The organism is Gilliamella apis (assembly GCF_002142155.1).
GTDB classification, from domain to species: Bacteria; Pseudomonadota; Gammaproteobacteria; order Enterobacterales; family Orbaceae; genus Gilliamella; species Gilliamella apis.
On record NZ_NASD01000006.1, the window covers coordinates 1 to 115343 of the forward strand.

Annotated in this window: 100 protein-coding genes, 1 tRNA gene and 1 pseudogene (1 of these 102 running past the window's edge); 29 read left to right on the forward strand and 73 right to left on the reverse strand. The window is 33.9% G+C overall.

The features are described 5' to 3' along the window. Positions 1–192: 192 nt before the first annotated feature. The 7 genes from B6C84_RS04155 (at position 193) to B6C84_RS04185 (ending at position 7363) form a co-directional block, all read left to right on the forward strand. Entirely contained in the window at positions 193–864 is a 672-nt protein-coding gene (locus B6C84_RS04155; RefSeq protein ID WP_086320945.1) for a CsgG/HfaB family protein, read from the forward strand. Positions 865–895: 31 nt separating this feature from the next. Continuing rightward, the gene (locus B6C84_RS04160) at positions 896–1255 is read left to right on the forward strand and encodes a DUF4810 domain-containing protein (RefSeq protein WP_065614434.1); all 360 of its coding nucleotides are present in this window, start codon (positions 896–898) and stop codon (positions 1253–1255) included. A 3-nt stretch (positions 1256–1258) separates the two neighbouring features. Next, entirely contained in the window at positions 1259–1915 is a 657-nt protein-coding gene (locus B6C84_RS04165; RefSeq protein WP_065651594.1) for a DUF799 domain-containing protein, read from the forward strand. 463 nt (positions 1916–2378) lie between these two features. Next, on the forward strand, positions 2379–3674 hold the full coding sequence (locus B6C84_RS04170) for a 2-hydroxycarboxylate transporter family protein (protein WP_065651595.1): 1296 nt from the start codon (positions 2379–2381) through the stop codon (positions 3672–3674). Positions 3675–3794: 120 nt separating this feature from the next. Beyond that, entirely contained in the window at positions 3795–4952 is a 1158-nt protein-coding gene (locus B6C84_RS04175; RefSeq protein ID WP_065614432.1) for an NAD(P)-dependent malic enzyme, read from the forward strand. 118 nt (positions 4953–5070) lie between these two features. After that, on the forward strand, positions 5071–6687 hold the full coding sequence (dcuS, locus tag B6C84_RS04180; protein ID WP_065614431.1) for a DcuS/MalK family sensor histidine kinase: 1617 nt from the start codon (positions 5071–5073) through the stop codon (positions 6685–6687). 4 nt (positions 6688–6691) lie between these two features. Beyond that, positions 6692–7363, forward strand: coding sequence for a response regulator (locus B6C84_RS04185; protein WP_065578122.1), 672 nt, complete (start codon positions 6692–6694; stop codon positions 7361–7363). A 63-nt stretch (positions 7364–7426) separates the two neighbouring features. Here B6C84_RS04185 and yfbR read toward each other — a convergent pair whose 3' ends face one another. The 21 genes from yfbR to B6C84_RS04290 form a co-directional block, all read right to left on the reverse strand. Continuing rightward, positions 7427–8020 carry a 5'-deoxynucleotidase gene (gene yfbR / locus B6C84_RS04190; protein ID WP_034901196.1) on the reverse strand — a complete coding sequence of 198 codons (594 nt, stop codon included), beginning with the start codon at positions 8018–8020 and terminating at the stop codon, positions 7427–7429. Between the two features lie 80 nt (positions 8021–8100). Then, entirely contained in the window at positions 8101–9015 is a 915-nt protein-coding gene (lpxC, locus tag B6C84_RS04195) for a UDP-3-O-acyl-N-acetylglucosamine deacetylase (protein WP_034901194.1), read from the reverse strand. A 64-nt stretch (positions 9016–9079) separates the two neighbouring features. Then, complete coding sequence (ftsZ, locus tag B6C84_RS04200; protein ID WP_034901192.1) at positions 9080–10228, reverse strand: cell division protein FtsZ; 1149 nt, start codon at positions 10226–10228, stop codon at positions 9080–9082. A gap of 80 nt (positions 10229–10308) precedes the next feature. Beyond that, positions 10309–11562, reverse strand: coding sequence for a cell division protein FtsA (gene ftsA, locus B6C84_RS04205; RefSeq protein WP_034901190.1), 1254 nt, complete (start codon positions 11560–11562; stop codon positions 10309–10311). Between the two features lie 21 nt (positions 11563–11583). Continuing rightward, positions 11584–12417, reverse strand: coding sequence for a cell division protein FtsQ/DivIB (locus B6C84_RS04210; protein WP_086320946.1), 834 nt, complete (start codon positions 12415–12417; stop codon positions 11584–11586). Between the two features lie 14 nt (positions 12418–12431). Then, positions 12432–13340, reverse strand: coding sequence for a D-alanine--D-alanine ligase (locus tag B6C84_RS04215; protein ID WP_086320947.1), 909 nt, complete (start codon positions 13338–13340; stop codon positions 12432–12434). Between the two features lie 2 nt (positions 13341–13342). Further along, positions 13343–14791 carry a UDP-N-acetylmuramate--L-alanine ligase gene (gene murC / locus B6C84_RS04220; RefSeq protein ID WP_065578125.1) on the reverse strand — a complete coding sequence of 483 codons (1449 nt, stop codon included), beginning with the start codon at positions 14789–14791 and terminating at the stop codon, positions 13343–13345. A gap of 142 nt (positions 14792–14933) precedes the next feature. Then, positions 14934–15986 (reverse strand): undecaprenyldiphospho-muramoylpentapeptide beta-N-acetylglucosaminyltransferase, encoded by a 1053-nt coding sequence (gene murG / locus B6C84_RS04225; protein ID WP_086320948.1) that lies wholly within the window; start codon positions 15984–15986, stop codon positions 14934–14936. Beyond that, positions 15986–17137 (reverse strand): cell division protein FtsW, encoded by a 1152-nt coding sequence (gene ftsW / locus B6C84_RS04230; RefSeq protein WP_081298822.1) that lies wholly within the window; start codon positions 17135–17137, stop codon positions 15986–15988. Before ftsW ends, murG begins: the two co-directional genes overlap by 1 nt. Continuing rightward, on the reverse strand, positions 17134–18471 hold the full coding sequence (gene murD, locus B6C84_RS04235) for a UDP-N-acetylmuramoyl-L-alanine--D-glutamate ligase (RefSeq protein ID WP_086320949.1): 1338 nt from the start codon (positions 18469–18471) through the stop codon (positions 17134–17136). Before murD ends, ftsW begins: the two co-directional genes overlap by 4 nt. 24 nt (positions 18472–18495) lie before the next feature. Then, positions 18496–19578: a phospho-N-acetylmuramoyl-pentapeptide-transferase gene (mraY, locus tag B6C84_RS04240; RefSeq protein WP_065614424.1), complete on the reverse strand. Its 1083-nt coding sequence runs from the start codon at positions 19576–19578 to the stop codon at positions 18496–18498. A 4-nt stretch (positions 19579–19582) separates the two neighbouring features. After that, entirely contained in the window at positions 19583–20947 is a 1365-nt protein-coding gene (gene murF / locus B6C84_RS04245) for a UDP-N-acetylmuramoyl-tripeptide--D-alanyl-D-alanine ligase (protein WP_086320950.1), read from the reverse strand. Continuing rightward, a complete protein-coding gene (murE, locus tag B6C84_RS04250) occupies positions 20944–22491 on the reverse strand; it encodes a UDP-N-acetylmuramoyl-L-alanyl-D-glutamate--2,6-diaminopimelate ligase (RefSeq protein ID WP_086320951.1) in 1548 nt (515 codons plus the stop codon). Before murE ends, murF begins: the two co-directional genes overlap by 4 nt. Before the next feature lie 13 nt (positions 22492–22504). Then, positions 22505–24283, reverse strand: a complete 1779-nt coding sequence (gene ftsI / locus B6C84_RS04255) for a peptidoglycan glycosyltransferase FtsI (RefSeq protein ID WP_034901166.1) — start codon at positions 24281–24283, stop codon at positions 22505–22507. After that, a complete protein-coding gene (ftsL, locus tag B6C84_RS04260; RefSeq protein ID WP_065578131.1) occupies positions 24283–24663 on the reverse strand; it encodes a cell division protein FtsL in 381 nt (126 codons plus the stop codon). Before ftsL ends, ftsI begins: the two co-directional genes overlap by 1 nt. Beyond that, positions 24656–25591 (reverse strand): 16S rRNA (cytosine(1402)-N(4))-methyltransferase RsmH, encoded by a 936-nt coding sequence (gene rsmH, locus B6C84_RS04265; protein WP_086320952.1) that lies wholly within the window; start codon positions 25589–25591, stop codon positions 24656–24658. Before rsmH ends, ftsL begins: the two co-directional genes overlap by 8 nt. A gap of 15 nt (positions 25592–25606) precedes the next feature. Continuing rightward, positions 25607–26053: a division/cell wall cluster transcriptional repressor MraZ gene (mraZ, locus tag B6C84_RS04270; protein WP_034901162.1), complete on the reverse strand. Its 447-nt coding sequence runs from the start codon at positions 26051–26053 to the stop codon at positions 25607–25609. A 384-nt stretch (positions 26054–26437) separates the two neighbouring features. Next, a complete protein-coding gene (gene pgl / locus B6C84_RS04275; RefSeq protein ID WP_065578134.1) occupies positions 26438–27136 on the reverse strand; it encodes a 6-phosphogluconolactonase in 699 nt (232 codons plus the stop codon). 13 nt (positions 27137–27149) lie between these two features. Next, on the reverse strand, positions 27150–28610 hold the full coding sequence (gene zwf, locus B6C84_RS04280) for a glucose-6-phosphate dehydrogenase (protein ID WP_086320953.1): 1461 nt from the start codon (positions 28608–28610) through the stop codon (positions 27150–27152). A 191-nt stretch (positions 28611–28801) separates the two neighbouring features. After that, positions 28802–29086, reverse strand: a complete 285-nt coding sequence (gene rplY, locus B6C84_RS04285) for a 50S ribosomal protein L25 (protein ID WP_034901157.1) — start codon at positions 29084–29086, stop codon at positions 28802–28804. Positions 29087–29272: 186 nt separating this feature from the next. After that, on the reverse strand, positions 29273–30145 hold the full coding sequence (locus tag B6C84_RS04290; protein ID WP_086353898.1) for a D-hexose-6-phosphate mutarotase: 873 nt from the start codon (positions 30143–30145) through the stop codon (positions 29273–29275). Between the two features lie 187 nt (positions 30146–30332). On the opposite strand from B6C84_RS04290, the gene hemW reads away from it, so the two are divergent. Next, the gene (gene hemW, locus B6C84_RS04295; RefSeq protein WP_086320955.1) at positions 30333–31466 is read left to right on the forward strand and encodes a radical SAM family heme chaperone HemW; all 1134 of its coding nucleotides are present in this window, start codon (positions 30333–30335) and stop codon (positions 31464–31466) included. Positions 31467–31695: 229 nt separating this feature from the next. Here hemW and B6C84_RS04300 read toward each other — a convergent pair whose 3' ends face one another. Both B6C84_RS04300 and B6C84_RS04305 read right to left on the reverse strand, forming a co-directional pair. Further along, entirely contained in the window at positions 31696–32664 is a 969-nt protein-coding gene (locus B6C84_RS04300; RefSeq protein ID WP_034901154.1) for a sugar kinase, read from the reverse strand. 5 nt (positions 32665–32669) lie between these two features. Continuing rightward, entirely contained in the window at positions 32670–33488 is an 819-nt protein-coding gene (locus B6C84_RS04305; protein ID WP_086320956.1) for a DeoR/GlpR family DNA-binding transcription regulator, read from the reverse strand. A 335-nt stretch (positions 33489–33823) separates the two neighbouring features. Between B6C84_RS04305 and B6C84_RS04310 the strand changes: the two genes are divergently transcribed. From B6C84_RS04310 to B6C84_RS04325, 4 genes are all read left to right on the forward strand, one after another. Further along, the gene (locus tag B6C84_RS04310) at positions 33824–34678 is read left to right on the forward strand and encodes a tagatose bisphosphate family class II aldolase (RefSeq protein WP_034901151.1); all 855 of its coding nucleotides are present in this window, start codon (positions 33824–33826) and stop codon (positions 34676–34678) included. A gap of 10 nt (positions 34679–34688) precedes the next feature. Further along, the gene (locus B6C84_RS04315; RefSeq protein ID WP_065651613.1) at positions 34689–35609 is read left to right on the forward strand and encodes a 1-phosphofructokinase family hexose kinase; all 921 of its coding nucleotides are present in this window, start codon (positions 34689–34691) and stop codon (positions 35607–35609) included. A gap of 19 nt (positions 35610–35628) precedes the next feature. After that, positions 35629–37038 (forward strand): PTS fructose transporter subunit IIC, encoded by a 1410-nt coding sequence (locus tag B6C84_RS04320; protein WP_086320957.1) that lies wholly within the window; start codon positions 35629–35631, stop codon positions 37036–37038. Between the two features lie 68 nt (positions 37039–37106). After that, positions 37107–37544 (forward strand): PTS mannitol transporter subunit IIA, encoded by a 438-nt coding sequence (locus B6C84_RS04325; protein WP_086320958.1) that lies wholly within the window; start codon positions 37107–37109, stop codon positions 37542–37544. A 116-nt stretch (positions 37545–37660) separates the two neighbouring features. On the opposite strand, the gene B6C84_RS04330 is transcribed toward B6C84_RS04325, so the two are convergent. The 14 genes from B6C84_RS04330 to rpsU form a co-directional block, all read right to left on the reverse strand. Then, positions 37661–38113 carry a hypothetical protein gene (locus B6C84_RS04330; protein WP_034901146.1) on the reverse strand — a complete coding sequence of 151 codons (453 nt, stop codon included), beginning with the start codon at positions 38111–38113 and terminating at the stop codon, positions 37661–37663. A 76-nt stretch (positions 38114–38189) separates the two neighbouring features. After that, positions 38190–39293: a bifunctional diaminohydroxyphosphoribosylaminopyrimidine deaminase/5-amino-6-(5-phosphoribosylamino)uracil reductase RibD gene (gene ribD, locus B6C84_RS04335; RefSeq protein ID WP_086320959.1), complete on the reverse strand. Its 1104-nt coding sequence runs from the start codon at positions 39291–39293 to the stop codon at positions 38190–38192. A gap of 20 nt (positions 39294–39313) precedes the next feature. Continuing rightward, positions 39314–39766: a transcriptional regulator NrdR gene (gene nrdR, locus B6C84_RS04340; protein WP_034901142.1), complete on the reverse strand. Its 453-nt coding sequence runs from the start codon at positions 39764–39766 to the stop codon at positions 39314–39316. A gap of 162 nt (positions 39767–39928) precedes the next feature. Next, entirely contained in the window at positions 39929–41218 is a 1290-nt protein-coding gene (gene thrC, locus B6C84_RS04345) for a threonine synthase (protein ID WP_086320960.1), read from the reverse strand. A gap of 77 nt (positions 41219–41295) precedes the next feature. Continuing rightward, on the reverse strand, positions 41296–42234 hold the full coding sequence (gene thrB / locus B6C84_RS04350) for a homoserine kinase (RefSeq protein ID WP_065651618.1): 939 nt from the start codon (positions 42232–42234) through the stop codon (positions 41296–41298). Beyond that, entirely contained in the window at positions 42235–44691 is a 2457-nt protein-coding gene (gene thrA, locus B6C84_RS04355) for a bifunctional aspartate kinase/homoserine dehydrogenase I (RefSeq protein WP_086320961.1), read from the reverse strand. A gap of 322 nt (positions 44692–45013) precedes the next feature. Continuing rightward, positions 45014–45343 carry a hypothetical protein gene (locus B6C84_RS04360; protein WP_086320962.1) on the reverse strand — a complete coding sequence of 110 codons (330 nt, stop codon included), beginning with the start codon at positions 45341–45343 and terminating at the stop codon, positions 45014–45016. Positions 45344–45486: 143 nt separating this feature from the next. Next, a complete protein-coding gene (locus B6C84_RS04365; protein ID WP_065578147.1) occupies positions 45487–46239 on the reverse strand; it encodes an SDR family oxidoreductase in 753 nt (250 codons plus the stop codon). A gap of 122 nt (positions 46240–46361) precedes the next feature. Further along, positions 46362–46814: a universal stress protein UspA gene (gene uspA, locus B6C84_RS04370; protein WP_034901127.1), complete on the reverse strand. Its 453-nt coding sequence runs from the start codon at positions 46812–46814 to the stop codon at positions 46362–46364. Positions 46815–46878: 64 nt separating this feature from the next. Beyond that, a complete protein-coding gene (gene pitA, locus B6C84_RS04375) occupies positions 46879–48393 on the reverse strand; it encodes an inorganic phosphate transporter PitA (protein WP_065614408.1) in 1515 nt (504 codons plus the stop codon). 68 nt (positions 48394–48461) lie between these two features. Then, complete coding sequence (locus B6C84_RS04380; RefSeq protein ID WP_086353899.1) at positions 48462–49433, reverse strand: bile acid:sodium symporter family protein; 972 nt, start codon at positions 49431–49433, stop codon at positions 48462–48464. A gap of 63 nt (positions 49434–49496) precedes the next feature. Further along, positions 49497–51335 carry an RNA polymerase sigma factor RpoD gene (gene rpoD / locus B6C84_RS04385; RefSeq protein ID WP_086353900.1) on the reverse strand — a complete coding sequence of 613 codons (1839 nt, stop codon included), beginning with the start codon at positions 51333–51335 and terminating at the stop codon, positions 49497–49499. An 82-nt stretch (positions 51336–51417) separates the two neighbouring features. After that, complete coding sequence (gene dnaG / locus B6C84_RS04390) at positions 51418–53199, reverse strand: DNA primase (RefSeq protein WP_065614406.1); 1782 nt, start codon at positions 53197–53199, stop codon at positions 51418–51420. Positions 53200–53332: 133 nt separating this feature from the next. Further along, positions 53333–53548, reverse strand: a complete 216-nt coding sequence (gene rpsU, locus B6C84_RS04395; RefSeq protein WP_034882800.1) for a 30S ribosomal protein S21 — start codon at positions 53546–53548, stop codon at positions 53333–53335. A gap of 182 nt (positions 53549–53730) precedes the next feature. Between rpsU and hemB the strand changes: the two genes are divergently transcribed. Continuing rightward, positions 53731–54741, forward strand: coding sequence for a porphobilinogen synthase (gene hemB / locus B6C84_RS04400; protein WP_086320964.1), 1011 nt, complete (start codon positions 53731–53733; stop codon positions 54739–54741). 386 nt (positions 54742–55127) lie between these two features. Next, complete coding sequence (locus B6C84_RS04405; RefSeq protein WP_086353901.1) at positions 55128–56051, forward strand: hypothetical protein; 924 nt, start codon at positions 55128–55130, stop codon at positions 56049–56051. A 23-nt stretch (positions 56052–56074) separates the two neighbouring features. On the opposite strand, the gene nudC is transcribed toward B6C84_RS04405, so the two are convergent. From nudC to epmB, 6 genes are all read right to left on the reverse strand, one after another. Continuing rightward, positions 56075–56878 (reverse strand): NAD(+) diphosphatase, encoded by an 804-nt coding sequence (gene nudC, locus B6C84_RS04410; protein ID WP_086320966.1) that lies wholly within the window; start codon positions 56876–56878, stop codon positions 56075–56077. A 60-nt stretch (positions 56879–56938) separates the two neighbouring features. Further along, positions 56939–58564: a membrane protein insertase YidC gene (gene yidC / locus B6C84_RS04415; RefSeq protein WP_034901113.1), complete on the reverse strand. Its 1626-nt coding sequence runs from the start codon at positions 58562–58564 to the stop codon at positions 56939–56941. Continuing rightward, entirely contained in the window at positions 58564–58887 is a 324-nt protein-coding gene (gene yidD / locus B6C84_RS04420) for a membrane protein insertion efficiency factor YidD (protein ID WP_086353902.1), read from the reverse strand. Before yidD ends, yidC begins: the two co-directional genes overlap by 1 nt. Further along, complete coding sequence (gene rnpA, locus B6C84_RS04425; protein WP_081298824.1) at positions 58854–59210, reverse strand: ribonuclease P protein component; 357 nt, start codon at positions 59208–59210, stop codon at positions 58854–58856. Before rnpA ends, yidD begins: the two co-directional genes overlap by 34 nt. Before the next feature lie 11 nt (positions 59211–59221). Further along, positions 59222–59362 carry a 50S ribosomal protein L34 gene (rpmH, locus tag B6C84_RS04430; RefSeq protein WP_025314679.1) on the reverse strand — a complete coding sequence of 47 codons (141 nt, stop codon included), beginning with the start codon at positions 59360–59362 and terminating at the stop codon, positions 59222–59224. A 160-nt stretch (positions 59363–59522) separates the two neighbouring features. Then, positions 59523–60548 carry an EF-P beta-lysylation protein EpmB gene (gene epmB / locus B6C84_RS04435; RefSeq protein WP_086353903.1) on the reverse strand — a complete coding sequence of 342 codons (1026 nt, stop codon included), beginning with the start codon at positions 60546–60548 and terminating at the stop codon, positions 59523–59525. Positions 60549–60580: 32 nt separating this feature from the next. Here epmB and efp point away from each other — a divergent pair, with 32 nt between their 5' ends. Continuing rightward, positions 60581–61147 carry an elongation factor P gene (gene efp, locus B6C84_RS04440; RefSeq protein WP_034901106.1) on the forward strand — a complete coding sequence of 189 codons (567 nt, stop codon included), beginning with the start codon at positions 60581–60583 and terminating at the stop codon, positions 61145–61147. A gap of 206 nt (positions 61148–61353) precedes the next feature. Here efp and trmL read toward each other — a convergent pair whose 3' ends face one another. The 4 genes from trmL to thiI all read right to left on the reverse strand — a co-directional run bounded on the left by trmL (position 61354) and on the right by thiI (position 65555). Next, entirely contained in the window at positions 61354–61836 is a 483-nt protein-coding gene (trmL, locus tag B6C84_RS04445) for a tRNA (uridine(34)/cytosine(34)/5-carboxymethylaminomethyluridine(34)-2'-O)-methyltransferase TrmL (protein ID WP_086320975.1), read from the reverse strand. 21 nt (positions 61837–61857) lie between these two features. Beyond that, positions 61858–63231, reverse strand: coding sequence for an envelope stress sensor histidine kinase CpxA (cpxA, locus tag B6C84_RS04450; RefSeq protein ID WP_086353916.1), 1374 nt, complete (start codon positions 63229–63231; stop codon positions 61858–61860). Between the two features lie 30 nt (positions 63232–63261). Next, on the reverse strand, positions 63262–63981 hold the full coding sequence (locus B6C84_RS04455) for a response regulator (protein WP_034901102.1): 720 nt from the start codon (positions 63979–63981) through the stop codon (positions 63262–63264). 125 nt (positions 63982–64106) lie between these two features. Further along, positions 64107–65555, reverse strand: a complete 1449-nt coding sequence (gene thiI, locus B6C84_RS04460) for a tRNA uracil 4-sulfurtransferase ThiI (protein WP_086353904.1) — start codon at positions 65553–65555, stop codon at positions 64107–64109. A 178-nt stretch (positions 65556–65733) separates the two neighbouring features. On the opposite strand from thiI, the gene secG reads away from it, so the two are divergent. Continuing rightward, entirely contained in the window at positions 65734–66126 is a 393-nt protein-coding gene (gene secG, locus B6C84_RS04465; protein ID WP_034901097.1) for a preprotein translocase subunit SecG, read from the forward strand. 7 nt (positions 66127–66133) lie between these two features. Then, positions 66134–66219, forward strand: a tRNA-Leu gene (locus B6C84_RS04470). An 875-nt stretch (positions 66220–67094) separates the two neighbouring features. On the opposite strand, the gene B6C84_RS04475 is transcribed toward B6C84_RS04470, so the two are convergent. Genes B6C84_RS04475 through B6C84_RS04500 form a run of 6 tightly spaced genes read right to left on the reverse strand, consistent with a single transcriptional unit; the run spans position 67095 to position 71764 of the window. Beyond that, complete coding sequence (locus tag B6C84_RS04475; protein ID WP_086353905.1) at positions 67095–68201, reverse strand: zinc-dependent alcohol dehydrogenase; 1107 nt, start codon at positions 68199–68201, stop codon at positions 67095–67097. 34 nt (positions 68202–68235) lie between these two features. Then, positions 68236–69072 (reverse strand): PTS system mannose/fructose/sorbose family transporter subunit IID, encoded by an 837-nt coding sequence (locus B6C84_RS04480; RefSeq protein WP_065650784.1) that lies wholly within the window; start codon positions 69070–69072, stop codon positions 68236–68238. Continuing rightward, a complete protein-coding gene (locus B6C84_RS04485; protein WP_065614396.1) occupies positions 69069–69875 on the reverse strand; it encodes a PTS mannose/fructose/sorbose/N-acetylgalactosamine transporter subunit IIC in 807 nt (268 codons plus the stop codon). Before B6C84_RS04485 ends, B6C84_RS04480 begins: the two co-directional genes overlap by 4 nt. Before the next feature lie 36 nt (positions 69876–69911). Beyond that, positions 69912–70403 carry a PTS sugar transporter subunit IIB gene (locus B6C84_RS04490; protein ID WP_065577689.1) on the reverse strand — a complete coding sequence of 164 codons (492 nt, stop codon included), beginning with the start codon at positions 70401–70403 and terminating at the stop codon, positions 69912–69914. 48 nt (positions 70404–70451) lie between these two features. Continuing rightward, on the reverse strand, positions 70452–70871 hold the full coding sequence (locus tag B6C84_RS04495; protein WP_034902274.1) for a PTS sugar transporter subunit IIA: 420 nt from the start codon (positions 70869–70871) through the stop codon (positions 70452–70454). A gap of 44 nt (positions 70872–70915) precedes the next feature. After that, positions 70916–71764 carry a class II fructose-bisphosphate aldolase gene (locus B6C84_RS04500; RefSeq protein ID WP_065577691.1) on the reverse strand — a complete coding sequence of 283 codons (849 nt, stop codon included), beginning with the start codon at positions 71762–71764 and terminating at the stop codon, positions 70916–70918. A gap of 183 nt (positions 71765–71947) precedes the next feature. Here B6C84_RS04500 and B6C84_RS04505 point away from each other — a divergent pair, with 183 nt between their 5' ends. Beyond that, positions 71948–72697: a DeoR/GlpR family DNA-binding transcription regulator gene (locus tag B6C84_RS04505; RefSeq protein ID WP_086353906.1), complete on the forward strand. Its 750-nt coding sequence runs from the start codon at positions 71948–71950 to the stop codon at positions 72695–72697. 140 nt (positions 72698–72837) lie between these two features. Here the strand turns inward: B6C84_RS04505 and B6C84_RS04510 are convergent, their stop codons facing one another. Next, complete coding sequence (locus B6C84_RS04510) at positions 72838–73269, reverse strand: MerR family transcriptional regulator (protein WP_065577693.1); 432 nt, start codon at positions 73267–73269, stop codon at positions 72838–72840. 133 nt (positions 73270–73402) lie between these two features. Here B6C84_RS04510 and lepA point away from each other — a divergent pair, with 133 nt between their 5' ends. Continuing rightward, positions 73403–75199: a translation elongation factor 4 gene (gene lepA / locus B6C84_RS04515; RefSeq protein WP_086353917.1), complete on the forward strand. Its 1797-nt coding sequence runs from the start codon at positions 73403–73405 to the stop codon at positions 75197–75199. A gap of 102 nt (positions 75200–75301) precedes the next feature. On the opposite strand, the gene mukB is transcribed toward lepA, so the two are convergent. From mukB to mukF, 3 genes are read right to left on the reverse strand one after another with little or no spacing between them, the layout of a single operon-like run. Next, complete coding sequence (gene mukB, locus B6C84_RS04520; RefSeq protein ID WP_086353918.1) at positions 75302–79720, reverse strand: chromosome partition protein MukB; 4419 nt, start codon at positions 79718–79720, stop codon at positions 75302–75304. A 2-nt stretch (positions 79721–79722) separates the two neighbouring features. Beyond that, positions 79723–80454, reverse strand: coding sequence for a chromosome partition protein MukE (mukE, locus tag B6C84_RS04525; protein ID WP_081298793.1), 732 nt, complete (start codon positions 80452–80454; stop codon positions 79723–79725). A 43-nt stretch (positions 80455–80497) separates the two neighbouring features. Further along, a complete protein-coding gene (gene mukF, locus B6C84_RS04530) occupies positions 80498–81820 on the reverse strand; it encodes a chromosome partition protein MukF (RefSeq protein WP_086353907.1) in 1323 nt (440 codons plus the stop codon). A gap of 299 nt (positions 81821–82119) precedes the next feature. Between mukF and B6C84_RS04535 the strand changes: the two genes are divergently transcribed. After that, positions 82120–82845 carry a DUF4198 domain-containing protein gene (locus B6C84_RS04535; protein ID WP_034902283.1) on the forward strand — a complete coding sequence of 242 codons (726 nt, stop codon included), beginning with the start codon at positions 82120–82122 and terminating at the stop codon, positions 82843–82845. Between the two features lie 50 nt (positions 82846–82895). Here B6C84_RS04535 and uriT read toward each other — a convergent pair whose 3' ends face one another. Genes uriT through rbsK form a run of 3 tightly spaced genes read right to left on the reverse strand, consistent with a single transcriptional unit; the run spans position 82896 to position 86452 of the window. Then, entirely contained in the window at positions 82896–84284 is a 1389-nt protein-coding gene (uriT, locus tag B6C84_RS04540) for a uridine transporter UriT (protein WP_034902285.1), read from the reverse strand. Then, on the reverse strand, positions 84281–85234 hold the full coding sequence (gene uriH / locus B6C84_RS04545) for a uridine-preferring nucleoside hydrolase UriH (RefSeq protein ID WP_370527995.1): 954 nt from the start codon (positions 85232–85234) through the stop codon (positions 84281–84283). The genes uriT and uriH overlap by 4 nt, the downstream gene beginning before the upstream one ends. Positions 85235–85258: 24 nt before the next feature. After that, on the reverse strand, positions 85259–86452 hold the full coding sequence (gene rbsK, locus B6C84_RS04550) for a ribokinase (protein WP_086353908.1): 1194 nt from the start codon (positions 86450–86452) through the stop codon (positions 85259–85261). A 363-nt stretch (positions 86453–86815) separates the two neighbouring features. Here rbsK and pntA point away from each other — a divergent pair, with 363 nt between their 5' ends. Both pntA and pntB read left to right on the forward strand, forming a co-directional pair. Continuing rightward, the gene (gene pntA, locus B6C84_RS04555; RefSeq protein ID WP_034902289.1) at positions 86816–88348 is read left to right on the forward strand and encodes a Re/Si-specific NAD(P)(+) transhydrogenase subunit alpha; all 1533 of its coding nucleotides are present in this window, start codon (positions 86816–86818) and stop codon (positions 88346–88348) included. A 15-nt stretch (positions 88349–88363) separates the two neighbouring features. Beyond that, positions 88364–89755: a Re/Si-specific NAD(P)(+) transhydrogenase subunit beta gene (pntB, locus tag B6C84_RS04560; protein ID WP_034902291.1), complete on the forward strand. Its 1392-nt coding sequence runs from the start codon at positions 88364–88366 to the stop codon at positions 89753–89755. 403 nt (positions 89756–90158) lie between these two features. Here pntB and fabR read toward each other — a convergent pair whose 3' ends face one another. Together fabR and oxyR are read right to left on the reverse strand one after the other, a co-directional pair. Beyond that, the gene (fabR, locus tag B6C84_RS04565; RefSeq protein ID WP_034902293.1) at positions 90159–90803 is read right to left on the reverse strand and encodes an HTH-type transcriptional repressor FabR; all 645 of its coding nucleotides are present in this window, start codon (positions 90801–90803) and stop codon (positions 90159–90161) included. A gap of 33 nt (positions 90804–90836) precedes the next feature. Further along, the gene (gene oxyR, locus B6C84_RS04570; RefSeq protein ID WP_034902295.1) at positions 90837–91763 is read right to left on the reverse strand and encodes a DNA-binding transcriptional regulator OxyR; all 927 of its coding nucleotides are present in this window, start codon (positions 91761–91763) and stop codon (positions 90837–90839) included. Positions 91764–92184: 421 nt separating this feature from the next. On the opposite strand from oxyR, the gene pcnB reads away from it, so the two are divergent. From pcnB to sppA, 6 genes are all read left to right on the forward strand, one after another. Then, entirely contained in the window at positions 92185–93486 is a 1302-nt protein-coding gene (pcnB, locus tag B6C84_RS04575) for a polynucleotide adenylyltransferase PcnB (protein WP_065650793.1), read from the forward strand. 74 nt (positions 93487–93560) lie between these two features. Then, the gene (gene lptD, locus B6C84_RS04580; protein WP_086353909.1) at positions 93561–95939 is read left to right on the forward strand and encodes an LPS assembly protein LptD; all 2379 of its coding nucleotides are present in this window, start codon (positions 93561–93563) and stop codon (positions 95937–95939) included. A gap of 64 nt (positions 95940–96003) precedes the next feature. Then, entirely contained in the window at positions 96004–97317 is a 1314-nt protein-coding gene (gene surA, locus B6C84_RS04585; protein WP_086353910.1) for a peptidylprolyl isomerase SurA, read from the forward strand. Next, on the forward strand, positions 97310–98107 hold the full coding sequence (gene rsmA / locus B6C84_RS04590; protein WP_086320399.1) for a 16S rRNA (adenine(1518)-N(6)/adenine(1519)-N(6))-dimethyltransferase RsmA: 798 nt from the start codon (positions 97310–97312) through the stop codon (positions 98105–98107). Before surA ends, rsmA begins: the two co-directional genes overlap by 8 nt. 4 nt (positions 98108–98111) lie before the next feature. Continuing rightward, the gene (gene apaH, locus B6C84_RS04595; RefSeq protein WP_086353911.1) at positions 98112–98927 is read left to right on the forward strand and encodes a bis(5'-nucleosyl)-tetraphosphatase (symmetrical) ApaH; all 816 of its coding nucleotides are present in this window, start codon (positions 98112–98114) and stop codon (positions 98925–98927) included. A gap of 22 nt (positions 98928–98949) precedes the next feature. Then, complete coding sequence (gene sppA, locus B6C84_RS04600; RefSeq protein ID WP_086353919.1) at positions 98950–100767, forward strand: signal peptide peptidase SppA; 1818 nt, start codon at positions 98950–98952, stop codon at positions 100765–100767. Positions 100768–100803: 36 nt separating this feature from the next. On the opposite strand, the gene B6C84_RS04605 is transcribed toward sppA, so the two are convergent. The 5 genes and pseudogenes from B6C84_RS04605 to moaC all read right to left on the reverse strand — a co-directional run bounded on the left by B6C84_RS04605 (position 100804) and on the right by moaC (position 104727). Continuing rightward, positions 100804–102624: a sulfatase-like hydrolase/transferase gene (locus B6C84_RS04605; protein WP_065650798.1), complete on the reverse strand. Its 1821-nt coding sequence runs from the start codon at positions 102622–102624 to the stop codon at positions 100804–100806. Positions 102625–102802: 178 nt separating this feature from the next. After that, positions 102803–103427 (reverse strand): annotated as a pseudogene (locus B6C84_RS04610) (Bax inhibitor-1/YccA family protein). 115 nt (positions 103428–103542) lie between these two features. After that, complete coding sequence (moaE, locus tag B6C84_RS04615; RefSeq protein ID WP_086353912.1) at positions 103543–103986, reverse strand: molybdopterin synthase catalytic subunit MoaE; 444 nt, start codon at positions 103984–103986, stop codon at positions 103543–103545. Between the two features lie 4 nt (positions 103987–103990). Beyond that, positions 103991–104236, reverse strand: a complete 246-nt coding sequence (gene moaD / locus B6C84_RS04620) for a molybdopterin synthase sulfur carrier subunit (protein WP_086353913.1) — start codon at positions 104234–104236, stop codon at positions 103991–103993. Further along, positions 104233–104727, reverse strand: a complete 495-nt coding sequence (gene moaC / locus B6C84_RS04625) for a cyclic pyranopterin monophosphate synthase MoaC (protein WP_065577707.1) — start codon at positions 104725–104727, stop codon at positions 104233–104235. Before moaC ends, moaD begins: the two co-directional genes overlap by 4 nt. A 194-nt stretch (positions 104728–104921) precedes the next feature. On the opposite strand from moaC, the gene priA reads away from it, so the two are divergent. Continuing rightward, positions 104922–107090 (forward strand): primosomal protein N', encoded by a 2169-nt coding sequence (gene priA, locus B6C84_RS04630; protein ID WP_086353914.1) that lies wholly within the window; start codon positions 104922–104924, stop codon positions 107088–107090. A gap of 40 nt (positions 107091–107130) precedes the next feature. On the opposite strand, the gene B6C84_RS04635 is transcribed toward priA, so the two are convergent. From B6C84_RS04635 to tig, 6 genes are all read right to left on the reverse strand, one after another. After that, positions 107131–107436, reverse strand: a complete 306-nt coding sequence (locus B6C84_RS04635) for a ComEA family DNA-binding protein (RefSeq protein ID WP_065577709.1) — start codon at positions 107434–107436, stop codon at positions 107131–107133. Positions 107437–107588: 152 nt separating this feature from the next. Next, a complete protein-coding gene (locus B6C84_RS04640; RefSeq protein ID WP_086320406.1) occupies positions 107589–109457 on the reverse strand; it encodes a SurA N-terminal domain-containing protein in 1869 nt (622 codons plus the stop codon). 150 nt (positions 109458–109607) lie between these two features. Continuing rightward, positions 109608–112019, reverse strand: a complete 2412-nt coding sequence (gene lon / locus B6C84_RS04645) for an endopeptidase La (protein ID WP_086320407.1) — start codon at positions 112017–112019, stop codon at positions 109608–109610. Between the two features lie 177 nt (positions 112020–112196). Then, positions 112197–113462: an ATP-dependent protease ATP-binding subunit ClpX gene (gene clpX, locus B6C84_RS04650; protein ID WP_065614377.1), complete on the reverse strand. Its 1266-nt coding sequence runs from the start codon at positions 113460–113462 to the stop codon at positions 112197–112199. A gap of 20 nt (positions 113463–113482) precedes the next feature. After that, positions 113483–114085: an ATP-dependent Clp endopeptidase proteolytic subunit ClpP gene (gene clpP, locus B6C84_RS04655; protein ID WP_280521903.1), complete on the reverse strand. Its 603-nt coding sequence runs from the start codon at positions 114083–114085 to the stop codon at positions 113483–113485. Positions 114086–114175: 90 nt separating this feature from the next. After that, positions 114176–115343: the 3' portion of a trigger factor gene (gene tig / locus B6C84_RS04660; protein ID WP_086320409.1), read on the reverse strand. Its footprint extends 134 nt past the window's final position; 1168 of the gene's 1302 nt are visible here — the last part of the coding sequence; its start codon lies off the right edge, out of view — the gene reads right to left on this strand; the stop codon is at positions 114176–114178.

A 115343-nucleotide genomic window follows, 5' to 3' on the forward strand; every position in this document is an offset into this window, starting at 1 on the left:
CGCTTTATCTATAAATTATTTATCATTACTAAAACTGTGGAATAATAAAAAAAGTTAATTAAAAATCTAAATTATTAAATAAAACAATAACTCCTAAATAGTTATTGATAATCATTATCAATAATATATTATTTACTTCACGTAAAATTCATTTATGCAGTACTGGTATAATAAAAAACCCAAGGAATAATGATGAAAATCAATAAGTTGTTAGGATTAATAATTGTCAGCAGTTTATTATTTGGCTGTGCTAAAGAATCTTCCAGAACAATCGAATCGCCAACAGTAAATAGCTATCATTCAAATTATAATGGTGTTAAAACCAATATTGCTGTAGGTAAATTTGAAAATCGTTCAAATTATCAAAATGGTATTTTCTCTGATGGAGTTGATAAACTAGGTAATCAATCAAAAACATTGCTTATTAGTCATTTACAACAAACCAATCATTTTAATGTTCTAGATAGAACTAACATGCAAGAAATAGCAAATGAAGCTAAATATAGAAAACAGAAGCAAAATGTGATCGGTGCAAATTACATTATTTCTGGTGATGTAACAGAGTTCGGACGAAAAGAAGTCGGTGATCATCAACTATGGGGAATCCTCGGCAAAGGTAAGGAACAAATTGCTTATGCTAAAGTAAGTCTGAACATAATTGATATCCGAACATCTCAAGTAGCTTACTCAGTACAAGGATCCGGTGAATATAGCCTATCCAATCGAGAAGTTGTTGGATTTGGCGGCAAAGCAAGTTATGACTCTACTTTAAATGGCAAAGTATTAGATTTGGCTATTAGAGAAGCAATTAATAATTTAGTCAGAGGCATAGATAACGGCGACTGGAAACCTAATACCAAATAAAATGAACGTTAATGACATAAGGATCATAACAATGTTAAAAAAACAATACTTTATATATTTATTGTTCGCAGGAATGTTATTTGTATTAAATGGTTGTCAATCATCTAATACTATTTATTACTGGGGTGACTATCAAGAAGTACTTTATAACTATAATCAATCAGATAAAAACAACTACACTCAACAGATTCAAGATTTAGAAAAAACTATAGAAAAAGCTAAATCAACTAATAAATCTGTACCACCAGGATTACATGCTCATTTAGGTTTGTTATATGCAACCGCTGGTGATAAAAATAAAGCTTTTGAACAATTTGAAAAGGAAAAAACTCTTTTCCCTGAATCAAAACACTTTATTGATTTTATTGAAAGAAAATATCAAGGGAAATAATCAATGAATAATAAATTTATTGCTCTACTAGGAACATTTCTGGGTCTCTTTATGTTGGCAGGATGTACAGTAAATAAAGAAAGTTATGACTATACAGCATTTAAAGAAAGTAAACCTGCTTCAATTTTAGTTTTACTACCTGTTAACCACTCAAATGAAATCAATGCGAGTTATGGGGTTTTATCTCAAGTAACCTTACCTTTAGCTGAAGCTGGTTATTATGTTTTCCCAGTTATGTTTACTGATGAAGTATTTAAACAAAATGGCTTAACGGTAGCTAACGAAATTCACGCAGTTAGTTTATCTAAATTACAACAGACCTTTGATCCTGATGCAGTTTTATATATTAATGTGCAAAATTATGGAACTAATTATCAAGTGATCCAAAGTGATACACGTGTAACATTAGAAGCAAAACTACTCGATGCTCGAACTGGAAAAGTTATTTGGACAGGTAGTGCTACAGCTTCTAGTCTAGAAAACCAACAATCAAATAATAGTTTATTAGGTATGTTAATTTCTGCTGCTATCACTCAAATAAGTGATACTGTTACGGATCGAAGTGTAGCAATCTCAAGCGTCGCAGCTGCTCGTTTATTTACACCAAACCCGGTAAAAAGTAACGGGATTTTATATGGTCCTTATGCTAAACAAAAATAACTGATCTGATAATTTCTTTATAAAAGAGCGGTAATAATTACCGCTTTTTCATTGATATAATTACACATATCATTATTACCTTTTTTAACCATACTCATCATCTTACAGAATCATTTATTCATCTTTTGTTTAGACACTAAAGACAACACTGTTTAGCTAATAATGGCTATATAAAAAAGTTCAAGAACCGGGATTGGTATACTCAAAAAGGGGCAAAAATTAAGAATGGATTGTTTGATTTAATTAGTCAAATGATTATAAGAGCATCCTAATAAATTAGTCATTACTAATTTTATTATTTTAAAAATGATCTAAATATAAATGTCTTTATAAATCAATAATTATGTTAATAACATACTTACATTAATTACAAAATTAGTTAGATAACTTTCTTAATCTTCTGATTTATATCTACCTAACTATACTGCTTATGTAATATAAAAAAACATAAAGAGGTTTAGTTATGAGCATACTTCAAGATATAAAAGAAAATAAGATGTATATAGGTTCACTCCCCCTTCCTATATTTTTAGTTTGTTCCATTATAGTTATTATTGCCGCCCAACTGGACATGCTACCAAGAACATTAATTGGTGGTTTTGCCGTAATATTACCTTTAGGTTGGTTTTTGGGAACTGTAGGACAAAATATTCCATTTTTCAAAAAGTTTGGGGCCCCTGCTATTCTGTCATTAATTGTTCCTTCATTATTAGTTTACTATGGTGTATTTGATGAAAATACCCTATCGGCGACCAAAATGTTAATGAAAGAATCTAACTTCCTGCTCTTTTATATCGCCAGTTTAGTATGTGGTAGTATTCTTGGTATGCATCGAGTCATTTTAGTTCAAGGCTTTATTCGCATGATGATCCCGATGTTATTAGGAATGTGTTTAGCGGCACTAGTTGGTGTAGCTGTCGCTGTAGCTTTTGGTGATACTTGGGAACACGCCTTTTTCTATACCGTTTCGCCAGTAATGGCAGGAGGAATTGGTGAAGGTGTTTTACAACTTTCTAATGCTTATAGCAATATCCTAAATCAAGATTATGATAGTTTCGTTAGTGCATTAATTCCTGCTACAGTAGTCGGTAACTTTTTTGCAATTACCTTTACAGCCGTTATGAGCCGAATAGGTGAAGTTAAACCTCATTTAAGTGGTCATGGTCAATTGGTCAAAATTGAGTTTGATGGTTTAGCTGAAGCATTAAAAGATGATAAAACCCCACTTGATGCTCGCTCAATGAGTGGTGCAGTAATGATTTTAGCCACTTTATTCATTTTTGGAATGATTCTAGAAAAAATGATTCATTTCCCTGGCCCTGTTTTAATGATTATTGCTACTGCGGTAGTTAAATATTTCCGTTTATTACCAGAAAGTGTAGAGCGTGGTAGCCAACAATGGTACAAATTTATTTCGGGTAATTTTACTTTCCCATTAATGGCTGGATTAGGTCTGCTTTATATTGATTTAGCCAGTGTAGTTAATGTATTAACTATCCCATATTTCATTACTATTATCGCGATTGTATTCACTGTTTCAATGACAGGATTTGTCTGTAGCTTCTTCTTAAAAATGTATCCTGTTGAAGCATCAATTATTTCGTCTTGCCAAAGCGGTATGGGCGGGACTGGTGATGTAGCCATACTTTCTACAGCAAATAGAATGAACTTAATGCCTTTTGCTCAGGTCGCAACAAGATTAGGAGGGGCTTTGATGGTGATATGTACCACAGCACTAATGCGTTATTTACATATGTAATTTTATATAACTTAAAGAATTAATTAATAAATTTATAAACAGTTTGAGATGAATTATTGCATTAATTTAATCTTACAAAATATCTAACATAGATTTAATATATTTAAAAAGGTAAATATTATGACAACAGTACAAGAAAAAGCGCTAGCAATCAGTAAGCAAATGCATGGCAAATTTGAAACACATTCTAAAGTGCCCGTTAATTCAATGGCAGATCTTAGTGTTGCTTATACACCTGGGGTTGCCGCAGTGTGTACTGAAATAGCTAAAAATCCTGAATCAGTTTACGAATATACCAGTAAACGTAATTTAGTAGCTGTTATTACTGATGGTTCAGCAGTATTAGGTTTAGGAAATATTGGACCAGAAGCAGCTATTCCGGTAATGGAAGGCAAAGCAATTTTATTCAAACAATTTGCTAATGTTGATGCAATACCTCTATCAATTAATACTCAAGATCCAGATGAGTTAGTGAAACATATTGCTGCGTTGGCTCCTTCATTTGGTGGAATAAATCTTGAAGATATTAGTGCGCCAAGATGTTTTGAAATTGAAAAAAGATTACAAGAAATTTTAGATATTCCTGTGTTCCATGATGATCAGCATGGCACAGCAATTGTGGTACTAGCAGCACTATATAATGCCTTAAAAGTTGCTGGCAAATCGATAGAATCAGCCAAAGTTGTGATTAATGGCGGAGGAGCAGCTGGTTTAGCAATCGCCGATATGTTATTAGCTGCTGGAGTCTCCGATCTTAAAATTGTCGATAAAATTGGTATATTATCTGAAGATGACACTTCGTTACCACCCCATCATTTAGCAATGGCGAAAAGAACCAATAAATCTAAACAAAAAGGTACATTAGAAGATGCAGTTAAAGGTGCTGATGTATTCATTGGTGTATCGGCACCGGGAGTACTAAAAGCTGAATGGGTTAAAACGATGGCCGAAAAATCGATTATTTTTGCTATGGCAAACCCTACACCAGAAATATTCCCTGATGAAGCCAAAGCCGCAGGTGCTTATATTGTTGGAACTGGGCGTAGTGATTATCCAAATCAAATCAATAACGTGTTAGCATTCCCAGGTATATTCAGAGGAGCCTTAGATGCTAGAGCAAAAAATATTACATTAGCTATGCAACTTGCTGCAGCCAAAGGATTAGCGGATATCATTACACCAGAAAAACTTTCAGTTGATTGCATATTACCTAACGCTTTCGAACCTAATGTAGCGAAAGTTGTTGCCGAAAGTGTCAAAAATGCAGCAAAACTGTAATGATAACTTGAAAATAAATTAGATTAACTAAAAAAACCTACTAATAAATTTATTAGTAGGTTTTGCCTGTTAATCAGTTAATATAGTTAGACGTTTATTTTTTATATATTAAATGATAATGAGATACCTATTTAACAAATTACCATTGAAAGTTAAGTTAATAAGCCTAATTTGTTTGGTTTTTATACTCTCAGTTATTGCACAAAACATCTATATTATTCATGTAGTCAATAACGAATATCTTATTAATTCTCGACAACGTGTAGAAAATATTGCCAGTATTATCTCAACTTCTCAGACGATCATTGATAAAATACAAAACCCTACTTTACAAAATATCGCCGCCATTCAGGCAACTACAGAACAAACTAGAGCTCTGACTCAAATCGATTTTATTGTTATATTCAATATGCAAGGTGTTAGATATTCACATCCAGATAAAAATAAAATCGGCCAAACTATAGTCGGAGGAGATGAACAACGAGCGTTAAATGGTGAGTCCTATACTTCAATCGCAAAGGGTACGTTAGGGGATTCTGTTCGAGCATTTAAACCAATCATGAATGAAAAACATCAACAAATTGGTGCCGTTTTGGTTGGCCAAACGTTGCAGAAAATTAATCATTTAGCATCGAGAACAAGCCAACCGATTTGGTTATCCTTATTTGCCTCGTTAACTATCGCTATTATTTTAGCCTACTTGTTATCCCATAATATAAAAAAGATCCTATATGGTCTTGAACCAATTCAAATGGCTCAGTTATTTGCAGAACGAAATGCAATTATTAGAACAGTAAAAGAAGGGATTGTTGTTATCAATCGAAACGGTTTAATAACTCAAATTAATGATGAAGCGATTAGAATTTTACGTATAGATGATGATAAAGAAAATATTATTGGCTTACCTATTAAGAATTTCATTCCTAATACTCGCCTACATGAAGTGATGATGAGTGGCAATGCTGAATATGATTGTGAACAAAATATCAATGGAGTGGTAATACTCACCAATCGAACGCCTTTATTTGTTAATGATGCTTTAGTCGGGGCCATTGCCTCATTTAGAGATATGACAGAGGTTCGTAAATTGGCAGAAAATTTAACTGGAGTAAATCGATACGCCGATGCCTTACGTTCACAATCACATGAATTCAATAACAAACTACATGTTATTTATGGTTTAGCTTTCAATGATAATAAACAAGAATTAATGGACTACCTTGAACAAATTATTGGCAACCAACAAGCTGAATCAAAACTTGTTAGTCAATATATAAAAGATCCAATTATAGCTGGTTTTTTAAATAGTAAGTTTAGCCGAGCCCGTGAATTAAATGTTACCTTAGAGTTCAATATTGATGGTGTTTTAGCCCCCATAACAGACACTTCTGTTATTCATAGTTTAGTCACAATACTTGGTAATTTAATTGATAATGGTTTAGATGCTGTACAGTTTTTAGATGATAAACAAATAAAAGTTAGTTTAGTCATAGATAACTCTAATTTTGAAATAGAAATTAATGACAACGGCGAAGGTATTTCAGAAAAAGATATTCAATATATTTTTCAAAAAGGTTATTCGACTAAAGGTGATAACCGTGGCTTTGGACTCTATTTAGTATTGGCTAGTATTGACGAATTAGATGGGCATATACAATTATGTGATCTTAATAATAAAAAAGGGACTTGTTTTAAGGTACTATTACCACTAAAAGAGATATATAGGAATAAATAAGAAAATGGTAGAAGTTTTAATCGTTGAAGATGATCCAATGGTGGCTCAATTAAATAAAAAATATTTACAAATGTTACCTGGTTTCAATTTGGCATCTGTTGTTAGTAATGGAGAACAAGCATTACATTTTATTCATGATAACCACATTGACCTGTTACTGCTTGATGTATTTATGCCAAAATTAAATGGTCTTGAACTATTAAAATACATTCGCATTAGTTATCCCAAAATAGATATCATAATGGTAACAGCTGCATGTAATACCAACGACATTCAGACAGCATTACGTTTAGGAGTCATTGATTACATAGTTAAACCCTTTACTTTTCAACGATTTCGCACAGCCTTAATCTCCTATCAAGAACGTGTTCGATTGTTATCATCATCAGAAATACTAAATCAAGATCAATTAGATGATCGGATTTTTACCAAACACGTTAATCCCTCAACTAGGTTACCTAAAGGTATCGATTCACAAACATTACAATCAGTGCGAGAGGTGGTCGCTAATTATCAGCAAGATTTTTCAATGAGTGATATTGTTGAATTAATTTCACTATCTAGAATATCAGTTAAGAAATATCTGGATTACTTAGAAGAACAGGGAGAGATAGAAAGTCATTTGACTTACTTACCAATTGGTCGCCCAGTAAAGCGTTATATTTATCAAAAATAGATCCGATGCACTTTAATTTTTTTCTTACTATTTAATAAATTAGTTATTAAAAAATAAATAAAACTATTTATCCATAGTAATTTCATCTAAAGATAAACTAAAACTTGGCACAAATATATCTAAAAAGTAATCCATTTCAGGACTGTTTCGTTCTGATAATGTTTTTTTCAAACGTTGCTCAGCTAACTTAAATTCATTATTGCCGGCGCTAAGTTCTTCAATGGTTTTAAGGTATGCACATAAAGCATCTGCTTGTTTTACGATACTTTTTTCAGACTCATCATAATAATCATCATCAATTAATGATCTAAAATCGTCTTGCAACTCTTTAGGCAACATATTAATAAGTTTATTTTGAGCTATTTTTTCAATTTTTTTATATTCAGATGTAATTTGCGGATTATAATATTTAGTTGGTGTTGGTAAGTCACCAGTCAGTACTTCTGATGCATCATGGTACATCGCTAATAATGCGATTCGCTCAGGATTAACATTGCCATTAAATCTTTTATTCTTAATGACTGCTAAAGCATGTGCAACAAAAGCAACTTGTAGACTATGCTCAGATACATTCTCTGTTCTCACATTTCGCATTAAAGGCCAGCGATTAATTAATTTCAAACGTGATAAATGAGCAAAGAAATGGCTATTATTCATGTTAATATCTCATAATTATAAAAATAAAAAACGCTTCCACTTCGGAAGCGTTAATAAAGCAATTATTCTCGTTTAAGGATTTATGCTAGAACAAGTTGTCTAGTACCTAAAGCAACAGGAACACTTTGCTCTTCAGTAAATGTCACATATTCCCAAGCATCTTGTTTCGCCAATAAAGCTTGCAATAGTTGGTTATTTAATGCATGACCTGATTTATAGCAAACGACTTCACCAATCATATTGTGACCACTCATATATAAGTCACCAATGGTATCAAGCATCTTATGACGTACAAATTCGTCTTCAAAACGAAGACCGTCTTCATTAAGAACTTTATAATCGTCAACAACAATCGCGCAATCTAAACTACCACCTAAACATAATCCTTTGGATTGTAGAGCTTCGATATCTCGCATAAAGCCAAAAGTTCTTGCACGACTAATTTGGCGAATAAAAGATTCAGAAGAAAAATCTAGTTGGTAACGTTGCGAACTACTATCAATAGCCGGATGACGAAAATCAATAGTAAAATCTAAACGGAAACCACTATATGGTCGCACTTCTGCCCACTTATCACCATTTTCAACACGAACAGTTTCTTTTACTCGTAAGAACTTTTTCAACGCATTTTGTTCAGCAATTCCAGCATCTAGTAATAAATAGATAAACGGACTTGCACTACCATCCATAATTGGAATTTCCGGAGCATTTACTTCAATAATAATATTATCGATACCAAGTCCAGCTAATGCTGAATTAATATGTTCGACAGTTGAAATACGAACATTATCTTCATTAACCAAACAGGTACAAAGCATTGTATCTCGCACTGATTTTGCATCCACTGGGAAATCAACATATGGATTTAAATCTGTACGACGATAAATAACACCTGTATTTTCCGGTGCAGGACGTAATGTCAAAGTAACTTTTTTACCAGTATGTAAACCGACACCAGTTGCTTGAATTGTCTTTTTTAATGTTCTTTGTTTCACTTCGCACCTACTTTTTTATTTGTTACTATGCCATTAGACAATAATAAATCAAATAAGTTCAATATTAATTAGCCTGCTTACGAATAAACGCAGGAATATCTAAAATTTTACGCTCTTCAATAGGAGACACATCAGGTTCATTCACAACCTTAGATATTGATGATTCTTCTTGTTGTAACGGCAAATGACTTGTTTGCCCAAACAACGAGCCGTGATGAGCAGCAGGTTTAGTTATCTTAACTTCTGGACGTTTATCCATTCCAATACCTGTAGCAACCACAGTCACTCTAATCTCATCTGACATATCTGGGTCAAAAGTCGTACCCACAACAACAGTAGCATTATCAGATGCAAACGCTCTTACGGTGCTACCTACTGTTTCGAACTCTTCAAGACCAAGGTCAAGACCTGCTGTAACATTAACTAATACGCCACGAGCACCTGATAAATCAATATCTTCAAGTAAAGGACTTGAAATCGCCATTTCAGCTGCTTCTTCAGCTCGATTATCACCAGTTGCACGACCAGAACCCATCATCGCATAGCCCATCTCAGACATTACAGTTCGAACATCAGCAAAGTCAACATTGATGTGACCAGGTTTGGTAATTAGTTCGGCGATACCTTGCACTGCACCTTTTAATACACCATTTGCTGCAGCAAAAGCATCTAATAATTTAACGCCACGTCCTAAAACTTTTAATAATTTATCATTTGGAATTGTGATAAGTGAATCAACATGTTTAGCTAATTCAGCAATACCTTGCTCAGCAAAAGCCATGCGTTTTTTACCTTCAAATCCAAAAGGTTTTGTAACTACAGCTACAGTTAAAATACCTAATTCTTTCGCAATTTCAGCAACAACTGGTGCAGCACCAGTACCTGTTCCGCCACCCATTCCGGCTGCAATGAAGACCATATCGGCACCTTCAATCGCACTACGAATAACATCACGATCCTCTTCTGCTGAATTTCTGCCAACTTCTGGATTAGCACCAGCACCAAGTCCTTTGGTAACATTATTTCCGATTTGGATAGTTTGACCAACTTTTATTCTTTTCAATGCTTGTGCATCAGTATTTGCTGCAAAAAACTCAACGCCTTCAATATGTTCAGCAATCATATGCTCAACAGCATTACCGCCGCCGCCACCGACACCAATAACTTTAATGACAGCTGCTGGCTCATCATCCGCAACCATAGGCTCAAACATAACTTATCTCCAAATTTACGATCTAAGGACATTGTACAGATAACCAGCTACAATGTCTACGAAGTTATTAAATATATTAGCTAAAATTCTTTTTTGAACCAACCGGTCAAACGTTTAGCTATCCCTTTTAATGATGATTTATTACTGTCTTTAGCATCATCATGTAATAAACTTTGTTTGCCATAATGCAATAACCCTACAGTTGTTGAACAATATGGTTTTTGTACATAATCAGTTAATCCTGAAATATTTAAAGGCTGACCAATACGTACTTGATTTTGAAACACTTTCTCAGCACATTCAACCATACCTTTAATTTGAGCAGCGCCGCCTGTTAACACAATCCCTGCTGCCAATTGATATTTAACATTTTGTCTTTTAAGCTCGTCTTGTAATACTAATAGCTCTTTTTGAACTAACGATAAAAGCTCTGAATAACGAGGTTCAATGACATCAGCTAATGTTTGTCGCTGTAATGAACGAGACGGACGTCCACCTACACTTGGAACATCAATAACTTCATCTTTACCGACTAGTGAACCAACAGCACATCCATAACGAATTTTAATATTTTCTGCATCCATTGGTGGTGCGCCAAATGCGTAAGCAATATCACTGGTAACAACATTACCAGCATAAGGAATAACCACAGAATGACGTAAAGCTCCACCAGTATAAACTGAGACATCCATTGTTCCGCCACCAATATCTATGACGCAAACACCTAACTCTTTTTCATCATCAGTTAATACAGCATAACTCGATGCCAAACCAGAAAAAATAAGCTGATCAACTTTCAATCCACAACGCTCTACTGCTTTAACTATATTTCTCGCCATATCATTATGACAGGTGATCAAATGAACTTTCGCTTTCATTCTTACACCAGATAATCCAATTGGGTTTTTAATACCTTCTTGTAGATCAATAGAATACTCTTGGGCAATAACATGTAAAATTCTGTGTTCATCTAAAATACGTACAGATTTAGCAGTATGAACAACATTTTCAACATCTTCTGCTGTCACTTCTTCATCTGCAATCGGCACCATTCCAATTTCATTCTGACAACGAATATGTTTACCTGACAGGCTTAAATAAACAGAAGATATTTGGCAATCAGCCATTAATTCAGCTTGATCAACGGCTCGTTGGATTGATTTAACCACTGATTCAAGATCGTTCACACCACCTTTATCAACACCTTTTGATGGACAATGGCCAACACCAATAATATTGACAATACCATCAGGAAGAACTTCACCAACGAGGGCAAGAACTTTCGAGGTGCCAACTTCAAGTCCAACAACCAATTTTTTCTCTGTTGCTTTCATACTTCAGCCTTTATTTATTCCTTATTGAGAGATTTTTTCTCGTTGCACTGAAATACCATTTTCATAACGTAAATCAGCAGCCGTTATTTTTTCACCATCAGGTATTCTTGACTGAATTTCTGGAAATAATTTGATAAATTGTTGATAACGTTGTTCTATTTTTTCGCTACCTAATATCAATTTTATTTCCTCATTTTCAGAACACAAATCAACTTTACATTGCTTTACCATTAATTGCCATGCATTACGTTCATCCGATATTGCTGCCTGAATTATCAAAGTAGACTTATTGTTAGCCCATTTTTTAGAGAGTTCCTCTAATCTAAAATAAGTTTCTAACATTGACTTGGCTTTACCTTCAGGGCTATAAAGCCTTGGCAATGATAAATCGTTCAAACGATCCAATGGCACACTAAAAGTATTGCCATTTTTATCAAGTAAATATAAATCATTCCAGTAAAATGCAGGTTTATATTCTTCAATGTTTACAATCAATCTGTCGGGCCATTGTTTACGAACACTTGCTTGTTTTACCCAAGGATATCGCATAATTTCTTGCTGAATATCATCCACATCTTGTCCAATATAGGTATTTGGCAAACCTAATCCTAGAATTGCTTGTCTAAGATCATCTTCAGTCGTATAAGTATAATCACCACTTAAGGTCAATTGTGATAATACCATCTGATCGGGATCTTCCATCCAGTCTCGAATAGAATTGACGACCCATCCACAAATAACAACTATTACTACTAAGAACAAAAAACCTAACATTTGTTCTGCATTGCGAAAAACAAGCAACTTTCTTTTATTCTGGTTTTGATGTTTATGCGCTGCTTGTCGGACTTTTTTCATAAAAATAAAGCCAATTATATGGTTGCTAATTGTAAAATACGTTTAACCAATTCACTAAATGACCAGCCATATTCTTTTGCCGCCATTGGTACCAAGCTGTGATCTGTCATTCCAGGGGCAGTATTTACCTCAAGTAAATATGGCTTTTCATTTTCATCAAACATAATATCGACTCTTCCCCAACCTCTACATTCTACAGCTTTATAAGCATCTAGAGCTAACTTACGAATTTCTTGTTCTTTAGCATCACTTAATCCACTAGGGCAAAAATATTGGGTTTTATCTGACAAATACTTTGCATCATAATCATAAAAATTGGTAGCAGGTTTAATGTAAATTGCAGGTAAAACATCTTCACCAACAATAGCTACAGTAAACTCTGGTCCAGCTAAAAATGACTCGATCATCACGGTATTATCATATTTAAAGGCAATATCAACAGCCGCTTTTAATTCGTCTGCTTGATTAACTCTGGACATACCGACACTTGAACCTTCATGGCTAGGTTTAACAAACAATGGTAAGCCAAGTTTTTTAATAATATTATCAACATCAATTGATTGTGATTTATCAACCATTACATAATCAGCAACAGGTAAACCAAGAGATTTCCACACTAGTTTGGTTTTTAACTTATCCATAGTTAATGCTGACGATAAAACATCACTTCCGGTATAAGGAATATTTTGATAAGTTAAAATGGCTTGAGTAATACCATCTTCACCACCACGCCCATGCAAAATAATAAATGCTTTTGAAAAACCATCTTGTTTTAAATTAGTTATACAATACTCTTTTGTATCAACAAGATGGGCATCAATACCATTTTCTTTTAATCCTGCTAGAACAGCTTGTCCTGATTTTAGTGATACTTCACGTTCAGCAGAGGTTCCACCATACAATACAGCAACTTTATCAACCATTATTATAAAACCCCTTTTGAAAATAATTGACTACCAGCTAATTGACGGGCAATCCGACCAACACTACCAGCGCCTTGTGTTAATAACAAATCTCCGCCTTGTAATATTTCTTTCATAATTTCCGGTACCAGATCTAAATCTGAAACATAAATTGGATCCACTTTTCCTCGATTACGAATTGAACGACAAAGTGAACGACTATCAGCACCAGCAATAGGTTGTTCTCCTGCAGAATAAACATCTAACATAACTAATGCATCAACTTGAGAAAGTACTTGGGCAAAATCATCAAATAGATCTCTAGTTCTCGTATATCTATGTGGTTGAAATAACATAACTAAACGCCGATCTGGCCAACCATTTCTAGCCGCCTGAATTGTAGCATTGACTTCACTAGGATGATGCCCATAATCATCAACCATCATTATATCTTTATCATTGCCGTAAGGGAAAATACCTAGAAGATCAAAACGTCGACTAGTACCAGCAAATTTAGCCAGCGCACGTACAATTGAATCATCATCAATACCATCCTCTGTTGCTGCAATAATCGCTGCTGCGGAATTTAAAGCATTATGTTTACCTGGTGCATTTAATTCAATTTGTAAATCATCTCTATCTGGACGGCAAACTGTATAATAACTAACACCTCTTTCTTGGCGATAATTTTTAATCACAACATCGGCTTCTTCGCTAAACCCATAGGTTATAATTTTACGGCCAACAACCGGTAATAACTCGCGATTAATCGGATCGTCATAACACATAACGGCTAAACCATAAAAAGGAAGATTGCGTAAAAAAGATATAAAGGTTTGTTTAAGATTTTCTACACTTCCTTGATAGGTATCCATATGGTCAGGTTCGATATTAGTGACTATAGAGACCATAGGTTGTAGATGTAAAAATGAAGCATCACTTTCATCTGCTTCAGCAATAAAATAACGGCTACTACCTAATCTAGCATGTGTTCCTGCCGCTTTTACTAATCCACCATTAACAAAAGTTGGATCAAGTTTAGCTTCAGCATATATAGAAGTAACCATTGCTGTAGTGGTTGTTTTACCATGGGTACCAGCGATAGCAATACCATATCGAAAACGCATTAACTCAGCTAACATTTCAGCTCTTTGAATCACTGGTATCCGAGCCTCTCTAGCTGCAATAACTTCTATATTATCCTGAGAAATCGCCGAAGAGATAACCACAACACTAGCACTCAGGACGTTTTCAGCAGCATGACCAATGACAATTTTAGCACCTAATGTTTCTAAATGCTGAGTTACAGGATTTTCAGCAATATCTGAACCGCTAATTTGATATCCTTCATTAGCAAGAACTTCGGCAATACCGCCCATGCCCGCGCCACCAATACCAACAAAATGGATATGTTTGACTCGTTTCATTTCTGGAATGATTGCTCTTAATTCAGCTAATTCCTTAGTATTCACACTTAAACCCCTAGCTAGTTATTTACTTTTTATTTAGTATTCGGTATTTAAAAATTTATTGGACAATCATTTATCAAACAAATTAAGATTAAATATCAAACACATCAATAAAACAATTACTTAAAATTATATATAAAATTCACTATTTTACCACCGAAATAAGCGTTTCGGCTACTCTTTCCGTCGAATTTATAATTGATAAACTTTTTGCTTTAATAGCCATTTCAACTAAATCTTCGCGACTCAAATTCTCAAGTAACGTAAATAGTGAGTCAACATTGAAATCTGGTTGTTCCATTATCTTTGCTGCACCAATATCTGCTAAAGATTTCGCATTCCAAAATTGTTGGCGATCTTTATGCATAAATGGTACGAAAATAGCTCCAATACCAACAACTTCAATCTCACTTACAGTTAATGCCCCACTACGGCAAATTACGATATCAGCCCAATCATAAGCTTCTTTGACATCTGTTATAAATTCTGTCACACGATTATTTGTCATATCACAATGCTGATATGATTTAAGTACATCATCTAACATACCCTTACCTGTTTGATGCCAAACAACATACTTATCAGACAATCTTGTAATTACTCGAGGTACAACATCATTAATAACTTTGGCTCCTTGACTTCCGCCCATAATCAAGACTCTAATTGGGCCTTGTCGATCTTTAAATCTTTCGATTGGTTCTTTAATCGTTAATAAATCACTACGAACAGGATTTCCAACAACTTCTGCATTAGAAAATGCTGTTGGAAAAGCTTGTAAAACTCTGGTCGCAATTTTAGCTAAAGATTTGTTAGTTAAACCTGCTATACCATTTTGTTCATGTAATACAACCGGAATGCCTAAAGATTTAGCCGCAATTCCACCCGGTCCGGAAACATATCCTCCCATACCTAAAACGACATCAGGACGATAATTTTTTAAGATTTTTCTTGCTTGAAAAACCGCTTTTAATATTTTGTAAGGCGCCTTTAATAAGGCCATTTTACCTTTTCCTCGTAAGCCTGATATTTGAATAAAATCAATATCAATACCATTTTCTGGCACTAAATGTGCTTCCATACGGTCTGCAGTGCCTAGCCATCTTACTTGCCAACCTTGCTTCATTAAATAATGAGCAACAGCAATACCTGGAAATACATGACCACCAGTTCCACCAGCCATGACTAATAATTTTTTCATTATTTTATCGACCTTATTCTTGCTTGAGTTTGTTGTTGTCTAAACTCAAAATCTATTCTCAGTAATATTGCAACAGCAATACTCATCACAATAAGGCTTGAGCCTCCATAACTAATAAATGGCAAGGTTAAACCTTTTGTCGGTAACATACCGGAGGTTACACCAACATTAACAAAAGTTTGAAATCCAAACCAAATACCAATTTCACAAGCCAAATAGCCTGAAAATTGAGAACCTTCATTCAAAGCTCGATAGCCGATTGCTAATGCTTTGAAAGTTAGAAAGAAGAGTAATAGCAATAACGCAGCAACACCAATATATCCATACTCTTCTGAAATAATTGAGAAAATAAAGTCGGTATGACATTCAGGTAAATAGCGTAATTTAAAAATAGAATTACCAATTCCTTGCCCAGTAATACCACCATTACCAATGGCCATTAATGATGCAACGAGCTGATAACCAGCACCAGTTGCATCTTGCCATGGATCAAGAAATGTCATTAAACGCGTTAAACGATAAGACTCATATAAAATAAGGCAAACTACAGCACCTACTCCAGTTAGTAAAATCGCAATAAATTGCCATAATTGAGCGCCAGCAATAAATAAAATACCTATTGTTACCATAAATAATACAATTACAGTACCTAAGTCAGGCTGTTTAAGTAACAAAATTGACAAAACTGCCATAACCACCATAGGTTTGAAAAAGCCCCAAAAGCCGCTTTGGACTTCTTCTGACTTACGGGCTAAATAACCTGCTAAAAATAAAAATAACGATAATTTAGAAAGTTCAGCTGGCTGAAAATTAAAAACACCTAATGGGATCCAACGAGACGCACCGTTGATTGAAGAACCAATCCCTAAAACAACTATCAACATAATAATTGAAAGGATTAATAAAACTGATCCAAATTGTTGCCAACGTTGCATCGGAATATATAACGTGATCCCCATTAAAAAGAGCGACATTCCGATTTGAATCAACTCTCGTTGCGTATAGAAAAATGGGTCACTCTCATTAAACGCCATTGATGAAGATGTTACCATAATTAAACCAAATACTATTAAACCAATTACAGTCCAAAGTAGTTGGTTATCAAATGGAATATTTGGATTAACTTGTTTTTTTATCCAGAAGAATGTCATGTATCACTCCTTGAACCATACTGTTTGGCAAGTTGTGCAAATAGATTTCCACGCTCAATATAGTTTTTAAATTGGTCTAAACTCGCACAAGCTGGAGAGAGCAACACGACATCATTTGCGACTACTTTTTTAGCTATACACTGAATGGCTTCAGACATAGTTAACGTAACAGTTGTCATTTCAGGGGCTAAATTAGCAAGCAAATCTCGATCTCGGCCAAAACAGAAGATTTCAATATTTCTACTTTTTAAATAAGGAATCAAAGGGGTAAAGTCTGCCGATTTACCATCACCACCTAACAATAAAAATAGTTTTCCATTACATATAACACTTTTCAATGCCGCTTCAGTACTACCGACATTAGTGGCTTTAGAATCATTAATCCATTTGACATTATTGTTATCAAATACTAATTCAAAACGATGAGGTAAACCTTGAAAATTAGAAATTGTTTGTAAGCTTGAATCTCGTGGGATCTGTAAATTATCAGCAATAGCTAAAGCAGCCAAAGCATTCAGATAATTATGACAGCCGATTAGTTTCATTGATTTAGTTGATAAAACAGGCTGATTTTGTGCAATTAAATGTTCATACTTCTCATCTAAATGATAGTCTCCATTGTTTAATCCAAAAGAGACACAATGTTGTTGTTGTTTACCAAACGGTTTAGTCAATTTATCATCATAGTTAATAACACAACATTTTGCATTATGATAAATGCGTTGTTTCGCTTCAGTATATTGCAACAATCCTAGTGGATAACGATCCATATGGTCTTCAGAAATATTCAAAATTGTTGCCACTGAAGCTTGTAAACTTGATGTTGTTTCTAATTGAAAACTTGATAGTTCAAGGACATAAACATCACAGTCTTGTTGCAATAATGATAAAGCGGGTTCACCTATATTGCCACCTACACCAACTTTTATACCAGCTGCTTTTATAATATCGCCAACCAAAGTAGTGACAGTCGTTTTACCGTTTGCCCCGGTAATGGCAATAACTTTTTTATTTGTTTGTTGATTAATTTCACGGCAAAAAAGTTCAATATCCCCAATAATCTCAATACCGAGTTCAGCAGCTTTTTGTAATTCAGGTGTTGATAAAGCAATACCTGGACTAGCAATAATCAAGTCAGACTCAAATAGCCAATCTGTATTTAAATTACCTAAATGATAAATAACTCGCTTATCTAATTGCTCTAATCCTGGAGGAGATGAACGAGTATCAATTACTTTTGGTATAACATTTTGAGCAAGAAAATAGTTAACGCAGGAAAGTCCTGTAATACCTAATCCGATAATAACAATTTTTTTACCTTGATAATCAACCATGATTTAATCCTGCTCTAATATTATTTAGCGTAATTTCAAAGTTAATAAACCAATTACCACTAACATCAGTGAAATAATCCAAAACCGAACAATAACTCTTGGTTCAGGCCAACCTTTTAATTCATAGTGATGATGAATTGGTGCCATTCGAAAAATTCGTTTACCTCTTAATTTAAAGGATCCTACTTGTAAAATTACAGATAAGGTTTCAATAACAAAAATACCACCCATAACTAATAATAAGAACTCTTGTCTGAGTAAAACAGAAATAATCCCAAACACACCACCTAAAGCTAATGAACCGACATCGCCCATAAAGACCATTGCCGGATAAGTGTTAAACCATAAAAAACCAAGACCAGCACCAATAATAGCTGTACAAACAATCATTAATTCGCCACTAAATTTAATATATGGAATATGTAAATAGGCAGCAAAATTAACATTACCAGTTGCCCAAGAAACAAGTGCAAAACCAGCAGCAACAAAAACTGTTGGCATGATTGCCAATCCATCGAGACCATCGGTCAAATTCACTGCATTACCAGCACCAACTATGACGACATAAGTCAATAAGATAAACCACAATCCTAATTGCGGCATAACATCTTTAAAGAATGGGACAACTAGAACTGTAACAGAACTATCTTTTCCATAAGCATAAAGACCAAAAGCAACAATTAATGCAATAACTGACTGCCAAAAATATTTCCATCGAGCAATTAGACCCGCTGTATTTTTACGTATAACTTTTAAATAATCATCTGCAAAGCCAACAATACCATAACCAAGTAATACAAATAATGTTACCCAAACATAAGGATTTCGCAGATCAGCCCATAAAAAAACTGAAATTGAAATGGAGGCTAATATAAGTGTTCCTCCCATTGTTGGTGTTCCTTTTTTACTTAAATGGGATTCGGGACCATCATGACGAATAACTTGACCAATCTGCAATTTTTGTAACCAATCTATGACTTTTTGCCCCATAATTAGCGAAATGGTCAATGAAGTTAATAGCGCTAAAATAGCCCTTACCGTAAGATAAGAAATAACATTAAAGAAAGTAAAATATTTAACTAAATATTCTGATATCCACACCAACATAATTTTAATCCCGACCTATTTTTGTTTGAATTTCCACGATAAGATCTTCCATTTTTGCACTACGTGACCCTTTGACTAACATAGTTAAAGTTGGATGTAGACGTAGTAAGTTTAATAAATAATCTACAGCACTTTGTTTATCAATAAAATGATGACCAACACCACTAAATTGACTGATTAATTCACTTAGCTGACCGACACTAACAACACAATCAATATTTTGTTGTTTAGCTAACTCGCCGATTTGTTGATGATAAATATTTGCATCGTTACCCAATTCAGCCATATCACCAACGACTAATACTTTATACCCGGGCTGTGTTGCTAAAACATGTATAGCAGCTGACATTGAGCCAACGTTAGCATTATAACAATCATCCCAAATTAACTGCGTTTGATTTAACCTAACAGGATACAACCGTCCTTTTACTGGTTTTGATGCAGCTAAACCGTTTTTAACCTGTGTTAAACTTGCACCTACTGATATTGCTAAAGCTGATGCCGCTATTGCATTAGATATATTGTGCTCACCAACTAACGGTAAGCTAATTTCGCTCTCACCAATTGGGGTATGCAATGTAAAAACTGTCTGATCCATCATTTTTATATTGCTGGCATAAAAATCGGCAGAAGAATCAGCTGTTGAAAAAGTCCAGACAGTTTTATTTTTGAGCATAGCTAACCATTTATCAGAACAACTTTCCAAATTAATAATTGCAATTCCGTTATCAGCTAATCCTTCAAAAATTTCACCTTTAGCTGTTGCTACACCCTCAAGAGAACCAAATCCCTCAATATGCGCCAAAGCTATATTATTAATCAGCGCACTGTTTGGTTTAACTAAGCGTGTAGTATAAGCAATTTCACCAATATGATTGGCACCTAATTCAACAACTGCAAATTGGTCTTGCTTCTTTAATCGTAGTAATGTTAGTGGCACACCTATATCATTATTAAAATTACCTTGAGTATAAAGAGTCTCACCACATTGTTGTAAAATATTAGCAGTCATTTCTTTGACGGAGGTTTTGCCCGATGAACCAGTTAACGCAACAAATTTTGCTGAACTTTTATCTCTTACAAATTCAGCTAGTTGACCTAAGGCTATATAAGTATCATTGACCACTATTTGAGGAATATCATTATCGATTTTACGATTTACAATTACCGCAATAGCACCATCGTCAATAGCTTGTTTAGCAAATAAATGACCATCAAATTTTTCACCGACCAATGCAATAAATAGTGATTGTTCAGTAATTTTTCGTGAATCAGTACAAATTTCCCTAATAGTCAATTCTTCATCTGGAAGATGATAAGATGTACCATTGACGATTGTTGCAATTTGTTTAATAACTAAAGGAATCATGATAGATTCTCTACTCCTAAAATCTGTTTTACCGTTTCTTGATCTGAATAATGATGTTTAGTTTTACCAATAATTTGGTAATCTTCATGTCCTTTTCCAGCAATTAAGATCACATCATCAGCTTTAGCCTGAGCAAGAGTTTCTCGGATAGCTGTAACTCTATCGGTAATAACTTGTGTATTTTTAATATTGCTTAAACCTTGCTCTATATCATGAATAATTTTAGCCTCATCTTCAGTTCGGGGATTATCATTTGTTAATACAATTTTATCAGCAAATTGTTCCGCGACTTCGGCCATTAAAGGTCTTTTACCGGTATCTCTATCGCCACCACAACCAAAAATCACCCATAATTGGCCTTTGCAATGAATACGACTTGCTTGTAATGCTTTTTGTAATGCATCTGGCGTATGTGCATAATCAATAATGACTGTCGGACTATTTTTTACATGTATTACTTCCATACGACCACAGATCGGCTTAAGATATGATGCCATATTAACAACAGCAAAAAATGGATAATCAAGAGTCAACAAGGTTGCAATTGCTAACAATACATTTGATACATTAAATTCACCTAATAATCGGCTGTGAATAATAGCTTTACCCCAACTCGATTCCATATGAATTTTGGCCCCTTTATCATGATATTCAATCATTGATACGCCAACATAGGGCTTATCCAATGTTTTTAAACGGCGCAATGATTTAGGTTGACATGACACAACCGTAACACTTGATAATTTGTCAATCCAACGCCGTCCGTATTCATCATCATAATTAATAATTGATTTACCTGAACTAGCAACTTGCTTTTCGTGTTCATCACCGCTGAATAATGACCATTTTGCTTTAGCATATTTATTCATGGTTTTATGATAATCAAGGTGATCACGACTTAAATTAGTAAACACTGTTGCAGCACAATTTAATGCTTTCACTCGATTCATCGCTAAACCATGGGACGAAATTTCCATGGTGACAACTTGAACTTGTTGCGTGAAAAATTCGGCTAAAGCAGATTGAACGTCAATAGCCGATAAAGTCGTATTTAATGAAGGCTCAAGTTGATTATAAATACCATTACCTATCGTACCCAATAATGCGGCTTTTTTATTTAACAAAGTTACACATTGTGCAATAAGCTGAGTTACTGTTGTTTTACCATTAGTTCCTGTTACACCAATAACCGATAAGTTTTTTGATGGTGAACAATAAAAGTCGTCTGCAATTTTTGATAATTTTTGAGAAAGCTGAAATATACTAATTTGTGGAATAACTTTCTTATTTTTTTGTTTAAGATAATCAATTTTCAAATCATTTGATTTTCTATTTGTTTCAATTAGAACTACAGCAGCACCAGATGAGATAGCTTGCGGAATAAAATCCCGACCATTAACGGTATACCCTTTAATAGCAATAAAAACATCATCTTTATTTACTTTTCGACTATCAATTATCAAATGATTAAGCGGAAAATCATCTAGTTCTAGATCACTCCCACCTAATAATTTATATAACGTTTTAAATGTGTTAGTTGCCATTATTTGTTACCTACTAATATACGATCATTTGGCCATCTACTTGGCGGTCTGGTTTAACGTTCATTGTTCTAAGAACACCACCCATAATTCGACTAAAAACAGGCGCTGAAACGGATCCCCCGTAATATTGTCCTGCTTTTGGATTATCAATTACCACAACTAGTGAATATTTTGGCCCTGTTGCCGGTGCAATACCTGCGGTATAAGCTAAATACTGGTTGACATATCGACCACCAGCTAGTTTTTTAGCTGTACCCGTTTTAACACCGACACTATATCCAGGAACTGAGGCTTTAGTTCCGCCACCGGTTACTGCCACAGCTTCCATCAATTGCACTACAGTTTTAGCTATTTTTTCACTTACAACCCGTTTACCTTCTACGGGTTCTGTCACTTTTAATATTGAAACCGGTCGATAAACACCATAACTACCTATAGTTGCATAAGCTCGAGCTAATTGTAATGGGGTAACACTTAAGCCATAACCAAAAGAAAAAGTTGCACGCTCTATATCCGCCCATTTTCTTGTTCTATCGGCAGCAATAGAACCACTAACTTCACCGCCTAAACCAAGTTCTGTTGGTTGGCCTAAGCCAAAACGACTATAAAACTCAACCAGATCACCTGATTGCATTTGCAGTGCTAATTTACTTACCCCTACATTACTGGATTTTTCCAAAATACCAGCCAAATTCAGTGCTTTTTGATAAGAAACATCTTTTATTTCATAGCGGTTAACTAAAAACGGTCTAGTATCTATGATAGTGTTCAAATCAGCTATTTTCTTTTCTAATGCAGCCATAACAACTAAAGGTTTAACTGTTGAACCTGGCTCGAATGCATCTGTTATGGCTCGATTTCGTAACAAATTATAATCAATTGAAGAACGATTATTTGGATTATAGGATGGACTAGTTGCCATCGCTAAAATCTCACCAGTATGAACATCGATCAAAACAGCTGTACCACTATCAGCCTTATTAAATGTAACAGCTTGACTAAGCTCGCTATAAACGAGCGACTGTAAACGCTCATCAATACTTAACGTTAAATCAGAGGCAATTTCACTTTCTGTTCTTTCTAGCTCCTCAATAACACGACCAACTCTATCTCGTCTTACTACACGTTGTCCTGATTCACCAATAAGCCATTTATTAAAACTTTTTTCGATACCTTCAGAACCTTTTTCTGTACCGTTTTCATCGGTATCTGTTAAGCCAATTAATTGGGCGATATTTTCTGCTGCAGGGTAATAACGTTTTGATGTCTTAGCAAACGATATTCCTGGTAATTTCAATTTTTTTAAATAATCTGATATGGTTGGTGTAATTTGTTTAGATAAATAAACAAAACGCATCGATGGATTACTCAATTTTTGTTCTAATGTCGACATTGGAATATTTAACGTTTTCGCTAATCCTTGCCAACGAATATCATTGGCATCAACCCCTCCTTTTTGCACAACTATTTTTGGATCAGCCCAAACATCATACATTGGAACGCTAACGGCCAGTGCTCTGCCATTACGATCAGTAATCATCGCTCTCGGTGCACTCATTTCTTGATGACGAATAGAACGTTTATTGGCTTCAGCAATAAGTTTATCGGGTTCGATTATTTGTAAAATAGCCAATCTAATCAACAAACCAATAATGGCTAAAATAATAAAGCCATATACTAGGTAGAATCGATTAAGCGTAAAAACTTGCTTTTTACTGTTTAATTTATTCCCTTTATTCGATTTCGTAGTAAGTCTTACGTTATCTTTTTTATTTTTATTGGCAAACTTCATTATTTACTCTTTATCACAATAACGGTTTCATTTTGAGGTGTAACATACGACATACTTAATTGATTTTTAGCTTTTTCTTCAATCCGTTTTGGATCTGCAAGCACGTTTTCTTCAATAACTAAATTACGCCATTCACTTTCTAATACATCTTGTTCAAGTAGTAATTGTTCACGTTCAAATAATTGTTTACGTACCTGCTGTGTTGTTATCAATATAGCACCAGCTGAGATAATAATAAGTAACAATAACAATAATGAAATCTTTTGATGACCAAGCAAATCATTAAGGATTAATCCAAATAAACTTTTACTTGGTCTTTTTTGATTGTGTATTTCTACACTAGTTCTGTTATAAATTTCATTGTTTTGGTTACTATTCATTTTTCCTTTCTGCTATCCTTAATATCGCGCTACGTGAACGCGGGTTACCATATATTTCATCATTACTCGGCTTAATTTTGCCAAGTGATTTTAATTTAGCATTACCATATTGTTTAATTTGTTGTTCTGTTAATGGTAACCCTGCAGGTAAATCTGGACCTTTACTCTGTTTATTAATAAATTGTTTTACGATTCTATCTTCTAAGGAATGAAAACTAATCACCGCAAGTCTTCCTTGGTTAGCCAGTATTGACAAGCTGCTATTTAATGCTTGTTCAACTTCCTCAAGTTCACTATTTATGTAAATCCTAATAGCTTGAAATGAGCGTGTTGCTGGATGTTTATTTTTATCTTTCTTCGGAGTCACTTTTTCAATTAAACTCGCTAACTCTAAGGTACGAGTGATTGGTGCTATCTTATTTTGCTCGACAATTGCCCGCGCGATACGTTTAGCAAATTTTTCCTCACCAAAAGTTTTTAATACCCATGCAATATCATTTTCATCACTATTTAGTAACCACTCACTTGCAGTTATACCTTTATGATTATTCATTCGCATATCAAGTGGTCCATCTTTCATAAAAGAAAATCCTCTTTCAGGATCATCTAATTGAGGTGATGACACACCTAAATCTAACAAAAAACCATCAACGCAACCTAGTAACCCTAATTCATTAATATATTGATATACATTAGAAAATTCACCTCTAACAAAAGTAAATCTAGGATCATTTATCTGACATGCTGCTTGCTCAGCCCTATCATCACGGTCAATTGCTATTAGTTTTCCTTTGTCACCTAATTGTTCGAGGATCAAACGAGAATGACCACCACGGCCAAAAGTCCCATCAACATAAATACCGTTTTTTTTTAAATTCAATGCTTCTACAGCTTCATTTAATAAAACTGTTTTATGTTGATAATCCATTGTTATTTACTCTTATTAAATTGTTAGATTTTTTAAATTATCTGATAAGTTTTCAATATCTGTTGGTAACGCAGCAATATCATCACTAATTTGTTGATACCATATTCCTTCATCCCAAATTTCAAATTTATTAGATTGGCCGACAAACATAGTATGTTTTTCTAGTTTTGCATAAGTACGTAAAGTTGGTGGAAGTAAAATACGTCCAGCATTATCTAAATTACATTCCGTTGCATAACCTAATAGTAGCCTTTTAATTCTTCTTTCTACTTCAATAATAGTCGACAATGTTGATAGTTGTAATTCAATTTTTTGCCATTCAGACATTGAATAAAGTGTTAAACAAGGATGATATAAACCAATGGTACAAACTAAACCGTCAGACAAAAAATCACGATAACGAGTAGGAATTGCTATTCGCCCTTTACTATCTAAATTGATTGAAATTGCACCACTAAACATGAAAGCACCATAATTAACAATTTTTATTGTTTTTAATTAATAAAAAAATCAATATGTTAATTAAAATCCTATTTTTTACCACTTTACCCCACTTTTTACCACAAAAGTTAATAAAATAATAGATGTTTAATTAATTTATTTCTACCAATGTAAAAAATGTCTATAACTGCTAGTAAATACTAACAACTGGAATAAAGTAATAAAAAATATTAAAAGGAATTATGGATGTAGTTATTAAATACTAAACGTTATGTTTTCTAATAAAAAATGCTGTTGATCAGAGCATTATAAATATAAAAGATAAATGATTTTTGGTAACAATAGATTTTAGTACCAGACTGAAAATTAGAATATTGCCAGTCAGAACTGGCAATCTTGATTTAGTTAAGAAGCAGTCCAAAAACCAATAACATTAACTTTGTTTTGCTGCAAAACTGCACGAATAGGCATTTGATTAATATCGTCGCCTTGTTCTGCTTGCTCAAGTACTTGCATTTTACTTTCACCAACTAAATGTAAATAGATATTTTCACTATCTAAAATAGTAGGTAATGTTAAGGTAATACGATCAAGTGGAGCGGTTAATGGTGTCATACCGATAACTTTGCGACCGGATTTCATATCTAACCCCGCCATTAAATTAGCTGCGCCAGGGAAAAGCGAGGCAGTATGTCCATCTTCACCCATTCCCAAAATTAACACATCAAATGGCATCGGAATTTTATTTAATATTTTATCGGTAATTTCTGCACCGTCGAATGGATTATCACAACTATTTTTCAAGCCGACAAAATTAGCTAATTTAGCCTTATTTTGTAGTAAATAAGTTAATACTAACTTCTCATTACTTGCATCATCAGTATCAGCTACCCATCGATCATCAACTAATGTAATAAAAACCTTATGCCAATCTAAATCTTGTTGGCTTAGTAATTTAAATAGTGGTATAGGTGTTTTTCCACCAGACACGGCGATAGAAGCATGTCCTTTTTTATCAATAGCCTTTTTTAGTTCTTTGACAATATGGGCGGCTAAATCTTCAATCAATATTTGACTGTTTGAATATTTATTTAATGTAAACATTTTCGCAATTCCTCTATTCAAATTCATGCCATGAATGACCATCTTTGGTGATCAAAGCCACTGAAGCGACAGGCCCCCAAGTACCTGCAGGATAGGTTTTTGGTGATTCATTATCTAAATTCCAAGCGCTAATAATTGAATCAACCCATTTCCATGCTGCTTCAACTTCATCACGGTGAACAAATAAAGCTTGTCTGCCACGCATCACTTCTAATAATAAACGCTCATAAGCATCAGCACTATGTTGATGAAATGTTTCTCTAAAACTTAAGTCTAGCTTAGTAGTTTGTAAATTATGAGTACTATCTAAGCCAGGAACTTTATTTAAAATTTCAATGTCCATACCTTCATCTGGCTGTAAACGGATAGTTAGTTTATTTTGTGGCAATTCTGAATAAGATTCGCTAAATAAATTAAGCGGTAAAGATTTAAAATAAACCACAACTTCAGAACATTTGCTTGGTAAGCGTTTACCCGTTCTTAAATAGAAAGGAACCCCTGCCCAACGCCAATTATCTATATCCACACGAATAGCAACAAATGTTTCCGTATTACTTTGCTTATTAGCACCATCTTCTTCTAAATAACCAGGCACATTAATACCATTAACAAATCCAGCCGTATATTGGCCTCTAACTACTTTTTCACGAATATTAGCTTTATTAATTGGACGTAATGCATTCAGTACTGCAATCTTTTCTCTACGTAAACTATCGTCGTCAAGATTTGCCGGTGGCGACATTGCAATCATAGTAAGAATTTGTAATAAATGATTTTGCACCATATCTCGCATTTGCCCAGCTTTATCAAAATAACCCCAACGCCCCTCAATTCCAACTTGTTCGGCAACAGTTATTTCAACATGATCGATTGAATTTCTATCCCAAAATGCAGCAAACACAGGGTTAGCAAAGCGTAATGCAAGTAAATTTAAAACTGACTCTTTGCCTAAATAATGATCAATACGATAAACTTGTGACTCACTAAAAAATTTTGCAACTGAATCATTAATTTCTTTCGATGATTGTAAATCAAAACCTAATGGCTTTTCCATGACAATTCGACTTTGAGATTGGTTCAAACCTGCAGCTGCTAAGCCTTGACAGATAGTCCCAAATGCATTCGGATGCATAGCAAAATAAAAAATAGCAGGATGCGATTTTTCAAGTTTATTTTTCAAAGAATCAAACCCTGATATATCATTAACATCTAATTTATGAAAGTTTAGACGCTGACTAAGTCGTTGCCAAACACTTTCATCTAAAGGCTCGGACATAAATGAGGTCAACGCATCTTTAGCTACTTCAGCATAAGCCTTTTGATCCCAATCAGCACGGCCTACACCTAGAATTTTTGTCTGTTTTGGTAACTTTCCATATTTTTCTAATTGATATAGAGACGGTAAAAGTTTACGCCTCGTTAAATCCCCTTTAGCGCCAAAAATAACTAAATCGCAAGCTGGGATATCAGACATGAAGTTCTCCTAAAATGGTGTCATCTACAATTTATTTTATTATGTTTGATTACCAGTATACATCAAGTTAATAGAATAAATCATAATAATAGGTATTTGTCTTTTTTAGACTCAAATAAAAAAATAAAAGGTCACCTATATGGTGACCTTTTATCTAAAAATATGTTGAATAATACTTCAACAATCAGCAATTATGCACGTACAAAATCCATATGAACTAATTTTGGTTTAAATGGATGACGTTGTACTGCTTGTACTTTAACTTTAACTGCTTTACCATCAATTTCAATAGTTAATACTTCAGAATAAAATTCTGGTTTTTCTTGCATATTGAACACTTGGTTGTGATCTAACACGATAGAAACTGCAGGTTCTGTTCCACCATAGACAATAGCCGGGAACTGACCAGCGTGACGCAGGCGGCGGCTCGCACCCTTACCATGCTCTTTTCTTACTTCAGCTTTAAATGTAAACATATTGATTTCTCTTATTTATTCAAAATAAAAACCAATTACAGGCGACCCAGTAGTTGGTTATAAAATTAGTGCTCTAAAAAGCGCTAGGGATTATAAAGTGTTATGTTAGTAAACGCAATCAAATAATCAACTCTACAAAGATAAAGTCACATATTGATTGCATTTATAATAAGCAAAAGATAATGCTTAAATCACTTCAATCTTAAACCCATATACTGATTTTTGTATTGTCGATAATTTTAACGGTTTATTAATACGACAGGTCTCAACGCATACCATAGATTGATATTCTTGATCAGCGAAATCAGCCATTGCTTTGGCCTTATCTATCCAAGGATTCCAAGTAACGACATCACTTGCATTAATATTAGTTAATTTTATAGTTCGTTTCCCATCAAAGATGGTGATTGCTTCATCAGCATTAGTATAAACACGATCAACTTCTTGATTAAAGGTTAGTTGTCCTAAAATAGCCGGTTTATTTTCAACTGGTAAGCGATCTTGATATAAATCCCCTAAACCTTTAACAGTAACATTATCAATATTATTAATACCAAAATAAGTATGTAATGCACTTGTAGCCTCAAAATCTCCTTGGCAGGATAATGTCACTCCACAAGTTTGTCCCACATGGATGGTTAACCATGCCTGAAAAGGTTTTGTGAAAAAACGTTTTGTCTGTTGGTTATTGGTTAATGATAAAGTTAGATCAACACCATTATTGTCTTCTTTACAAGAATCTAATTGCCATTCAACTAAACGAGCAAAACCATGCATAGGATCACCCAATTTACCAAACCATGGCCAACAAATTGGCACGCCACCTCTAATTGCCATTTCTTTTTTAAAATTTGCTTTTTGACTCAACCAAATAACGGGTGTCGTTTCTGTTGAAGGTTGCCAAAATAGTAAATGAGCGCCTTGTAACGATACTGCTGCTGAACATTTTGGATGTTTAATCACTAAGACAGGTAATTCACCAAACATATTTTGATGGACTGATAAACTCAATGACGAACCGGTAGCATAACTATCTAAAATCTGCTTAATAATACTCATATTTACTCCTAACTATTTAATCTGCTTGGCGAATACTGCCTTTAATCTAGAACTAATTGTACGCATATTACTCGAATTATAAAAACGGAATACAGACAATAAAAGCTTTTTTTACTAAATTGGAGTAATATAGCCAGCTATTTCTTATCAGTTACTTACGCTTTGTAAAAAATTTGAGGAAAGGCATATGTTTCAGTATAAAATTCCACTGAGTTTATATATACATATGCCATGGTGCGTGCAAAAATGTCCATATTGCGATTTTAATTCACACAAAATGAAGAGTGCGCCGGATTACTCTGCATATATTGATCATTTAATTAATGATTTAAAACAAGATGTATTGCTTACTCATGATCGTTCCATTCATTCAATTTTCATAGGTGGTGGAACTCCAAGCCTATTTTCTGCTGAATTAATTAATAAATTGTTGGTAAGTATAAACAAAATAATACCAATTAATCATAATGCAGAAATTACTATCGAAGCAAATCCTAATTCCGTTGATGTAGAAAGATTTAAAGGATATCAGCAAGCAGGTATCAACCGAATATCGATCGGAGTACAAAGCTTTCAATCAGATAAGCTTTTAAAGTTAGGACGAGTTCATAATCCACAAGAAGCAATAGATGCAGGAAAATTAGCTCATGATTTAAATTTAAAAAGCTTTAATTTAGACTTAATGCATGGTTTACCAAATCAAACAATTCAGGATGCATTGCATGATCTTAAACAGGCAATTGCAATCGCACCACCACATCTATCTTGGTATCAACTAACAATTGAGCCGAATACTTTGTTTGGTTCTAAACCTCCGCTTTTACCTGATGATGATATGCTCTGGGATATTTATCAACAAGGCCACCAATTGCTAACTAAACATGGATATCAACAATATGAAACATCGGCTTATGCAAAACCAAATTATCAATGCCAACATAATTTAAATTATTGGCGATTCGGCGATTATATCGGTATTGGTTGTGGTGCTCATGGCAAACTAACACAAAATGACGGTACTATTATTCGTACGGTAAAAACAAAACACCCGCAGGGATATATGCAAGGACGTTATTTAGAGCGTTCTTATACTGTAGCTAAAGATGAATTAGCCTTTGAATTTTTTATGAATAGATTCAGACTATTTGAACCAACACCTAAAATGGAGTTTGAACAAAGAACATTTTTACCTATACAATCTATTGAACAATCAATTTCACTTGCTATCGAAAAGAATTATTTAATTGAAGATGAAAAAAACTGGCAAATAACAGACCATGGCAAACTATTCTTAAATTCATTGCTTGAAATTTTCTTATAACAAAATTAATTAAAATAAGATAACAATTTTTCTTTACTCTAAATTAACAAAAAAAATACTAACTATTTAAACAAACATATAGAGATCTTTACTTACATTTTTTTAAAAAAAGAGCATACTAGATTTGACAATGCATTTATTTCATTGTTTTCCTATTCCTTATGTTTTCCCAATAACAATGTTATTGGGATTTTTTTGTAAAAAGGAAAATTAAGTTTTCATTACCTCGTTAAACAGTTGTATGTTGTGATAAAAACTGTTTGATTTCGACAAGTGAAGATGTTCCTTCCATCGGCCCTTGTTTTGATACAGCCAATGCACCACTCACATTAGCAAATTGCAATGCAGTTTCAACAGGATATCCGGCTAATAATAAACTGACAAATGTTGCACCAAAACAATCACCAGCGCCTGTTGGATCGACTGGATTGACATTAAAACCATCAACATGAATCATTTTTAAGCTTTTTTGTTCATCTAAACCATAATAATTGGCACCTTTAGCACCACCTTTTACAACAATATGCTTAATACCATTGTTTAATAAAGTTGACATAGTTTGTTGTTCACTCTCATCATTATTTTGAGCAAAATAACAAACCTCATTTTCGCTAGGTAAGAAAATATCAGTATACTCCATAATATAACCAAAAGATTGCTCCATTTCTTGAATGTTAAACATCTCTTTACGTAAATTAGGATCAAACGAAATTGTTCCTCCTTTATTTTTAATGATATCTAATGCTTTTCTCATGGCATCAATGGCTCGAAAAGAGTAAAGCGAAGAGCCCATAACATGCAAATGAGTACAATCTTTTAACAATTTTTCATCAATATGATTAAAAGATAATAAACCACATGCACTATTGGGAATATTAAAAATGAAATCTCTATCACTATGGTCTTGATAACTAACAAACGCACTACCAGTATTAGCCATACTATGTGAAGTTATACCGTCAATAATCACACCATCTTTTTTAAGCCGATTAATACACATTTTTCCAAAGCTATCTTTTCCCACACAGCTAAAAAAAATGACAGGAAAACCTAATTTAGCGACTTGATCGGCAAATATTGCTGGAGCACCACTTGGATAAGGACCAATAAATTCACCTGTTTGATCAAAGCGTTGATTACTTTCCTTTGCCAAAAATTCAACCAGCAATTCACCTACAGTACAAATTTTAAATTCCATCTTAGTTATGTCCCCAATAGATTATGATAAGTCATACAATATTTATTAATTGCAATTTGTTTAAAATTACAATTTAACAATTGGTGATGATATTCAGTCACCGCTGCTTTAGATAAAATTGTGACATCTATATGTTTTAATTTACCAATACTATGATTATCCGTAAGCAAAGATCTTTCTAATAAAAGACCAATAGTATGTTTAGAGTTTTTTAAGATTTGTTGATATGTTTCTTTTTGTTCACTATTTTCAATAATTAGATCATTATTTTCATCAATTGCTGCCAATTCGATAATGAAATGGGAAATGGCGTAGTTATTGCGAATACTGATTAGGTCATTACAGCTTTTAATAATATTTCCTTCACATAAAACGCCACCAATTAAAATGACTTCTGCATCAGAAAATTCACGTACTAATTGTGCATTTCTTAGATCGTTCATGATAATACGTAACGATTTTTTTTTATGCAAAAAAGGGATTAGTTTCCGAGTTAAAAAACCATGTCCTAAAAAAATAGTATCACCATCATTAATATAGCTTAAACAAGCTTTTGCTAAATCAATATCAGAATTGCCTTTGGTTTGACTTGAATTAATTGTAGCAGAATTATGCACTTGCCCTTCTGGAGAAATATAAATAGCGCCGCCAAATGAACGTTTTAAATATCCTTGTTGCTCAAGGTAAGTTAAATCTTGTCGGATAGTAACATGAGAAACCTTTAACTGATCAGACAACTCATCAACTTTTACTTCACCATTTTGGCGTACAATTTTTGCGATATCTAATCGACGTTTCAATAGCGCTGAAGATGCTTTAGCCAATTTTCACTTCCTATGTTAATGGTAAATACTTTGTACAAGACACATAAAACAGGTCATATAAATATTTAGTAACGAACCATAACTGTTTCAAACTGTAACTATATAATTTTCATATATATGATCCGTTATTTCTTATTCTAGGTTAGGAAAAAATTTTTGACAAAAAAAATACTCAATTACATTTCTTATTCAGCGACAAAAGTTAGTATTTGTGATCCATCTCACAAAATTTACACTAGTATAACTTTCATTTTGCAATCATAATTGATAAAAAATAATTCCAATTTGAAAGTAACTTAAGGTTATGAGGTTCACTACAGTTAAGGAGCAGTAAAATGAGTATTATCTCAAGTCATAATATGTTAAAAAAAGCCCAAAAAGAGCAGTATGCTATTCCCGCCTTTAATATTCATAATTTAGAGACAATGCAAGTAATTGTTGAAACCGTGGCAGAATGTCAATCTCCTGTCATTTTGGCTGGCACACCAGGAACATATAGCTATGCAGGAACTGAAAATATCATTGCTATTGCCAATGAATTATCAAGAAAACATAATGTTCCATTAGCAGTACACTTAGATCACCATGAAGAATTCAATGATATAACTAACAAAATTAATGCTGGTGTTAGATCAGTAATGATTGACGGTTCACACTTTCCTTTCGATGAAAATATTGCCCTCGTAAAACGTGTTGTTGATTATGCTCACAGATATGACGTAAGTGTTGAAGCAGAACTTGGCCGCCTTGGTGGTGTTGAAGATGATCTGGTTGTCGATGCTAAAGATGCATTATATACAAATCCACAACAAGCTATAGAATTTGTTAAGAAAACAAATATAGACTCTCTGGCTATTGCGATAGGTACAGCACATGGAATGTATAAATCAGAACCAAAACTTGATTTTGACCGCTTATCCGAAATTCGTTCAGTAGTAGATATACCATTAGTTTTACATGGCGCTTCAGGTGTTCCAGATAAAGATGTTCGCGAATGTATCAAACGTGGTATTTGTAAAGTAAATGTTGCAACTGAATTAAAAATTGCTTTTTCTGATGCCCTAAAACAATACTTTATTGAAAATCCAGATGCTAATGATCCTCGACACTATATGAAACCAGCTAAAGCAGCAATGAAAGAGATTGTCAAAAAAATCATTACAACTTGTGGCTGTGCAGGTAAGTTATAAAGGAAATCATATGATTTACACTTTAACACTTAATACTGCAATTGATATGAATATTCATTGCCAAGGGCTAAAACCCAATTCAGTAAATAGAACACTAGATACAGAATATAGCCCTAACGGTAAAGCAGTTAATGTTTCAATTGTATTAAATAAATTTGATAAGCCTACTTGTGCATTAGGCTTTTTTGGTGGTTTTTCGGGAAAATATATTATTGATGAACTAACTAAGATGCAAATTCAAACTATCCCTTGTTTGATCGATGATATTACCAGAATTAATGTTTTTATTAATGATGAACAAAATGAATATAAATTGGTCTCTAAAGGACCTTTTATTCCTGATAACAAAAAAGCTGAAATGCTAACTATTATTGAGTCACTCAACAATAACAGTTATTTAGTTATAAGTGGTAGTTTGCCAAATAACATTGAACCTGATTATTTGGAATTAATTTTAAAAATTTGCATAAGCAAAAATATCAAAATAATTTTAGATATTAGTCATACTAAATTAAAAGATTTATTAATTTATAAACCTTTACTTATCAAACCTAATAATGAAGAGTTAAAAGATATTTTTGGTTTTACAACTGATACAACAGAGCAAATAATTGCAGCATTAGAAAATGTTCATCAGCAAGGAGCACAAAATATTTTACTAACTATGGGTTCAAAAGGACTTTACTTTTCAAACGGGAAAAATATTTGGTTCTGTAATTCAGTATCCATAAAACAATTAAGTTCTGCTTGTGCAGGAGATGCATCGCTAGCTGCATTTCTTAGCGAATGGCTTCCTGCTCAAAACAATTATGAACTAGCCATGAAAAAGGCATCAGCAACTGGTGCCAATGTTGCCGAATCAAATGGTTTAGGATTATTAAACAAAGTTAGTACCTATATCAAACAACTTGAAGTGACTCAAATAAAATAAAATTAAATGGAAAATTGTTATGAAAAAAATACTAGCAGTAACAGGTTGTCCTACTGGTATAGCACATACCTATATGGCAGAAGAAGCATTGAAATCAGCAGCTCAAAAAGCTGGGGTTGAAATTAAAATAGAAACCAATGGCGCAAGTGGTGTAGAAAACCTAATTACTGATGCAGATATTGCTAATGCAATTGGTGTGATTATTGCGGCTGATAAAGATGTTAATCCTGATCGTTTTAATGGATTACCGGTTATTGAAGTACCTGTAAAAGATGGTATTCATAAAGCGACTATGCTTATTGAAAAAATAAACTCAGGAACAGTACCTATTCGCAAAAAATTAAAAAACAACAGTCACTCATCAGAACTACCAAATCAAAATGAATTAAAAGAATCTATTGGTCGACAAATATATAAGCATCTTATGAGTGGTGTTTCAAATATGTTACCATTCGTTGTTGCTGGAGGAGTATTAATTGCATTGTCATTTCTATGGGGTATTTATTCCGCAGATCAAAGCAATCCTGAATATAATGAGTTTGCTGCATTACTAATGAAAATTGGTGGCCAAGCTTTCGGTATTATGGTCCCTATTTTTACAGGTTTTTTAGCTTATTCAATAAGTGGGCGACCAGGTATGGTAGCTGGTTTTGTCGGTGGTTTAATTGCTAATATAACTGGTGCAGGTTTTTTAGGTGGTATTATTGCTGGATTCGCTGCTGGTTATTTAATGCTGATTGTTAAAAGACTTTTAGATGGCCTTCCTCGTGCATTTGAAGGACTTAAATCAATTTTCATAATGCCATTAATAGGGGTGTTTGTGATTGGTGCAGGTATGTTTTTACTTGGTGGACCGATTGCTGTTGTTAATAATGGCATGAAAGAATGGTTAGCCTCATTGCAATCTGCTAATCCTATTTTATTAGGAATTGTTATTGGTGGAATGTGCTCTTTCGACTTCGGTGGCCCTATCAATAAAGCTGCTTATGTAACAGGTACAATGCTGTTAGGAGAAGGTAATTACTATTTTATGGCTGGTGTTTCCGCTGCATGTATTGTCCCTCCTTTTGTTATTGCCTTTGCAACTACTATTTTCCGAAGTAAAGCATTTACTGAAGAAGAGCGTGCTGCTGGCATTGTAAATTATATACTTGGTTCAACTCATATAACCGAAGGCGCTATTCCATTTGCTGCCAAAGATCCATTACACGTTATTCCAATTATGATGTTTTCATCAGCTATTGCCTCAGTATTAACTTTTATTAGTCAAATCCAAGTTCCTGCACCTCATGGAGGATTTTTAGTCCTACCTTTAGTCAATAAACCTTTCATGTGGGTTGGTTGTATTTTTATAGGTGCATTAGTCGGAGCGATTTTATTAGGTTTATGTCGTATACGTGAAAAACGAAAATCGACTGTTGAAAAATAAAAAGTCAATTATTAAATATGGCTAATAAATTGATCTTTTGAATATATATGAATTTTTAAGGTAAATAAATGAGCAATATACAATTAAAAATTGAAGATATATCTATTATAAATGGCGTTTATACTAAACAAGATGCAATAAAAGCGGTATCAGAAAATATGATAAAAGCGGGATTAGTAAAGCCCGATTATACTCAATCGATGTTCGATCGTGATCTGCAAATATCAACTTTTCTGGGTAATGGTATAGCAATTCCTCATGGAACTACCGATAAACGTGATAGTGTTATACAAACAGGATTAAAAGTTATCTATTACCCTGATGGTATAAATTGGGATGAAGATAATAATATTGCCTATGTTGTTATTGGTATAGCGGCAAAAAGTAATGAACACTTAGATATTTTGCGTCAATTAACAAGAGCAGTTATTGCTGAAGATACTTTAGCGCGAATTCAATCCGTTAAAAAACCAGAAGAGCTATTAACAATCCTTCAAGGCAACTAATATAACCATCCCATGAGAAGAGACGATGTGAACTCATGGGAGGTTACCTCCAACTGATTAACAATCAATCAATTAAAGCAGTTAATACAGTAAGTTTTTAAACTATAAGAAGAATATTAGGTATTAAAAAATTCCAGTCGATTATTGATAATTGTTTTATTGTTAACCATTTCAAATGAGATTAAAACGCCTTCCCAAGTAATACCTAAAACAATTAACATGCCTTCAAAATCATAGTAATAAAGCATATAATCTTTATTATAACTACCATCTTTAAATCTATAATTATGGTTAAATTCATCAGTTAATTCAAACGGGTGACCAATCTTAAAATCAAAACCAAGGTAACTTAAAATTTGATTAGCTTTATCAATTAAAAAAGTGTTATCCATAACTTCTTGAATTGATAATACTTCAACATGATCTAAAATATAAAAAAATTCAATTTGATAACCACCTTTTAGTATTCCTTGGACATCAGCATAACTGAAATCTTCAATAGTCTGATATTGATCTGAACTAAAAAAATCATCAATATTGAGCATACTAAATTTTGTTTTATCATACATATCAATTAAATCGCTTTTCTATTTTCCGTTTGATCTTATTCAAAATAGATTATTCAACTATCGCCAAGATTAAAGTTTACTTTCTTTTTAAAATAATCCTTAAATCATCACCGATCATTTCAACTGATTCAAAACGAAATTGCGGCGCTAATGAGAGTTTTTGTAGATTAGGTAATACGCACATGTCTTGGGCATTATGACCTAGCAATTTAGGAGCATAATATATGATTAATTCATCAACCAGATCTTGTTCGATTAGTGCACCGGCTAAATGAGATCCAGCTTCAACCCATACAGAATTCATTTGTTGCTTAGCTAATATGGATAATAACTTTGATAAATCAACTTGATGATTATTTGATGATTCAATGATAAGTTTACTATTTGAAGATAATATTGGCAGATTTTGCTTGCGAACAATCCAAATTTCACCAGATTGATCGAAAATATTTTCATTACCCATCATTTGATTTTGACTATCGATTATCACTCGTACTGGTTGGCGAACTTCATCGAAAGGATAAATTTTTTTAATTGAATCAGGCAATTCACTAAATCTAACAGTTAAACTGGCATTATCAGCTTGAACTGTTTTCCTTGTGCTCAATATACAACTAGCTTGAGCTCTATATTGTTGAACATCTTGTCTTGCTAATGCAGATGTAATCCATTTACTTTCACCGGAGGCCATAGCAATTTTACCATCCAATGAAACCGCCATTTTAAGTTGAACGTATGGCAGACCTGTTCGCATACGTTTTAAAAAACCTTTATTAATCGCTTCGGCTTGCTCGGTTAAAACGCCAACTTGAACTTCAATTCCAGCATCTTTTAATCGTTTAATGCCATTACCAGCAACGTTAGGATTAGGATCTTGCATAGCAATAATCACTCGCGTTATGCCAGCTTGAATAAGAGCGTCAGCACAAGGTGGAGTTCGGCCAAAATGACTGCAAGGTTCTAATGTTACATAAGCCGTTGCCCCTTTTGCTTGGTCACCAGCCATTCTTAATGCATAAACTTCGGCATGAGGTTGCCCGGCTTTTTGATGATAACCTTTGCCAATGATCTGATCATTTTTAACAATAACACAACCAACATTAGGATTAGGGGTAGTGGTAAAGCGACCAAGTTCAGCGAGCTCTATAGCTTGCTGCATATAATATAGATCTTTATCCATAGCTATCTTTTAAATTAAGATTATTTTTGTTGCAACTTCGCTATTTCATTACTGAATTGTTCAATATCATCAAAACTGAAATAAACAGAAGCAAAGCGTATGTAAGCAACTTTATCAAGATTTCTAAGCTCTTCAATTACAAAATCACCAATTAATTTTGCCTGTACTTCACGTTCGCCGGTGGCTCTAAGTTTTGATTTAATACGCGTAATAGCATCTTCAATTGCATCAAAACTAACCGGACGTTTTTCAAGAGCTCGTTTTATACCATTACGAAGTTTTTCTTCATTAAAAGGTTCTCGAACCTTATTACTTTTAATAACATTAGGCATAATTAATTCAGCCACTTCAAAGGTTGTGAAACGTTCATTACATTCCACACATTGTCGACGACGACGAACTTGAAAACCTTCACCAACTAATCGAGAATCAATAACCTTTGTATCATCAGCATTACAAAACGGACAGTGCATAAATATATCCTGAAAACGTTTAACTTACATTACAATAGCTGAAATTATTATTTTAAACAAGATTTAAGCTAAGTAATATAAGTTACTGCATACTATTTCTAACTGCAGTATACTCAAATGAATGTTAGATTTCCGCCACTTATTTAGTGACGGAGAATTGATTTACCATGTTAATGAGATTAAAAAATCGCGTAATTTTGCAAAATCATCTGGCATATAATGAGACAGCAACGGCATTTCAGCCCTTTCAGCTAATGCAGGTGGTAATGGAATGGATCGACCAAGAATATTCTCTACCACTTCTTTAAACTTGGCTGGATGAGCTGTTCCTAAAAATAAACCATACTCCCCTTCTTGCAATTGATCGCGTAAAGCTCGATAAGCAATAGCACCATGAGGCTCAGATAAATAACCCTTTTTATCCAATTCTTGAACGGTTTGTACAGAAACCTCATCAGAAACAGCTGCATGACCTAATGATTTTAATACCCAACCTTCTCGTTGATAAATTTTCTCAATTCTTGGCCAGTTATTAGGCTGACTTACATCCATAGCATTAGATAATGTAGCTACAGTTTTATGAGGTTCCCACTTTCCTGTTTCTAAATAACGAGGAACAGTGTCGTTGGCATTAGTTGCAGCAATAAAACGTTTAATTGGCAATCCCATAGTTTTAGCCAGCAATCCGGCAGTTAAATCACCAAAGTTACCGCTTGGCACAGAAATAACTAATTGTTCTCGTTGTTTTGCTGTCAATTGAGCATAAGCTTCAAAATAATAACAAATTTGTGCTAAAAGCCGACTTATATTAATGGAGTTTGCTGAGTTTAAACCAATAGCAGTTTTTAACTCTTCATCATCAAAAGCCTTTTTAACTAATGCTTGGCAGGCATCAAAATCACTTTGAATAGCAATGGTGTGAATATTATCACCTAAAGTACAAAATAGTTTTTCTTGTAACGGGCTAATTTTACCTTCTGGATATAAAATCACTACGCGAATATTCGGTAAGTGATAAAAAGCATGCGCAACAGCTGCACCAGTGTCCCCAGAGGTTGCCGTCAAGATTGTGATTTTTTTATCCGCAGCAACTTGAACTAATGCTTGTGCCATAAAGCGGCCACCAAAATCTTTAAATGCTAATGTTGGACCATGATAGAGTTCAAGTGAACCAATATCATCTTCTACTGATTTGACTGGAGCTGGAAATTGGAAGGCATTTTGTACTAATCGATGCATATCGTTATCACTAATTTCATTACCAATAAAAGCCAATAATATTTTGGCACTTCTAGTAACAAAATCCATATTTAGCAATGACTCTATTTCTGCATCTGAAAATTTTGGTAATTGCTCTGGGAAAAATAATCCTTGCCCTTTACCTAATCCTTGTTGTACGGCCTGAGCAAAACTAACTTGTTCAGAATGATCTTTTAAGTTATACAATTTCATAATTTGTTCCAACTATTTTATACTTTAATTGTTTTCTTTTTGATTTAATCTTATTGTTAAATTGAATAACAATTAACTTAAATCACTCTTGCACCTTGTGGATCTATTTTACAAATATGGGTAAAACCATCTTCATTTTGTAGATAAGAGCTTTTTAATAATGACTCTATCTGCTGTGCCGTTTCAAGATTATCCGCCACAACAAACATCGTCGGTCCAGATCCTGATATCCCTGAAGCTAATGCACCAAGTTGTTTTACTTTCTTTTGAGTTTCATCAAAATTAGGTAGTAATTGTTTACGATAAGGTTCAGCAATATTATCAATTAACATTGCCGCAGCAAGTTTAGGTTGTTTAGTATAACAAGCATGCAAAAAACCACCGACATAGCGACCATGAGCGACACAATCAGCTTTTTGGTATTGAGCAGGCAGAATAGCTCTGGCTTCTGCTGTAGAGACTTTAATACCAGGATAGGCCATTACCCAATACCAATTTTCAAAGTGAGGTATCGACTCACTGATAACACCCATTTCATCAAGAATAAGTTGCATACCACCTAAATAACAAGGCGCCACATTATCATAATGGACACTACCAGATATACGCCCTTCTAGCTCTCCCATCATCGAAAGCATTTCAAACTCATTAAATGGTTCATTAAAAAACTTATTTAATGCAACAAAAGCACCAACTACTGAGCAAGCACTTGATCCTAAACCAGAACCAATTGGCATATTTTTTTCAAGAGTTATACTAACAGGCAATGTTTTATCCATAGCCTTACAGAAACGCTGCCAACATTGATAAACAATATTGAATTTTGGGTCTTTTGGCAGTTTTTTGACAAACTGACCTTTGCTAGTAAGGTTAAACTCAGTTGCCGACTCAATAGTAATACAGTCACCTAACATTGCACCACTAATTGGATTGATTGCCGCCCCCAAAATATCAAAACCAACACTAATGTTTGCCATTGATGCAGGAGCATAAACTGTTAATGATTTATGACTCATTTAGCCTCCAATTTTTCCCGATGTGGTTCGTAGAATATCAGCAAAAACACCTGCCGCTGTCACGTCATTACCAGCGCCATAACCACGTAATACTAATGGAATTGGTTGATAATACCTAGTATAAAATGCTAAAGCATTTTCACCATTTTTAACTTTATAAAGTGGATCATCTGTATCTACAGCTTCAATTTTGACGCAACATTGACCACCATCAATACTACCTACATACCGTAATACTTTTCCTTCTTTGGCTGCTTTTTCTGATTTTTCTTTAAATTCAGCATCTAGTTGTGGTAATTTTGACATAAACTCATCGATATTACCTTGAGAATATTCCGCAGGCAGAACTGATTCAACTTTAATTTGATCTAATTCCAGTTGTAATCCTGATTCTCTGGCTAAAATCAACAATTTTCTGGCTACATCTGTACCTGATAAATCATCACGAGGGTCTGGTTCGGTAAAGCCCTTTTCTTTCGCCAATTTAGTCGCTTCTGATAAAGACATACCTTCATCTAATTTGCCAAAAATAAAAGATAACGATCCAGATAATATGCCGGAAAACTTGATCAGTTCATCACCAGCATTGAGCAGATTTTGTAAATTTTCTATTACAGGTAAACCAGCACCAACATTGGTATCATATTGAAACTTACGTTTACTATTGGCCGCTTCTTGCCGTAGGCGAAGATAATAAGCCATTGAACTTGTATTGGCTTTCTTATTTGGTGTGACCACATGGAAGCCATTGGCAAGGAAATCAACATATTTATCTGATACATCACTACTTGAAGTACAATCAACTAAAATTGGATTAAGTAATCGATTGTTTTTAGCAAAATCAATAATACTATTTAGAGTATAATCTGTATCACTTTGTTTTATTTGATCACGCCAATTCGCTAAATCAATACCATCACGATTAAGTACAGAATGTTTGGAATTGAATAAACCACAAACCCGTAAATCGATCTGTTTATTTTTAAGCCATTTTTGTTGACGACCAATTTGATCGACCAATGCACCACCAACACCACCAACACCAATAACAAACACATCTAACATTTTGTCTGTACCAAAAAGCATTTGGTGCGTTACACGTACTCCCATTACAGCAACATCATTATCAACCACAACCGAAATTGAACGCTCTGATGAACCTTGTGCAATTGCTACGATGTTAATATTGGCTCGAGCTAATGCAGTAAAGAAGTTAGCAGATAAACCACGTAACGTTCGCATACCATCACCAACTACAGAAATAATTGCCAATTTGTCAATCACTTCGATAGGTTCAAGTAAGCCATCTTTTAATTCTAAATAAAATTCATCACTTAATGCCTCTTCAGCACGATATAGTTCGGTTTGAGGAACACAAAAACTAATACTATATTCAGATGATGATTGAGTAATCAGTACCACCGAAATCCCGGCATAAGTCATAGCAGAAAATACTCGAGCAGACATACCTACCATACCTTTTAGCCCTGGCCCTGATACATTAATCATCGCCATATTATTTAAATTGGTTATACCTTTTACTGGAGTTGAACTATCCACAACATTAGCACCAATTAAAGTCCCCGGAGCATCTGGATTATTGGTATTTTTAATTAAGCATGGAATTTGGAATTGGGCGATTGGCAAAATTGTTCTTGGATGAAGCACTTTTGCACCAAAGTAAGATAACTCCATTGCCTCTTGATAAGACATGGTTTTTAATAATTTGGCATCTGGAACAATTCGAGGATCACAGGTATAAACCCCATCCACATCGGTCCAAATTTCACAGCTATTTGCACGTAAACATGCAGCTAAAACTGATGCCGAATAATCAGATCCATTACGACCAAGAACAACTAATTCACCTTTTTCATTTCCGGCGGTAAAACCTGGCATCAAAATAATATTTTCTGGTGGAATATTCATTTCGCTGATGCGATGGGAAGATTCAACAATATCAACCGTTGATTCTAAATAATCACCTTCCGCAATTAACATTGCTACCGGATTAATTACGGTCACTGCATGACCTTTTGCTTTTAGCACCTCTTGCATGATTGCAATTGAAAGTTTTTCACCTCTGCAAATGATAGTAGCATTAATACTGTCAGGACATTGACCTAATAACCGAATACCTTCTAACAATTGTTTGACATTATTTAACTCATTGAGTGCAAATTTTTTCATCTCTTCATAGGCAAAATTAGGCAGTGCTTGTGATATTCCTGCTAAGAGATCCGCAAAGATTTTTTCTGCATCATAAATATTTGTTTGTATATCTTGCCGTGCTACAGTTTTTTCAACCATTGCGACTAAATGATTGGTAATTTTAGCTGGTGCAGATAAAACTGTTGCTGTTTGTTCTTGTTTAGCATTATTCTCAATAATCTCTGCTACACGCAAAAAGCGTTCTGCGTTGGCAACAGATGTTCCTCCAAATTTTAAAACTTTCATATCACACCTTACTTATTTTTCTAATTTATGCCAATGACAATTCAAAATGTAATTTTTTTAAATCACTTATAAAATCAATATTTTGAATTCTTTTTTTTGTTATTAATGTTTTTGAATATTTTTTATTTTATAAAACAAAAAACCCGCCTTTTTTGGCGGGTTTTTCGATATTTTTTAAGGAAAAATCAACCCGCCCTATAATTAATAATAGTGCCGGTGGTGCCAATAATACCTGAAATCATCATCATCATAGTTTTCATTATTTTTCCTAAAAAAATCCCTAAACAAAACAGCCTGACATTTTCATGTCAGGCTGTAAAAATTAAAAAACTTTTTTGCTGTTTTCGTATTCGTTCACTACCTTATTTAAGGCTTGGTAGATACTTTCTGCATCCTGTTTTTTTAATGCTTCATCAAGTATATTGAGATACGATAACATTAGTTTTTGATTATCTTCAGCAAATTGTGGCGAAACTTCCTGATCTTCATATAACATGACATAAGTACGCGCAAATCCAAAGATCAAAAAATAAACTGATGCATTTTTTGGATCATTTTGGATTAAAGCCCTCATAGCCTTACGTAGTTTTACATACGAGTCGGTACCAGGTAAGCTTGTCGCAAATGTTTTTGTTACGTCAGAAAATGTCATTGCTAAAACCTCAATCAAAATCACAAGCGAAAAGAATAGCAATCCATTAACATAAGTGCAAGTCTATTTTGATTTTCAATTCTATTTTTTTATTATTTTTTATTTAACACATTGATATATATCAATGCCAATTTGGTTTAATGTTAAACTTGTTTACAAACAGATAACCCTGCCGAAGCTTGGGCAACTGGCATAATTTCAATTGAATTCACATTAAAATGATTAGGTGTATTCACTAACCATGACACCGTATTAGCAATATCCTCAGGAGTAACATAATCAACATCTTTATAAACTGTCGCGGCTTGTTCGTCATTACCATGGAATCGTACATTGGAAAATTCTGTACCACCACATAATCCTGGTTCAATATTTGTTACTCTGATTCTTTTACCTAGTAAATCTGTCCGTAAATTAGCACTAAATTGCTTAACAAATGCTTTTGAGGCACCATAAACATTACCACCTTTATAAGCATAAGTTCCCGCCACTGATCCAAGATTTATTATGTAACCATAATTGCGTTCAACCATACTCGGTAAAATTTGATGAGTTAGGTGAACTAAGCCGATAATGTTAGTTTGAATCATTGTTTCCCAATCATTATAATTCGCCTCATATGCAGGTTCTAATCCCAGTGCCAATCCAGCATTATTGATTAATATATCAATCGGTTGAAATTCTTTCGGTAATTGCAATAAGATAGTTTCGACGGCATCTTTTTTGGTGACATCAAACGTTAAAGGCAAAAAGTTATCCCCTAACTCATCAGCAAGTTTCTGTAATTTATCACCTCTTCTAGCAGCACCAATGACTTTATAACCGTCAGCAATAAGTTTTCGACAAATAGCTTGACCAAAACCAGAAGAAGCTCCAGTAACTAAAGCGATATTCATATTCAATCCCCTTTACTCATGATAATTGTCTGATTTTACCTTTATAACATTGAAATAAATAATAGATTATTCTGCATTAAATACAAAAAAACCCGCTACATAGCGGGTTGACATCGAATATTTCATTTAGCTGGTTCTTCGGAAGGCTCTTCATCTTTCAAAGGAACAATCAACGTATCAATATGGGTATTATTAATTAGTTGACGAGCAGAAGACATTAATTTGCTCCAGAAATCTTGGTGATGACCACAAACAACCAGATCTGCACCATATTCATGGATAGCTTCAATTAATACTTGGCCAAATTCACCATTGCCAGAAAGAGTGTGTGCAATTGGATAACCAGCATCATCAGCAAGTTTATTCAATGCAATATGAGCATCTTCAGTGATACGATCTTTCATATCATTCATATTAATATCAACTAAACCAGTATAAAGATCAGAATAATTAATACCGACATGAATTAGTGATATTTGAGCATTATATGGTCTAGCCATAGAAACTGCTTTTTCAACAAGAACTTCACTTTCAGGTGATAAATCCACTGCGACTAAAATATGTTTATAAGCCATAATATTCACTCCTTCCTATTTTTGATGCTCTAATTAAATTAGAATTTATATTTCCTTTTTACTACTAAATTAATTTTTGAGCAAGCCAAAATAGTGACCCAGATAACAAAATTGAAATTGGCAATGTAAGAATCCAAGTTAATGCAATATTTTTAATTGTTTTACTTTGTACCCCACCACCGTCAACAATCATCGTACCAGCAACCGATGAGGAAAGAACTTGAGTTGTTGATACAGGCATTCCAGTATAGCTTGCTATACCTATTGATAACGCGGTTGTAATTTGTGCAGAGACACCTTGAGCATAAGTCATCCCTTTTTTACCGATTTTTTCACCAATGGTTACTGCAACCCGTCGCCAACCTATCATAGTACCTACAGCAAGCGCTGAAGCTACGCCGATAATAATCCAAACTGGTGCGTACTCGACAGTTTTTAATAAATCATTATTTAGCGATTTTAAGTATTGCTTATCTTCTGCAGGTACATTTGGTTGTTTAGCTACATGAGATACCGTATCGGATAAACATAATAAAATACGTCTAGCCTGGGAGCGTTGATCTACATTAAGAGAACCATAATCATTCATTTTATTAAACAAATTATTAGCAATCCCTAATGTAGTAAACGAACGAGAGTAATCACAATGATATTGATTTAAATCATTTACAGGAATTGAAGTATCTACAGCAGACTGTTTTCCTATTACAGTATTAAGTTCATCATTATGGGTAATAAAATATTCTTCAATATTATGAATGGCATTCCTGGTATTAGTAATTTCATAGGTTGATGCTCCCATATTTACAATAAATCCAGCAGGCGCAATTCCCATTAATACTAGCATTAATAAACCAATACCTTTTTGTCCATCATTAGCGCCATGAGAAAAACTTACTCCAGCAGCAGAAATGATCAACATTATGCGAATCCAAAATGGTGGTTTTTTCTTACCATAGAGTTTTTCGCGTTGTTCGGGCGTCATAAAAATACGCTCTCTTTTTTTACTACGTTTTTTACTTTGACCTTTACGAGTCCAATATTTCCGCAGTAAAAAAATCATTAATCCGGCTATAACAAGACCAACAACAGGCGAAATTATTAATGATAAAAAGATTTGAATCATTTTAGGAATATTAAGTGCATCAATAATAGAAGTATCCATAATAAATGCATTAGCCAATGCAACACCAATAATTGCACCAATTAAAGTATGAGAGCTTGACGCTGGTATACCTACATACCATGTACCTAAATTCCATATAATAGCGGCAAATAAAATCGAAAATACCATTGCCAGGCCATGTGCAGAACTTACATTTAATAATAAATCAGTAGGTAAAAGATGAACAATTGCATAAGCAACACTAAGTCCACCAAGCAATACTCCAAAAAAGTTAAACATACCAGCCATAAAAACAGCAAGCTGTTCTTTTAATGCTCTAGTATATATTACTGTCGCAACTGCGTTTGCAGTATCATGAAAGCCATTAATTGCCTCGTAAAAAAGAACAAAAAATAGTGCTAAAACTAGCAATATAATGGTTGAAAAGTCTAAATCAGCAAATAGATGAAACATAATATATCTTTCTGTTGTTAATAGCGGCTCTATTATCCTTGAGAATACCGCAATGAGCAAAACAATTTTTACATTTTTCGTTTCGCATAATGGGAGGCTAGAACAGCACAGATCATTAATTGAACTTGATGAAAAATCATTAACGGCAAAATCATTATTCCAGTTATAGACATAGGGAAAATCACACTAGCCATAGGAATACCACTTGCAAGGCTTTTTTTAGAACCGCAAAATACAATTGTGATTTCATCTTCTTTGCTAAAACCCAACAATCGCGAGCTATAAGTAGTAATTAATAACACGATGGTTAACAAAATTATTGAATAAACAATGATCTCTACAAGAGATAACCAGCTGACTTTAGACCAAATACCATTAACTACCGCATCACTAAAAGCAACATAAACAACTAATAATATTGATATACGGTCAGTTTTTGAAATAACACTTTTATATTTATCCACCCATTTGCCAATAAAACGTCTGGATAAATGACCAACCACAAAAGGTAACATCAGTTTAAGCATAATAGATTCAATGGCATCTAAAATATTCATCGAAGCAGCAGCTTGAGTATGCATTAATAAACCGACTAAGACGGGAGTAATAAATACACCTAATAATGTCGATGCCGATGCACTACAAATTGCTGCAGCCACATTACCTTTTGCAATTGAGGTAAAAGCAATTGCCGACTGAACTGTAGCCGGTAGGACACAAAGGTAAACAAAGCCTAGATAAAGATCTTCCGATAAAAAAGTTGGTACAAGTAGTTGCATCATCATCCCTAGAATCGGGAACACCACGAAAGTAATAACAAATATCAATAAATGCAATCGCCAATTTTTTATACCAATAACTATTGCATCAAATGACAATTTTGCTCCATGCATAAAAAATAATAGACCAATAGCAAAAGTTGTGAGAGTTTCAAAAATAACCTTTGCTTGTCCTTCACATGGGAAAATACTTGCCGTCATCACAACACAAATCAAAATCAGCAAGAATGAATCAATTTTAAAACGTTGAAGTATATTCATGATATTAGTTTGATTAGTTAAAAAAATCGCCACAAAAGTGGCGATATATCTAAAGTTATACTTTTACTCTAGGAAGCTTCGTAGTACATCAGATCGGCTTGGGTGACGTAATTTACGTAATGCTTTAGCCTCAATCTGACGAATACGTTCACGTGTTACATCAAATTGTTTACCAACCTCTTCAAGAGTATGGTCGGTATTCATATCAATACCAAATCGCATGCGTAACACTTTAGCTTCACGTGGTGTTAAGCCAGATAAAATATCACGTGTTGCACTACGCAGACTTTCAGATGTAGCGGCTTCTAATGGTTGTTCAAGTGCTGTATCTTCAATAAAATCACCTAAATGTGAATCTTCATCATCACCAACTGGTGTTTCCATTGAAATAGGCTCTTTAGCAATTTTCAATACTTTACGAATTTTCTCTTCAGGCATTTGCATGCGTTCAGATAACTCTTCTGGCGTTGGTTCACGACCAATTTCTTGTAACATCTGACGTGAAATTCGATTTAGCTTATTGATTGTTTCAATCATATGTACAGGTATACGTATTGTTCTTGCTTGGTCAGCAATTGAACGTGTAATCGCTTGTCGAATCCACCAAGTCGCATATGTAGAGAATTTATATCCTCGGCGATATTCAAACTTGTCAACAGCCTTCATCAAGCCAATGTTACCTTCTTGAATAAGATCTAAGAACTGTAAACCTCGGTTAGTATATTTTTTCGCAATTGAAATTACCAAACGTAAGTTGGCTTCTACCATCTCTTTCTTAGCTCGTCGGGCTTTAGCTTCACCGATAGACATTCGTCTATTAATGTCTTTAATTTGCTCAATAGAAAGATTCGTTTCTGTTTCTATCTGTTGTAAACAGTTAATTTCAGCCTCAATTGGCGCTTCAAATTCCATTAAATTAGCAGCAAAAGCACCTTTACCAGTAACGGCTTTTTTATACCAATTCATGTTATTTTCATTGCCACTAAAATGCGTCATAAATTGTTTTTTCGGCATTTTACACTGTTCAACACAGATCCTCATAATTACACGCTCATGTGATCTTACGCGATCCATCATGCTTCTCATATTATTAACAAGAATATCAAATTGTTTACCTACTAATCTGAATTGTTTGAAAACTTCAGATAAATTTTCAATTTCTTGTTGTGCTTTTTTATGGGCACGACCATATTTTTTTATTGCTGCAGAGGTTTTATCATGCTGTTCTTTAAGTTCAGAAAATTTCGCTCTTGCCACTTCAGGATCAATTGAAACATCATCATCAGCTGAGGAATCGCCATCTTCTTCACTTTCGTCATCGTTATCGTCGATATCGATTTCAGATTCACTCTCGTCCAACTCTTCTGGAAGCTCTTCAGATGCTTCTTCAGCATTAGGATCAACAAAACCAGTGATAAGATCAGATAAACGAACCTCACCACTTTCCACTAAATTGTATTGTTCTAAAAGATAAGTAATCGCTTCTGGGTATTCAGATACTGAGGTTTGAACTTGATTAATACCATCTTCAATACGTTTAGCGATATCAATTTCACCTTCACGAGTTAATAGTTCAACTGCACCCATTTCACGCATATACATACGGACAGGATCTGTCGTTCTGCCTATTTCTGATTCTACATTAGATAAAACTAGTGCTGTAGCTGCTTCAACGGCCTCTTCATCCGGAACATTATCTGAAAGTAATAATTCATCTGAATCTGGGGCTTCTTCAAGTACTTGAATGCCCATATCATTGATCATTTGGATAATATCTTCAATCTGATCTGAATCAATGATTTCTTCAGGCAAGTGATCATTGACATCAGCATAGGTCAGGTATCCTAGCTCCTTTCCTCGGATGATCAGGAGTTTTAACTGTGATTGAGAATTTTGCTCCATAAAGGTATCCACATTTAGTTATTCGGTCATGTATATTATATATGCAGAATAAGAAATAATTTTCTACATATACCCTGTATATTTAGTCTTTTTTTGATAAAACAAGTATTAATGTCGCTAATTCTTTTTTCTCTGCGGTACTTAATCCGGAGACTCTCTCTTTTGCGATCAGTTCATCTTGCCTTTGGGCGAGTATATTATCATATAACTCTTTTAAAGTATGAGAAAAAATTGACTCTATTTCATCATCTTGGTAATGGTACTCCCATGTAGCTAAACGACTTAACTGTTTATAAAATGGTCGACTAGTACACTCTGTTAATATCTGTGCTGTAGTTATATTTGGGTATTGTTGGCATAATTCAAGTAGCTCAATAAATATATCTATGCCTGCTAAATTAACTTGTCGCATAACATTAATATCTGCAACCATTTTAGCCATATTCGGATATTGCAGTAATAAACCAATCAAAATCCGCATGGTCGTTAATTTCATCTGCGGTGCAGACACGGCCTCAATAGGTTTATTTTCACTTTTATTTTGATTAGCGGCAATAAGTTGTTCTATTTGTGATATATCAAGTAGACCTAAGTAACGACCTAATTTCTGAAGTAAATTAAGTCTGAATACTTTTGCTTTAACTTGCTCAAGTAAAGGTATGGCAAGCGAACTCAATTTAGCTTTACCTTCAGCAGTTTTTAGGTCAACTTGTTTTAATAATTCATCAAATAAAAATTCCGATAAATTAGGAGAATTTTTTACATAATCTTCAAAACCGTCTTTACCAACTTTACGCACAAAACTGTCAGGATCTTCATCTTGTGGTAAAAAAGCAAAAGTAATTTCTTTACCATCAATCAAACAAGGTAGTAAAACATTAAGTGCTCGCCAAGCTGCGCTTCGCCCTGCATTATCACCATCATAACAAAATATGACAGAATCAGTTGCTCTAAATAATAATTTGATATGTTCTTCAGAGGTTGATGTACCTAATGCAGCAACCGCATAATCAACTCCGTATTGAGCAAGTGATACGACATCCATATATCCTTCAACCACAATCAGTTGTTCTGGATTTCGATTAACCTCTTGCGCTTCATAAAGACCATACAATTGGAAACCTTTATGAAAAATTGGCGTTTCTGGTGAATTAATATATTTGGCTGAATCATTAACAATCGTTCTACCTCCAAAAGCAATGACATTACCTTGCCTATCGCGAATTGGAAACATTATACGACCACGGAAACGATCATATTGATTACCACTATCATTGGTAACTAACATGCCAGCTTGATTATATAATTTTGTTTCAGCTTTAGTTTTTACCACATTTTGTGAAGTTAAACGCCATTCATTAGGCGCATAACCTATTTTATATCTAGTTATAATCTCTTGATTTAAACCACGTTGTTCAAGATACATATGGGCATCTTTTGACGTCGATAATGCTAATTGCTGTTGGTAGAAATCGGTGATTTTTGCCATCAGGGAGTAGAGATCACGACGCAAATTACGCGATTCAATTTGCTTTGATTGATCAGCTTGATTAGTATTACTTTCTGTGTAAGGAACACGAATACCTTGCATACTAGCAATTTCTTCAATGGCTTCAGGAAATGTTAATCGTTCATACTGCATTAAAAAATTTACAGCAGAACCTGATGCACCACATCCAAAACAGTAGTAAATTTGTTTTTTTTCATTTAATGAAAAAGAGGCGGTTTTTTCATCATGAAAAGGACAACAACCAAAATAATTATTTCCCTTTTTTTTCATTTTAACGCGCTTACCTATCACATCAAGAATACTTGTGCGGGCAAGCAAATCTAAAATAAAATCGCGAGGAATAAGACCTTTCATGATAAAATTCAACCAATTATGGCATTATAAAAAGACAACAAGCCGTAATAATAATACGGCTTGTTAAAATTGTTTATATCTAGAATATAAATGAATTGTTTTTTAAAAACAATTTAAATTTTCAGTATAAAAATTAATATAGACGAGTGCGACGAGCGTTTTCTCTTTCTAATTTCTTAGCATGGCGTTTAACAGCAGCTGCTTTTGCGCGTTTACGAATAGTTGTTGGTTTTTCGTAAAATTCACGATTACGAACTTCAGCTAATACTCCTGCTTTTTCGCAAGAACGTTTAAAACGACGTAATGCTACATCGAAAGGTTCATTTTCACGTACTTTAATTACTGGCATGTGCCTCTCACCTCAAATTTGTTTAATATCACAAAGGACTAAAATTAGTGCGCAATTTTACTCCTATTTGGTATGGGTTGTAAAGTAAAATATCGTATAATTACTATATGGTAAATTAATTTGCTAATCTACTTTTTCAATCAGATAATAAAATAGTTTAATTAAGGATATATAGGTGTTTTATGTCGTCTTTCTTTACTGGTCAATATCCACAAAAACGTTTACGTCGAAACCGTGCACAAGATTTTAGTCGTCGTCTGGTAGCAGAAAATAATTTGACGGTTAATGATCTAATTTATCCAGTATTTATTGTTGAAGGCAACAATATCAGTCAATCCGTACCATCAATGCCAAATGTAAAACGAATGAGTATTGATATATTAGTGAAAGAAGCTGAACAAGTTGCTAAACTAGGTATACCAGTACTTTCATTGTTTCCAGCTATTGATTCTTCACTTAAATCACTATTAGCCGAAGAAGCTTATAACGATAAAGGTTTAGTTCCTAGAGCAATTCGAGCATTAAAAAAAGAAATACCAGAACTTGGAATTTTAACCGATGTCGCTCTCGATCCTTATACAACACACGGTCAAGATGGTATTATTGATGACAACGGTTATGTTCTCAATGATATATCTGTCGAAGCTTTAAAAAAACAAGCATTAATACAAGCTGATGCTGGGGCAGATATTATTGCGCCAAGTGATATGATGGATGGACGAATTGGCGCAATACGTAAAGAGCTAGAATCACACAATTTTGTTAATAACCAAATTATGGCTTACTCGGCAAAATATGCATCTAGCTTTTATGGACCTTTCCGTGATGCAGTTGGTTCAGCCAATAATATCAAAGGTGGCAACAAAAAGACCTATCAACTTGATCCAGCCAATAGCAATGAAGCCTTACAAGAAATTTATCAAGATTTAAGTGAAGGTGCAGATATGGTCATGGTTAAACCTGGCATGCCCTATCTAGATATGGTTCGCCGAGTAAAAGAAACTTTTGCAGTACCTACATTTGCCTATCAAGTATCAGGAGAATATGCAATGTTAATGGCTGCAATCGAAAACGGTTGGTTAGATGAAAAGTCTACTATCATGGAATCTCTACTCTGTTTCAAACGAGCAGGCGCCGATGGCGTGTTAACTTATTTTGCTAAGCAAGTAGCTCAATGGCTCAATAACCAGTGATAGCTACATTATATTTATCATATCAATTTACTGACTAAAGTGAATTGATATGATTAACAATATAAAAACAAATAACCAAAATTAGCTCAGTTAAAAATCTTTCAGAATAAATAACATAAATAATATTTTAATTTTTTTAATAAATATTAAACTAAATCAATTACAAAAACGTAATTTATGGATAAAATATATTAAGTTACTTATTCTGACACTAAAAGTCACAAATTAATCGCTGAGAGTAAAGATTAGTTTGATGTGATAATCAAGTAACGACGCGATAACAGAATTATTCTGCCCATAGCTAGAATAAACTGATGAATCGAAATATTAATATCGCTATTAGATATAAATAAAATTTTAACCAATAACATTAAGAAGCCAATATTATGAAAAATTATATCTATCTATTTTTATTAAGTATTTTATTGTTAACTGGATGTGATAATAAAAAAAACAGCCAATCATCATCTGATGAAACTCCAACGACTAATCAAAATAACGAAGTTAGTACTAATACCCAAAATGATACAACTGATAAAACTACAGGTACAACAAATAACAATGAAGACAATACAATCAAATCTAGTAATGACAATAAATCACAGTTACCAACCCAAGTAACTAATAGCTATCTATTTCATACCGAACCAGAGTTGTTACCTAATAAGAAACTCATTAAACAGCAAACTATTCAAAGTTCGGATAAAAAATCTATTAATTATAACGATAAAGGTTATGTTAAAGATTACGACTTGGAAGGATTATATGGCGAAATAAATTATGATACAGCTAAATACATTTATGGTATGAAAGATACCAGAAACAGTTATGACATTACCTTCGATGAATCTAAAAATATCATTGGTATGAAAAATAGTAATGATGAAATTGTTGCTATTAGTGAATTTGACGAACAAGGCCGTTTAGTAGAAACCACTTTATCTAACTTCGCTGATAATAATATTAATTTTACCAGTAAGATTATTTATGAAAATGATCTGGTTGAACAAGTATTATATAACGCTTATGTAAAAATGGATGATAAAAAACAATTACCCGTTTTAGTAAGAGAAAAAGATATTATTTATAATGCAGACAAACAATTAGAAAAAACTATCACTCGAACCTTCAAATTATCTGCCAAAGGCGAAGTCATTATCAATGATAAAAATGAACAAGAATTAGAATCTACTGAAACTTGTAGTTATTCTGAATATAACCAAAATAATGACTGGACCAAAGCTGTTTGTGAAACAACCGGAAATGGTTCAAGTAAAATTAATCTAACCAGGACCATCGAGTATCTATAACTTATTAAATAAAGTGAATATGATCAGTTTTCACCAAACTCATCATATTCACGACAAAGTATAATTGTATCCTCAATTAAACGCCTTGCTATCGTGCCATATTCAGGTATTTTTGGTAATTGAGAATAATGGTACCAATCAGCTTCTACTAACTCATTTTTATCGATAGTAATCTCACCACTATCATAATCTGCTAAATAAGCCATCATCATAGAATTAGGAAATGGCCAAGGTTGCGAACCGACATAACGAATATTTTTAATTTTTATTTTTGACTCTTCATAAACTTCTCTAGCTACTGTCGTTTCCATGGTTTCACCAATTTCAGTAAAACCCGCTAATACAGTATATAAATTATCTTGATTATGCCTTACATGTTTTGCCAATAAAATTTTATTTTTATTCCGAATAGCGACAATAATGGATGGTGAAATTTGTGGATAATAACGTTGATGACAATTATCACATAGACAACACCATTCGGTTTGACTGATATACATCTCATGACCGCAGTAACCACAATATTTATGAGACCGATAAAACTCAGACAATTGTACCGCTCTACCAGCCATATTAAACAAAGACTGATCAGCACTATTAAGTAAAGGTCTAATCGAGGCCATGGAACTACTCATTTCTTGACAAATTAACCACGCTGTTTGTCCATTCCATTCACCAATAGGCTGAGCGAGTTTATTGGTAAATCCTAATTCGCTGGCGATACCGTTGGGAACTTCGCCATTAGGTAACCATAGACGACCATTTTTACTCACAAACCAGTAGCCTTTTTCGTTACCGATCAAATTATATTGTTTTTGTATATCCATAACACTAACACCAAAAAATAAATATTAAAAAGGAGGATATTACTCCTCCTTTTTATCAAGCTATTTCTTTTTCTTCTCATGAAGACCTTTTTTCTCAAGTTCCCAGTAAATTATACGTTGCTGAGCAATCGTAAACAAGTTACTTACAGTATAGTATAAAACTAAACCTGATGGGAACCATAAGAAGAACACCGTAAAGATTAATGGCATATAAGTCATTAATTTTTGCTGTAATGGATCAGTAACCGGTGATGGTGACATCTTCTGAATTAAGAACATGGTACCACCCATTAATAACGGTAAAATATAATATGGGTCTTGCGCTGATAAGTCATAAATCCAAAGAGCAAATGGAGCATGACGTAATTCTACTGTATTACCTAACATATAAAACAGTGATAAGAAGATCGGCATTTGAATCAACAATGGTAAACAACCGCGAAGAGGATTAACTTTCTCTTGTCGATAAAGTGCCATTGTTTCCATACTCAGTTTTTGTCTATCATCACCATAACGTTCTTTTAGTGCTTGTATACGAGGTTGTAATAACTTCATTTTAGCCATTGAACGATACTGTGCTCGCGTAAGTGGAAATAAAATACCCCGCACGATAAAGGTGATAACTATTATTGAGAAGCCCCAGTTTCCAATAAAACTATGGATAAATTTTAATAAATAAAACAGTGGTTGAGATAAGAACCATAACCAACCATAATCAACAATTAAATCAAGATGATTAGCGGTTTCTTTTAACTGACTTTGGATTTCAGGACCTAACCATAATTTTGCACTAACTGATTGAGTTTTACCTGGTTGAATAACGGCGGTTTCACCTTTAAAACCAATCGTAGCTTGGGAATTTTTAGCCGTAGCACGTGAATAAAATAGGTTGTTTTGATCCTGCGCAGGGATCCACGCTGAAGCGAAATAGTGTTGCAACATAGCAACCCAACCAACATTAGTTTCCACAGATAAAGCCTTATCTTTGATATCACCAAAGCTATATTTACTATAATTAGTATCAGAACTGGAATAAGCGGTACCACGGAACGCACTTAATCCTAATCCGCCACCACCTTCGGTAACTGCATCATCTGGTAAATCAATAGTTTGTTTTAACTGACCATACATTGATACTTCTATAGGATTTTGGCTTTGGTTATCAATATCATACTGAACATCAATAGCATAATTGCCACGATGTAAAATATAATATTTAGTATAAGTCACTCCATTAACTTGATACGTTAATGGAACTTTCAACTCATCTACACCATCAGCTAAAACATATTCAGATTGAGCAGTTTGATATACTGGACGTTTACTTCCTTGAATTGCATTATCTGGACCATCTTTACCTGTTAAGCCACTTTCAGCAATATAAATAAAGTCAGGTTTAGATGTTAATAATTGGAAAGGCGTACCAGAATGAAGAGACTGCTCATATTTTAACAATTGTGCAGCTTGTACATCGCCACCATAGGTATTAACCGTTAATGACAATACATCAGATTTTATCGTGATTGTTTTACCTTGTGTAAAATCCGCTGGTGAATCTTCACCTATTTGTTGCGTCAATTGATTAGCAACTGGCGGTTTTGGTGCATGATCTTCTTCCCATGCTTTCCAAAGCAGGAAAGAGACGAAAAGTAAAGCAATGACTAAAATATTACGTTGAGATCCCATTAGTGTTTTTCTCTATCGGTTTTAGTTTTAGGAGGTACAAAATCTTCACCTCCTTCATGTAAAGGGTGACATTTTAATACACGTTTGACAGTTAGCCAACTACCTTTTATTAATCCAAAGCGTCTTAATGCAATTACAGCATATTGAGAACAAGAAGGAGTAAAGCGACATTTAGGCCCTAATAAAGGACTAATAATACGCTGGTATATTTTAATGACAAAAACAAAAGCATTAATAATCAAATAATTAAACGCATAAACATGCTGTTTAAATATCAATATTAATTTATTCAGTTTCTTTGTTTTTTGATGATTTGTTGACATAGTTTGTCTAATGTCTCAACTAATTGTTGATTATTCAATTGTATAACAGGCTGTTTAGCCATCAAAATAAAATCGATATTAGGAAACTGATGTTGACGGTGACGAAAATATTCTTTAGCTAATCGTTTAATTCGATTACGCTCGTGTGCTCGTTTAACCTGTTTTTTAGCTATAGCAAAACCTAATCTAGAATGAGCTAGATCATTTTTCCGTGTAACTAAAGTAAGAAAAGGCGAACCTGCACGAATAGATTCTTGAAAGACGCGATTAAAATCGAAGGGAGTTAACAAACGTAACTCCCGAGGAAAAGTGAGTTTAGTCACTCAACTTTAAATTAGCTAGCAACGGTTAAACGAACACGGCCTTTAGCGCGACGACGAGCAAGAACTTGACGACCGTTTTTAGTAGCCATACGTGCACGGAAACCGTGAGTTCTATTACGTTTTAATACTGATGGTTGAAATGTGCGTTTCATGACGATTTATATCCAAATCTAATTTATCAACAAGTTGTAGAGTATAAACTCCACAGCATTAATTAAAGAGGCCCGAATTATAGAGGCTATTTTATTTTTCGTCAATGAGATTTTAATACATAAATTGTAAGGACTGTATTAAATAAATATATCGCCTTTATTAATCATTAACCGCTATGACTCGCTTACTTTTTTCACCACCGATTTCACGAGCTAATTTTGGCACAAGATAACCTGATACATTTTTCGCAAGTTGTCTCATAATTTGCTTAGCATTATCATCATCCACTAAAAAATGAGCAGCTCCTTGTACTTTATCCAATAAATGGATGTAATAAGGTAAAATGCCTATTGAAAATAATTTATTACTTAAACAAGCTAATACATCAGCATCATCATTAACCTTTCTCAATAATACACTTTGATTCAAAACCATTACCTGATGTTCCTTTAAACACTTGATAGCATTAGTAACATTATCATCAATTTCATTTGGATGATTAATATGAGTAACTAATACAATTTGTAACCGAGTTTTAGCAAATAACCGACACAGTTCGCTAGTAATACGATTAGGTATCACCACAGCTAAACGGCTATGAATACGTAACCGCTTGATATGAGGTATTTTCTCTAATTCGGTTATTAAAAAAGCCATTTCGTGATCTTTAGCCATTAAAGGATCACCTCCAGAAAGGATAATTTCATCCAGTTCTGGATGGCTTGCAATATATGCCAATGCAGCCCCAAGATTTTTTTTAGTTCCTTGATTATCGTGATAAGGAAAATGTCGTCTAAAACAATACCGACAATTAATCGCACATGCAGTTTTAGTCATTAATAATGCACGATTATGATATTTATGTAGTAACCCTGGAATGGTATTATTCTGCTCTTCTAAAGGATCTTCACTAAAACCCGCTACATTAATTAATTCTTTTTCATCACAAAGAACTTGTAACAATAATGGATCTTGGCTATCACCTTTTTTCATCCGATTTATAAAAGCCATAGGAACCCGAAGCGGGAATTGCTTTCTCGCTTGCAACATAGGCAGAGAAATCGCCTCAGGATCTAAATTCAAACAACGATAAAGCTCTTTGATATCGGTAACGACATTAGCAAGTTCAAAAATCCACTCATCTTTATTTGGTTGTTCAATATTTTGCTGTATAATGTGGCTCATTTTTGTAATTCAGAATGATAGTTGGAGCTTTTATGGCATCTTTTAGTACTAATGAGTTTAAAGCCGGTCTTAAAATAATGCAAGATGGCGAACCGTGTGTAATTGTTGAAAATGAATTTTATAAACCTGGAAAAGGACAAGCAATTAACCGCGTAAAAATAAAAAAATTACTTTCAGGTAAGACTGTTGATAAAACATTCAAATCAGGTGAATCCGTTGAAGCCGCTGATGTTGTTGATATGAATTTAACCTATTTATATACTGATGGTGAATTCTGGCATTTCATGAATAACGATACATTTGAGCAACTTTCTGCTGATGCTAAAGCTGTAGGTGACAATGCTAAATGGTTAGTTGATCAAGCTGAATGTATTTTAACTTTATGGAATGGTCAACCAATTGCGGTAACGCCACCAAACTTTGTTGAACTAGAGGTTATTGAAACCGACCCAGGCCTAAAAGGTGATACAGCAGGGACTGGTGGTAAACCAGCGACACTATCAACTGGTGCTGTAGTACGTGTTCCATTATTTGTACAAATTGGTGAAGTACTTAAAGTTGATACTCGTTCTGGTGAATATGTTTCACGGGTTAAATAATATCAACGAGATATAAATGCTATTTTTAAAAAAGAGGTCATATTGACCTCTTTTTTATTTACTAAATAAAAAAGTTAATATTTATTTTGAGGAAAGGGGTTTTTATTTCAATAATTAGGCTCAGCTTTTCGACAATTACCAATCCAGCACTCAATCAAACCAGCGAATACTAATAAACTAACAATATCTAAATTAAGAATTTTAGTTTATTTAGCACCAATATAATCTAATTGTCGCCATGATTCATAAACTACTACAGCAACAGAATTAGATAAATTCATACTGCGACTATTGGCAGTCATTGGAATACGAATTTTCCTATCTTGCGGTAATGCATCAAGGACTTTGGCAGGTAGGCCTCGCGTTTCTGGACCAAACATCAAGAAATCATTTTGATGATAATTTACTTCACTATGTGGTTTTTGACCTTTTGTGGTTAAGGCATAAACTTGAGAAGCTAAATCAAGGTGGTTATCAGCCAAAAAATGTTCAAGATTTTTATAACGTTTTACATCGACAAATTCCTGATAATCAAGTCCTGCTCGCCTTAGTTTTTTATCGTCCCAAAAAAATCCCATTGGTTCAATAATATGTAGATTAAAACCAGTATTAGCACATAAACGAATAATATTACCCGTATTAGCCGGAATTTCAGGTTCAAACAACACAATATTTAAAGGCGCATTCAACACAATAATTTCTCTTAACAATTAATATTTTTGAAGTGGTAATACTATCACAATTTTCAGCCCACCTAACTGACTTTTCTCAGCTTTAACTGTGCCGTTATCTCGAGTAATAGCATTCGCTACAATTGCTAAGCCTAACCCTGTACCACCCGACTCTCGGTCTCGAGCTTCATTAGTACGATAAAATGGTCTAAAAATTTGCTCAAGCTCATTATCGGCAACACCTGGACCATCATCATCAATAGTAATAGTCACAGTTTGTTGTTGGATAATAAAATTCACATCAATCCTTTGATTTGAATAACGAAATGCATTTCTTATCACATTTTCAAGCGCACTACATAACGCTTCTGGATAGCACAAAATTGTATGATTAGAAGGAGAATTTTGAATAGAAAATTGTTTTGCTATCTGATTGGCTTCAAAAGTCGCATTATCCAATACATTTTTAAATAATACATCTAATGATTTAAATTCACGAACTTCATTATTATCATGCTGATTCCTTGCTAAGGATAATAAGTCACCTATCATCGAATCAAGCTTTAAAGCTTCATTATTTATCCGCAAAACCTCATTGCTTTCACCTTGCTTACGGCGCAATAACGAAGTTGCCAATTGCAATCGGGTCAATGGAGTACGTAATTCATGGGAAATATCAGAAAACAGCCGTTGCTGTAGATCTTGCATCCGTTTCAATTCTCTAAGCATATGGTTAAAACTTGCACCTGTGGCTTTATATTCATAAGAACCAACTTTTTCAAGCTCAGGCCACTGTTGTAAATTACCATTTGCGACCTGTTCTGCTGCCAATCGAAGTCCTCGTGCTGGTTTAGCTATACTCCAAGACAACCACAACAAAAATGGAGAACTGGCTAACATGGTTAATGTTAAAAGTAAGAAAGGATGATCAAAAATCAAATTAACAAATTGAGATTGAATATCTGATGCGGGCTGTAATAAAAACAGTTGATATTCATCATTAGCATAGTGAATAAGGAAAGGACCAATAATCTCTTGATTATCATAAATTTTTTTCGCTGGATCATCAACATCATGCGATTTTTCACTAAAACTTTTTACTAAATCAATATTTTTAGTATCTGCAGTAATAATTTGCTGATTAGGTGTAACAATAAATAGGACTTGACCAGTTTTTTGATAATTATCCATTACCACAATAAATCTCATCCACCAGCGAAAACTATCTTTCGGTATTTTAGTGAGATCTTTTTCTATCTGACTTGCAAGAGCTTCACCACTCTCTTTATCTTTATTAGCTAAATAAGTTAAATTACGTGAGTCGAGTTCGGGTAATACCATTACAAGCGCAAGGAAAAAAGCGATCGTAAGTAAGAATATTGTGAAAATTCTAATTGTTAGACGATCAAAAATCCACATAGATTCTTACCATATTTAAAAAAGCTAATTTTGCAACAAATCATCATTTTGATCTACAACAAATAGATATCCTTTTGAACGCAATGTTTTAATCCATGGTAAGCCATCACTTCGAGGTGGAAGTTTTTTCCGTAAATTAGAAACATGAACGTCAATTGAACGTGCTAATGGGATAAATTCTTTCCCTAACACTGTCTCACTAAGAGTATCTCTTGAAATAGTCATCCCTTTATTTTCAAGTAATTTAAGTAATACTTGAAATTCTGTGCCAGTTAATTCGATGTATTTATCATCAAAATAAACAGATTGCTGTTTGGTATTTACCACAAGTTTATCAATAATATATTGTAATGGTTTTTCACTACTTTCATTACCGGCAGTATCCCATTTAGCCCTACGCAATAAAGCGTTAATTCGAGCAATTAATTCTCGATCATTGAAAGGTTTAAGAATATAATCATCAGCGCCAAGTTCAAGACCATTGATTTTATCGAGTTCGCTATCTTTAGCTGTTAAGAAAATAACAGGAACGGTGAATTCACTTCTTAGTGAAGACAAGACACTTAATCCATTCATTTCTGGCATCATAATATCAAGTAAAACCAGATCGATGGAATCATCAAACTTTTCTAACGCTTCAATACCATTATTTGCAACTTCGACTGTGAACCCTTCCAATTCTAATAATTCACATAATAACGACGCAATTTCTAGATCATCATCAACTACAAGTAATTTGCTCATTATAATCCTCAATAAGTAATGAAATCCTTAATTTTATATCTATTAAATAGACGACAACTAGGCTTTGTATTTTAAAAAATATTATATAGATATATGAAAAAAATATCGTAAATAATTGTTAAGAATTACAGTTTAAATACTTTAACATTGTTAAAACCTTGCTCCATTAAATAAAGTGCTTGTAGTTTACTCATCACGCCTTTAGCACAATACAGTAAATATTGCTTTGATTGATCTAAATCACCAAATTGAGTTGCCAATTTATAAAATGGTATAAGCTTAACTTCAACATTTTCGATTGCAAGTGGATACTCCTCTTGCTCTTCAGGCGCTCGAATATCAATGATAACGTGATTATCTTCTAATGTGGTAACAGTATCAACCTGAGTAATAGTATTATTAGTTTGTTTAGCTATTTCACGAATATCAATATTTTCAGCTTCTTCAACAGCCTTATCTAAAATAGCAAAATCAAAATTTTCCTCTTCAGCTTCTATTTTTTCTTTAACCGCTTTTACGGTAGGACTTTTCGATATAACACCACAAAATTCAGGCATAGTCTTAGCAATATCTTCAGTGCCTATCTGACGAGCTAGATTAATTATCGTTTCTTTGTCATGGGTGATAAGTGGGCGTAAAATTAATGTATCACTGACATTATCGATTAAACGCAAATTAGTTAAGGTTTGACTTGATACTTGACCTAACGCTTCGCCTGTAACCAGAGCTTCAACATTATAACGCTGTGCAACTTTAGAGGCTGCGCGAATCATCATTCGTTTTAAGATAACCCCCATCTGGCCATCATCAATTTTTTCCAAAATCTCGCCAACAACATCTGAAAAGTCAATGGCAATAAAACGAACTTTATGAGAACTTCCAAATCTATCCCACAAATAATGAGCCATCTGTTTCACGCCAATTTCATGGGTTTTGCCACCTAAATTGAAAAAGCAATAATGGACTCGACAGCCTCGTCTGATCAGCATATAGCTAGAAACACCAGAATCAAATCCACCAGAAATAAGAGAAATGACATCTTCTTGTGTTCCGGTTGGGAAACCACCTATTCCGGCATGCCGTTCTTTAACTAGTAGAAGTTTATCTTTATCAATCTCAAGATTAACCGTAATATCTGGACGAGTTAATTTGACTTTAGAGGTCGCAACATGCTGATTAAGACCACCACCGACATAACGCTCTACCTCAATTGAGGTAAATTCGTGCTTACCTCGTCGTTTAACTCTTACACAAAATGTTTTATTCTCAATTAAAGGCGCATAGTGATTAAACGCTTTTTCATAAATATCATGTAAATCGGTAAAAGTAAGTTCTTCAACCACTAAAATATGATGGATACCAGGAATTCTTGTTAATAGTTCTAAAATTTGATTTTCGCTATTTTCAATTTTAGGGCGAACTTCAATAAAATCCCAATGACGAATAACTGCAACATCATTAATAGCATTTTTTAAAATATTACGAATATTGCTAGTAAGAATTTTAATAAAACGTAAACGAACAGACTCGCTTTTGATGGTAATTTCAGGGAAAAGTTTAACTATAAATTTCATACAACTGCATTAGCCAAGAATAAAAATGGCGACATTATACTGATTTTTCCCCTAAAAACGTACAATTGATTATGATAAATACAGAAAATAATAAAATATACTTGCTTGTTGCTCACTCTTTCGCTAATATTTCGCATCAATAAATTCTGTTCTATAACATAAAAATTGACAGGTTGAAATGTACGAACTTTTAATTATAGGTTATTTATTTATCGCACTTGCGATAATCGTTTTAGTGCTAATTCAGCGCGGTAAAGGTGCTGACATGGGCTCATCTTTTGGTGCAGGCGCTTCTGCAACTTTATTTGGTTCATCAGGAAGCGGCAATTTTCTAACTCGCACAACAACAATACTTGGTGTGTTATTTTTTGTGTTAAGCATTATTTTATCAAATCTTGGCAGCGCAAAAACCACAACTTCAAGTGATGAGTTTAAAAATATTGGAGATAGTGCTCCTGCGACTACGCAACAAAATACCGAAAGCACTAGCGGTAATGGAGACGTAATTCCAACTACTGATCCTGTTATTCAACCACAAAAGATTAATCCTACATCCGATATTCCAGAATAAAAACGGCGCCGTGGTGGTGAAATTGGTAGACACGCTATCTTGAGGGGGTAGTGCTCTAAGGGCATGCGGGTTCAAGTCCCGCCCACGGCACCAATTCAATATTCATTAACATTCTTTTAAATCCTTTAAAACACATCAAAACCAACAAATACAAGGCTTAAAGCCTATTTTGTTATTCATTAAGCACCAGTAAGATATATTTACAACCAAAAAGAATGAGGGTATATTTTAGGGTAAGATAAATTATTGTTTTGATTGAACCTGTGATATAAATTAATAAAAGGTAACAATAATTTAACCTCACTTAAACGCTACATTGTAATTATAAAAAATGCTACCTATCTGATTATTAGATCATTTAATTATGAATAGGACTATATATTTATATTAACTACTTTATTTTTAATTCTTATAGCAATTTTAGTGTGGTTATTTTTTGCATATAATAAACTTAGATATTGAGCTAAAAATGTTAAACAAAAACAATCGAATATATATGTCTCCGTCAAAAAAAGACATGATATCGCTCAACGACTTTCAGATATAGCTTCTAGCTATGGTGATCATGAAAAGTTTACTCATTTAAAACCGATGATGGAAAAATTTTAAGAGATACCATGGGTTGAATGGCGTCAGCGGCTAGCGAAAATGTAAAAAGAATAAAAAACAAAATCAATGATAATACAGAAAAAGTTTCACCAGATAAGCAGTAGTAATTAATTTAACAACGATGGGTATCTTTTTTATTAAAAAAGATGCTCATTTTTTGATGGTTAATTGACAGAAATTAATCTCTTCTTAAAAAACTCTTCGCAGAGTTTTTATACAAATGACTAATAGGCAAAAGCATTTTAACTATCTAATTAATGATAACCTCTTTTTCCAATTCATTTGCAATGAAAAATAGTTTGCAGTAATTTTGATAATAGGCTCTAACTTTTTTAATGCTCGAGCCCATTGATTAATCATTAGTTTTGAATGATAATTTTGTAACCTTGCATGCTCATATTCATTTCCATAGCTTGATTGATTTCTTTTAATGGATAGCGATGAGAAATGAGCTTCTCAATAGGCAATTTTCTTGCTTGTGCTTCTTTTAAGAATTCACAGGCGTGTACCCAATCTTCCGCTTTGTAAGTCCAGGAGCCAACAACTTTTATCTCTTTGTTACAAATATCAAAATGTGGGTTATAATTCGCCTCACCATTATTAACAAAAAAACCAAGTTCACATAAACTTCCACCTCGACGAATATATTTCCAAATAGTGGAAGCAGCTTTTGTGGAACCTGTACATTGAAACGCCATATCAACACCTTGTTTTGACAATTTCATAACATCTTCAATACTGTCATAACTTTTAATGAAATTAATGGTGTGTTGCGCACCCAATTCTTGAGCAAGTTGCAAACGACTATCCTCACCATCAACAGCAATTATATGGCGAACGCCCATAGTTCGAATAATGGTCAATAACAACAATCCAATTGGTCCACAGCCTTGAATTAAAACTGTTGAATCATGTTTGAAATTAAAGATTTCTTTCGCTTTTTCAATTGCATGTATTACAACAGCCGCTGGTTCAATTAAGACACGTAAATCAAGGCTCATATCACTAACATTAAAAACAATTCCTCCCTTATTTATTTTGATATAATCTCCAAACCAACCATTAAAAAAATGGTTCTCACCTGGCATTAAACCAAAAATTTCACCTCCATTACATAAGTGAATTTGTTCTGGATGGTTTAAACAAATATCACACTTTCCGCAAGGACGTAAACCTGTAACGATTTTATCGCCGACAGCTAGTGGCTTACCAGTAAAGTCATGAGTAATGTTTTTACCAAGTTTTACTATTGTACCTGTTCCCTCATGCCCTAATTGAATTGGTATATAACCAAATGGATCACCCTTATATTCATGCACATCCGTTCCACATATACCGCAAGCTTCAACTTTAACGAGTATCTCATCATCATTAATATTTGGTAATGTTAATGATTTTAATTCAATTTTTTTGTTACCAGTTAATATAGCTACGTTAGCTTGCTTTGGTAGATTTTCAATATTCATTTTATGTCCTTAATCACAATTTATTCGACGATAATCAAACAATACCTAACGTGGCTAATATGATACTCATCCCAACGATGCCAATGATGATGAAATTAAAACTTACCTTTTTACTATTCATTAAATAAAAACAAAGTAATGTTGTAGTTAATGGGATAATACCAACAAATATCTGATCAAGTATGCTTTGTAGTGATAATGAAGAATTTTCACCTGAACTAATTGTTAATACAGAATTAAAAGTAACAATATTACTTGTCATTCCGCCTACCATAATTAATCCAAGGACACTTGCAGCCTTGGTCAAAATATTGATTAGGCCAGAAGCATATAATTCTTCAATATATTTAGAGCCTAATGAAAATCCAATTAATCCCAAAAAATAACGGCAAGCGATAGAGGGAATATTATAAACGAGTAAAAAAACAATCGGGGCAAGAAAGCTACCTTCTTGCGCTAAACTCAGCGCAACTCCAGCGGCAACAACTCTTAAAACACCCCAAAATAGAGAATCACCGATCCCTGCAAGTGGCCCCATTAGACTTGACTTGACCGCATTGATAGATTGAGCATCAAAATCCGCTTTAACACTATTTTCTTTTTCCATGGAAGCTGCCAATCCCATTACAAATGTTGACACATTTTGCGTAGTATTAAACCAAACTATGTGTCGCGTTAACGCATCTTTTTTATCTTGTAATTTAGTGTAATAATGATTAATAAACGGCATTAAGGCATAACAAAAACCGGAAGCGCCATGTTTAGCAAAACTAAATGGAGCGAATATCGTGAAAGAACGAAAAAACATTTTTCTTAATAACTTTCTATCGGTAGTTGAGATTTGTTTAATTATTGATTTTAAATTACTCATGAGAAGAACTCCTCATCATCATCCATTATAGAATTTGAATTATTATTAGTGTGAAATTTATCCGACTTGAGATTAAGAATTTCATAATCTCGATAAGCGATTGCAACAGCAATAACTGTACCAATAATTGCTAATGCGATAAGTGGAATTTTGATATAAGCAACAATGACAAAACCCAAAATGTAATAAATAGAGAGCTTATTATTCCATAACATTTTTAGCAACATCGCAAAGCCGACTGCGGGTATTAATCCACCACAAGCAGCCAGACCTCGCATAATAACTTCTGGAATATTTTCGACAAAAAGTTTAACTGGAGTCGCACCTGACATAATTGCGATAAAAACAACAATCGCAAAGACAATATAGCGTAAAAACCATAATCCATAGTGCATTGCAACAATAGCTTTATCATTTCCTTCAAGTGCTAATTTATCAAAGCGACCGGCAAAAAAACTTAAAACGACACTCATAGTAGTTTCCAATAAACCACCTAACAATGCTAAAGGAATTGCTAATGTGATAGCAATTTCTACACCACCACCTGAGAGCATAGCAAAACCAGCACCGAGTACTGTACCAAAGGAAGGATTTAATGGTGTAGCACCTCCAACATTAACCGCCCCCATAAAAACAGCTTCTAGTGCCGCTCCCATTAACACTCCAGATTGCAGATCACCGAGAACTAATCCAACTAATGAGCCAACAACAATAGGCCTATCAGCCATATTTTGACCAATAAGCCAATTACCACCAAAAGTTATAAACATAACAACTGCAAGTAAAAAAGCTGACATTATCATAATACTATCCCTTTTTATGTAATAAAATTTTCCAAATTAATTACTCATTAGATCATGAAAAAGCTTTTCTGCATTATCAGGGACTATCTGATGAACAACTTTTCGATTACTAGCAAGCAATTGTTCTAAGGCAACTTGTTCTGATTTGCTAAGTAAGATCGTAGAACTCAATTTACTTTTTTCAGCTTCATCGACACCGTCAAAACGACCAACATTGGCAATGTTGATTCTTTCTATGTCATCTATATTTTCAGACAAAAACAGTGCATCACAAATTGAATTAACTAATACAAAAATGCGCATATCTTTTGCTTTTGGATTATTTATCAATTGCACAGCATCTTGCATGGATTTTATAGCGAGTTTGACATTTTCCGGGGTTGCCATTTTCAATGTCATTTGTTGAATGTGATCTTTACTTGCATGATCATTTGCCACAACAATAGCTTTAGCATTGAGTTTTTTGGTCCATACTAAGGCTACCTGACCATGAATCAATCTGTCATCAACTCTTATTTCTACTATCATAATTATTGCTCCGTATTTTTATAATTATTCCTAAAACTTCTTTTTTATTTAATCATCAAAAAATTGGTTATCTTCTAGAAGTTTCTGTGGTTGTATATTAACCAGTTGCATCTCTTGCCTCGATTGTTCGATTATTTCTGTTAGATTTTCGTCAGAAAGTTGCATATCAGTGAGGATAACTTCTAATACAAGTGGTAAATTAAATCCTGTTATTAAGTGAAAAGAATAACAACTTTTTAATTGTGCAAATTTTTGATTGACACTACCGCCATTTAGATCAGTAAAAACGATGATTTGAGAATTATGTTGGTATTTTTTTAAAAAATCTTCCGCTTGAATCGTAAAATCACCCGAATCAATATAAGCATTAATATAGGTAATATCTTGTTTATCACCAATTAACATATTTATTGTATTAACAATACCTTCTGCTAATTTGCCATGGGTTACAATGAGGACTTTAATCATTAATTAGATCCTTTTAATTATAAATAAAGTTATTCAAACTAAAACTATGCATGATTATTAGAACCAAATATCAACATCTTTTTTAACGTAGCTTCACGTATCGCTTCTTTCATTGCGACAGCAACATCCGAGATACCTTTACCTTTAACATAAAGTTGATGAATAGCTTCTAATCCAGCGCAGTTAATATCAGTAAAAATATTAATTTTACTAACACCATGCTTTATACAATTTTGAAAATCGGTATCACTTAATCCTGAACCGCCATGCAAAACTAAAGGAGCTTTAACAACTTGAGCAATTTGATCTAAACGATTTATGTCTAATTTAGGTGTTGATTTATAAGCACCATGAGCAGTACCAATAGCTACAGCTAAGGCATCTACTCCGGTTTGTTCAATATAATGCTTAGCTTCTAAAGGATCGGTATAGATACTATTATCTTGCTCACCATGACCTTCTGAAGCATGCTCATTAGCTCCTACATGTCCTAATTCCGCTTCAATAGAAGCACCATATTGATGAACCAATTTAGTAATATTGGCTACGCGTTTTATATTATTTTGATAACTATCAGTGGAACAGTCATACATAACTGAAGAAAAGCCTAATCTCAACGCTTCTTTAATTGCGTCTTCTGTTAATCCATGATCTAAGTGAACAACAACAGGAACTTTAGATTTTTTCGCCATAGGGATTAAAAAATAAGCTAATTCTTGTAATGTGGATATATCTAAAAAACATTCTGCAGTACCTATTATCACTGGCGATTTAGATTGTTCAGCCGCTTCAAGTACTGCTTTGGCCATTTCTAAATTTATAGTATTAAATAATCCTACTCCATACTGATTTTTTTGAGCATCTGATAAAACTTCACGTAATGTGACTAACATCCTTACCTCCAATAAAACGATATTTAAACTAGATAGTTAAAGTAATTATAAAGACAAATATTTCATTGCAAATTGCTGGCGAATATATTGATTAACAATCAAATTCGGTCATGTTAAACTTTAAAATATGATTGATATCGAGCAAATCTTAGTGATCTTGATCACAGTCATGTTGGAGGAAAGATGACCAGAGAAGATAAATTACTAAATATCATAAAAGAAAAGAATTTTGTGACAGTTAATAAACTTTGTAAGTTATTATTTATCAGTCAAGCAACTATTCGACGAGACCTTACTAAGCTCGAACAACAAGGTTTAATAAGAAGAACACATGGGGGAGCAATTTATGTTCAAAAAAGCTCGATTGAAACACCTATTACACTGAAAAATAAAGAAAATATTGAACAAAAAAGGTATATTGCTGATTTAGCTTTAGCATTTATTGAAGACGGTCAAACACTGTTTATTGAAGCTAGTAGTTCTTGCCTCTATTTGGCAAAAAGATTAAATGAAAAAAAAGGCTTAACTATACTAACAAATGGTATTACAACAGCTAACATCTTAGTTGAAGAGACCAATGCCGAGGTGTATTGTACTGGAGGTCGACTTCTACCTAAACATTTGAGCATCTGCGGTTTACAATCCTGTGACTTTATTTCACATTATCATGCTGATTTATTTTTTGCTTCATGTCGAGGACTTGATCCTGATATGGGAGCGACAGATGTTAGCGAAGCGGATTCCATGGTAAAAAAACAATTTTGTCGTAATGCAGAAAAAACAATTCTATTAGTTGATAGTAGTAAATTTAACAAAAAATTTTTCAACCAAACATTTACATTAGAAGATATTAATATCGCTATTTCAGATCAACCATTTCCTAATAATTTAAAAAATGCATTAGAAAAAGAAAATGTTGAAATTCATTATTAGCGCATTAATATATAAAGGCTGACATACTTTATAAATGGAGTTTTTAGGTATATGACTATTAAAATTATTTAATTAATTTTTAGTAAAAAAACCCCTTTCCTCAAAATTTTTTCATTGGTAAAGTTTTCATTGGAAAAAGCTTAGTTATTTATTGTTTGATGAGTGGCTTTATAGTATTGTTTTTTAAATTTCAATAAGGCCAATTGCTCATTTAGTTGAGTTATAGTATCGATTAATATCTTTTCTTGTTGATTAATGATAGTTAGACGCTCATCCAATGTTTCATCACCTCTAAGACACAGCTTGACATAGTGTTGAACATCTTTAATTGACATATTGGCGTTACGTAAACATTCAATCAATTTTGCCCACTGTAAATCTGCATCAGAAAATAACCGTTTTTCATTTTGATCGCGTTGTAAAAATGGAAATAGATTAAGTGAGTCATAATACCTAAGCGTGTGGGCTGACAAGCCTAATAGTTTTGCTGCTTTAGTCACCGAGTATTTAGGTGTTTGGTTTAATTCACCATTTTGTGCAATTGATGCAATACAATCATTTATATTTACCATATTTATACCCATGTTTTCATAAAAATCAATTAAATAGATTAGCAAGTATGATAATTTGGCCAAACTTGACTTAGAGTTACTCTAACCATTATAGTTCACGCCAACATTTAAGAAAAGTATGGGAGAAATTAACATGAACCCAAATAATATAAGAAATTTTTGTATTATTGCCCATATCGATCACGGTAAATCAACACTGGCAGATAGATTAATTGAGATGACCAATACTGTCTCTGAACGTGATATGAAAGAGCAATTATTAGATAACATGGATCTCGAAAGAGAACGTGGTATTACAATTAAGTTACAAACTGTACGCATGTACTATAAAGCTTCTAATAATATTGAATATGAACTTAATCTCATCGATACCCCTGGACATACTGATTTTAATTATGAAGTTTCACGCAGTTTAGCTGCTTGTGAAGGAGCTTTGTTGCTAGTTGATGCAACCCAAGGCGTACAAGCACAAACAATCGCTAATTTAAAACTGGCTCAAGAGCAGAATTTAACTATTATTCCAGTTATCAATAAAGTCGATATGCCGAATGCGGATGTTGACAGCGTGATTAAAGAAATCGAAGAGTTAGATGGCATAAACTTAGATAAAGTTATTTTAGCTTCAGCTAAAACCGGCGTAGGAGTTGATAATATTTTAGAATCGATCGTTGAAAACATTCCTGCGCCAGAAGGTAATAAAGATAAGCCACTGCAAGCGTTAATCTTTGATTCTCATTATGATGTGTATCGCGGTGTAGTACTACACGTACGCGTTTTTAATGGTGCCATTCATACCGGAATGAAAATTAAAATGCTCAAAAGTGATATTGAGTTCGAAGCATTACAAACGGGCGTATTTTTACCAGCAATGAAAACTGTTGATGTACTTGATGCAGGTGAAGTTGGATATATTTCGACTAATATAAAAATCGTCGCAAATGTCAAAGTCGGTGATACCCTAATTGATCCTAATCACCCAAATACCGAAGCAGTACCTGGTTATAAAGAAGTCAAACCTATGGTTTATGCTGGATTATTTCCAATAAAAAATGAAGACCAAGAAAAATTGAAAGATGCGGTGGAAAAATTATCGCTTAATGATTCGGCTTTCATTTATAAACAAGAAAATTCCATGGCATTGGGGGCTGGTTTTAGGTGTGGTTTTCTCGGTATTTTACATATGGAGATTATTCAAGAAAGACTTGAACGAGAATATGGTATCGAAATTCTCTCTACCTTTCCTAGTGTTGAATACCGTGTAACATTAAAAAATAGTGAAATCATCAATGTTAATAATCCTATGTTGTTACCGAGTTTTGAAAAAATTGACTATATTGAAGAACCATTTATAGATGCAGCAATTATTATTCCTATGGAAAATATTGGCGAAATTATGGAACTTTGTCAGGAAAAACGAGGTATCTACGTCGATATGATTTATCTAAATAATAAAATGGCAGAGTTAACCTTTAAACTGCCAATTTCAGAAATTGCATACAATTTTTATGATTCACTTAAATCGATTACTCATGGCTATGCATCTATAGATTATCGTGATAGAAGCTATATTGCATCGGATTTGGTAAAAATGGATATTTGGTTGAATGATGAGATTGTCGATGCGTTTTCTTTTATTTTACCACGCGATAAAAGCTTTGAACGAGGCAAGCAAATTGTGCAGAAGATGAAACATGTCATTCCACGCAAACTCTACCCAATGCCGGTTCAATCGGTAGTTGAGAATAAAGTTATTGCACGCGAAGATATTCCACCATTACGTAAAAGTGTCACCGGTCGTGGCTATTCAGGCTCTGCATCGAAAAAGAAAAAGATAGCTAAAAATATTAAGGAAAATAAAATTAGACAACGTAAATTTGGTGGTGTTGATATTCCTCAAGAGGCTTTTCATGCTGTGTTGGATATTCATTAATGATGTATGCTAATTGAGGTTTACCATTGCTTACATAATTAATCAACTTAGATAACAATTTCGCCGGCAATTGCCGGCGAAACTGTTTTTAGTCAGTAATAACTAAGCAAAGCCTTTCAATCCAACAACATGTACGTGTTCTTGGTTGTTGATCACTTTACGCACTAATTTATAGGTGGTACCTTTTTCCGGACTGATATTTTCTGGAGCAGCGATAATAAGTTGCATTTCTAATCGTTCACAAAGCTCAAAGAGCGTTGCAATCGATTTAGCATCAAGACGTGCCGCTTCATCTAAGAATAATAAGCGACATGGTGAAATATCCTTATTGCGCAGACGTTTAGACTCTTCTTCCCAACTTTGAATAACCATTAGTAGAATAGACATACCTGTACCAATCGCTTCACCGGTTGATAATGCACCACTTTCAGCGCGTAACCAACCGTCAGCGCCACGATTAACTTCCACATCCATCTCTAAATAGTTTCGATAATCTAGCAACTCTTCACCAATATTTTGTGCAGTTCGTTGCCCCATATCAATATGTGGATTCAAACGTTGATAAAGTTTCGCTAACGCTTCTGAGAAGGTTATACGATTATTACTAAATAGATCCTGATGTTCATTTTGATCATCAGCTAATGCAGCTAATAATGAAGAGTGTGCCTCACGAATACTAACATTCAAACGAACACCATTAACCTGACCAAATGCCACTGCTTGCAATCCTTGATTAAGCATACGTATACGGTTTTGTTCACGTTGTATAGTTTTACGAATAATATTAGCCACACTTTTTGAACTAATAGCCAATTGCTGTTCTCGTGAAGTAAGTTCTTCAGTTAAGCGTGACAACTCAATTTCCATTTGTTCAATGGCTTCAATCGGATCATCAGTTTTGACGATATCTTGGCGAATTCGTTCACGTAAATGTTTATAAACCGCGATATAAAATTGGATTTTACGTTCTGGTCGTTTCGGATCTTCGGATAACCTTAATACATCACGTAAGTGTTCATTATCATTTACCGCTAAACGCAATGAACCAAGTGCCTTATCCGACATAGAACGTAGTTCATCAGCACTGAGATAAGCCAATTCTCGTCGATGTAATCGTCGTTCTACACTGTTTTCTTTAACGAGTCGTAACACTAAACACCAACCAGCTTTTGCTTCAACAACTTGTTCACGTAACTGTTTATAATCACGCAGTGTTTGTGTTAAGCGTTTTTGCATTTGCGTCATTTCGCTTTCACACATAATAAGTTGTTTTTCCAAAGACGTGCATTGTTGGCGATTATTATTTAGTTTTTGATGAATTTCATCACGACGGATACGTGCTCGCTCTTCAGTGATTGCATCCGCTTTAACACCAATTTGTTCGATCTCTTTATGCAATTCATTAAGCATGTCTCGCTTAGTTTCAAATGCACTTTTAAGTGATGCTAATGTTTGATTGTATTGATTATATTTATCTTGATACTGTTGCATTTGACGACGAGCTTCACCTCGTTGTCCTTCAACAACTTCTAATCGAGTACGTAATTTTTCATTGAGATCACTATTTTCATTCAACATACCAGCTGAATCTTCATAGCTAAAATGAGCACGACGTTGCATCACTTCCGTTAAAGCAAAAACTTGTTGGCGAATGGTTTGCTGCTGAGCTTTAACAGTATTGTACTGCTCACGTAATGATTCATTCTGCTCAGGATCACTTTGCAATACTGCAACAATTGGTTCAAGTTCGGCAATAGTATGGCGATGACGACTAACATATTGCGCGGCCTCTTGCGCTTCAGCAACTTGCTCACGGAGATCATCAACCCGATCTGCTAAATCATCATCAGCCAATAAATGCATTTGAGCTACCAATCGATTTACAGTGATTAACTGCTCTTTACAATTTGCAACTTGTTGTTGATTTTGTTTATCAATACTTTCTTGTGCCAAGAGCTGACGTTCGATTTCATTACGTCTTATCGATAACTTTTGCACTTCGGCTTCTGGATCGATATCAAATGCTACAGATAGATATTCACCAATAAACTGCCCAACATTTTGCTCAATACGTTGTAATTTTTGCAGATCAAATGAAATTGTTGCATAACGTTCATGTAGTTCATCGCGTTCTGCCGATAATTTTTCAAGATGAATTTCACGTGCTGCTCGGCCAAATAAAGGTACCTTAGGAAAGCTGGAAAAGCGCCATTGCCGATCACCAGTTTTAACCAATACGGATTTCGTCATCTCTTCACAATCAAAAACACTATCGTCAAATGAAGATGGATCACCTTCGATAAAATAGATATCTTCTGGATAATCTTCTTCACTATTTGTCAGGCTTTCTAGTTGAGCTTTTACCAGTGATAAATCAGGTACCACAATAGCTTGTCTTGATGGACCATATAATGCTGAAAAGTAAGGCGCATCATCAATGGTTACATCTTCATAAATTTCAGAAAGTAATACACCATTAAACCTTTCCGCTAATGTCGATAAACGACCATCATCAACACCACTTGGTTGATTGAGTTGTTCAATTTGTGCATCAAGTTGATTGCGTTTGAAGTTTATTTGATCACGTTGTGTAACTAAAGTGCGTTCCTGTTCAAGCAATTGTTGCATATGTTGCGTGACAGCATGACTGTTAGTAAACGTTTGCTCTGTTTGTTCTTGCAATGCGATAAGTGCATCTTGGGCTTTTAACCATACTGGTGCTTTTTGTCGATAAGCACCAATTTGCGTTTGAATTTGCTCAAGCTCTTGCTTAAATTCAATACGTTTTTCACTTGATTCATTGGCAAGCTCAGCATTTTGGTCTAATTGAACTTCTAGCTCTTGTTTAAATTCATCAAGCTCATCATAATTAAGTTGATGACCAAAACGCTTACAAAATTGAGTTAATAATGATTCAGCTTCTTTTTGCTCAAAAAAGCGTTGCTCTAATTCATCTAATTGCAGTTGTAAATGTTCTGCTTGATCGGCTTGGTAACATTGTGAAGGCCACTGCTTTAATGCTTCTCTAGCGGCACTCCAAGCATCACTGCGCACTACGTCCCCAACTAATTTAACAACTAGTTGATAAGCTCTATCAAATTGATTAATTGCGGCATCAGAAACACTTAGTCTTTGCTCTAATTCTAACAGTTGTTCAGTAACTTCTTTTTGTTTTTCTTCAAAGATTTCAAAATGATTTTCAACATTACTTATACCTAATTTTGGTAATTGGCATAGTTGTTGAGCATTTTTTAAAGCTTGAATAGCTTGTTGGTATTGGATTGCCCGAGTCTGCTGCACATCTAAAGCTTGTTGATAATCAGCTAATTGGGTTTTTATTTCATCAACTTCTTGCTCAGTATGCTCGGCCTGATCACGGTAAGTTTGATACTGTTCATTAGCTTCGAGGACAACTTCATTTTGCTCTTCAAGTTTTAAATTCAGATCATCTAAGTCCGCTTGATAACGGTCTATTTTTTCTTGTTGACGTAAAGCTGTTTGCGCAAGGTTAAGATGATCATTGGCCGCCTGAAGATCCGTTTCTAAATCACTTTGAGCATCTTGATATTCTTTTAATTCTTTTGCCATTTCAACTTGGCGGAATTGATTACTAATCAGCAGATCTTGCGTTTTAAACATGTCACGACGCAATCCTAAAACCGATTCGATATGGACTCTACGTTCATTAGCATGACGCATATAGTCAGCAGCAACGTAGTTGGTAGACTCAGTAATAAGGTGTTTGAATAAATCACGATCCGATTGTGTTACTCGAATAGCTTCAAGTGTCATTCTATTTTCACGTAATGCTGCTTCCATATCTTGGAAGGCTTTTCTGACGCCACTATTTTCCGGCAATAAATAATCACGTAATGATCGTGTAATAGCACTTGAAATCCCCCCATATAGAGAAGCTTCAATCAAGCGATAATATTTACTTCGGTCAGATGAAGAGCGTAACCGTTTCGGTAATATACCAAAATCAAACATGACTGAATGATAATCGGTAATAGAGTTAAATTGTTTAAAAATAACGCCTTCCATTGACTCAATTTTATCTTTTAATTCTGGTAGTGATAAAATTCGAGCCTGTTTATCATTTAAACGTTCCGTTACCAATGCGGTTGGACTAATATTGACTGGTAAACCTTGTATTAAAAAAGGTTTAATATCTACTTTTTTGTCACGCCCTGCTACTTGCTGTAAACGTACACCACAGATAATTCGCTGATTACGAGAGTTGATAACGTCTAGCATAGAGTAACACACACCTGGCTTTAACTTACCATGTAAACCTTTATCTCTAGAACCTGAAGTTGCACCCGCTTCAGTGGTATTTCTAAAATGTAATAAAGTCAAATCAGGAATTAGCGCTGTGACAAATGCAGCCATAGTCGTTGATTTACCTGCGCCATTACCACCTGAAAGCGTGGTAACCAGTTGATCAAGCTCAAAGGTTCGAGCAAAAAAACCGTTCCAGTTAATTAATGTTAATGAGTGAAATTTACCGTGTCCCATCATCATTATTCAATCTCCTCATTAACATCTTCATCTTGTTCTTCACTATTATCATCATCCAAAATAAGTGATGATTCTATTTTAATCGCTTCACCATCACGAATTAAGCGTAATTGCGCTTCTTGCGCATCATCACTACTGCGAACATCAGCGCCAAAGCGGAAAATAGATTCATTTATACGAAAACGACTACTGTCATTACCTACAATAAAAAAGATCATGCCTAGTCGACGTAAGCGATTTAATGCGGTTTTTACTTTATCAAATAGTTTTTGACGATCTAAGTCAGATCCCGTTGAACGTTGATTAACTAATTTCAACAATTTACTTTCATCCGCTAAAGAAACCAACTCATCAAAAAGTTCTTGCAAAGTAAAGATACCTTCATGCGCTAATCGTTCTGGGCTTAAATAGAGATAACACAATACTTTACCCACTAACATGTCTAATTCAGAAAGAACTGAGCGGGGAATTAAAGTGGTTGAACGAGGACGAAGATAAAAAAAGCCTTCTGGTGCGCGAATCAGCTCAACATTATAGCGTTGATAAAACTGTTCAAGTTCAAATTGAAAATCCATCAAAAATGCATGATTGTCCAGCTCATCAATACCAATATGGCGACCTGAGCGTAATAAACTATCTAGTTCAGGGAAAATTGGATTGGCAATAGCTTGAGCCAATTTAACTGGCATATATTTATCTATAGACGCTTGAGAACTTGCAGCAATACGTCCCATGACTTCATCAAGATGATGAGCAGTTTGTTCCATTTCTATATCTTTAGTATCTGTTGATGACATGTGCTTGTACCTTAGCTCCATAATCGTTAATAGGTTTCCATTCGGCAGGAATACCAAGTAAATCACTTTCGGCAATACCTAATCGAATAGCCTGATCAATAAACAATCTTGCAATATCAAAATGCTGTTCTCGAGGGAACTGTGCTAAATAACTATGAATAGCAATACTCATATCAAGTGGTTTATTTTCTTGTTTAAAGATCAATAAATTTTGTTCAATATGTGCAACTATGTGCTCTTGAATTTCTTCAATCATTTCAAATTCGAGTTCGGAAGGTAACTCGCCTGTCACTTCAGCTTCATGTAATGCCAATTCTTCATCACGCATATCCAGTAAACGTTCAGCATTCGCAAAAGTAAGTGACCATGGTGAATCAAAATAGCTTTGGATCGATTTGCGTAATCGTTGAGAAAAAACTCGATTCTTATCTAAATCAATTGCAGTACGAATAAATTTATGAACGTGCCTATCATAACCTATCCATAGGTCTATTGCTTTTTGTCCCCAACCGATGATTCGATCTAATTTACCTTGTAAATCAATAACCACGTTATTAATTTTATCTAACTCAGGATTATCCAAAGTCGCATCTTGTATTAAAAGCAAACTAGCTTGTAATTTATCTCCAGCCGCTGCTAATGTATCTTGTAATTCTCGTAAGGTTTGCGATGTTTCTGTCAGTAAGCCCTCACAGCTACTAATTGCCGCCTGCCAATCTTGACTTAATAATGCAGAAATATTTTGTTTTACATCAGCTTGTTGTTCATCCATCACTCGTTGAGTGATATCAATGCTATCAAAGATCTCAGCTACTGAATATTTTAAAGGTGCGAAAACATTACGATGCCAATGTAAATCATCACCACCTTCAAGAGCAGCATCTGCGGCACGTTTTAATTCTTGTGCAACAATTGAAAGTTGAATTGATAAACGTAAAGTCGAGAATTCTCGTTGACGAATATAGTAATCAGATATACCAATTCCCAAAGGTGTCAATCGATAAATAGAATAACCATCGGTCATTTCGCTAGCAAAACGTGTGATTAAACGCTGGCGTACTAAATCATTAATCGCATTATTAGCACGGACAGTAATAGTATCTTCACTTTGCTCAAAAATGTGTGAAACATGTCGAAAACCATCAATTAATTCAGATTCAGTCATTTCACCATCAAAGCGTTCACTGTTTAATACAGCTATTGCCAACAAAAAGGCTAATCGCTCAACAGGCAAAGCAATCGAAAAATCATTTTTTTTTGCCCAAGAGACCAGTTCTGGCACTGATTGGGAAAAATCCATCATAGTGATTCCTTAATTAAGGATGTTCAGCAAGCCTGACATCTTAAAATAATATGAGAAACACAATATATTGTGTTATGGACAAAATTTTATCGATTATATAACAAATTGTAGTAGTTAAAAATAGCTAAGTTTAGGATTTATTATTAGAAGTAATAATCAATAATTAATTTTTTTAAATACGCTAATTGCCATTACAAAAAACGCAAATTTATTATCTAATTAACATTAGGTTTGAATTGACTTATGTAAATATAAAAATGATAATGATTATCGTTTTCACTTAAAATGTAGAGGTATTTATGCGAAAAGTATTATTATCAATTTTATTGGGGACTTTTATTGGTTTGGTTTCACAATCAGTAATTGCTCATGGTATATGGATTACTAATCGAGTCGATCAAAAACAAATTGTTTTAGGTGAAGGGCCTTTAGACAATGGTTATAAGACTGAAAGTGTAAAAGATGTTAAGGCTTATAATAGTAATTGGTCACTGCTACCGATATCTAAAAAGTCACATGATAATTTTGTGACTATTGAACCGTCAGATCAAACAGCGGTAGTAACGGTTGATTTTGATTATGGCTATTGGACCAAAAATTCAGAAGGTAAGTATGTTAATTTACCCATGAATAAAGTTAAAGGAGCCAGTAATGGCACTCACGCCATAAAATATAGCGTTAATTATTTATCATCCGTTAATAACCCTAAAATGGTTGAAGATATTCCTTTACAAATCGTTCCTTCTGTTGATCCGACAAAATTGAAACGTGGTGATAGTTTACCAATTACTGTGTATAAAGATGGAAAACCACTAGCTAACACAGCAGTTATTGTTGATGTGGTGAATAACTTAGATAAAACAGTGAAAACAGATGATAAAGGTCAAACTACTATTATTGTGCCAAACCAAGGTTTAAACGTTATTGGCGTTGAAATTGGTTTTCCGCTTAAAGATAACCAATTAGCAACACAAGATAAGTTTTTTACCACTCTAGTTTTTACACTAATTCCTGAAGAAGATTAATTTATATACAAAAAACGGGATTATTATCCCGTTTCCTATTAATCATCTGATTAAACTTCAGCATTGATTGGACGAGGTATAAGAAAACTACAAAGTAGAGCTAATACCGTGATCACTAATCCAAGTAACATGCCATTGAAATAACCATCAATTGAGTTACCATTCATCATTTGAATTGCTGGTAATAATGCAAAACTTAAGCCAGCGCCTAAATTAAATGCCCCAGCATTCATACCTGGTAGAAAACCTGGGTTTTCGCTAGGTGATAAAACAACACCTAGGCCATTCAAAATAATATTAGCCATGCCTGCGTAGAAAATACCTAGCACAATAACCCCTACGGATAAAATAGGTAGAGAATGAATGCCATAAAACATAATAACTAAGATGCCAATAACACAGCCCACAAGACCTAATTTTAGCACATTGTTATAACCCATTGTTGGTGCCAATCTTCCAGAAAATGGTCCCACAAACCAACCAATTAAAGCATAAGGAGTTAGAAAAATGAGTGAAGCCCAATCAGCTTCTAATCCAAAGCCAATCTCATGATTTTGAGCAATTGACATAACTAAACCATTAACAATAGCGAAAATACCTGTCATGGTTAAAGTTGTTGTTAATAACAAAGCCCATGTAGCACGTTTTTTCAAATGATTAGTGGTAACAAGCGGTTGTTTATTTCTTTTTTCTACATGCCAAAACAGAATAAAACATAAGATAGCAAACAGAGTTAATCCTACCACAATCAACCAATTTGCGTTACCTAGTTTACCCGCTTCATTAAGTGCAAGTAATAGCGCAGCTATGGTTAGAACAATTAGTAAAACACCTAACCAATCCATTTTGGTGCCTGCCGATGGTTTAGATTCGGAGGCAAAACGATGAACAAAGAAAGTGGAAATTGCGGCAACTATAGCTATAACCCAAAATACAGAACGAAACCCGAAATGAGTAGCAAGTAGACCGCCAGCTATCGCATCAACACCAGCAATACCACCATTTACTGCTGTTATTATTCCCATTAACATACCATACTGTTTAACATCTTTTACTTCAAAACTTAACATTAACAAGCATAGAGGTACGACTGGCCCTGAGACACCTTGAATAATCCTCGCGGCATATAACACTTCAATATTTGGTGCAACAGCAGCTAAAACTGTACCTAATGTCATGATTAATAACATAGCAGTTAAGACTTTTTTTCGCCCTTTTATATCACTTAATCGTGGTAAAAATAATGAAAATAAAGCTGCTGCTGTGAAAAACGAGGTTTGCGATAGCCCAACAGCAGCATCATTAGTTCCTAACTCTTTTGCTATGGTTACTAATACAGGGCTTAACATACTAGCATTAAGTTGGAAAGCAACACATGCAGCAAGCAAAGCCATCATCAGTGTAAATACACTGGATTTATCTTTACTTTTTTCAATCATAGATTAACCTCACCTATTCGTTCTAGGGAGTCAACAATTAAATCCCAAAAACCAGTATGATCAAGTTCAGTTGCAACCTGAGTATGACAACTATCATCAGGAGGGAAACGAAAATCAGCCACGGTCATTCCTAAAGTTAATGTACCTGTCAATTCAATATCAACTGGTACTCGTTTAGTTTTTATTAACTCAGGATTAATAACATAAGCAACAGCGCAAGGGTCATGAACTGGCGGATAAGTAAAACCTTGAGCTTGTTTATACATTTTTCCGAAGAATTCCAACATTTCCAAAACAAATTTAGCTGGTTTTGTTTTTATTGCAGATATTTTTTCAATTACTTCTGGTGTAGCTAATGCTTGATGGGTTAGATCTAATCCAACCATAGTAACTGGCCATTTTTCATTAAATACTATGTGAGCTGCTTCTGGATCTATCTTGATATTAAACTCAGCAACAGCACTCCAGTTGCCAACATGATACCCACCTCCCATCAAAACAACTTCTTTTACTCGTTCAACAATTTTCGGCTCTTTACGTACCGCCATTGCAATATTAGTTAAACCGCCTGTTGGAACTAATGTGACTGTTTTAGGGGGATGTGACATGATGGTATCAATAATTAAATCAATAGCATGCCTTTTATCTAATTGAATTGCCGGTTCAGGTAAAACAGGGCCATCAAGTCCAGAGTCACCATGAATATCCGGTGCCACTTCTACATTTCTAATTAGAGGTCTTACCGCTCCAGCAGCAAAGGGAACATTAGTAATATTAGCGATACGTGCAACAGATAATGCATTACGAGTTACTTTTTCTAATGTTTGGTTACCAACAACCGTAGTTACCGCTAGCAATTCAATATTTGGATTACCATGAGCTAATAAAAGTGCGATAGCATCATCATGACCGGGATCGCAATCAAGGATAATTTTTTTTGGCTGATTCATCATAAATCGGTTCCTCAAGTAAATTTATATATTTGCCATTCGTTTAAGCACATTTTGATGCGATGGCATATTTGATGCACCTTCACGCTCAACGGCTAAAGATGCAAAAGCTGAAGCATAAACTGCTGCTTGATAAAGAGTTTCTCCTTTAGCCAATGAAGCACAAAAAGCTCCATTAAAAGCATCGCCAGCACCAGTTGTATCAACAGGAACAGCTAAGAAAGGCTTAATATGTTGATGATGTTTACCATCATAAATAAGAGAACCTTTACTACCTAAAGTAATAATGACTGTTTGAATACCTAATGAATAAATTTTTTCTGCTGCAAGCTTGGCACTATCGAAATCATTAACTTCAATTCCTGACATTAAACTTGCTTCAGTTTCATTCGGAGTAATAATATAGATATAAGATAATAACTGTTGAATATCTTTAGAATAAGGCGCGGGATTTAACACCACTTTAACCCCCATTGCTTTAGCTAATTTCATTGCATTTAAAACGGCATCAATATTATTTTCAAGTTGAACTAATAGAATATCAGATTGTTTAAGATAACTTTCTAACATTACAATTTCTTTATCAGTAATTGTTAAATTTGCACCAGGATAGATGGCAATCATATTCTCGCCATTCTCTTCAGAAACATAAATGACAGCATTGCCGGTAGGTTCTTTATCTGATTGATACAAAGTAAATGAGTTAATTTTTGATGAAGATAGATGATCATGAGCAAATTGACTAAATTGATCGGTTCCAACTTTTGCGACAAAATGAACTTTTGCATCGGCATGACTTGCAGCAAGTGCTTGATTAGCACCTTTTCCACCTGGACCAATCATACTTTTTTGCGCTAGAATTGACTCACCGCCTTTGGGAAATCTTGCCACTTGTGCAACAATATCAACATTAAATGAACCTAAAATACAAACATTACCGTTCATTCTGTCTCCTCGTTTTTTAAATTTCTGTTTATCATATCTTGTCATTAATGAGGTAATACACTCTTTATCAGTAATATTGCTTACTAATCTATGCCTTTTAATCATGGCTCCACCATAACAACGAATAACTAATAATTGTTTCGCCAGCGTAGAGAGATCTTTTCTAATAGTCTCTTTAGATACTTTAAATATTTCCGAAAAATATTGGACACTACCTTTTTCATGTTTATCTAAGTAATCTAAGATAGCTTTTTGTCTTTCTTCTAAGAACATAAAGTAAACCTCTTGATGATTAATTCAAAGTATAGCTGGATTAAATCATTAAAAGAGTGATAATAATCATAACTTATGAGATAAAACAGAAGCAAACGGAACAAACATAGGTTAAACTCGACTGCTTTAAAAATAGTAAAATTTAATGAAAACTATCCATCTTATTATTGTCACGTCTATTAGTAATAACTATCAGCAAAACAATTATACTTTTGCTATAACTCATAACCCTATATCAAGTTATCATAAAAAATAATAATCTAATTTCGATAATAAAAAATTAATTCCTTACTCGCACTGTCGCTAATTTATGCTAAAATCGCAAAACATGAATAATCTTTCTTAACATAAGGATGTAACGCAATGCATATCGGTATACCAAAAGAACGGTTAGCCAATGAAGCTAGAGTTGCAGCAACACCTCAAACCGTTGGACAACTGTTAAAACTAGGATTTACAGTTTCAGTAGAACAAGGTGCTGGACATGCTGCTCATTTCGAAGACCAAGCTTTTATTGATGCTGGAGCCACTATTCAAAGTACAAAGGATATTTGGCAAAATGATCTTATTTTAAAATTTCATGCGCCAACTGATGAAGAAATCGCTCTAATGAAAGAGGGATTAACACTTATCAGTTATATTTATCCTGCTCAACATAAAGATCTTTTAGAAAAACTTGCAACTAAAAATATTACTGTAATGGCAATGGATTGTGTACCTCGTATTTCACGAGCTCAATCTCTTGATGCATTAAGTTCAATGTCTAATATTGCCGGTTACCGTTCAGTTATTGAAGCTGCAAACCAGTTCGGCCGTTTCTTTACAGGGCAAGTTACTGCTGCAGGTAAAGTGCCACCAGCAAAAGTTTTAGTAATTGGTGCGGGTGTAGCGGGTCTGGCTGCAATTGGTGCGGCGGTTAGCTTAGGTGCGATTGTTCGTGCATTCGATACCCGACCTGAAGTTGCAGAACAAATTAATAGTATGGGAGCTGACTTCTTAGAATTAGATTTCGAAGAAGAAGCGGGCTCTGGTGACGGCTATGCTAAACAAATGTCTGCCGCATTTATCGAAGCCGAAATGGCATTATTCGCTGAACAAGCTAAAGATGTTGATATCATCATTACTACAGCATTAATTCCAGGTAAACCTGCACCAAAACTTATCTCAAAAGAGATGGTTGAATCAATGAAACCAGGCAGTGTTATTGTTGATTTAGCAGCATTAACTGGCGGTAACTGCGAATTAACTAAACCAGGTGAAGTATTTGAAACTGATAATAATGTTAAAATTGTTGGTTATACTGATTTAGCTAACCGTATGCCAGCACAAGCATCACAATTATACGGCACCAACATTGTTAATTTATTAAAATTACTTGCCAAAGAAAAAGATGGTAATATTGATATCAACTTTGAAGATGTGGTTATTCGTGGCGTAACTGTAGTCAAAGATAAAGAAATCACTTGGCCTGCACCACCGATTCAAGTTTCAGCACAACCACAGAAAAAAGCGGTTGAGCCTGTGGCTAAACCTGAACCTAAACCAATGTCACCAGCCAAAAAATATGGTATTTTTGCTTTATTAATTATTGCCTATTTCTGGTTAGCAAACTCTGTGCCTGAGAGCTTTTTAGGCCACTTTACTGTATTTGCTTTATCATGTGTAGTTGGTTATTACGTAGTATGGAATGTAACCCATTCATTACATACACCACTAATGTCAGTTACTAATGCTATATCCGGTATTATATTAGTCGGTGCAATATTGCAAGTCGGTGATGATAATGGCTTAACTACGGCGATTGCCTTCGTTGCTATTTTGATTGCTAGTATCAATATTTTTGGTGGATTCTTTGTTACCCAAAGAATGCTAAAAATGTTCCAACGTGGCAAGTAAAGGAGATTATTGATAATGTTAAGTCATGGAATCATTCAAGCAGCTTATGTTATTGCTGCATTACTGTTTATCTTTAGTTTACGAGGCCTATCAAATCAAGAATCAGCTAAATCTGGAAACATTTATGGCATGATTGGTATGGCAATTGCTCTTATTGCTGCTGTTGCTAGTATCAAAGGTGGACTGCACTGGATCATTATTGCTATGGTTATTGGTGCAGCTATCGGTCTATATCTTGCTAAGAAAGTAGAAATGACCCAAATGCCAGAACTGGTTGCGCTTCTCCATAGTTTTGTTGGTATGGCGGCGGTTCTTGTTGGTTTTAATAGTTTCTTAGATGCACATACAATGATTACCAGCAATGAATTAACTGTGCATTTAGTTGAAATCTTTGTTGGTATCTTCATTGGTGCGGTTACATTCTCTGGTTCAGTAGTTGCATTTGGTAAACTAAATGGTCGTATTAGTTCTAAACCACTATCTATTCCATATAAACACTACTGGAACTTAGCAGCTATTGTTGTATCAGTAATTTTAATGTTTACTTTTATTGGTGTAAAAACTGGCGCAGGCGCACTTGTTAGTTTACTAGTTATGACAATCATTGCATTAGTGTTTGGCTTCCATCTTGTTGCTTCAATTGGTGGCGCCGATATGCCAGTGGTTATTTCAATGCTTAACTCATATTCTGGTTGGGCCGCAGCAGCAGCAGGATTTATGTTAGGTAATGACTTACTTATTGTTACTGGTGCTTTGGTTGGTTCTTCAGGTGCAATTCTTTCTTACATTATGTGTAAAGCAATGAATCGTTCATTTATCAGCGTAATTGCCGGTGGTTTTGGTAGCGACGGTAGTTCATCAAGCTCATCAGAAGAAGAACAAGGTGAATATCGTGAAATGCAACCTGCAGAAGTTGCACAAACCTTAAAAGAAGCTCGCTCAGTGATTATTGTACCTGGTTACGGTATGGCTGTAGCTCAAGCACAAGGTGCTGTAAGTAATATTACTGAAAAACTTCGTGGTATGGGTATTGAAGTCCGTTTTGGTATCCATCCAGTTGCTGGACGTTTACCTGGCCATATGAACGTATTATTAGCTGAAGCAAAAGTTCCTTATGATATTGTATTGGAAATGGATGAAATTAATGATGACTTCCCCGATACTGATGTTGTTTGGGTAATTGGTGCTAACGATACAGTTAACCCTGCAGCAGAAGAAGATCCAAATAGCCCTATCGCAGGAATGCCTGTTCTAGAAGTTTGGAAAGCAAAAACTGTCATTATTTCAAAACGTTCTATGAATACCGGCTATGCTGGCGTGCAAAACCCACTATTCTTTAAAGAAAATAGCTACATGTTATTTGGTGATGCTAAAGATAGTGTTGAAAAAGTGCTACAAAATTTATAATGATATTACCATTATAAATCACAACAAACTGCGACTTAATGTCGCAGTTTTTTTAATGGCAATTTTCATTTTTTGAATGTTTTAGACAAAAAGCCAATAATGAGATCTGTAACTTCACGATGTATCTCACTTCTCGCACGATAACCACCATCTTTACAATGAATACTCTAACCTTATTTTTGTTGATTTAAGATATCTTTTGCTTTGTATTTACAAATTTGAATAAAACTGAAATGCATTACATCTGGATTAATTATATAAATTGCGGAAGATTTAGCTAGAAATGTTTGTAAATAAGAAATAAATTAAAATAATTATAAAATGATGTAATAAAGTTTATTTATGGCAATTACTATTGAAATCTAAATTACAATTTGGGAATAAATATAAAATGAAAAAATGATCAATGATTTTCAAGTTTTACTTGTTCTTTATGATAAAGGTAATAAGCCCCTCGAGAAACCATTCGAAGTTGAAAAATAAGATCTTCTATTAATTTTTGACGTTGAATAGTATCAAAATCAAGCGCTTCCGCACCAGCATTAAAAGCAATAGTAACCATCGCTTCTGCTTGAGCTTCATTATAATGATGTGGCATTTGATTAGCATTATCTAAATAGTCAACAAGCTCGACAATGAAATGCTGAATTTCACGTGCAATCGCCGAGCGAAAAGCAGAAGAAGTTCCAGCTTTTTCACGCAGTAATAATAGAAATACTTTAGGATTTTTATCTACAAATTCAATAAAGGTGGTTACAGAAGTCCGAAGCACACTACCACCTTTTTCGATACGTTTTCGAGCTTGTCTTAATAATTGACGAAGAGTTAAACCACTTTCATCAACCATCGCTAAACCTAATTCATCCATATCACGAAAATGTCGATAAAATGAGGTAGCGGCAATACCTGCTTCACGAGCAACTTCGCGCAAACTTAAACTTGCAAAACCTTGTTCAGCATTAAGTTGATTAAACGCAGCATCAATCAAACTTCGACGCGTTCTTTCCTTTTGCTGCGCTCTAATACCACCGGTTTTAATGTTTTTCATTTTCAAAATTCAGCATGATACAAATGTAAGTTATCAGTTTGTTTGCCCCAATAACCGCTCTTTTTCTGCAAAAACTTTTGGCATATGATCGCGAATAGTTTTAGCTATAGTTTCATAACGTGCTCTTAGTGGAGAGCCTGGTCGATAAATCAAAGCAATACTTCGCATTGGTATAGGATCACTACAAGGAATATAACAAATATTATCACGAGTACGTTCATTCGGTGCAGCAAGCTCTGGAAATAAGGTAATACCGCGCCCAGCAGATATCATACTTCGTAATGTTTCTAAACTTGTTGCTTTAAATTGTTTGTCTTCATCAATTCCGACTTGAAAACAATATCCCATCGCATGTTCACGCAAACAGTGACCATCTTCTAACATTAAAAATTTTTGCCCTTTTAAATTAGAAAGCTTAACTGTTTGTTTAGTTGCTAATTCGTCACTTGCTGGAACCGCTAAAAACATAGGTTCATTAAACAGTGGTAATTCAATAAATTGTGCTGTTTCTTTTACTTGAGCAATAATCGCACAATCCAGTTTTCCACTCTCAAGTTGAGCAACAATATTGGCAGTTTGAGCTTCATGCAAATAAAGTTCCAATTGAGGAAAAGATTCGTGTAAAACGGTAATTACATGCGGTAATAAATAGGGTGCAATAGTTGGGATCAAACCTATATGCATCGGACCAGACATCTCTTCACCTTGACGACTAGCCATCTCTTTTAAAATTTGTATATTACGTAAAATTTCTTTGGCTTGCTCAACAAGCATCATACCGGTTTGGGTAAATAACACTTTGCGACTAGTTCGCTCAAGTAACATTACACCTAATTCGTCTTCAAGTTTTCTGATTTGACCACTTAATGTTGGTTGACTAACATTACAAGCATCTGCTGCTTTACGAAAGTGCCGAAATTCAGCTAACGATACAAAATATTCCAAATCACGAATATTCATAGTGTCCCCAAAAAATTATCAGTTAATGGTTATATACTCAGAAATATAATAAATAGATATAAAATACTACTGTTTTTTGTATAAAAATCATTTATAAAATAAGAGTATCAAATTCAGTAAAATTAATTAGTCATTTAAATACAGATAAAACCTGCTGTTATGCATAATTTCTTGATGCTTAATAGGCTAACTTTATTAATTGTACTATATAAATTGCTATTGTTGATAATTATGTTTAAAAAATCAAATAGAATCTTTGATGATTATAAACTAAATCCCATCATTCTACTTACCATAGTCATATTAAGAAAAATGGAAAGTTAAAAGTAATTGCGATATAATCGCGCGCTAGATTGCTATATAGACTATTATTAATTTGAGGTGTGCTATTTTTAAACAAGTTTCTCGCTTTTATCGTAAAATGTTTCAGCATGAAGAACAGCAAAAATCGCACTATGTCTCCATTTCTCGCAATGAACATAATATTTCTCGTAAAAATATAAGCGAAAATGCCCTAAAAGTTCTTTATCGCTTAAATAAACAAGGATATGAAGCTTATCTAGTTGGTGGATGTATTAGAGATCTTCTCTTAGGTAAAAAACCTAAGGACTTTGATATTGCCACAAATGCTACTCCAGAACAAATTCAAAAGGTGTTTCGTAATTGTCGCCTGATCGGAAGACGTTTTCGTTTAGCACACATTATGTTCGGTAAAGAGATAATTGAAGTTGCCACTTTTCGTGGTGATCATGATGGTCAAAGTGAACATACCAATATATCTAAAAGATCACAATCTGGCATGCTGTTACGTGATAATGTATACGGTACGATTGAACAAGATGCTATCCGACGGGACTTCACGATGAACGCCCTTTATTATAATGTTAAAGACTTTACTATCCGTGATTATTGTGGCGGATTAAATGATTTAAAAAATGGCGTTATTCGATTAATTGGCGATCCACAAACAAGGTATCGTGAAGATCCAGTTAGAATGTTAAGGACAATTCGTTTTGCCGCCAAACTTAACATGAAAATAGATCAAGCAACGGCTGATCCCATTAAAACACTGGCCCCGTTGCTAAAAAATATTCCATCAGCACGACTTTTTGATGAATCATTAAAATTATTGCAATGCGGTCATGGTTACAACACTTATATCTTATTAAAACAGTACCAACTTTTTGAACAACTTTTCCCGGTAGTTGAACGCTTATTTGTACACAATAATAATGGCAATTTAGAGAAAATTATTGCTCACGTATTAAAAAATACTGATTATCGAATAGCAAACGAGCAACGTGTCAATCCTGCTTTTTTATACGCTGCCTTTTTTTGGTATCCAATTATAGAACAAACTCAGATTAATTGTATTGAAAGCGGCCTTCAGTATTATGATTCTTTTTCTATGGCCATTAATGATGTGTTAAGCGAACAGTGTCGAATTATCGCTATTCCCAAACGATTAACAAATATAATGAGTGATATATGGCGTTTACAATTAAGAATGAAGAAACGAGAAGGGAAACGCGCCTTTGTGATTTTAGAACATCCTAAATTTCGTGCTGCCTATGATTTGTTAGAAATGCGATCATCTATTGAAAAAGGTGAATTGTTAGATTTAGCTAAATGGTGGGATGAATTTCAACATGTATCCACCGAAAGAAAAATATCTATGGTTAAACAACTAGGCAAAAGCAATAAACGACGAACTAAACGTTAATTTTCATTCGCACTTTTATAAATAACCGCTATAATGTTTTAATTAAAATAATCATAATTACACTCTAATCATTGATGAAAAAATTATCACTCTCTCTTATTGCTATAGCTGTTACATTTTCTTTGTATAATTATAATAGTCCTAGCTATGCAATTGGCTTACCTAAAAATGATACTAACAATCCTAAGTGTCTTATTAATGTACCAAAATTTGAGCGGCCAATTGTAAATGGTGATATAAATACATTACCGGTTAATGCAGAATCTAATGAATTCGAAGCAATTTATCCAGATTTAGCTATCTATAGTGGCGACGTGTATGTTGAACAAGGTAATCGCACCGTTCTAGCAGATAAAGTAACTATTGATTCTAAAGATACAAATAACCGCATGGCAATATTGGATGGAAACATCACTTATCAAGATAATTTAATAAAAATGAAAGGTGATCATGCTGCGATAAATCTCAACAATAATAATTCGGATATGCATCCCAGTGAGTATCATTTAGTTGATCGGCTTGGGCGTGGTAAAGCCGATGAAATGAAGCTAGAAAAAAACCGCTATATCATTCTAAAAAATGGTAGTTTTACTTCCTGTCCAGTAGATGATAGTACTTGGAATATTAAAGGTACTACAATAATTCATGATAACGAAGAACAATTGCTTGAAGCCTGGAATGCAGTATTTAGCATCGGTAAAGTCCCTGTTCTATATTCGCCTTATTTACAATTACCTACCGGCAATAAAAGACGTTCTGGTTTATTAATGCCAACCTTTAATTATGATAGTATCGATGGTATTGATTTCGCTTTACCTTTTTATTGGAACATTGCACCAAACTATGATGCAACATTAACACCAAGAGTATTACAACATCGTGGTATACAATTACAAACCGAATTTCGCTATTTAAATCAGTTAGGATTAGGAACTATCGCTTTTGACTGGTTACAACATGATAAAAAATACCAAGAAGATAGAAAAACATTATTAAATGGAAATAATTATGATGATAATAATAATCGCTGGTTATTCCATTGGAAAAATGACGAATTAATAAATTATAATTGGCGCTTATATACTGATGTTACACGGGTTAGTGATAATCAATATTTAACTGATCTTAGCTCTAAATATGCTTCCCAAACAGCTGGATATTTAACACAATTTTATAAATTAGCCTATAATGATAAAAATTGGGATGTAGCTTTAGGTTACAAACATTTTCAACCATTTTATTATAATTATATCTATCAGACCCAACCACAATTGGATATTAACTACTATAATTACGATTTGGGTGCACTAAAATTCAAGACATTTTCACAGGTGTCTCATTTTATAAACTCAGCAAAAAACCAGCCTAATGCATGGAGAGCTCACATTGAACCTACACTGAATTATACAGTAACTAATTCTTGGGCTTCATTAGCGACTGAAACAAGTTTTATGGCTACCCATTACAAACAGCAAAACCTCAAAAGATATAATAAGCTAAACTACAGCTTAAATAAAAAGTTAGAAAGTAATGTAAATCGTTTTATACCTAAATTTGGGATGGATGGTAAAGTCATTTTCGAACGTGACATTGAGTTTAAGAATGGTTATATCCAAACACTTGAACCACGAATTAAATATACTTATATTCCCTATCGCGATCAATCCAATATCGATAACTATGACTCAAGTTATTTACAAACTGATTATGTTGGATTATTTAGAGATTTGGCATACAGCGGTTTAGATCGGATAGCCTCGACTAACAAACTTGCTACAGGGGTAACCACACGAGTTTATGATAGTAATAAAATTGAAAAGTTCAATTTATCTCTTGGTCAAATTACTTATTTTACAAAATCTAAAACTAGTGAGCATAATAATGAATTAGATAAAAATTCAGATACGGGTAGTATTACATGGGCAACAGATAATTTTTGGCGTATAAGTAATGATATTGTTTTTCGTAGTGGCATCCAATATGATACCCGAATTGACACCATTGCCTTAGCTAACACTACCTTTGAGTATCGACCTAACAGTGATAAATTAATGCAATTATCTTATCGATATGCAAATCATAATTATATTACTACTGTAGATGACAGATATAAATATTCATCAGAAAAACGCTATAAGCAAGATCTATCTCAAGCTGGTATCATGGCGAGTTGGCCATTATCGGCAACTGTAAGTGCTGTCGGATCGTATTATTTTGATATGAAACAGAACCAAACTGCAGATAGCTTTGTTGGCCTACATTATAGTGATTGTTGCTGGGGAGTAACCATGCAATATGGCCGAAAGCTAACCGATTGGGACGACAAAACCCATGTGAGCAAATATAAAAATAAACTTTCAATTAACTTTGAATTACAAGGTTTAGGTAACAATGGTGATTACAAAGCTAAAATGTTAGACTTTGGTAAGTTACCTTATACAACAATATTTTAATAAACTAACAAATAAATTTATAGTGATAAATTAATATCACAACAATATAATGAGTTAAATAACTATGAAATTATTAAAACTTTTTATTGCATTAAACTTAAGTATTAATGTAGCACTCTTTACCCCACTTTCAGCTCATGCAGCTCCCAAAGTTATAGAACAAGTAGCTGCGGTGGTTAATAATAATGTCATTTTAGAAAGTGACGTTATTGATATGTTAAAAACCATTAAAGCAAGCGCCGATCCGAGAACTTTACCTAACGATAAAGTACTCCGAAAGCAAATCATCGAGCGCTTAATCGTTGAAAATTTGATTTTACAAAAAGCAGCTAAAGCTAAAATTAACATAAGTGATGATGAAGTAACCGGCGCGATTGATAGTATTGCAGCTGAAAATGGTATGACAATCGATCAATTACGAAGTAAATTATCTGCAATGGGAATTAGCTATAGCACTTATCGAGAACGCATTCATAATGATATGTTGATTGAGCAAGCCCGTATAAATGAGGTTAGACCGAGAATCAAAGTATCACCTCGAGAAGTAGAAAACTTAACTAAAACAATGACTAATCAACCGACTAATAATATTGATGTCAAAATTAGTCATATTTTAATTTCCATTCCAGAAAAAGCATCTAAACAACAAGTTGATAGTGCCACAAATAAAGCCATGGACATTATTAATCGAGCTAAAAAAGGGGAAAATTTTGCTAAATTAGCCACATCATACTCTAATGATGACCTCGCACTAAAAGGTGGCTCTATGGGATGGCGAAAGCTCAATGAACTACCGACTATATTCGAAGAACGTTTGATTCGTGCAGCAAAAGGTAGTGTAGTCGGTCCTATCCGTTCAGGTGTCGGTATTCATATAATAAAAGTTGATGATACTCGTTCTGAAGCGCCGAAAAAAATTACCCTTCAAGAAGTGAATGCTCGACATATATTAATTAAAACTAACGTATTAGTTACCGATCAAATTGCTAAACAAAAATTAACTGATATCCGTAAAGCCATTGCTAGTGGAGCAACCACATTCGCTGCTGCAGCAAAAGCTAATTCTGAAGATACTGGTTCGAAGGACAATGGCGGTAATTTAGGCTGGAATAGACCTGAAGTTTATGATAATGGCTTTAAAAGTGCACTATTACAACTGAAAAAAGGTGAAATCAGTCAGCCAATAAGATCATCTTTCGGTTGGCATTTAATTCAACTAATTGATACCAGACAGACTGACGGCACTAATATGGTTAAGAAAGATCAAGCTTACCGACTTATTTTTAACCGAAAATTTGCCGAAGAAGCACAAGTTTGGATTCAAGAACTAAAAGGTGATGCTTATATTAAAATTACAGGTGAAGGAAAGAATGAATAGTCGTGTTCATCAAGGACATTTTGCTCGCAAGCGATTTGGTCAAAACTTTCTACATGATGATTATATTATTGAAAGTATTGTTGCAGCGATACAACCTAAACAAGGGCAAGCTTTAGTTGAAATAGGCCCAGGACTTGCTGCATTGACAATACCGGTAAGTAAACATGTTGATCATCTGACTGTGATTGAAATTGATAGGGATTTAGCTAGTCGATTGGTCGAAAATCCTTTTTTACAAAATAAAATTAGTGTGATTGAACAAGATGCATTAACATTTGATTTTAATCTATTATTCGATCAATTAGGTCAGCAATTAAGAGTATTTGGTAACTTACCTTATAATATTTCGACGCCCTTAATGTTTCATTTATTTGAATACGCGCCAATTATTGCTGATATGCATTTTATGTTACAAAAAGAGGTAGTTACTCGTTTAGTTGCAGCTCCAAATAGTAAAGACTATGGGCGCTTAAGTGTGATGGCACAATATTACTGCCAAATTATCCCTGTTTTAGAAGTACCACCAACTTCTTTTAAACCTGCCCCTAAAGTTGATTCAGCTGTAGTTAAACTAATACCTTATAAGCAAAAACCTTATTTAGTTAATGATGTCAAAGTACTTTCACGGATTACTACAGAAGCATTTAATCAAAGACGCAAAACCATACGCAATAGCTTAGGTAATTTATTTACGGCAGAACAAATGCTTGAATTAGATATTGACCCTAATTTACGGGCGGAAAATTTGACGGTAAAACAATATTGTCTATTGGCAAACGCTTGGAAATAATCTTATGGCAAATCTAATAATTGGTGATATTCATGGGTGTTATGATGAATTTATGCGTTTACTTGAAAAAGCAGGTTTTTCATCATCGGATACGTTATGGTTAACTGGTGATTTAGTTGCTAGAGGACCTAAATCACTGGAAGTTATCAGATTTGTTAAAAAAAATAGCGAACAAATTAGATTAGTACTAGGTAATCATGATTTACATTTGTTATCAATCTATGCCAATGTTACTCCTTCTAAAAAGAAGGATAATCTCGATGAATTAATTCATGCTGATGATTTTGATGAATTAATGAACTGGTTACGTAAACAACCACTTCTCCAAATAGATGAAAAACTAAAACTTATTATGACTCATGCGGGAGTAACACCACAATGGGATTTGGAAACATTAAAAAAATGTGCCCATGATCTAAATGTCGTTTTAAGTAGTGATTCATATCCCCTTTTCCTCGACAAAATGTATGGTAATTTTCCAGATGAGTGGTCAATGGATCTACAAGGATTAGATCGACTACGATATATTGCCAATGCATTAACTCGAATGCGTTATTGCTACGAAGATGGCCGACTTGATTTTTATTACAAAAATCAACCTGATCAAGCACCCTCAAAACTTAAACCTTGGTTTGCTCTGCCAGGAAAAATCCCCACAGGTTATAGTATAGCTTTTGGTCACTGGGCAGCACTGAATGGAAAAGGAACTCCAGAGAATATTTACGCGCTTGATACAGGATGTTGTTGGGGCGGCAAATTAACTTGTTTGCGATTTGAAGACAAAAAATACTTCAAAAAGAAAAATACCGAAACCAATTAAATTAGAAAAAGGCTATTTTATTATGTCTGCACTATCTGTTATAAAATCAATCTGGAAAATTATCAATTTAATCAGAGAAATATTTCTTAATCTCGTTTTCTTAATCATTATTCTATTGATTTTTAGTGGTATCGCATTAATAAAAGAAGTCAACAAACAAGATGTCATTCCTCAATCTGGCTCTTTAATTATGGATCTTGAGGGAGTTGTCGTTGACAACTCACTTTATAGTGATGAAATTTATGAAATACAAGATAAGATCTATGGCAAAAAAGTAAATCTATCTCGTGAAAATAGCTTATTTAATCTAGTGCAAAAGATATCTCAAGCGACATCAGATCCAAATATTAAAAGTTTGGTGTTAAAATTAGATAATTTTGTCGGAGCTGATATGAGCTCCCTACAGTATATTGGAAAATATTTAACGAAATTCAAAGCAGCCAATAAACCTATTTATGCCATCGGTTCAAACTTTAATCAAAGCCAATATTATTTAGCCAGTTATGCTAATAAAATCTACTTAACTCCATTAGGGGCTGTAAATGTATTTGGGTTATCAGCCAATAATTTATATTACCAAACATTATTAGAGAATTTAAAGGTAAATACTCATGTTTTCCGTGTCGGTACTTATAAATCTGCTATTGAGCCGTTCATTCGAGACAATATGTCGGAAGAAGCTAGAAGCAATACCTCTCGATGGTTAAATCTAATGTGGAATAACTACCTTGGTGACATTTCACAAGAACGAAAAAAAGCACCCTCACAATTAGTACCATTACCCGAAAACATGCTATCAGAACTAAAAGCAGCTAATGGCAACATGGCACAATACGCGTTATCAAATGGTTTGATTGATACAATAGCGACTAATCAAGAATTTGAACTAGAAATCAATATAAAAAATAGAGTAAGTATTTATGATTACCAGCTGAAAGAAAATGCCATGCCCGCAAGTAAAGAACCAAAAATAGCCGTTGTTTTTGTCAATGGAACAATTACCAATGGTGAAAATAGCAGCAATGTTGCTGGAAGCCAGGATATTGTTGAGCAATTAAGAAAAATTCGTAAAAATTTAAATAAAAATAATATACAAGCGGTCATACTTAGAGTAAATAGCCCTGGAGGAAGTGTTGATGCTTCAGAAGCGATTCGCAATGAATTAGAAGCTTTACGTAGTTACCAAATTCCAGTTGTTGTCTCCATGGGTGGTATGGCCGCTTCAGGTGGTTATTGGATATCAACTGCATCGGACTATATTGTTGCCAGCCCAAATACTATTACTGGATCCATTGGCATCTTCGGTATAGTACCAACCTTTGAAAATTCACTTTCTCATATCGGAGTCTATAATGATGGAGTATCAACATCACCATTAGCAAATAGAAGCCTAACTCAAAATCTATCGAGTGAAATGAACCAATTTATACAAATGAATATTGACAATGGTTATCACACTTTTATTTCTTTAGTAGCAAAAGCACGAAATATGACTACCGAACAAGTAGATAATATAGCCCAAGGACAAGTGTGGCTGGGTTCAGAAGGAAGTAAAAACGGTTTAGTTGATAAGTTAGGTGATTTTGATGATGCAATCGAAATGGCCGCCACATTAGCTAATATTTCAGATTATCAAATAGATTGGCAAAAACAAGAAGGTAATTGGCTCAATGCTTTTTATTCAGATATGATTGCAATGATGCCTAAATCAACAGCAGAGGTATTGTTCGAACAAATACCTGAAATAAAACAGATCAAACAGCAAGTTTCATTCTGGGACAAATTCCAAGATGGGCAAAACCGTTATATTTACTGCCTAAATTGTGCAGATATTAGATAATAAAAAATCCACCTCTAAGGTGGATTTTTTTTACTATTATTTGTCTGCTTGGAAAAAATAACGCATATTATTCATAGCTGCATTGATGAGATTATAATTAGGTGTTTCATTTACTTCATTATTATGAGCATCCAAATAATGACTAATACCGAGACGATTAACAAAATAAATGTTGTCTTTGGTCCGTACTGCATATGAACTATAATTAGACATAAGCAACCAATCTCTATCCATTATTGGACTAAATAAATCATAACCAATCGAATAATCGGTAATATCGTTTTTTACATGCAAATAATGGCGCATTATTGAAGGTACAACATCTTCATGGCTGGTAAATTTATTTATATTATCGCTTATATGTTGAAGATCTTTCGCTCCAACAATAATAAAAGGTACTTTGGTTTGAGCATCCGTATAATTGCCATTATGCCCCCAAAAACCTAATTTATTATCATTCATTTCTTGTGAATGATCACCAGTAATAATAATCAATGTATTATCTAATGAACCAGACTGTTTAAGTTCATCATAAACTTTCTGCAACAAATAATCATCATAATAGACACTCTGTTTATAACGATTAAAAATTGGAACGGGATCTGTATTGTTATTTAATGTCATATAATTGAGGTCACCAACTGGTTTAAATTTCACATCAAAATCTTTCGGGAAATCATAAGCATGTGGCGCATCAAAAAATAAAAAGGAAAAACTAGGATTAGATTTGTCCCTAGATTCATACCAATTTAGCCAGTCATCTGTTATCTGTTTATCACGACTTGATGCTAGGCCATTTTTACTACTTATTCTTAAATTTTTGATAGTTAAAAAAGCTGTTCGATCAAATTCAGGTGAGGTGACTTTTGCTGAAGTAAAAATCCCAATATTATAATTTTCTTTTTGTAGAGTAGTTATAAATAACGATGGAATACGGTTTCTTATAAATGAATCCCAGTATGTCCCGGGAATACCATAGAAAAGACCAAAAATACCTGTACGAGTTGCATTACCTGTTGAATAATGATTATTAAAAATTATGCCATCATTCTGTTTAACAAAACGATAGGTGTTGGGGGAAATATCTGGACTAAAAGTATCATAACGCCAAGAATCTAACACAATAAACATAATATTAGGTGTTACTTGATTATCTGGATTAATCATAAGATCTTTTTTAGGGTAATAGATACTTGCGTGCTGGCTATCCCTGTCAATAAGCACTTTATGTTGTCCTGATTTATCAAAATATCCCATTATCTTTTTTGAGGTAAACGGACGATATAAAGGAATATATTCTTTTATAACCATAATCGGAGAATAGGCGTAATAAAAAGCAACCATATGTATCAAATGACTGATAACCAAGCAACTAGCAAGAAAAACTGTTGGTATAATTAATATTTTAGGTCGAATAGTTTTATGATTAAATTTTTTATCAAATAGATAAAGGATTAAATATTCTATTCCACAAAAACCGAATATTAACAAAAACATTAATACATAAGTCGGAATTGAAAAATCCACGACCTGACCGGACAAAACCATAGATACTACCGACTCATTGATATGAAATCGATATTGTTGGAAAACGATAGTATCTATATATAAAACAATTTGCAATAAACTGAATATAAGTGCCAAGCAGATATTAGTTATTTTTTTATTTATCCAAAGGATAGGAATAGATATAACAAAAATTAATAAATAAGCTGAAAAAAAATGACCTAAAACTGCAATAAATGCAAAAAGGCTTCCATCCCAAGTAAACGAAGAGCCAGGTACCCCAAAATATCGGATTGCTATTATTGACGAAATAAAAATATTTACTAACAAGAACAAATAAAGTTTTTTCATAGAAATCCATTAGGTAAAAGGCTGAAATTCTTTAATAATAATGTTTTTTTTATTTTGATTTATTGCTTTCCAAAAATTTTTTAACAAAAAAACAATAAAAGTATAGAAATTAATATAAAATTAACAAAAAGGGCTCGTTATAGAGTCTTCTTATAATATTATGAATCGTTACCTTCGTTCAGCAAATACTCGCGGTAACTAACATGATAAATAAATTAATAAACTCACAATATAGTGCTAATGCATCTAATATCACATAACGCCTAAGCATATTTTGCTCTTCTTATGATAAATTAACACTCAATTATTTAAGTTTTTGCGTATTATAAGCTGTTAATCCGGCAAAAACGAATACGCCAATATAGGTTACCGCCCACATTAAAGGTTCGCCTTGCAAAAATAGATTAACTAGAGAGGCGCTAACAATACCAATTAATCACATGAATAATAAACTACAAAACCAGATAAATCTCGTTTAGTCGTATAGCCATAAAATGCTAACTCACTAAACATTCCAGCGGTAATAAAAAAGACACTGGCAATAGAAGATGACGTATAATAAATAAAATATATAGAAAAAGTACAACCATTTATTACTGAATAAAGCATAAATAAAGTTGTCGCGGCAGCACCAGATAAACGATTAATCATTCCTGAAATAACAAATACTAATCCAATTTCAGCAATTAAAAGTACCCATATTACTCGTGATAATAAAATGAGAAACTCAAAACTAGTTGATGCAAACCAAGCAACAAAAGCAGTTAAAAGTAAACCAACAGCCATCCATACATTTGACTCATATATGTTTGTATATGGCTAACAGTTTATTCTTTAATTGAACCGTTAGGAGTATAAATTGACATCTCTTAACGACTATAAAAGTAACATAATACCTTATTATATATTAAATAAAGATTAATACCATTTCTTCAAGGCATTTACATCAGATTGCTTTGCCTCAACCCAATTTTCACCATTACCAGTTTGTTCTTTCTTCCAAAATGGTGCTTCGTTTTTTAATACATCCATAATAAATTCTGTTGCAGCAAAAGCATCACTTCGATGCGCAGAACTAACGCCAACAAAAACAATACTCTCATTAACATTAATTTTGCCCACACGATGCACTAATGCAACTCGATTAATTGACCATCTATCTCTGGCTTGATGAATAATATTCCTCAACACTTTTTCTGTCATTTGAGGATAATGTTCCAACGTTAAACTAATCACTTGGTTTTCTAAACTACGTACTTTCCCAATAAAAGTGACTACTGCTCCATCTTGAGGTAACTCATAGAGCCATGTTATTAATGAATTTATATCAATATATGATTGGTTGACTTCAATAATATTCATATTGTCATCCACCTGTTACTGGTGGAAAAAATGCAATTTCATCACCATGTTGAATTATATGATGATAATCAACTAGCGCATGATTTACCGCACATAATACAGTCTTTTCTTTTAAAGCAAATGCCCATTTGTCACCACGTAAACTCAGCTGTTCTAAAAGTTGTGCAATAGACATTTGCTCTACCATTAATTCCAAAGATTCAATTCCTAGTAGCTCTCTAATTTGTGCAAAAAAATAAATTTTATTCATACTTTCACTTTTCTAATTAAACTATAGTCACCAGATTTTCCACCAATTTTATTTAATAATCTAACCTGATTAATAATCATATCTTTCTGACTAGCTTTGCACATATCATATATCGTTAATGCAGCTACAGAAGCAGCAACTAACGCTTCCATTTCCACGCCTGTTTGACCAGTTACCTTACAAACTGACTCTATTCTTACACTATGATTTTCAAATAGCGGTTCAATATTAACCTCTATTTTAGTAAGTAGTAATGGATGACAAAGTGGTATTAACTCCCATGTCCTTTTCGCAGCTTGAACTCCAGCAATTCGAGCAGTTGCAAACACATCACCTTTATGATGTTTTCCTTCAATAATCATATTAAATGTTTCTTCATTCATTAATACTATTGATTCTGCCCTAGCCTCTCGATGGGTTATCTGTTTTTCTGAAACATCCACCATATGAGCATCACCACGCTGATTAATATGTGAAAATGACGCTGACATTTTTGAACACCCTTAAACATTATGTTTTAATTTGTCACTCAAGATAACAAATTTTGTTTATCGATACTACTAGCATATACATAAAGTATTAATATTTAATTTAGAAATAATTAATTAGTCTGCCTGCGTAATTTTTGCGAGTTAAACAAAATCTGCGTACAATAGCAATTTTATAACTGTAATAGTGATTGTTAATGCTGATTGCCCATGTAGCCTTACCGGTACCCCTTTATCAACTGTTTGATTACACACTTACGACGCAGGCTGAAATTGGTATGCGAGTTAAAGTGCCATTTGGTAAACGGGAAATGATTGGAATCATCGTTAAGATTGATCAACAAACAACTTTTGATATCGAAAATTTAAAACCTATTACCGAAATTATTGATACAAAAAACCCCTTTCCTCAACCAATTTGGCAATTATTAAATTGGGCAACCAATTATTATCATTTTCCAATTGGTGAAGTAATATTTCACGCTATGCCGATCCCATTAAGGCAAGGACGTCCAGCCATCAAAGATGGCATAAAACATTGGCAATTAACACTAAAAGGGCAGCAAATTGATTTAAACCTTCTATCACGAACACCAAAACAGAAATTATTAGTATCTTCACTCAGAAACAACTGTTTGAATGAAAGTGAATTTAAATCGAATATCTATCAAGAATTACAGAAAAAACAGCTTATCGAGCTTGTTTATCGCCAACCTGATAAAATTTGTTGGCAGACAAATTATTTAACCAACAAAACACCGATCCAATTAAATCATGAACAATTAAATGCAATCACTACTATTAATAAACAAAACAAACAATTTGGTGTATTTTTGCTTGATGGTATAACTGGTTCTGGTAAGACGGAAGTTTATCTAAATATTATTTCTGATGTTTTAGCTCAAGGAAAACAAGCTTTAGTATTAGTACCTGAAATTGGTTTAACACCGCAAACTATCAAACGTTTTAAACAGCGTTTTAATGCACCAATTGATATTTTACATTCGGGCCTTACTGATAAGGAACGTTTAGAGGTTTGGTTAAGAAGTAAAGCTGGTGACAATGCTATCGTCGTAGGTACACGATCAGCACTTTTTACTCCATTTCAAGATTTAGGTATTATTATTATTGATGAAGAACATGATAGTTCTTATAAACAGCAAGAAGGCTGGCGTTATAATGCCAGAGACTTAGCAATCATCCGAGCAAAAATTGAAAATATACCTATTATTTTAGGATCGGCTACGCCCTCTCTTGAAACCATTAATAATGCCCAAAGCCATAAGTATCAAAAGCTAAAGCTTACACAACGGGCAGGCAATGCAAAATTAGCCAAACAATCTATTTTAGATATTCGCGGTATGGCTCTAACTTCTGGACTTTCCCAGCCATTAATTGACCGAATAAAAGAACATTTAGATAATAATAATCAAGTGATGTTATTTCTTAACCGTAGGGGATTTGCGCCATTAATCATTTGTCATGATTGCGGTTGGATTGCCGAGTGCCCACGTTGTGATCAACCTTATACCTTTCATAAAAAACAAAATAGACTAATTTGTCATTATTGTGATACACCTAGAAATATCCCTCAACAATGTCCTAAATGTGGTTCGACACAATTACTACCGATTGGATTTGGAACTGAGCAACTGGAAAAACAACTTAATATTTTATTCCCGAATATAAAAATCACTCGTATTGATCGTGATACGATAACCAAAAAAGAGGCATTAAACGCTTATTTACATGATATCCAAAAAGGTGGTGCTCATATTTTAGTTGGTACGCAAATTCTGGCTAAAGGACATCATTTCCCTGATGTTACATTAGTTGGAATAGTGGATGTTGATGGCGCTCTATTTTCCAGTGATTTTAGAGCCACAGAAAGATTTGCACAAATATATACCCAGGTTTCAGGACGAGCAGGTCGGGAAACAAAAGCTGGCGAGGTTATTCTACAAACCTATCATCCAGAACATCCATTATTAAATATATTACTAACGCAAGGTTACCAAGCATTTGCCAAACAAACCTTACAAGAACGTAAGCAAACATTACTACCACCATTTAGTTATCAGGTGCTAATTCGTGCCGCTGATCGTAATAATCTACAAGCACCAAAATTTTTACAGCGTATCCATGATTGGCTAAAAGCAAATTATAATCAAGATTTATGGCAACTTGGGCCTATACCTGCAAGCCAACCGAAAAAAGCGGGCTATTATCGTTGGCAATTACTCTTGCAACATAGCAACCGACAAGTATTACAGCAAATATTAGATAACCTTCTTATAGTTATTAAACAGTGGAAAGATACATCAAAAGTAAGATGGAGTATTGATGTTGATCCAATTGATAATTAAACATCTCTTCCAACAGGTAATCTGTTGGAAGAGATTAAATTTATAATGTAATTTTTCCTATATTTTTATCTAGTGTTGCTTGACCAATACCTGAAACCTCTTTTAACTGCTCTATAGAAATAAAAGGACCAAATTTTTCTCGATATTCAATAATCTTCTGAGCCTTACTCATACCAATACCAACTAACCCTTTAGTTAACTCTTCAGCTGTTGCTGTGTTGATATTAACTTGAACAACTTGTTTTTGTACCTCTGTGGTAGTGGTTTCTGATTTTGATTCCGCAAAACTGAAAGTTGAAAAAAAGAAGCTTGAGAATAAAAAACATAATATTGTAAAAATTTTCATTTGATTAACTCCAAAATAATTATGCAAGTAAATTTGCAAGTTAACTATCTCATTAAGTTAATAAAATGAATTTTACTAATAATAGAAATGCGAAAAGCCACTTAAGTGGCTTTACTTTAATTACAGCGAATATAAATTTATTTCGATCTCAATCACATATTCACATCAGGCATTATTTCAATTTTTGATTTAGAACGAATATCATCACGAAGATAATAATAAGTATTATCAACGAATAATGGTAATAATTCTGATGAAATATCTTGATACTCTGTTGGTGTATCTACTTTAGTTAATGCAACAATATAAGCGGTATTATTTTCTAAAAATTCTGCTCCATAAGTCACAGATTTAACACCTTTAATCGGTTGCTCTAAATTAAATACCATATCGACAACCTGTTTATCTAAATTGGTTGAGTCTCTATTTAACTCATACCTTTGACTTAATCTAATTTTATCAGATTTACCAGTAGTATTTAATTCAGTTAATAAATTTTCAACATTAGATTTAAAACGATTATCAGATATATTCTTAGTTAACTGTTGTTTAATTGTATCTTTAACTTCATCAAATGGTGCTATCCCTTCAGGACGATTATCAGTAACTTGAATTACAAAATCATAACTACCTTGTTTTCTTTCAATTGGAATTAAATCAGATATTTTATGAGTTAACTGACCATCAACTATCATTTCTTCACTAAAAACTAAATCGCTTATTTCAGGATGAATCATGATTGAAAATGGATCTTGATAAGTTGTCCAATCCGTCGTATTTACAGTAAGTCCTGTTTTTTCAGCTAACTCCTCAAGAGATTTCGGTGATTCACTTAATGCAACTTTAATTTTATCTTCAATTGCATTGAATTCTTTTTGTATTTTCTGATTAGCTATGCTTGCTTCAATCCTAGCTCCAACTAAATCAAGATCCATGCTTTTGCTTGGTTGTATACCATCTAACTTAATTATTGCAAACCCTTCATCGGTAGGTATCGGTGTTGAAATTTGGTTAATTTTTTTTAAATTTGCTTTTTTAAATACTTCAGGTAAAGAATTATCTTCAGCAAACCAACCTAATGAACCATTTTTACCATAAGCTGACATATCATTATTTGTATTCAGCGTTTGCGCAATTTGTTCAAAATTAGCACCTGTAGCCAATTCTTTAGTAATTTTATATGCTTGTGCTTTATCAGTTACAAAAATTACACTAAAAGCTTTTTGCGCTGGATAACTATATTTATGAATATTTTTATTATACTCTGCTTTAACTTCATCTTCACTGATTTTAATTGATTGAGCAATAAGATCTTTAGAATTATAAATATATTTAATTTTTACACGTTCTTTTTTGTGAAAATTATTTTTATGCTCATCATAATATTTTTGTTCGTCAGCTTCAGAAATATTTATATCTTTATTATCATCAATTGATGAATCAATTACCGTCGCATAAACATTTCTCGTTTGATTTTTTAATAATCCAATTTCTGAATCAGATGGTAAAACAAAACTCGATTGTACTAATGCATCCATAACTTGTTGTTGTTGTAATGACGTTTTTAATATTTCAGCATAACTATCAGGAGTGAAACCATTTTCAGCCAGTAAATCTAAATAGTTCTGATTATCAAATTTACCGTCTATAAAGAAAACTTTTTGTTGTTTAATATAATTCTTTATATTCTCATTACTGATGGCGGTATTAATTTTATCTGCAAACTGATAAGCTAAATAATTATCTATTTGCTGAGCTAAAATATTACGACGCAAGATTTTGATAAAAGATGCATCACCAGTAGTTTTTGCTAAGGATTGTTTGACTTGATCTTCAAATCCTGCACGACTGATACCTTCACCATCAACTTTAGCAATATATAATTGTTCATCGTTGGCACTATTTCCACTACCACCAAAACCTAAAAATCCTACGCCGGTAAAAATAAAACATAAAATAATGATTGCAAAGATTATTTTAACAACAACACTATTTGCTGCTGTTCTAATTGTTTCCATCATAACTGGCTATTCTCCATACACCTGAATTTTAATTTCGCAAGTATAGCATATTTGCTAAAATAGGCTATTATTCAATTAAAAGTCGATAAAAAAAGTCAACACACGGTTGACTTTTTCATTCATAAAACTCAAAAACATTAGCTAATAGGTTTATAATTTATTTATATTTTTGCTAGATTTTACGCTAGCTTTTCTTCTTTTAGCTTTTCCTATTACAGGTTCAATACCAAATGGATTGTTTTGTAAGGCGATAGTTAATACTTCATCAATCCATTTTACTGGTTTAATTTCGATTTCAGATTTCACATTATCTGGAATATCTTCAAGATCTTTGACATTATCAATAGGAATCAATGCTGTTTTTATACCACCTCTATGCGCAGCTAATAATTTTTCTTTTAATCCACCAATTGGTAATACTTCACCTCGTAAGGTTATTTCACCGGTCATTGCAACATCAGAACGAACAGGATTACCTGTTAAGGTCGAAACCAACGAGGTACACATAGCAATACCAGCACTTGGACCATCTTTAGGTGTAGCTCCATCAGGAACATGCACATGTATATCACGTTTTTCATAAAAATCGTTATTGATACCAAGTTTTTCTGCTCGTGAACGAACAACAGTCAGTGCTGTCTGAATTGATTCTTGCATCACATCACCAAGAGAGCCGGTGTAAGTTAATTTCCCCTTCCCAACTACACTTACCGATTCAATTGTCAATAAATCTCCGCCAACTTCAGTCCAGGCTAAACCAGTAACTTGACCGATTCGATTTTCACTTTCTGATTTGCCATAATCAAAACGTTGTACACCTAAAAAGTCTTTTAGATTGTCTTGGCTAATATTCACTTTATGTAATTTACTATTTAAAGCCAATTGTTTCACTACTTTACGGCAAATTTTAGCTATTTCTCTTTCTAAACTACGCACACCAGCTTCACGAGTATAATAGCGAATAATACCAATGATAGCAGAGTCATCAATATCTATTTCTTTGGCTTTTAAGCCACTGTTAGCGATCTGTTTAGATATTAAATGTTGTTTAGCTATATTTAATTTTTCATCTTCAGTATAACCAGACAGTCTAATGACTTCCATCCTATCAAGTAACGGGGCAGGGATATTCATTGAATTAGCCGTTGCCACAAACATTACGTCAGATAAATCATAGTCTACTTCTAAATAATGATCATTAAATGCATTATTTTGTTCTGGATCTAGTACTTCAAGCAATGCAGACGCTGGATCACCTCGCATATCAGAAGCCATTTTGTCGATTTCATCTAATAAAAATAGTGGATTTTTAACTCCAACTTTAACCATACGTTGGATTAATTTACCTGGCATGGATCCAATATAAGTTCTTCTATGGCCACGAATTTCCGCTTCATCACGAACACCACCTAAAGCCATACGCACATATTGTCGACCAGTTGCTTTTGCAATAGATTGGCCTAGAGATGTTTTACCAACCCCTGGAGGTCCAACTAAGCATAAAATTGGACCTTTTACCTTATTAACTCGCCCCTGTACAGCTAAATATTCCAATATTCTGTCTTTTACACGCTCAAGCCCATAATGATCTTTATCTAAAACCTTTTGCGCAGCTTGGATATCTTTTTTTACTTTACTACGTTTATGCCAAGGCAACTGTAGCATCCAATCGATATAACCTCGAACAACAGTTGCTTCAGCTGACATAGCAGGCATCATTTTAAGTTTATTAAGTTCGGATAGCGTTTTTTCCTTGGCCTCTTGAGGCATTTTTGCCTTAGAAATTTTTAAGTTTAACTCTTCAAATTCATCAGGTTTATTATCTATATCACCTAGTTCTTTATGGATTGCTTTAATTTGCTCATTCAGATAATACTCTTTTTGAGCCTTTTCCATCTGTTGTTTAACTCGCTGACGAATATTCTTTTCTACTTGCAACAAGTCTATTTCAGCTTCCATTAATGAAATAAGTAATTCAAAACGTTTTTCTAAATCAGCTGTAACCAAAATATCTTGTTTTTGCTCAACTTTTATAAATAAGGTTGCGGCGATGGAATCCGCAAGTTGTGATGGTTCTTTTATAAGATGAATAGAATCAACAACTTCTTGTGTTACTTTTTTATTAAGTTTGGCATAATCATCAAAGTTTGACAATAGTACTCTTGTCATTGCTTGATTGATTTTATCTGTTTTTTTCGACTCTTTTAATGGTTTGATATCTGCTATTAAAAAGTCATCCTCTTTTCGTTCAACTATATCACCTATCTTAGCTCGAGTAACCCCTTCAACCAGTACTTTCACAGTTCCATCTGGTAATTGAAGTAATTGTAAGACATTAGCTACTGTCCCCACTTCATATAAATCTTCAACATTTGGTTCATCTTGAGAAGGATGCTTTTGCGTAACAAGAAAAACTTGCTTATCCATTTCCATCGCACTTTCTAAGCAACGAATTGATTTATTTCGACCGACAAAGAGAGGAATCACCATATGAGGAAATACAACAACATCACGTAATGGTAAAATAGGCATAATCATTTGTTTAGTTTGTTTTGTCTTCATTTTATTCTCTCGGTAGTACAAACTTATCTGTCTTATATTGGGGCCATTTTAAGATATTCAAGCTTATCCTTTGATGTTTTAAATACGGTAAGTGCTCTTTCAAAGCACATCCGTATCTTAGCGAACTGAACATTAACTGCGATTTGTCTGCTTAAAAAAGACATATTGGTTTATCTATTAAGCTGACAATTCTGTATTTCCACTATAAATTAATTTAGGTGATTGCAACTGTTCAACAGTTTCTTTATCAACAAGGACTTTTTTTACATTATCCATTGATGGTAAGTCATACATTGTATCTAACAATATATTTTCCACGATTGAGCGTAATCCTCTAGCACCTGTTTTGCGTTTCATCGCTTTTATGGCAATTGCCTCTAAAGCCTCTTGTGTGAATTCTAGTTCTACACCGTCTAATTCTAATAATGCATTAAATTGTTTAGTTAAGGCATTTTTAGGTTCAGTCAATATATTGACTAAAGCATCTTTATCTAGTTCCGATAAAGTTCCAATGACAGGTAATCTACCAATAAATTCAGGAATTAAACCAAATTTGACTAAATCTTCTGCTTCAATTTGCGCTAGTAATTCAGACTCTGTTGCTTTATTTTTGCTACTTTTTACATCTGCACCAAAACCAATACCAGTATTGGTAGAAACTCGATTTTCAATAACTTTATCTAAGCCACTAAAAGCACCGCCACAAATAAAGAGAATCTTTGAAGTATCAACTTGTAAAAACTCTTGTTGTGGATGCTTACGCCCACCTTTGGGAGGAACCGATGCTACTGTTCCTTCAATTATTTTTAACAATGCTTGCTGTACCCCTTCACCAGATACATCTCGCGTGATAGATGGATTATCTGATTTTCTTGAGATTTTATCTATTTCATCAACATAGATAATTCCTCGTTGAGCTTTTTCTACATCATAATCACAACTTTGTAATAATTTTTGAATAATATTTTCAACATCTTCACCAACATAACCTGCTTCGGTTAAAGTTGTTGCATCCGCCATAGCAAAAGGAACATCTAAAAAGCGCGCTAATGTTTCAGCTAATAATGTTTTACCACTACCAGTTGGACCTATTAATAAAATATTACTTTTACCTAACTCTACATCACTACGTGTAGAATAACTACGCAAGCGTTTATAATGATTATAAACAGCCACAGATAATACTTTTTTTGCTCGTTCTTGACCAATGACATATTCATCAAGATGGTCGCGTATTTCATGAGGAGTTGGCAATGGTTTACTTATAAATTCTTCATGAGAAAGAAAATTTTTGGTCTCTTCTTTTAAAATATCATTACACAAACCAATACATTCATTACAAATATAAATAGATGATGGCCCAGCAATTAGTTTACGGACTTCATGCTCACTTTTACCACAAAAAGTACAATAGAGTAATTTTTCTGAGTTTTCTTTATCCACTTTTTTCCACCTATTTAGTTTTAAGATCGTTTACTGTATATGGCGTCAACCAATCCATATTCAACTGCTTTCTCAGCTGACATGAAATTATCACGATCTGTATCCTTCTCAATTACCCTAATATCTTGTCCGGTATGTTTTGCCAAAATATTATTTAATCGACTTTTTACCTGTAATATTTCTTGAGCATGAATTTGAATATCAGATGCTTGGCCTTGAAAACCACCCAAAGGTTGATGAATCATAACACGTGCATTCGGTAGACAGTAACGTTTACCTTTAGTTCCTGCGGTCAAAAGTAGAGATCCCATTGAGCATGCTTGTCCTAAACAGATAGTACTTACATCTGGTTTTATAAACTGCATTGTGTCATATATAGCCATACCAGCAGTTACAACTCCACCAGGAGAATTAATATATAAGTAAATATCTTTTTCAGGATTTTCTGCTTCAAGAAAAAGCATTTGAGCTATTATTAGATTCGCCATATTATCTTCAACTTGTCCAGTCAAAAATATAATTCTTTCTTTTAATAGTCGTGAGTAAATGTCATAAGCTCTTTCTCCTCGAGAGCTTTGCTCAACAACCATTGGAATCACACTCATGCATGGTTCTAAAGGCATTTTCATCTCCTAATTAAACAAAATAGCCCAAACAGTTAATCCTTATTTGGGCTTTATAGAAATTTTTAATTAAATAAAATAACAAATTGCTTATGCAACTTGCTGATTCATTAATTCAGAAAACGAATAGGTTTTCTCTGTTACTTTAGCACTAGCTAATAATAAATCAACTACTTGATCTTCTAGCGCAACAGAACGGATATTATCCATTGCTTTCTTATCTTTGTGGTAATAATCTACTACTTCTTTTGGATCTTCATAAGCTGTTGCAATTTCATCGATTAATGATTGAACTTTAGTATCATCAGCTTGTAATTTATTACTTTCAATAATTTCACTAAATAGCAACCCAACTAATACTCGACGTTTTGCTTCTGCTTCAAATAACTCTTTAGGAAGATCCATTGCTTGTTTAGCATTACCACCAAAACGAGTTACCGCTTGTTGACGTAACACATCTACTTCTCTATCAATTAAAGCCGCTGGCACTTCAATATCGTTATTTTTAACTAAACCATCAATAGCTTGTGATTTAATTTTATTACGAATTGTAGCATTAAGTTCTCGTAACATATTTTTGCGCACTTCTGCACGTAAACTATCAACAGTTCCATCAGCAATACCAAATCTTTTAACCACATCTTCAGTAAGTTCTGGAAGTTCAAGTTCTTCAACTTTCTTAAGTGTAGCAGCAAATACCGCAGGTTTACCTTTTAAATTTTCAGCATGATAGTCATCTGGGAAAGTAACATTGATATCAAATTGATCACCGGCTTTATGACCAATAATTGCATCTTCAAAACCAGGAATCATACGACCTTGTCCTAAAACAAGTGCAAAATCATCAGCTTTACCACCTTCAAATTCATCACCGTCAACTTTACCTAAAAAGTCGAGAGTAACACGGTTTTGTTCTTTAGCTTCTTGTTCAACAACTTTCCAAGCTCCCTGTTGTTTACGCAAAGTTTCAATCATTGTGTCAACATCTGCATCAACAATTTCGGCAATCGGTTTTTCAACTTCGATCTTATCTAAATCTTTAATTTTGATTTCAGGATAAACTTCAAACTCAACAGTAAATGTATAATCTTCACCATCTTTATATTCTTTTGGAGTATATACCGGTGCACCAGCTGGGTTTAATTTTTCTTGAATAATAGCATCGACAAAATTACGTTGCATTAAATCGCTTAAAGCATCCTGTAAAATAGAAGCACCATAGCGTTGTTCAACAATTTTTAAAGGAACCTTTCCTTTA

Excerpts from the sequence above, each read along its gene's own strand:
- pitA (WP_065614408.1), bottom strand. The coding sequence starts at position 48,393 with ATGTTTCATCTATTTGCTGATTTAGACTTTTCAACCATTATATTGCTA.
- B6C84_RS04535 (WP_034902283.1), top strand. The coding sequence starts at position 82,120 with ATGCGAAAAGTATTATTATCAATTTTATTGGGGACTTTTATTGGTTTG.
- priA (WP_086353914.1), top strand. The coding sequence starts at position 104,922 with ATGCTGATTGCCCATGTAGCCTTACCGGTACCCCTTTATCAACTGTTT.
- thrA (WP_086320961.1), bottom strand. The coding sequence starts at position 44,691 with ATGAAAGTTTTAAAATTTGGAGGAACATCTGTTGCCAACGCAGAACGC.
- B6C84_RS04310 (WP_034901151.1), top strand. The coding sequence starts at position 33,824 with ATGAGTATTATCTCAAGTCATAATATGTTAAAAAAAGCCCAAAAAGAG.
- thiI (WP_086353904.1), bottom strand. The coding sequence starts at position 65,555 with ATGAAATTTATAGTTAAACTTTTCCCTGAAATTACCATCAAAAGCGAG.
- B6C84_RS04500 (WP_065577691.1), bottom strand. The coding sequence starts at position 71,764 with ATGTTAGTCACATTACGTGAAGTTTTATCAGATGCTCAAAAAAATCAG.
- rpmH (WP_025314679.1), bottom strand. The coding sequence starts at position 59,362 with ATGAAACGCACATTTCAACCATCAGTATTAAAACGTAATAGAACTCAC.
- B6C84_RS04210 (WP_086320946.1), bottom strand. The coding sequence starts at position 12,417 with ATGAAAAAAGTCCGACAAGCAGCGCATAAACATCAAAACCAGAATAAA.
- B6C84_RS04300 (WP_034901154.1), bottom strand. The coding sequence starts at position 32,664 with ATGGAATTTAAAATTTGTACTGTAGGTGAATTGCTGGTTGAATTTTTG.
- B6C84_RS04380 (WP_086353899.1), bottom strand. The coding sequence starts at position 49,433 with ATGAATATACTTCAACGTTTTAAAATTGATTCATTCTTGCTGATTTTG.
- hemB (WP_086320964.1), top strand. The coding sequence starts at position 53,731 with ATGTCGTCTTTCTTTACTGGTCAATATCCACAAAAACGTTTACGTCGA.
- dnaG (WP_065614406.1), bottom strand. The coding sequence starts at position 53,199 with ATGAAAGGTCTTATTCCTCGCGATTTTATTTTAGATTTGCTTGCCCGC.
- B6C84_RS04640 (WP_086320406.1), bottom strand. The coding sequence starts at position 109,457 with ATGATGGAAACAATTAGAACAGCAGCAAATAGTGTTGTTGTTAAAATA.
- yidC (WP_034901113.1), bottom strand. The coding sequence starts at position 58,564 with ATGGGATCTCAACGTAATATTTTAGTCATTGCTTTACTTTTCGTCTCT.
- rpoD (WP_086353900.1), bottom strand. The coding sequence starts at position 51,335 with ATGGAGCAAAATTCTCAATCACAGTTAAAACTCCTGATCATCCGAGGA.
- uspA (WP_034901127.1), bottom strand. The coding sequence starts at position 46,814 with ATGGCTTATAAACATATTTTAGTCGCAGTGGATTTATCACCTGAAAGT.
- B6C84_RS04215 (WP_086320947.1), bottom strand. The coding sequence starts at position 13,340 with ATGGTTGATAAAGTTGCTGTATTGTATGGTGGAACCTCTGCTGAACGT.
- B6C84_RS04175 (WP_065614432.1), top strand. The coding sequence starts at position 3,795 with ATGACAACAGTACAAGAAAAAGCGCTAGCAATCAGTAAGCAAATGCAT.
- B6C84_RS04325 (WP_086320958.1), top strand. The coding sequence starts at position 37,107 with ATGAGCAATATACAATTAAAAATTGAAGATATATCTATTATAAATGGC.
- moaD (WP_086353913.1), bottom strand. The coding sequence starts at position 104,236 with ATGAATAAAATTTATTTTTTTGCACAAATTAGAGAGCTACTAGGAATT.
- thrB (WP_065651618.1), bottom strand. The coding sequence starts at position 42,234 with ATGAGTCATAAATCATTAACAGTTTATGCTCCTGCATCAATGGCAAAC.
- B6C84_RS04455 (WP_034901102.1), bottom strand. The coding sequence starts at position 63,981 with ATGAGCAAATTACTTGTAGTTGATGATGATCTAGAAATTGCGTCGTTA.
- moaE (WP_086353912.1), bottom strand. The coding sequence starts at position 103,986 with ATGAATATTATTGAAGTCAACCAATCATATATTGATATAAATTCATTA.
- B6C84_RS04290 (WP_086353898.1), bottom strand. The coding sequence starts at position 30,145 with ATGAGTATTATTAAGCAGATTTTAGATAGTTATGCTACCGGTTCGTCA.
- epmB (WP_086353903.1), bottom strand. The coding sequence starts at position 60,548 with ATGAGCCACATTATACAGCAAAATATTGAACAACCAAATAAAGATGAG.
- mraZ (WP_034901162.1), bottom strand. The coding sequence starts at position 26,053 with ATGTTTAGTGGTGCAATTTCAATCAATTTAGATAGTAAAGGGCGAATA.
- ftsI (WP_034901166.1), bottom strand. The coding sequence starts at position 24,283 with ATGAAGTTTGCCAATAAAAATAAAAAAGATAACGTAAGACTTACTACG.
- rplY (WP_034901157.1), bottom strand. The coding sequence starts at position 29,086 with ATGTTTACATTTAAAGCTGAAGTAAGAAAAGAGCATGGTAAGGGTGCG.
- oxyR (WP_034902295.1), bottom strand. The coding sequence starts at position 91,763 with ATGAATATTCGTGATTTGGAATATTTTGTATCGTTAGCTGAATTTCGG.
- murF (WP_086320950.1), bottom strand. The coding sequence starts at position 20,947 with ATGATTCCTTTAGTTATTAAACAAATTGCAACAATCGTCAATGGTACA.
- B6C84_RS04635 (WP_065577709.1), bottom strand. The coding sequence starts at position 107,436 with ATGAAAATTTTTACAATATTATGTTTTTTATTCTCAAGCTTCTTTTTT.
- lptD (WP_086353909.1), top strand. The coding sequence starts at position 93,561 with ATGAAAAAATTATCACTCTCTCTTATTGCTATAGCTGTTACATTTTCT.
- ftsL (WP_065578131.1), bottom strand. The coding sequence starts at position 24,663 with ATGAATAGTAACCAAAACAATGAAATTTATAACAGAACTAGTGTAGAA.
- B6C84_RS04485 (WP_065614396.1), bottom strand. The coding sequence starts at position 69,875 with ATGATAATGTCAGCTTTTTTACTTGCAGTTGTTATGTTTATAACTTTT.
- lepA (WP_086353917.1), top strand. The coding sequence starts at position 73,403 with ATGAACCCAAATAATATAAGAAATTTTTGTATTATTGCCCATATCGAT.
- pntB (WP_034902291.1), top strand. The coding sequence starts at position 88,364 with ATGTTAAGTCATGGAATCATTCAAGCAGCTTATGTTATTGCTGCATTA.
- rsmH (WP_086320952.1), bottom strand. The coding sequence starts at position 25,591 with ATGGATTATCAACATAAAACAGTTTTATTAAATGAAGCTGTAGAAGCA.
- apaH (WP_086353911.1), top strand. The coding sequence starts at position 98,112 with ATGGCAAATCTAATAATTGGTGATATTCATGGGTGTTATGATGAATTT.
- uriH (WP_370527995.1), bottom strand. The coding sequence starts at position 85,234 with ATGAATCAGCCAAAAAAAATTATCCTTGATTGCGATCCCGGTCATGAT.
- pcnB (WP_065650793.1), top strand. The coding sequence starts at position 92,185 with ATGTTTCAGCATGAAGAACAGCAAAAATCGCACTATGTCTCCATTTCT.
- fabR (WP_034902293.1), bottom strand. The coding sequence starts at position 90,803 with ATGAAAAACATTAAAACCGGTGGTATTAGAGCGCAGCAAAAGGAAAGA.
- B6C84_RS04360 (WP_086320962.1), bottom strand. The coding sequence starts at position 45,343 with ATGACATTTTCTGACGTAACAAAAACATTTGCGACAAGCTTACCTGGT.
- secG (WP_034901097.1), top strand. The coding sequence starts at position 65,734 with ATGTACGAACTTTTAATTATAGGTTATTTATTTATCGCACTTGCGATA.
- nrdR (WP_034901142.1), bottom strand. The coding sequence starts at position 39,766 with ATGCACTGTCCGTTTTGTAATGCTGATGATACAAAGGTTATTGATTCT.
- ftsA (WP_034901190.1), bottom strand. The coding sequence starts at position 11,562 with ATGAAAGCAACAGAGAAAAAATTGGTTGTTGGACTTGAAGTTGGCACC.
- mukE (WP_081298793.1), bottom strand. The coding sequence starts at position 80,454 with ATGGGACGTATTGCTGCAAGTTCTCAAGCGTCTATAGATAAATATATG.
- B6C84_RS04475 (WP_086353905.1), bottom strand. The coding sequence starts at position 68,201 with ATGAATATTGAAAATCTACCAAAGCAAGCTAACGTAGCTATATTAACT.
- mraY (WP_065614424.1), bottom strand. The coding sequence starts at position 19,578 with ATGTTGGTGTGGATATCAGAATATTTAGTTAAATATTTTACTTTCTTT.
- moaC (WP_065577707.1), bottom strand. The coding sequence starts at position 104,727 with ATGTCAGCGTCATTTTCACATATTAATCAGCGTGGTGATGCTCATATG.
- dcuS (WP_065614431.1), top strand. The coding sequence starts at position 5,071 with ATGAGATACCTATTTAACAAATTACCATTGAAAGTTAAGTTAATAAGC.
- B6C84_RS04365 (WP_065578147.1), bottom strand. The coding sequence starts at position 46,239 with ATGAATATCGCTTTAGTTACTGGAGCTTCTTCTGGTTTTGGTCAAGCT.
- ribD (WP_086320959.1), bottom strand. The coding sequence starts at position 39,293 with ATGGATAAAGATCTATATTATATGCAGCAAGCTATAGAGCTCGCTGAA.
- zwf (WP_086320953.1), bottom strand. The coding sequence starts at position 28,610 with ATGTCTGATATCCCAGCTTGCGATTTAGTTATTTTTGGCGCTAAAGGG.
- B6C84_RS04155 (WP_086320945.1), top strand. The coding sequence starts at position 193 with ATGAAAATCAATAAGTTGTTAGGATTAATAATTGTCAGCAGTTTATTA.
- rbsK (WP_086353908.1), bottom strand. The coding sequence starts at position 86,452 with ATGTTCTTAGAAGAAAGACAAAAAGCTATCTTAGATTACTTAGATAAA.
- rpsU (WP_034882800.1), bottom strand. The coding sequence starts at position 53,548 with ATGCCAGTAATTAAAGTACGTGAAAATGAACCTTTCGATGTAGCATTA.
- B6C84_RS04320 (WP_086320957.1), top strand. The coding sequence starts at position 35,629 with ATGAAAAAAATACTAGCAGTAACAGGTTGTCCTACTGGTATAGCACAT.
- B6C84_RS04495 (WP_034902274.1), bottom strand. The coding sequence starts at position 70,871 with ATGATTAAAGTCCTCATTGTAACCCATGGCAAATTAGCAGAAGGTATT.
- B6C84_RS04480 (WP_065650784.1), bottom strand. The coding sequence starts at position 69,072 with ATGAGTAATTTAAAATCAATAATTAAACAAATCTCAACTACCGATAGA.
- mukB (WP_086353918.1), bottom strand. The coding sequence starts at position 79,720 with ATGATGGGACACGGTAAATTTCACTCATTAACATTAATTAACTGGAAC.
- ftsZ (WP_034901192.1), bottom strand. The coding sequence starts at position 10,228 with ATGTTTGAGCCTATGGTTGCGGATGATGAGCCAGCAGCTGTCATTAAA.
- lon (WP_086320407.1), bottom strand. The coding sequence starts at position 112,019 with ATGAAGACAAAACAAACTAAACAAATGATTATGCCTATTTTACCATTA.
- clpP (WP_280521903.1), bottom strand. The coding sequence starts at position 114,085 with ATGCCTTTAGAACCATGCATGAGTGTGATTCCAATGGTTGTTGAGCAA.
- yidD (WP_086353902.1), bottom strand. The coding sequence starts at position 58,887 with ATGTCAACAAATCATCAAAAAACAAAGAAACTGAATAAATTAATATTG.
- murE (WP_086320951.1), bottom strand. The coding sequence starts at position 22,491 with ATGGCAACTAACACATTTAAAACGTTATATAAATTATTAGGTGGGAGT.
- B6C84_RS04185 (WP_065578122.1), top strand. The coding sequence starts at position 6,692 with ATGGTAGAAGTTTTAATCGTTGAAGATGATCCAATGGTGGCTCAATTA.
- yfbR (WP_034901196.1), bottom strand. The coding sequence starts at position 8,020 with ATGAATAATAGCCATTTCTTTGCTCATTTATCACGTTTGAAATTAATT.
- B6C84_RS04605 (WP_065650798.1), bottom strand. The coding sequence starts at position 102,624 with ATGAAAAAACTTTATTTGTTCTTGTTAGTAAATATTTTTATTTCGTCA.
- uriT (WP_034902285.1), bottom strand. The coding sequence starts at position 84,284 with ATGATTGAAAAAAGTAAAGATAAATCCAGTGTATTTACACTGATGATG.
- hemW (WP_086320955.1), top strand. The coding sequence starts at position 30,333 with ATGTTTCAGTATAAAATTCCACTGAGTTTATATATACATATGCCATGG.
- B6C84_RS04490 (WP_065577689.1), bottom strand. The coding sequence starts at position 70,403 with ATGATAGTAGAAATAAGAGTTGATGACAGATTGATTCATGGTCAGGTA.
- surA (WP_086353910.1), top strand. The coding sequence starts at position 96,004 with ATGAAATTATTAAAACTTTTTATTGCATTAAACTTAAGTATTAATGTA.
- B6C84_RS04170 (WP_065651595.1), top strand. The coding sequence starts at position 2,379 with ATGAGCATACTTCAAGATATAAAAGAAAATAAGATGTATATAGGTTCA.
- pntA (WP_034902289.1), top strand. The coding sequence starts at position 86,816 with ATGCATATCGGTATACCAAAAGAACGGTTAGCCAATGAAGCTAGAGTT.
- ftsW (WP_081298822.1), bottom strand. The coding sequence starts at position 17,137 with ATGACATTCTTCTGGATAAAAAAACAAGTTAATCCAAATATTCCATTT.
- murD (WP_086320949.1), bottom strand. The coding sequence starts at position 18,471 with ATGGTTGATTATCAAGGTAAAAAAATTGTTATTATCGGATTAGGTATT.
- B6C84_RS04510 (WP_065577693.1), bottom strand. The coding sequence starts at position 73,269 with ATGGTAAATATAAATGATTGTATTGCATCAATTGCACAAAATGGTGAA.
- nudC (WP_086320966.1), bottom strand. The coding sequence starts at position 56,878 with ATGGATATACAAAAACAATATAATTTGATCGGTAACGAAAAAGGCTAC.
- sppA (WP_086353919.1), top strand. The coding sequence starts at position 98,950 with ATGTCTGCACTATCTGTTATAAAATCAATCTGGAAAATTATCAATTTA.
- B6C84_RS04160 (WP_065614434.1), top strand. The coding sequence starts at position 896 with ATGTTAAAAAAACAATACTTTATATATTTATTGTTCGCAGGAATGTTA.
- thrC (WP_086320960.1), bottom strand. The coding sequence starts at position 41,218 with ATGAAATTGTATAACTTAAAAGATCATTCTGAACAAGTTAGTTTTGCT.
- rsmA (WP_086320399.1), top strand. The coding sequence starts at position 97,310 with ATGAATAGTCGTGTTCATCAAGGACATTTTGCTCGCAAGCGATTTGGT.
- B6C84_RS04165 (WP_065651594.1), top strand. The coding sequence starts at position 1,259 with ATGAATAATAAATTTATTGCTCTACTAGGAACATTTCTGGGTCTCTTT.
- B6C84_RS04405 (WP_086353901.1), top strand. The coding sequence starts at position 55,128 with ATGAAAAATTATATCTATCTATTTTTATTAAGTATTTTATTGTTAACT.
- murG (WP_086320948.1), bottom strand. The coding sequence starts at position 15,986 with ATGAAAAAATTATTAGTCATGGCTGGTGGAACTGGTGGTCATGTATTT.
- mukF (WP_086353907.1), bottom strand. The coding sequence starts at position 81,820 with ATGATGGATTTTTCCCAATCAGTGCCAGAACTGGTCTCTTGGGCAAAA.
- B6C84_RS04315 (WP_065651613.1), top strand. The coding sequence starts at position 34,689 with ATGATTTACACTTTAACACTTAATACTGCAATTGATATGAATATTCAT.
- B6C84_RS04505 (WP_086353906.1), top strand. The coding sequence starts at position 71,948 with ATGACCAGAGAAGATAAATTACTAAATATCATAAAAGAAAAGAATTTT.
- pgl (WP_065578134.1), bottom strand. The coding sequence starts at position 27,136 with ATGTTTACATTAAATAAATATTCAAACAGTCAAATATTGATTGAAGAT.
- efp (WP_034901106.1), top strand. The coding sequence starts at position 60,581 with ATGGCATCTTTTAGTACTAATGAGTTTAAAGCCGGTCTTAAAATAATG.
- B6C84_RS04330 (WP_034901146.1), bottom strand. The coding sequence starts at position 38,113 with ATGTATGATAAAACAAAATTTAGTATGCTCAATATTGATGATTTTTTT.